Source organism: Cohnella panacarvi Gsoil 349, assembly GCF_000515335.1.
Classification (GTDB): Bacteria; Bacillota; Bacilli; order Paenibacillales; family Paenibacillaceae; genus Cohnella; species Cohnella panacarvi.
Genome location: NZ_KI911563.1, coordinates 1,091,797 through 1,207,139, shown reverse-complemented (window position 1 = coordinate 1,207,139; position 115,343 = coordinate 1,091,797). Strand labels below are relative to the sequence as shown.

General features: G+C 54.3%; 100 protein-coding genes and 1 tRNA gene (2 of these 101 only partly in view). 75 read left to right on the top strand and 26 right to left on the bottom strand.

What is annotated here, in order from left to right; all coding sequences use genetic code 11:
* From COHPA_RS0105760 to COHPA_RS0105750, 3 genes are all read left to right on the top strand, one after another.
* Positions 1-1,451, top strand: partial view of a FecR domain-containing protein gene (locus COHPA_RS0105760; RefSeq protein WP_027085248.1) — the 3' portion only. It extends 1,435 nt beyond the left edge of the window; only the last 1,451 of its 2,886 coding nucleotides appear in the window; its start codon lies beyond the left edge, outside the window; its stop codon occupies positions 1,449-1,451.
* Between the two features lie 33 nt (positions 1,452-1,484).
* Positions 1,485-3,071: an NHL domain-containing protein gene (locus tag COHPA_RS0105755; RefSeq protein WP_027085247.1), complete on the top strand. Its 1,587-nt coding sequence runs from the start codon at positions 1,485-1,487 to the stop codon at positions 3,069-3,071.
* A 124-nt stretch (positions 3,072-3,195) separates the two neighbouring features.
* A complete protein-coding gene (locus COHPA_RS0105750; RefSeq protein WP_027085246.1) occupies positions 3,196-4,671 on the top strand; it encodes a L,D-transpeptidase in 1,476 nt (491 codons plus the stop codon).
* Positions 4,672-4,673: 2 nt separating this feature from the next.
* Here the strand turns inward: COHPA_RS0105750 and COHPA_RS25795 are convergent, their stop codons facing one another.
* A complete protein-coding gene (locus COHPA_RS25795; RefSeq protein WP_169733249.1) occupies positions 4,674-4,817 on the bottom strand; it encodes a hypothetical protein in 144 nt (47 codons plus the stop codon).
* A 258-nt stretch (positions 4,818-5,075) separates the two neighbouring features.
* Between COHPA_RS25795 and COHPA_RS0105740 the strand changes: the two genes are divergently transcribed.
* From COHPA_RS0105740 to COHPA_RS0105730, 3 genes are read left to right on the top strand one after another with little or no spacing between them, the layout of a single operon-like run.
* On the top strand, positions 5,076-6,170 hold the full coding sequence (locus COHPA_RS0105740; protein WP_211237870.1) for a quinone-dependent dihydroorotate dehydrogenase: 1,095 nt from the start codon (positions 5,076-5,078) through the stop codon (positions 6,168-6,170).
* A gap of 55 nt (positions 6,171-6,225) precedes the next feature.
* Positions 6,226-7,029 carry a GTP diphosphokinase gene (yjbM, locus tag COHPA_RS0105735; RefSeq protein WP_027085244.1) on the top strand — a complete coding sequence of 268 codons (804 nt, stop codon included), beginning with the start codon at positions 6,226-6,228 and terminating at the stop codon, positions 7,027-7,029.
* A 22-nt stretch (positions 7,030-7,051) separates the two neighbouring features.
* Complete coding sequence (locus COHPA_RS0105730; protein WP_027085243.1) at positions 7,052-7,507, top strand: DUF309 domain-containing protein; 456 nt, start codon at positions 7,052-7,054, stop codon at positions 7,505-7,507.
* Between the two features lie 37 nt (positions 7,508-7,544).
* Here COHPA_RS0105730 and COHPA_RS25460 read toward each other — a convergent pair whose 3' ends face one another.
* The 3 genes from COHPA_RS25460 to COHPA_RS0105720 all read right to left on the bottom strand — a co-directional run bounded on the left by COHPA_RS25460 (position 7,545) and on the right by COHPA_RS0105720 (position 9,035).
* Complete coding sequence (locus COHPA_RS25460) at positions 7,545-7,862, bottom strand: hypothetical protein (protein ID WP_156926603.1); 318 nt, start codon at positions 7,860-7,862, stop codon at positions 7,545-7,547.
* 172 nt (positions 7,863-8,034) lie between these two features.
* Positions 8,035-8,505, bottom strand: a complete 471-nt coding sequence (locus COHPA_RS0105725; protein ID WP_027085242.1) for a PCYCGC motif-containing (lipo)protein — start codon at positions 8,503-8,505, stop codon at positions 8,035-8,037.
* 29 nt (positions 8,506-8,534) lie between these two features.
* Positions 8,535-9,035 (bottom strand): thioredoxin family protein, encoded by a 501-nt coding sequence (locus COHPA_RS0105720; RefSeq protein WP_027085241.1) that lies wholly within the window; start codon positions 9,033-9,035, stop codon positions 8,535-8,537.
* 169 nt (positions 9,036-9,204) lie between these two features.
* On the opposite strand from COHPA_RS0105720, the gene COHPA_RS0105715 reads away from it, so the two are divergent.
* Entirely contained in the window at positions 9,205-10,071 is an 867-nt protein-coding gene (locus tag COHPA_RS0105715) for a pseudouridine synthase (RefSeq protein WP_027085240.1), read from the top strand.
* Positions 10,072-10,136: 65 nt separating this feature from the next.
* Here the strand turns inward: COHPA_RS0105715 and COHPA_RS25455 are convergent, their stop codons facing one another.
* The gene (locus COHPA_RS25455; RefSeq protein WP_136368515.1) at positions 10,137-10,229 is read right to left on the bottom strand and encodes a sporulation protein YjcZ; all 93 of its coding nucleotides are present in this window, start codon (positions 10,227-10,229) and stop codon (positions 10,137-10,139) included.
* Positions 10,230-10,395: 166 nt separating this feature from the next.
* Positions 10,396-11,565, bottom strand: coding sequence for a GGDEF domain-containing protein (locus COHPA_RS0105705; RefSeq protein ID WP_027085239.1), 1,170 nt, complete (start codon positions 11,563-11,565; stop codon positions 10,396-10,398).
* A gap of 152 nt (positions 11,566-11,717) precedes the next feature.
* On the opposite strand from COHPA_RS0105705, the gene COHPA_RS0105700 reads away from it, so the two are divergent.
* The 3 genes from COHPA_RS0105700 (at position 11,718) to COHPA_RS0105690 (ending at position 17,558) form a co-directional block, all read left to right on the top strand.
* Positions 11,718-12,857 carry a glycosyltransferase family 4 protein gene (locus COHPA_RS0105700; RefSeq protein ID WP_035119379.1) on the top strand — a complete coding sequence of 380 codons (1,140 nt, stop codon included), beginning with the start codon at positions 11,718-11,720 and terminating at the stop codon, positions 12,855-12,857.
* A gap of 24 nt (positions 12,858-12,881) precedes the next feature.
* Complete coding sequence (locus COHPA_RS0105695; protein WP_027085237.1) at positions 12,882-14,159, top strand: metallophosphoesterase family protein; 1,278 nt, start codon at positions 12,882-12,884, stop codon at positions 14,157-14,159.
* Between the two features lie 135 nt (positions 14,160-14,294).
* Positions 14,295-17,558, top strand: coding sequence for an AAA family ATPase (locus tag COHPA_RS0105690; RefSeq protein WP_027085236.1), 3,264 nt, complete (start codon positions 14,295-14,297; stop codon positions 17,556-17,558).
* Here the strand turns inward: COHPA_RS0105690 and COHPA_RS0105685 are convergent.
* A complete protein-coding gene (locus tag COHPA_RS0105685; protein ID WP_027085235.1) occupies positions 17,527-18,615 on the bottom strand; it encodes a YkvI family membrane protein in 1,089 nt (362 codons plus the stop codon). The genes COHPA_RS0105690 and COHPA_RS0105685 overlap by 32 nt on opposite strands.
* 88 nt (positions 18,616-18,703) lie before the next feature.
* Between COHPA_RS0105685 and COHPA_RS0105680 the strand changes: the two genes are divergently transcribed.
* Complete coding sequence (locus tag COHPA_RS0105680; RefSeq protein ID WP_027085234.1) at positions 18,704-19,993, top strand: ArsB/NhaD family transporter; 1,290 nt, start codon at positions 18,704-18,706, stop codon at positions 19,991-19,993.
* 169 nt (positions 19,994-20,162) lie between these two features.
* On the top strand, positions 20,163-22,145 hold the full coding sequence (locus COHPA_RS0105670; protein WP_027085233.1) for a glycoside hydrolase family 15 protein: 1,983 nt from the start codon (positions 20,163-20,165) through the stop codon (positions 22,143-22,145).
* Between the two features lie 637 nt (positions 22,146-22,782).
* Here COHPA_RS0105670 and COHPA_RS0105665 read toward each other — a convergent pair.
* Positions 22,783-23,475: a hypothetical protein gene (locus tag COHPA_RS0105665; protein WP_027085232.1), complete on the bottom strand. Its 693-nt coding sequence runs from the start codon at positions 23,473-23,475 to the stop codon at positions 22,783-22,785.
* A gap of 268 nt (positions 23,476-23,743) precedes the next feature.
* On the opposite strand from COHPA_RS0105665, the gene COHPA_RS0105660 reads away from it, so the two are divergent.
* The 6 genes from COHPA_RS0105660 to COHPA_RS0105635 all read left to right on the top strand — a co-directional run bounded on the left by COHPA_RS0105660 (position 23,744) and on the right by COHPA_RS0105635 (position 26,728).
* Entirely contained in the window at positions 23,744-24,316 is a 573-nt protein-coding gene (locus tag COHPA_RS0105660) for a xanthine phosphoribosyltransferase (RefSeq protein WP_027085231.1), read from the top strand.
* 97 nt (positions 24,317-24,413) lie between these two features.
* Entirely contained in the window at positions 24,414-24,740 is a 327-nt protein-coding gene (locus COHPA_RS0105655) for a hypothetical protein (RefSeq protein WP_027085230.1), read from the top strand.
* Between the two features lie 122 nt (positions 24,741-24,862).
* Positions 24,863-25,075 (top strand): hypothetical protein, encoded by a 213-nt coding sequence (locus COHPA_RS0105650; protein ID WP_027085229.1) that lies wholly within the window; start codon positions 24,863-24,865, stop codon positions 25,073-25,075.
* A gap of 72 nt (positions 25,076-25,147) precedes the next feature.
* Positions 25,148-25,660 (top strand): carboxymuconolactone decarboxylase family protein, encoded by a 513-nt coding sequence (locus COHPA_RS24795; RefSeq protein WP_027085228.1) that lies wholly within the window; start codon positions 25,148-25,150, stop codon positions 25,658-25,660.
* Positions 25,661-25,821: 161 nt separating this feature from the next.
* Positions 25,822-25,908 (top strand) — tRNA-Leu (locus tag COHPA_RS0105640).
* Positions 25,909-25,969: 61 nt separating this feature from the next.
* Positions 25,970-26,728 carry a sulfite exporter TauE/SafE family protein gene (locus COHPA_RS0105635; protein WP_027085227.1) on the top strand — a complete coding sequence of 253 codons (759 nt, stop codon included), beginning with the start codon at positions 25,970-25,972 and terminating at the stop codon, positions 26,726-26,728.
* A gap of 257 nt (positions 26,729-26,985) precedes the next feature.
* On the opposite strand, the gene sda is transcribed toward COHPA_RS0105635, so the two are convergent.
* Positions 26,986-27,207 (bottom strand): sporulation histidine kinase inhibitor Sda, encoded by a 222-nt coding sequence (gene sda / locus COHPA_RS0105625; protein ID WP_027085226.1) that lies wholly within the window; start codon positions 27,205-27,207, stop codon positions 26,986-26,988.
* Between the two features lie 180 nt (positions 27,208-27,387).
* On the opposite strand from sda, the gene COHPA_RS24215 reads away from it, so the two are divergent.
* The 9 genes from COHPA_RS24215 (at position 27,388) to COHPA_RS0105580 (ending at position 38,672) form a co-directional block, all read left to right on the top strand.
* Positions 27,388-27,867: a WGxxGxxG family protein gene (locus tag COHPA_RS24215; RefSeq protein WP_027085225.1), complete on the top strand. Its 480-nt coding sequence runs from the start codon at positions 27,388-27,390 to the stop codon at positions 27,865-27,867.
* 133 nt (positions 27,868-28,000) lie between these two features.
* The gene (locus tag COHPA_RS0105615; RefSeq protein WP_027085224.1) at positions 28,001-29,890 is read left to right on the top strand and encodes a cache domain-containing sensor histidine kinase; all 1,890 of its coding nucleotides are present in this window, start codon (positions 28,001-28,003) and stop codon (positions 29,888-29,890) included.
* Positions 29,883-31,403: a response regulator gene (locus COHPA_RS0105610; protein ID WP_027085223.1), complete on the top strand. Its 1,521-nt coding sequence runs from the start codon at positions 29,883-29,885 to the stop codon at positions 31,401-31,403. The genes COHPA_RS0105615 and COHPA_RS0105610 overlap by 8 nt, the downstream gene beginning before the upstream one ends.
* A 141-nt stretch (positions 31,404-31,544) precedes the next feature.
* On the top strand, positions 31,545-32,420 hold the full coding sequence (locus COHPA_RS0105605) for a carbohydrate ABC transporter permease (protein ID WP_245590282.1): 876 nt from the start codon (positions 31,545-31,547) through the stop codon (positions 32,418-32,420).
* Between the two features lies 1 nt (position 32,421).
* Positions 32,422-33,249, top strand: a complete 828-nt coding sequence (locus COHPA_RS0105600; RefSeq protein ID WP_027085221.1) for a carbohydrate ABC transporter permease — start codon at positions 32,422-32,424, stop codon at positions 33,247-33,249.
* 126 nt (positions 33,250-33,375) lie between these two features.
* Entirely contained in the window at positions 33,376-34,440 is a 1,065-nt protein-coding gene (locus tag COHPA_RS0105595) for a LacI family DNA-binding transcriptional regulator (protein ID WP_027085220.1), read from the top strand.
* A 550-nt stretch (positions 34,441-34,990) separates the two neighbouring features.
* Positions 34,991-35,968: a glycoside hydrolase family 113 gene (locus COHPA_RS0105590; RefSeq protein ID WP_027085219.1), complete on the top strand. Its 978-nt coding sequence runs from the start codon at positions 34,991-34,993 to the stop codon at positions 35,966-35,968.
* Positions 35,965-37,170 carry an AGE family epimerase/isomerase gene (locus COHPA_RS0105585; protein ID WP_027085218.1) on the top strand — a complete coding sequence of 402 codons (1,206 nt, stop codon included), beginning with the start codon at positions 35,965-35,967 and terminating at the stop codon, positions 37,168-37,170. Before COHPA_RS0105590 ends, COHPA_RS0105585 begins: the two co-directional genes overlap by 4 nt.
* Before the next feature lie 167 nt (positions 37,171-37,337).
* On the top strand, positions 37,338-38,672 hold the full coding sequence (locus COHPA_RS0105580) for an ABC transporter substrate-binding protein (RefSeq protein WP_027085217.1): 1,335 nt from the start codon (positions 37,338-37,340) through the stop codon (positions 38,670-38,672).
* Between the two features lie 66 nt (positions 38,673-38,738).
* Here COHPA_RS0105580 and COHPA_RS0105575 read toward each other — a convergent pair whose 3' ends face one another.
* Positions 38,739-41,573 carry a carbohydrate-binding domain-containing protein gene (locus tag COHPA_RS0105575; protein ID WP_027085216.1) on the bottom strand — a complete coding sequence of 945 codons (2,835 nt, stop codon included), beginning with the start codon at positions 41,571-41,573 and terminating at the stop codon, positions 38,739-38,741.
* 358 nt (positions 41,574-41,931) lie between these two features.
* On the opposite strand from COHPA_RS0105575, the gene COHPA_RS0105570 reads away from it, so the two are divergent.
* Positions 41,932-42,738: a divergent polysaccharide deacetylase family protein gene (locus COHPA_RS0105570; protein WP_051421797.1), complete on the top strand. Its 807-nt coding sequence runs from the start codon at positions 41,932-41,934 to the stop codon at positions 42,736-42,738.
* On the opposite strand, the gene COHPA_RS0105565 is transcribed toward COHPA_RS0105570, so the two are convergent.
* Complete coding sequence (locus tag COHPA_RS0105565; RefSeq protein WP_027085214.1) at positions 42,717-43,433, bottom strand: N-acetylmuramoyl-L-alanine amidase family protein; 717 nt, start codon at positions 43,431-43,433, stop codon at positions 42,717-42,719. The two genes, COHPA_RS0105570 and COHPA_RS0105565, sit on opposite strands and share 22 nt — an antisense overlap.
* Before the next feature lie 161 nt (positions 43,434-43,594).
* Between COHPA_RS0105565 and COHPA_RS0105560 the strand changes: the two genes are divergently transcribed.
* Positions 43,595-43,837, top strand: a complete 243-nt coding sequence (locus COHPA_RS0105560) for a YqzE family protein (protein WP_027085213.1) — start codon at positions 43,595-43,597, stop codon at positions 43,835-43,837.
* Positions 43,838-43,840: 3 nt separating this feature from the next.
* Here the strand turns inward: COHPA_RS0105560 and COHPA_RS0105555 are convergent, their stop codons facing one another.
* The 3 genes from COHPA_RS0105555 to COHPA_RS0105545 all read right to left on the bottom strand — a co-directional run bounded on the left by COHPA_RS0105555 (position 43,841) and on the right by COHPA_RS0105545 (position 47,411).
* Positions 43,841-44,716, bottom strand: coding sequence for a hypothetical protein (locus tag COHPA_RS0105555; RefSeq protein ID WP_027085212.1), 876 nt, complete (start codon positions 44,714-44,716; stop codon positions 43,841-43,843).
* 116 nt (positions 44,717-44,832) lie between these two features.
* Positions 44,833-45,702 (bottom strand): YqhG family protein, encoded by an 870-nt coding sequence (locus tag COHPA_RS0105550; RefSeq protein WP_027085211.1) that lies wholly within the window; start codon positions 45,700-45,702, stop codon positions 44,833-44,835.
* A complete protein-coding gene (locus tag COHPA_RS0105545) occupies positions 45,699-47,411 on the bottom strand; it encodes a DEAD/DEAH box helicase (protein ID WP_035120102.1) in 1,713 nt (570 codons plus the stop codon). Before COHPA_RS0105545 ends, COHPA_RS0105550 begins: the two co-directional genes overlap by 4 nt.
* 443 nt (positions 47,412-47,854) lie before the next feature.
* On the opposite strand from COHPA_RS0105545, the gene COHPA_RS0105540 reads away from it, so the two are divergent.
* The 8 genes from COHPA_RS0105540 (at position 47,855) to COHPA_RS0105505 (ending at position 60,989) form a co-directional block, all read left to right on the top strand.
* On the top strand, positions 47,855-50,458 hold the full coding sequence (locus tag COHPA_RS0105540) for an adenosylcobalamin-dependent ribonucleoside-diphosphate reductase (protein ID WP_027085209.1): 2,604 nt from the start codon (positions 47,855-47,857) through the stop codon (positions 50,456-50,458).
* Positions 50,459-51,093: 635 nt separating this feature from the next.
* Positions 51,094-55,230 (top strand): NACHT domain-containing protein, encoded by a 4,137-nt coding sequence (locus COHPA_RS0105535; RefSeq protein WP_027085208.1) that lies wholly within the window; start codon positions 51,094-51,096, stop codon positions 55,228-55,230.
* Positions 55,231-55,409: 179 nt separating this feature from the next.
* Entirely contained in the window at positions 55,410-55,604 is a 195-nt protein-coding gene (locus COHPA_RS0105530; protein ID WP_027085207.1) for a hypothetical protein, read from the top strand.
* Positions 55,605-55,693: 89 nt separating this feature from the next.
* Positions 55,694-56,326 carry a GntR family transcriptional regulator gene (locus tag COHPA_RS0105525; protein ID WP_027085206.1) on the top strand — a complete coding sequence of 211 codons (633 nt, stop codon included), beginning with the start codon at positions 55,694-55,696 and terminating at the stop codon, positions 56,324-56,326.
* A 429-nt stretch (positions 56,327-56,755) separates the two neighbouring features.
* Positions 56,756-57,934 carry an IS110 family RNA-guided transposase gene (locus COHPA_RS0105520; protein ID WP_027085205.1) on the top strand — a complete coding sequence of 393 codons (1,179 nt, stop codon included), beginning with the start codon at positions 56,756-56,758 and terminating at the stop codon, positions 57,932-57,934.
* Positions 57,935-58,078: 144 nt separating this feature from the next.
* Positions 58,079-59,278, top strand: a complete 1,200-nt coding sequence (locus COHPA_RS0105515) for a quaternary amine ABC transporter ATP-binding protein (protein WP_027085204.1) — start codon at positions 58,079-58,081, stop codon at positions 59,276-59,278.
* Complete coding sequence (locus COHPA_RS0105510; protein WP_027085203.1) at positions 59,275-60,099, top strand: ABC transporter permease; 825 nt, start codon at positions 59,275-59,277, stop codon at positions 60,097-60,099. The genes COHPA_RS0105515 and COHPA_RS0105510 overlap by 4 nt, the downstream gene beginning before the upstream one ends.
* Positions 60,100-60,119: 20 nt before the next feature.
* Positions 60,120-60,989 carry a glycine betaine ABC transporter substrate-binding protein gene (locus COHPA_RS0105505; protein WP_027085202.1) on the top strand — a complete coding sequence of 290 codons (870 nt, stop codon included), beginning with the start codon at positions 60,120-60,122 and terminating at the stop codon, positions 60,987-60,989.
* Between the two features lie 13 nt (positions 60,990-61,002).
* On the opposite strand, the gene COHPA_RS23000 is transcribed toward COHPA_RS0105505, so the two are convergent.
* Positions 61,003-62,463, bottom strand: a complete 1,461-nt coding sequence (locus tag COHPA_RS23000; RefSeq protein WP_027085201.1) for a DUF3231 family protein — start codon at positions 62,461-62,463, stop codon at positions 61,003-61,005.
* Between the two features lie 145 nt (positions 62,464-62,608).
* Between COHPA_RS23000 and COHPA_RS0105495 the strand changes: the two genes are divergently transcribed.
* The gene (locus COHPA_RS0105495; RefSeq protein WP_027085200.1) at positions 62,609-63,469 is read left to right on the top strand and encodes an amidohydrolase family protein; all 861 of its coding nucleotides are present in this window, start codon (positions 62,609-62,611) and stop codon (positions 63,467-63,469) included.
* Positions 63,470-63,653: 184 nt separating this feature from the next.
* On the opposite strand, the gene COHPA_RS0105490 is transcribed toward COHPA_RS0105495, so the two are convergent.
* On the bottom strand, positions 63,654-64,538 hold the full coding sequence (locus tag COHPA_RS0105490) for an AraC family transcriptional regulator (RefSeq protein WP_027085199.1): 885 nt from the start codon (positions 64,536-64,538) through the stop codon (positions 63,654-63,656).
* Positions 64,539-64,660: 122 nt separating this feature from the next.
* Here COHPA_RS0105490 and COHPA_RS0105485 point away from each other — a divergent pair, with 122 nt between their 5' ends.
* The 3 genes from COHPA_RS0105485 to COHPA_RS22995 all read left to right on the top strand — a co-directional run bounded on the left by COHPA_RS0105485 (position 64,661) and on the right by COHPA_RS22995 (position 66,982).
* Positions 64,661-65,551 (top strand): sugar phosphate isomerase/epimerase family protein, encoded by an 891-nt coding sequence (locus COHPA_RS0105485; RefSeq protein WP_027085198.1) that lies wholly within the window; start codon positions 64,661-64,663, stop codon positions 65,549-65,551.
* 25 nt (positions 65,552-65,576) lie between these two features.
* Positions 65,577-66,623: a Gfo/Idh/MocA family protein gene (locus COHPA_RS0105480; RefSeq protein WP_035119378.1), complete on the top strand. Its 1,047-nt coding sequence runs from the start codon at positions 65,577-65,579 to the stop codon at positions 66,621-66,623.
* 74 nt (positions 66,624-66,697) lie between these two features.
* Positions 66,698-66,982 (top strand): late competence development ComFB family protein, encoded by a 285-nt coding sequence (locus COHPA_RS22995; RefSeq protein ID WP_027085196.1) that lies wholly within the window; start codon positions 66,698-66,700, stop codon positions 66,980-66,982.
* Positions 66,983-67,004: 22 nt separating this feature from the next.
* Here COHPA_RS22995 and COHPA_RS0105470 read toward each other — a convergent pair whose 3' ends face one another.
* Positions 67,005-67,799 carry a helix-turn-helix domain-containing protein gene (locus COHPA_RS0105470; protein ID WP_027085195.1) on the bottom strand — a complete coding sequence of 265 codons (795 nt, stop codon included), beginning with the start codon at positions 67,797-67,799 and terminating at the stop codon, positions 67,005-67,007.
* 119 nt (positions 67,800-67,918) lie between these two features.
* Here COHPA_RS0105470 and COHPA_RS22990 point away from each other — a divergent pair, with 119 nt between their 5' ends.
* Together COHPA_RS22990 and COHPA_RS0105460 are read left to right on the top strand one after the other, a co-directional pair.
* Positions 67,919-68,260 (top strand): DUF6171 family protein, encoded by a 342-nt coding sequence (locus tag COHPA_RS22990; RefSeq protein ID WP_027085194.1) that lies wholly within the window; start codon positions 67,919-67,921, stop codon positions 68,258-68,260.
* Positions 68,261-68,262: 2 nt separating this feature from the next.
* Complete coding sequence (locus COHPA_RS0105460; protein WP_027085193.1) at positions 68,263-69,744, top strand: alpha-N-arabinofuranosidase; 1,482 nt, start codon at positions 68,263-68,265, stop codon at positions 69,742-69,744.
* Positions 69,745-70,310: 566 nt separating this feature from the next.
* Here the strand turns inward: COHPA_RS0105460 and COHPA_RS0105455 are convergent.
* Positions 70,311-72,269: a glycoside hydrolase family 127 protein gene (locus COHPA_RS0105455; RefSeq protein ID WP_027085192.1), complete on the bottom strand. Its 1,959-nt coding sequence runs from the start codon at positions 72,267-72,269 to the stop codon at positions 70,311-70,313.
* 146 nt (positions 72,270-72,415) lie between these two features.
* Here COHPA_RS0105455 and COHPA_RS0105450 point away from each other — a divergent pair, with 146 nt between their 5' ends.
* On the top strand, positions 72,416-73,228 hold the full coding sequence (locus tag COHPA_RS0105450) for a helix-turn-helix transcriptional regulator (RefSeq protein WP_027085191.1): 813 nt from the start codon (positions 72,416-72,418) through the stop codon (positions 73,226-73,228).
* Between the two features lie 240 nt (positions 73,229-73,468).
* Here the strand turns inward: COHPA_RS0105450 and melA are convergent, their stop codons facing one another.
* A complete protein-coding gene (melA, locus tag COHPA_RS0105445; RefSeq protein ID WP_027085190.1) occupies positions 73,469-74,767 on the bottom strand; it encodes an alpha-glucosidase/alpha-galactosidase in 1,299 nt (432 codons plus the stop codon).
* Positions 74,768-74,901: 134 nt separating this feature from the next.
* Here melA and COHPA_RS0105440 point away from each other — a divergent pair, with 134 nt between their 5' ends.
* The 15 genes from COHPA_RS0105440 to COHPA_RS25445 all read left to right on the top strand — a co-directional run bounded on the left by COHPA_RS0105440 (position 74,902) and on the right by COHPA_RS25445 (position 86,477).
* Positions 74,902-75,786 carry an AraC family transcriptional regulator gene (locus COHPA_RS0105440; protein WP_027085189.1) on the top strand — a complete coding sequence of 295 codons (885 nt, stop codon included), beginning with the start codon at positions 74,902-74,904 and terminating at the stop codon, positions 75,784-75,786.
* Positions 75,783-76,307, top strand: coding sequence for a hypothetical protein (locus COHPA_RS0105435; protein ID WP_027085188.1), 525 nt, complete (start codon positions 75,783-75,785; stop codon positions 76,305-76,307). The genes COHPA_RS0105440 and COHPA_RS0105435 overlap by 4 nt, the downstream gene beginning before the upstream one ends.
* 95 nt (positions 76,308-76,402) lie before the next feature.
* Positions 76,403-77,665: an alkaline phosphatase gene (locus COHPA_RS0105430; protein WP_027085187.1), complete on the top strand. Its 1,263-nt coding sequence runs from the start codon at positions 76,403-76,405 to the stop codon at positions 77,663-77,665.
* A 544-nt stretch (positions 77,666-78,209) separates the two neighbouring features.
* Entirely contained in the window at positions 78,210-78,863 is a 654-nt protein-coding gene (locus COHPA_RS0105420; protein ID WP_027085185.1) for a hypothetical protein, read from the top strand.
* A complete protein-coding gene (locus COHPA_RS0105415) occupies positions 78,860-79,390 on the top strand; it encodes an accessory gene regulator ArgB-like protein (RefSeq protein WP_027085184.1) in 531 nt (176 codons plus the stop codon). Before COHPA_RS0105420 ends, COHPA_RS0105415 begins: the two co-directional genes overlap by 4 nt.
* Positions 79,383-79,508 (top strand): cyclic lactone autoinducer peptide, encoded by a 126-nt coding sequence (locus tag COHPA_RS24975; protein WP_084760378.1) that lies wholly within the window; start codon positions 79,383-79,385, stop codon positions 79,506-79,508. Before COHPA_RS0105415 ends, COHPA_RS24975 begins: the two co-directional genes overlap by 8 nt.
* A 70-nt stretch (positions 79,509-79,578) precedes the next feature.
* Entirely contained in the window at positions 79,579-79,947 is a 369-nt protein-coding gene (locus COHPA_RS0105405) for a LytTR family transcriptional regulator DNA-binding domain-containing protein (RefSeq protein ID WP_027085183.1), read from the top strand.
* Positions 79,948-80,237: 290 nt separating this feature from the next.
* Positions 80,238-81,578 carry a pre-toxin TG domain-containing protein gene (locus COHPA_RS0105400; protein ID WP_027085182.1) on the top strand — a complete coding sequence of 447 codons (1,341 nt, stop codon included), beginning with the start codon at positions 80,238-80,240 and terminating at the stop codon, positions 81,576-81,578.
* 12 nt (positions 81,579-81,590) lie between these two features.
* On the top strand, positions 81,591-81,821 hold the full coding sequence (locus COHPA_RS0105395) for a hypothetical protein (RefSeq protein WP_027085181.1): 231 nt from the start codon (positions 81,591-81,593) through the stop codon (positions 81,819-81,821).
* 115 nt (positions 81,822-81,936) lie between these two features.
* Positions 81,937-83,379, top strand: coding sequence for a pre-toxin TG domain-containing protein (locus tag COHPA_RS25930; protein ID WP_027085180.1), 1,443 nt, complete (start codon positions 81,937-81,939; stop codon positions 83,377-83,379).
* A gap of 16 nt (positions 83,380-83,395) precedes the next feature.
* The gene (locus COHPA_RS0105385) at positions 83,396-83,773 is read left to right on the top strand and encodes a hypothetical protein (RefSeq protein ID WP_027085179.1); all 378 of its coding nucleotides are present in this window, start codon (positions 83,396-83,398) and stop codon (positions 83,771-83,773) included.
* A gap of 343 nt (positions 83,774-84,116) precedes the next feature.
* A complete protein-coding gene (locus COHPA_RS25450) occupies positions 84,117-84,344 on the top strand; it encodes a hypothetical protein (RefSeq protein ID WP_156926602.1) in 228 nt (75 codons plus the stop codon).
* Between the two features lie 20 nt (positions 84,345-84,364).
* Positions 84,365-84,709 (top strand): hypothetical protein, encoded by a 345-nt coding sequence (locus tag COHPA_RS0105380; RefSeq protein WP_027085178.1) that lies wholly within the window; start codon positions 84,365-84,367, stop codon positions 84,707-84,709.
* A 186-nt stretch (positions 84,710-84,895) separates the two neighbouring features.
* Positions 84,896-86,140: a pre-toxin TG domain-containing protein gene (locus COHPA_RS0105375; RefSeq protein WP_027085177.1), complete on the top strand. Its 1,245-nt coding sequence runs from the start codon at positions 84,896-84,898 to the stop codon at positions 86,138-86,140.
* 4 nt (positions 86,141-86,144) lie between these two features.
* Entirely contained in the window at positions 86,145-86,477 is a 333-nt protein-coding gene (locus COHPA_RS25445) for a hypothetical protein (RefSeq protein WP_027085176.1), read from the top strand.
* Between the two features lie 4 nt (positions 86,478-86,481).
* Here COHPA_RS25445 and COHPA_RS0105365 read toward each other — a convergent pair whose 3' ends face one another.
* Positions 86,482-87,336 carry an AraC family transcriptional regulator gene (locus COHPA_RS0105365; RefSeq protein WP_027085175.1) on the bottom strand — a complete coding sequence of 285 codons (855 nt, stop codon included), beginning with the start codon at positions 87,334-87,336 and terminating at the stop codon, positions 86,482-86,484.
* Between the two features lie 166 nt (positions 87,337-87,502).
* Here COHPA_RS0105365 and uxaC point away from each other — a divergent pair, with 166 nt between their 5' ends.
* From uxaC to COHPA_RS0105300, 11 genes are all read left to right on the top strand, one after another.
* Positions 87,503-88,915: a glucuronate isomerase gene (gene uxaC / locus COHPA_RS0105360; protein WP_027085174.1), complete on the top strand. Its 1,413-nt coding sequence runs from the start codon at positions 87,503-87,505 to the stop codon at positions 88,913-88,915.
* Positions 88,916-88,931: 16 nt separating this feature from the next.
* Complete coding sequence (locus COHPA_RS0105355; protein WP_027085173.1) at positions 88,932-90,440, top strand: tagaturonate reductase; 1,509 nt, start codon at positions 88,932-88,934, stop codon at positions 90,438-90,440.
* Complete coding sequence (locus COHPA_RS0105350) at positions 90,437-91,933, top strand: UxaA family hydrolase (protein ID WP_027085172.1); 1,497 nt, start codon at positions 90,437-90,439, stop codon at positions 91,931-91,933. The genes COHPA_RS0105355 and COHPA_RS0105350 overlap by 4 nt, the downstream gene beginning before the upstream one ends.
* Positions 91,934-91,953: 20 nt before the next feature.
* Complete coding sequence (locus COHPA_RS0105345) at positions 91,954-93,246, top strand: Gfo/Idh/MocA family protein (RefSeq protein ID WP_027085171.1); 1,293 nt, start codon at positions 91,954-91,956, stop codon at positions 93,244-93,246.
* A gap of 840 nt (positions 93,247-94,086) precedes the next feature.
* Positions 94,087-95,445 (top strand): ABC transporter substrate-binding protein, encoded by a 1,359-nt coding sequence (locus COHPA_RS0105330; protein ID WP_169733248.1) that lies wholly within the window; start codon positions 94,087-94,089, stop codon positions 95,443-95,445.
* A gap of 77 nt (positions 95,446-95,522) precedes the next feature.
* Positions 95,523-96,413, top strand: coding sequence for a carbohydrate ABC transporter permease (locus COHPA_RS0105325; protein WP_027085167.1), 891 nt, complete (start codon positions 95,523-95,525; stop codon positions 96,411-96,413).
* A 3-nt stretch (positions 96,414-96,416) separates the two neighbouring features.
* Positions 96,417-97,262: a carbohydrate ABC transporter permease gene (locus COHPA_RS0105320; RefSeq protein ID WP_027085166.1), complete on the top strand. Its 846-nt coding sequence runs from the start codon at positions 96,417-96,419 to the stop codon at positions 97,260-97,262.
* 36 nt (positions 97,263-97,298) lie between these two features.
* Complete coding sequence (locus tag COHPA_RS0105315) at positions 97,299-99,071, top strand: cache domain-containing sensor histidine kinase (RefSeq protein WP_027085165.1); 1,773 nt, start codon at positions 97,299-97,301, stop codon at positions 99,069-99,071.
* Positions 99,046-100,674: a response regulator transcription factor gene (locus tag COHPA_RS0105310; RefSeq protein WP_027085164.1), complete on the top strand. Its 1,629-nt coding sequence runs from the start codon at positions 99,046-99,048 to the stop codon at positions 100,672-100,674. Before COHPA_RS0105315 ends, COHPA_RS0105310 begins: the two co-directional genes overlap by 26 nt.
* Positions 100,675-100,700: 26 nt before the next feature.
* A complete protein-coding gene (locus COHPA_RS0105305; RefSeq protein WP_027085163.1) occupies positions 100,701-102,353 on the top strand; it encodes an MGH1-like glycoside hydrolase domain-containing protein in 1,653 nt (550 codons plus the stop codon).
* Between the two features lie 29 nt (positions 102,354-102,382).
* The gene (locus tag COHPA_RS0105300) at positions 102,383-103,270 is read left to right on the top strand and encodes a glycoside hydrolase family 43 protein (protein WP_027085162.1); all 888 of its coding nucleotides are present in this window, start codon (positions 102,383-102,385) and stop codon (positions 103,268-103,270) included.
* 377 nt (positions 103,271-103,647) lie between these two features.
* On the opposite strand, the gene COHPA_RS0105295 is transcribed toward COHPA_RS0105300, so the two are convergent.
* Positions 103,648-104,511: an IS3 family transposase gene (locus COHPA_RS0105295; protein WP_245590327.1), complete on the bottom strand. Its 864-nt coding sequence runs from the start codon at positions 104,509-104,511 to the stop codon at positions 103,648-103,650.
* An 11-nt stretch (positions 104,512-104,522) separates the two neighbouring features.
* Positions 104,523-104,858, bottom strand: a complete 336-nt coding sequence (locus COHPA_RS0105290; RefSeq protein ID WP_027085160.1) for a transposase — start codon at positions 104,856-104,858, stop codon at positions 104,523-104,525.
* A 176-nt stretch (positions 104,859-105,034) separates the two neighbouring features.
* Here COHPA_RS0105290 and COHPA_RS0105285 point away from each other — a divergent pair, with 176 nt between their 5' ends.
* A complete protein-coding gene (locus COHPA_RS0105285; protein WP_027085159.1) occupies positions 105,035-106,177 on the top strand; it encodes a family 8 glycosyl hydrolase in 1,143 nt (380 codons plus the stop codon).
* A 129-nt stretch (positions 106,178-106,306) separates the two neighbouring features.
* The gene (locus tag COHPA_RS0105280) at positions 106,307-106,516 is read left to right on the top strand and encodes an aspartyl-phosphate phosphatase Spo0E family protein (protein ID WP_027085158.1); all 210 of its coding nucleotides are present in this window, start codon (positions 106,307-106,309) and stop codon (positions 106,514-106,516) included.
* A 51-nt stretch (positions 106,517-106,567) separates the two neighbouring features.
* Here COHPA_RS0105280 and COHPA_RS0105275 read toward each other — a convergent pair whose 3' ends face one another.
* Both COHPA_RS0105275 and COHPA_RS0105270 read right to left on the bottom strand, forming a co-directional pair.
* A complete protein-coding gene (locus COHPA_RS0105275) occupies positions 106,568-107,497 on the bottom strand; it encodes a proline dehydrogenase family protein (RefSeq protein ID WP_027085157.1) in 930 nt (309 codons plus the stop codon).
* A gap of 22 nt (positions 107,498-107,519) precedes the next feature.
* Positions 107,520-108,725, bottom strand: coding sequence for an ornithine--oxo-acid transaminase (locus COHPA_RS0105270; protein ID WP_027085156.1), 1,206 nt, complete (start codon positions 108,723-108,725; stop codon positions 107,520-107,522).
* Between the two features lie 112 nt (positions 108,726-108,837).
* Here COHPA_RS0105270 and pruA point away from each other — a divergent pair, with 112 nt between their 5' ends.
* Both pruA and COHPA_RS0105260 read left to right on the top strand, forming a co-directional pair.
* Entirely contained in the window at positions 108,838-110,385 is a 1,548-nt protein-coding gene (pruA, locus tag COHPA_RS0105265; protein ID WP_027085155.1) for an L-glutamate gamma-semialdehyde dehydrogenase, read from the top strand.
* Between the two features lie 123 nt (positions 110,386-110,508).
* Positions 110,509-111,282, top strand: a complete 774-nt coding sequence (locus COHPA_RS0105260; protein WP_027085154.1) for a Cof-type HAD-IIB family hydrolase — start codon at positions 110,509-110,511, stop codon at positions 111,280-111,282.
* Between the two features lie 265 nt (positions 111,283-111,547).
* Here COHPA_RS0105260 and rocF read toward each other — a convergent pair whose 3' ends face one another.
* Complete coding sequence (gene rocF, locus COHPA_RS0105255; protein ID WP_027085153.1) at positions 111,548-112,453, bottom strand: arginase; 906 nt, start codon at positions 112,451-112,453, stop codon at positions 111,548-111,550.
* A gap of 136 nt (positions 112,454-112,589) precedes the next feature.
* On the bottom strand, positions 112,590-114,326 hold the full coding sequence (locus COHPA_RS0105250) for a methyl-accepting chemotaxis protein (protein WP_027085152.1): 1,737 nt from the start codon (positions 114,324-114,326) through the stop codon (positions 112,590-112,592).
* Positions 114,327-114,518: 192 nt separating this feature from the next.
* Here COHPA_RS0105250 and COHPA_RS0105245 point away from each other — a divergent pair, with 192 nt between their 5' ends.
* Positions 114,519-115,343 carry the 5' portion of a DegV family protein gene (locus tag COHPA_RS0105245; protein WP_027085151.1) on the top strand. The gene runs 15 nt beyond the window's last position, so the window shows 825 of its 840 coding nt (coding positions 1-825); it begins with the start codon at positions 114,519-114,521; its stop codon lies off the right edge, out of view.

The window sequence follows — 115,343 nt, the reverse complement described above, 5'->3', positions numbered from 1 at the left end:
TTGAGCTATCGCTTGAGAAAGCGGCTGCGTTCGCCGATTATGACGTGAAAATTTCGGTTAACGGCAAACCTTACTCCTACGATGAATACTATACCGAGTATGATTTAACCCGCGCCCGCAATGAAATTGCGATCGAAGTGAAACCGCACGGTCAGATTGCGACTTCCGCGAACACGAAACGATTCACGCTTTATGTGATCAAACCTTCCTTGCCGGAAGGCTACAATTTCACGACGACGACCGACGGCGGAAGCTTGACCTGGGAGCCTCTGGGGAATGGTCATTTTAGAGCGAAGGCGACAGCCGCCGCGGTGAGCGAGATCGCGTTCAACCCGACCTACAATGGTTCGGCGGTTGAAGGAGCAATGCTTCATTACTATAGCGAGAATAACGAGGAGATAGAGATAGCAGGGTTAACCGCTCGAAATCTGGTTGAAGGTGAAGTTTATAGCTTTGTACTATCCATGGGGAATACGAGTCTTTATTTCGATCTGCTCAATCATGTCGCCGAGCCGGACTGGGAACAGTTCTTCTACGACAACTTCGAATTCCGAGAGGATCACAGCGAAGGTCCGTATGTACGTTTCGGCAATCAGAACGGGGAGCAATATACCGAAGTTTCTTTCTCTACAAAGCGACTCGACATGGATTTCAATGGAGAAACAGAAGAGGGCTACTTCCCTCTTGGAGGAATATGGGATGAACGGGAATGGACGTATGTCCCTGGGGATTGGTCGAGTGTATGCGGTGAGTCGGACGAATGCGATCGATTGCAGCAAGGGGATAACCGATTCATCTTGTATGTCGGATATGGTGGCGATATAAACGAGCATCGCTACGTCCTGAACATTCATAGAAACGATCCTCTCAAGTTATTTGACTATGCGCTTGGTATGGATAGCGGATTGCAAGATTGGTACGTAGGCGATCGAACATGGGTTATCCATGCTCTTGCGCATGAGCCTGAGATCGAGTTTGTTACATTCGGTGAATTAGCGATAAGCGGCTCAAGCGCTGACGGACAAATCCAGCTTATCGATACCGAAGATGTCAGTGTGGTTATGGCGACATACATGGATGCTCCCGGCGAATACCTGTTGAATGTTAATGTAACCAGTATTGAGGAGCCGGATCATACCTATTCGCCATATAAGTTCATTATTTATAACGGATTTAATATAGACTTTGACGAGTTCAAAGTGGACGGATTAACATACGAAGGCGATCTATATGTCATTACTGATGAAGATGTAACGATAAATTCTGCATCTGTCGGGATGGACAAAGAAATCGTCGGCGTATTCGACAGGTTTGGCAATGCGGTACCCCCTATATCGGACGGATCTTATTTCTTAGACGAATCTCTGTATGGCCAATATTACGTTGTTGTTAGAGATACGATAACCAATTATAAGGTAACCACTGTAATCGACCAACAATACTATCGTTAATCATTAAGATATCTTTCAAAGGGGCTAGCAAACATGTATAAATTCCGGTTGAAGAAAAGTTTCGTCGCGGGGCTAGGATTAACGTTGGTGCTCGCGGTTCCAAGCATCGCCTCCGCCGCTTCCGCGGATTACGGTTGGTCGACGTCGCCCAAGCTGTATGAAGTGCGTACGATCGCGGGCAAATCGGAACTCGGTCATGCGAACGGCGCGAACAAGGACGCTACGTTTTTCCAGCCCTACTCGGCGGTGGCGTTGCCGGACGGCAGACTTCTCGTATCCGACTATGAGAACCATCTGATTCGGGTCGTAACGGCTGCCAGAACGGATACTTACGCCGGTCTTGACCTCGGCCAAGACGAAGCCAACAATCCGATCGGCGGTTTCAACGATGACGTACTGCTGAAATCCGCGTTCGAGCACCCGGCCGGGTTGGCGATCGATTCGAAAGGCTCTATCTATGTAGCGGACTCCGAGAATAACGCGATTCGCGTCATTACGAAAGACGGCAAAGTATCGACACTGGCGGGAAGCGGGAAACTCGGTTCGGATGACGGAATCGGCGCGGCGGCAAGCTTCGATCATCCGTCCGACGTTGCGGTAGCCAAAGACGGGACGGTGTACGTAGCGGATACGTTGAACCATGCGATCCGTAAAGTCGCTTCGGACGGTAAAGTTACGACATTGACGGCGGATTCGAACCGGCCGTTCGAATATTTCCCGGGTGCGGTAGAGTACTCGGGCAGCTTCAAGGACGGTCCGATCGCGTCCGCTCAATTCAATGAACCTACCGGTCTCGCGCTTGATTCGAAAGGCAATCTGTACGTAAGCGATCGCGGTAATCAACGGATTCGCTATATCGATTTCGCGGCAGGCACCGTAAGCACGGTTGCGGGCGGCGGCGACCTGGACAAGCAGCTTCAGTACGTTGAAGGCGACTATATAGACGGTGAAGCGTTGAAAGCTCGCTTCAACGCGCCGGAAGGCTTGACTATCGCCCCGGACGGCACGTTGATTATCGCGGATAAGTTGAACCATGCGATTCGTACATTGAAAAATGGACAAGTCGGCACATTGGCCGGTATTGCGACGGAGGTCGGAACTTCGGATGGCGTATCCGCGAATGCTCAATTCGACAATCCGACAGACGTTACGATCCTGACGGATGGCCGCCTCGTCGTTATCGACCAGAATAGCAACAAAATCCGCGTCCTTCAGAAGTACGCGGCCCCGGCATCCTTGCCGACCGACAAGTCGATCAAAGTGTTGCTTAACGGCGAACTTCTGACAACCGATGTGCCGGCGATCATGTCTCCAGGCGCGGTCTTGCTCCCGATTCGCAGCGTAGGAACGGCGCTTGGCTATGCGGTTGATTATGACGACAAAGCGCAAACCGGTACGTTAACGAAAGGCAACACCGTATATACGATCAAGAAGAATATGAAGACAGTCACGAAAACCGTGGACGGCGTCGCGACGCAGGTAACTCTTAACTCGGCTACCGTGCAGACAAATGACCGTCTGTTCATTCCGGTTCGTTTCTTCGCGGAAGAGAGCGGGTACGACATTCAATGGGACGACAAGCTTCAAATCGTCGTCATTCGCGACAAGCAATTCAATTAATCGCCCCAAGCCAGCCCCGTCCTAATCGGTTAGCCGATTAGGACGGGGCTTTCTTCATTCTATTGCCGATATGACCGATAAAACCTATATAGAGTTGTGCATCGCAAGGAGCGTGCAAGTAACGGTGAACAAAGAAAAACGAATCGAACAGCAAATCCAGCATTTCTACGATAACGTGCCCGACGTGGATGATGCTTTTCCGCTGAAGGAGTATTTATTGAAGCACGAGGACAGCCGCATGGCTTGGTATTTGCTTGGCAAGCAATACGAGGGCAAAGGCGATATCGCAAAGGCGACCTATTGCTTCGGGCAAGCTGGAGATATTTATACGGCGTTCGAGGGAAAACCCGCGCCGTCGCTTCCAGAACCGAAGAACGATTCGAATACACAGCGCAAGGCGTTCTGGATATGGACGGCCGTATTCACCGTGCTCATCGGCGCGATCGGACTTGGAGTTTATGCGATTGCGCGGGAACATAAACAATCGGAAGCGGCGAATCAGGAGCAACCGGCGGATACGATCGGTACCCCTTCGCCTTCCGTGGAGGCGGTTCTGAAAGATCCGCCTTTTCCATCGCCGATCATCGCCCTGGTAGACGCGCCATTAGGCGCCGTTTCGGCGGCGAGTGATCCGCTTAAGGACGGCCAGACGGCACTCGGCGCATTGCTGCTGCCATCTAGGAATAACGACGCTAGAATGCTTGTTCAGGCAGCGTCGCTTGGCAAGTGGAACGATTGGGTGAAGAGCGGCAAACCGCTGGCGACCGTCGCCGTCGACGACAAGCTCGGTTCCGCCGGCGTCAATTGGCATGATGCCAAATGGTGCAATTGCAAACCGCAAGATCCGAGTTCCGCGCAGAAGAGAATCCAGGAGTGGAAGCCGCTTCAAGAGAGCAAGCTCGCGATGCGGTCAGCGATCGTGCGTTACAAGGAGCGGACGGGAACGTGGCCGGCTAATCCGGAAGCGCTGAATGGCGATTACCCGAACAACACGATCGCGGGCTGGAGCGAGGAGATGACGCCTTGGTTCGAAGAAGTGGTAGGCGAGCTGACGAATCCGAAGGACGGCAAATTGCCGACGTCCGTCGGCTGGCCGACGGTAACCGGACCGCTGGCCGGAATGGGAACGCCTGCGGGAGCAATCGAGCCGATCACGCAACAACCGCTAGCCGTTATCGTTGACAAGACGAGCCACCGGCTCGCGATCGTCAGCGGCGACGTCATTGTGAGGAATTACGAAGTCGGTCTTGGCGGAATTCGAACGCCGGAAGGCAGCTTCGTCATTACGGAGAAGGTTCGGAACCCGAACGGAACCGATCAAGGCACATTCGGCAGCCGCGGCATGACGTTATCGGACGGCGATTACGGCATTCATGGAACGGACAAACCGGGCAGTATAGGGAAAGACGAATCGCTGGGCTGCGTGAGGATGAAGAAGGAAGATATCGAGGAGCTGTTCGATCTCGTGCCGATCGGAACGCCTGTTACGATAACGCAAGGGGGCTTGCCTAACGAACTTCGCGCGCCGGCCGAGCGGTTCAAGCTCAGCAACGCGAAGGACGAGACAAACCCCCATAAAATCTATGTCTGGCTAGATTGAGATTACGGATTCACGATCAACAGAACGGCCATTACCGCTACGATAACCGCGAAGCATACGCCTATCCAAATAAGAGCCTTCTTGTTCACGGTCTCTTTTTGCTTGGCACGTGGATTCACGGGGGCTCTCTTCTTGGTTGCGCTCATCGTTCATCAACCTCTCCTCGAGTGATTCAATTTCTATGCCCTCATTGTAATCGTTTTCGGCGTAAATTGCCAGACAAGCCCGCGTAATCCTCGCAATTATCAAAGACGGATAACCGAGTTCGGGCGAATGGGCGTAACGCCCTTTTCTTTTTCCTGGGAAAAGGCTAAACTGGTAGCCGAAGGTTTTGTTCTTATATCCCAATGGATGTTCATATTACGCGCTACTTATCATTGATGATTGAAGGGACGTTGAATTCGTTGTTGTACAAAATGGCCAAATCGTTCTTATTCCGCATGGACCCCGAAGCCGCGCATCATCTGATTATCGACGGTATGGGGACCGCGGCCAAAGTGCCGGGCGTACCCGCGCTGCTCTCCGCGATCTGGGGGACGAGCGTTAAGCCGGAGCTCTCCGTCGATTTGTTCGGGCTGCATTTCGCTCATCCCGTCGGCCTTGCTGCCGGATTGGACAAAAACGCGAAGGCGGTAACCGGGTTCTCGCGTGTCGGCTTGTCGTTCATGGAGGTCGGGACGGTAACGCCGAAGGCGCAAGCCGGCAACGAGCTGCCGCGGCTGTTCCGCCTGCCGCCGGACGAAGCGCTGATCAACCGGATGGGCTTCAACAACGAAGGAGCCGACGCGATGGCGGAACGGCTGGCGAAGCTGCCGAAACGCCGCATTCCGCTCGCGGTCAACATCGGGAAAAATAAAGTTACGCCTAACGAGAACGCGGCGGACGATTATCGCGAGTGCGTGCGGAAGTTGTATCTTCATGGCGATTTTTTCGTCGTGAACATCAGCTCGCCGAACACGCCGGACCTTCGCGCGCTTCAGCATGGCGACGAGCTTCGCATGTTGCTCGATGCGGTTAAGGACGAGATGGAGAAGCAAGCGGAGCGTCACGGCGGTCTGCCAAAACCGATCCTGGTCAAGATCGCTCCGGACAATACGGACGAACAGCTTGCTTACATGGCCGAGGCGATTCAGTTGAGCGGCATGTCGGGCATTATCGCCACGAATACGACGATCGGCCGCGACGGGCTTACGCATGCGAACAAAGACGAGACGGGCGGCATGAGCGGGCGTCCTCTGACCGAGCGTTCAACCGAAGTGATCCGGACGATTTACGCATTAACGAAAGGCAAGCTGCCGATTATCGGATCGGGCGGCATCTTCACGGCGGACGACGCTTACGATAAAATCCGGGCGGGCGCGAGCCTTGTAGAAGTGTATACGGCGCTCATCTATAGAGGGCCAGGCGTTCTGAAGTCGATTCAGCAAGGCCTGTTAAAGCGTCTGAAGCAGGACGGTTTCTCGCGAATATCCCAAGCCGTGGGTGCCGATCATCGGTAACGCTTCGTCGCTGCGGTCGAGCAGCCGCGTTGCAGAAGGAAAGGAGGTGCCGATGATGGATGGAAGAGACTGGGGGAAGTTTCTGCTACCTTATCAGCAGGCGGTAGAAGAGCTGAAGGTGAAGTTGAAATCGCTGCGTTCCGAGCTTAAAGCGCGAGACGAGTATGCTCCGATCGAGTTCGTCACGGGCCGCGTCAAGCGTATATCGAGCATTCTGCAAAAAGCTCGCAAGCTGTCCGTTCCGCTCGATCGCATCGAGCTCGGCATCGAGGATATCGCGGGCATACGGATTATGTGCCAGTTCGTCGACGATATTTATCGGGTGGCCGATCTCATCCGCCAACGTAAAGACCTTGTGCTCGTCTACGAGAAGGATTACATTACGAACTTCAAAGATAGCGGCTATCGCAGCTACCATCTGATCGTGGAATATCCGGTGCAGACGTCGCTCGGTTCGAAGCCCGTGCTCGCGGAGATCCAAATCCGCACGCTGGGCATGAATTTCTGGGCGACGATCGAGCATTCGCTGAACTATAAATATAAGGATCAATTGCCCGAGCATGTGAGGGAACGACTGCGTAAAGCGGCTGAAGCCGCGACGCAGCTCGACCTGGAAATGTCCAGCATTCGGCAGGAGATCGTCGAAGCCCAGCAAGACTTCGAGGAAAGCTCGATTATCGTCCATAAAGTGTTGAATTCCATCCAGGAGCTGTATTTTTTCCGCAGGGTGCGGGAGGCGGCGCAGTTCCAGCTCCGGTTCAACGAGCTTTGGGAGCAAGACGACGTATGGGGGATCAAGGAGCTGTCCTCGGAAATCCAAGCTGCGCTCGACCGTGCCGGCAAGAGCGGACAGAGCTGAGCCTAGAGAGGCGGGAAGCTGCATGGGGAGAGACGTGCGCGGACTTGCGTCGGTTAAGGGAGATGAGCGCTATCTGGCGTTTATCTCCTATTTCAATACGGAACGGGATTATTTCGAGTGCCATGAAGTGATGGAGGAGCTGTGGTTGGAGGAAGGCCGCCATCCGCTCCTGCAGGGGCTTCTGCAAGCGGCAGTCGGTCTTCACCACTGGCACAACGACAACTTTACGGGCGCGGTGAAGCTGATGGAGGCGGCGCTCGCTAAGCTGTGCGCTTATGCGGATGTGGGGTTAGGACTCGATCTCGCACGGTTGCGGGCGGATTTGGCCGCTTCTCTCGCTGCGTTGGCGGCAAGGCCAGCGGACGCCACGTTCCAAGCGTTCGAGCTGGTCGTATTGGACGAGCAGCTCGTCGGGGACGTTGCCGCGTGGGAAACGCGAGGACGCTCAGAGAGCGACGCCGGCGATCGTGTCCTGTAGCGCCATTACAACGATATCCCCTTCGCTCAGGAGCGCTTTAGAGGTCGCATTGACCTCTAAAGCAGCAAGACAGCGGGTAGTGCGGCGTAATAGAGGTCGTATTGACCTCTAAAGCAGCGAGACGGCGGTAGTGCGGCGAAATAGAGGTCACATTGACCTCTAAAGCAGCGAGACGGCGGTGGTGCGGCGAAATAGAGGTCACATTGACCTCTAAAGCAGCGAGACGGCGGTGGTGCGGCGAAATAGAGGTCACATTGACCTCTAAAGCAGCGAAACGGCGGTGGTGCGGCGAAATAGAGGTCACATTGACCTCTAAAGCAGCGAGACGGCGGTGGTGCGGCGAAATAGAGGTCACATTGACCTCTAAAGCAGCGAGACAGCGGTAGTGCGGCGAAATAGAGGTCGCATTGACCTCTAAAGCAGCGAGACGGCGGTAGTGCGGCGGACTCCTGAGCGAGGGGGATACCGATATAAAGCGCACAAGAAAAGGAACGAGAAGCGATCGATCGCCCTCGTTCCTTTTTCAGTTACGCGTTATAGTTTGGGTTGTAATGTTCTTCGATCAACTGGTTAATCTCGTCGGCCGACTTGCCCTCTTTAGACCATTTTTCAATATCGGCCAATTCATCGGTGCACATTCCGCATAAAGCGCTATGGTCGGTCCAAGTGACGCCTTCCCCGGACTTGCTTGCCACATAGCAGCGGTAGAGCGAATCATGCGCATCGTCCTCGTATTCCATGCAACCGCAGTAGCAATGAACCGTCTTCATAATCGCCTCGTAATCTCCGACGATCGAATACAGATGCTTCGTGCGGTCCGTGAAATTGCCAAGGAAGGCGGGAAGCTCCGCGTACGACGCTTTGAGCTCCCATTTCTCGCCGTTGTGCGCATGCGCCTCATGCGAGTCCCCGCCGCTTCCGCCGCCGCAAGCGACCAGAACGATGCCGCACGTCAGCACCGCAGCAGGCAGTGCCAATAACCACTTGGCTTTCATCATTCGTTACCTCCTTCCTTGCCCGGAGCGGGTCAATCGTTGCCGTCCGGCTTATGCTCGTTGAAAAATTCCCGGAAGTCGTCGAGCGTGTAACCGTCGGCGTTCCCTTCCTTCAAGCCGCCTTGCATTCTGTCCGCCTCGACTCCGTCCTTGTAGTAGACGAGCGTAGGCGTTGCTTGGATGTTCATGCGACCGAAATAATTCTGGAACTCGAGCAGGTTGAACTGGTGCATGTTAATGCCAAGCTCGTCCGCGAGCGGCTTCAGTTGAGGCGTCGTCCATTTGCAATGAGGACACGTCGCGGAGAAATAATAGACGAAAAAGCTCTTCTTGTCCGCGATCATCTGATCCAAGTCGTCCGGAATGATAATATTGTTATAGTTCGGGTCCTTCAGCAGCTCCCGGGTTTCCGGATACAGTTTATTGGACGGCATGCCGTACACGGTATCTTTTCCCAAATTGTTGATCACGACCAAGCCTACGATAAGAACGATAAGAATGCCAAAGAAAATCGATAAATTTTTAGCTTTCATCAGTTGTACCCCCATCTACACGGTATGATTATGGACGAAGCGGCATGGACAAGCGCCTCCATCTTTTTTACATTATACTTGATCTTGCTAGGTATCAAAATGGGACGAGTTACTTTGACATGAAACTGCCCCAACTTCGCGTTGGGAAGATACAGAGGTGAGTGCCCGAATGAAATCAACGATCAGACTCGATAAAATGCTAGGCAACCTCGGATACGGCACGAGAAGCGGCATCAAGCTGCTTGTGAAGCAAGGCGCCGTAACCGTGAACGGCCAGCGCGCCAAAGATCCGGGCATGCAAATCAATCCGCATGCCGACTCCGTGGCGCTTGACGGCGAGACGATTGCCTACCGGGACACCGTCTACGTCATGCTGCATAAACCGGCGGGCGTCGTGTCGGCGACCGAAGATAACCGCGATCGCACCGTGCTCGATCTGCTCGACCCGGACGTGACGGTGCTATCGCCTTTTCCGGTAGGCCGGCTCGATAAAGATACCGAAGGCCTGCTTCTGCTGACGAATGACGGCAAGCTGGCTCATGAGCTGTTGTCGCCGAAGAAACACGTTCCGAAGACGTATCGCGCGCTCGTAGCGGGGGACGTAGACGCTTCGGATGCCGCGGCTTTCGGGCAAGGCGTAACGCTGGACGACGGTTATGTAACGATGCCGGCGCAGTTACAAGTATTGGCTGCTGCCTCGGACGCCAGCGAGGCTCTTGAAGCATCCACCTCCGATTCCGATCCGTCCGGCGAGGAGCTGAGGGCGGCGGCTCGGCTCGCGCGTCGCAATCTTACACCCGATTATACGGAGCAACCGCTAAGTTGGATCGAACTAACGATCAACGAAGGCAAATTTCATCAAGTGAAAAGAATGTTCGAAGCCGTAGGCAAAAAGGTGCTGTATCTTCGTCGAGTCTCCATGGGTCCGCTTACGCTGGACGCCGCCTTGGCGCCGGGGCAGTGGCGGGAGCTGAGCGAACAAGAAGTGGACAGCCTGCGCAGCTACCGGAAGGAAGGCTTGTCCGCGCGGCCATAAAAAAAAGCAAGCCAGCGCGCGCCGGACTTGCTTCAAGCAAGGTTGGTCGGAGTTTTACCCCGAACTCAGTAACCTGCTTTGAGGATGATGACAAGCAGAATGAACAGGACCAGCACGAAGGCTGCCGATGCATAGTAACCGCCGACTACACCGGACATGCAAACTCCTCCTTCATGAACATAATGTTGTAGGTTGCCGGGGTTCAGGTTCCCTTGGGGGGTGTCCCTTGCCTCGGTCTACACTTATAGTATGAAGAAGGCGGGTTGCCGATTGGACATTTACCCCGTGGCATTTGATTTTGGGCAACCGCCATGGGCGGAGGCATTATCCCGTCGTGGCGCGGTCCGAACCCTTCAGCTTCGCGAAATCGGTGACGCGGTTTTTGCCGTTCGTCTTGCTGTAATACATCGCTTGGTCCGCGTCCTTCATCAGCGTCTCTGCAGTCGCATTCGGCTCGTAGAAACGAACGCCGACGCTGATCGTGACGAGGCTTTCCTTCTCCGTGCGGGCGCGAATCGATTCGGCAGCGGAGAGCAGCGCGTTCATCGGTCCCGCGACGATCGCGACGAGCTCCTCGCCGCCGTATCGTCCCGCAAGGCCGACGCCTTCGGTTTCCTCGGTCAGAATCGCCGCCACCTGCTTGAGCACAAGATCGGCCTTATGATGCCCGTGCGTATCGTTCAGACGCTTGAAATTGTCGATATCGCAGAAGATGACGCCGTGCGGCCGGCCGGAGCGAACGAGCTGCTCCAGCTTGCCCATGAAATAACGGCGATTGTATAAATTCGTTAGGCCGTCCGTAATCGAAGAGCGGTAGACGGATTGGAGCAGCTCGACGACGCGCTCGAACAGCAAGATGAACAGCAGGCAGTAGTAGACGACCGTCAGAAACCCGGTGAATGAATCGTAGCTTCGGGCTTCGGAGAAGCCGAACGTGCCGATGATCGCCATCAGCTGCGATCCGAACGCGATGAATAGAGACGCCAAATATTTGCGGGGCTGTCCGATGACCGGCGCGAACATAAGCGCGAACAGCGGAGACAAGAGCAGCATATATCCGTCCAGGACGGGCGTGGAACGCAAGTCGACCGGCAAGTCGGATGCGTACGCCGGAGCGTCGGGCATGAAGTCCGCGAACCCGATCAGCGTAGCGAGGACGAGCAAGCCGAAGAACCAGAGGCGTGTCCGCGGCCTGCGGCGATGGTACAGCTCGAATACCGCGAAATTGATGACGATGAACGCATATACTTGTAGTAGCTTCCCGCCGAAAAATATCCATGCGGTCTGCTCGGCGGCATCTATCGCAATCGCGAGCTGAAGCAGGTTGTAGATCAGTATAATGACGAGCGAAACGAGCAACGACCGGAAAGCTTGCCTGCGGTTGCTGCCTTGCAGCCGGTAGGACATGAAAAGCATGAGGCCGACGATAACGACAGTGATTGCCGACGTGAAAAACTGGCCTGAGATGTCGATCGTACGCATGGGTTGGTCCATAGGCGGCTCCTTTAGGGTCGTCCATAATACTTGAAAGCTTGTTGCAGAACATGTGTTTCTATAATAAACTATTTTAGAGGTTCTGAAAGAGAAAGTAGATAGGGAATTAGCCCTAGAAATCGTATAGACAAGCGAAAAAGGAGGAATCGCCGTTGAACATCCTACAGGCGCTATTTTTCCCCCCCGAACAGCCGGGAGGCGTCTCGTCCATGGTGCCCCACATCGGGGAGCGGTTCCGTAAGCTAGGCTGGGAGATGGAGCTATTCTCGCTGCCGAAACGAATCCGCAACAAAGGCAACGAAGAGATCGAGTTCGAGACGTTCGATTGGAAACAGTACGCGGGCCATCCGATCGTGGATAAATATATTCAGACGTATAAGGATTACGTATGGTGGGTGAAGCTGCGTCTCTCCAATCAGCAATACGACTTGATTCACGCGCATCATCCGATCGCTGCGCTTGCGATGAAGATTGCTTTCACGGATACGCCGATTCTGATGACCGTACACTCTAGTTTCGAGAAGGAGCTTATCCTGAACGGCAGAATTGCCGAAGGCGGGCCGGAGCATCGGTTCTTGACGTCGATCTACGGCGAACTGGAGCACAAGATGGATCGCATGCTGACGGTATCCAAATCGTTCGCCCAGTATATGGGCGGCTACATGAAGCACCCGGAGCGGATCGAGGTCATTCCGAACGGCTACGACGAACGGCGCTTCAAACCGATACCGCACGACAACGCCGTGACGCAGCTCGTGTCCGTCTGCCGGCTCATCCCCGCGAAAGGCTTGGATATTCTGCTGAAGGCTTGCGCGGAGCTGAGAAAGCGGGGTCTTCCGTTCGTCTTGCACCTTATCGGAGACGGACCGGCCCGGGAAGAGCTCGAGAAGCTGTCCCAGCAACTCGGCATATACGACGACACGATATTTTACGGTTACATGCTGCACCCGGAAGAGATGATTCCGTTCTTCGACGTGTTCGTGCTGCCGTCCCGCGCGGAGTCTTTCGGTTCGGTATTCGCGGAAGCCGCGCTTTGCTTGCTTGCGCTTGTCGGCACGAACGTAGGCGGGATCGCCGAGCAGATCCAGGACGGCGTCAACGGGCTGCTCGTGCCGCCCGAGGACCCGGTTAAGCTCGCGGACGCGCTCGAGAAAGTCATTAACGACCCGCATTTCCGATACGAAATGGCAAGAGCCGGTTGGAACAAAGCGGTGAAGACGTATTCGCTTAACCGCGTCATCGGCCAATTGAAACGGATTTATACGTCGTTCCAGCAAGAGACGACCGGATAACGACAAGGGGGCAACGGAGCTGCGATGGTACCTTTTACGTTCATTCATGCGGCGGATTTGCATCTAGGCAGCCCCTTTAGAAGTTTAGCCAAGTCGCCCGAGACGGTTCGCGAGCGGCTGCGCGAAGCGACGTTCGTCGCGCTGCGGAGACTGGTGGAAGCCGCGAAGCGGGAGAAAGCCGACTTCATCGTCCTCTCGGGCGACCTATACGACGCCGCCGACCGTTCGCTGCGCGCGCAGTTGAGACTGCAACGCGCGATAGCGGAACTAACCGAGCACGGCATCGAAGTGTTCGCCGTTCACGGCAACCACGACCCGGAGAGCGGACGCCAGGCGAAGCTGGACCCGCCTCCGGGCTTTTTTGTGTTCGGTGCGGACGAGGTGAGATGTCTGCCCGCCCATACGCGAGGCGGCGAGGTTGCGGCGCATGTGTACGGAATCTCCTATCCGCACGCGGCGGTTTCCGATAATCTGGCGCTTCGTTTCCAGAAGAAGGAAGGCGCCTCGTTTCATATCGCGGTGCTTCACGCCAACGTAGACGGCGATCCCGCGCACGACAACTACGCGCCCTGCCGGCTGGAGGAGCTCGTAGCCTCGGGCTTCGACTATTGGGCGCTAGGGCACGTGCATCATCGGCGCGTAATGCACGAATATCCCCATGTCGTCTATCCGGGCAACCTGCAGGGACGAAGCATCCGCGAGACGGATGGCAAAGGCGCTTATGTCGTCAAAGTTTCCGCGTCCGGAGAAGCGGAGATGAAATTCCTTGACGTTGCGGACGTGTTATGGCAGGAAGCCGTCGTATCCATCGAAGGCATCGAGCGCGAGCAAGCGTTGAAGGAGAAACTGCTCGAGGCCGTGGACGGGCTGCGCGCGTCGTCGAAAGGACGTCCCGTCGTCGCTCGGATTAGGCTGGAAGGCCGAGGCGCGCTTCACGAGCGGCTGCTCGAGCCTTCGGTTGCCGAAGAATGGCTGACGGAGCTTCGGGATTGGATCGGTTTGCCGGAAGGGGCGGATGGCGATTGGTTGTGGCCGGAGTCGCTCGCGGTACGGACCAGCGGCATGACAAGACTCGAGGCCGGGGCGGAAGAGGACGGGTTCGTCGGCGAGTTGCTGCGAGCAGGCTTGGAAGCTTCGGAGGACGAGGAGCGTTCATCGAAGCTGTTCAAGGAGTCGCTGGACTCGCTGCGGAAGCATCCGAGCCTGCGTAATTGGATCGATTCGAGGAGCCACGGAGAGAGAGCCGAATGGATTCGTCAAGCGATGGAGCTGTCGGCGTCGCTGCTGCGGGAAGAAGAGTAAGAGCGAGATAGGTCGAGCCCGACGAGATTCTGTTGTATCGAGGGTGAGATAGGTCGAGCCCGACGAGATTCTGTTGTATCGAGGGTGAGATAGGTCGAGCCCGACGAGATTCTGTTGTATCGAGGAGGTGACGGAATGTTCATTCGCGAGCTTTATGTCGACGGCTACGGCGCGCTGCAAGGCACCCTGTTGACGTTGGATCGTTCCGTTACGATCCTGTACGGCCCGAACGAAGCCGGCAAAAGCACGCTGTTGCGGTTCATTCGCGCCATGCTATACGGGTTTCCTTCGCGCAAGGAGCTTGTGGAGCGGGGGGAGCCCGTTCGCGGCGGTAGACATGGCGGAAGGCTGCTCTTAGCCGAACCGGACGGCCGCGAATGGCTGCTCGAACGGTATGCGGAGCGCGGCTCGGGTCTTACCGTAAGAGATCCGTCCGGAATGGATAGGCAACTTTCTCAAGCCGAATGGGAGCGCCTTGCGCTCGGTGGCATAACGGAGAAGTTATTCCGTCAGTTGTTCGCGGTTTCGCTTGACGAGCTGCATCAGCTCCGCACGTTGCAGGGCGAAGAAGTCGGCAACTACTTGTACCACGCCGGACTTGCCGGCGGGGCCGCGCTTACCGCGGCGAGACGACGCCTCGGCGCGGAGATGGATCGGCTGTACCGGCCGAAAGGCGTCACGCAAGAGATGAATAAGCTTCTGGCGGCGATCAAGGATGCGGAGGCTGCCATCCGGCAAAGCCGGGATCAAGTGCAGTTGTTCAACGAGCTGAGCGAGGAGCTTCGCGCAACCGAGCTTGGCATCGCCGAGACGGAGCAGCAGTTGCCGCTGCTCAGGACTCGCGTCCTCGAATCCCAGAGCGCGTACGAGTTGCGCGAATGGTGGCTCAAGGCGCAGTCGTTGCGGCTCGAAGAGGAGGAAGCGAGGAGTTCGTTGCCGAATCCGGCCGCTCCGTTGCTGCAGGAGTCGGCGCAGTCGCGGTGGACGGAGTTGAAAGCGCGGCGAAGCGAGCTTGCGGAGAAACTTGAGCAAGCGAATCAGGCAATGGCGGAACTTACGAGAACTAGAGATTCATACACATGGTCGAACGCCCTGCTAGAATCGTTGCCTGAATGGGAGCGGCTGGAATCGCTTCGCGAAGGGATTGCCGCGCGGAGAGAAGAAGCCGCGGAGCTCGAAGCCGAACGCCGAATGCTGGAGGAGCAGCTTTCCTCGTATTTGATGCGCCTCTCTCCCGGATGGGGAGAAGGCGAGCTGCGCGCGTTCGGGAGCGCACTGTCCGAGCAGGAGCAGCTTAGACGGCTCGCCAGAGAGCGGGAGGAAGCGCAGCGCGCGCTCGAACCGATTGCGGGCGAGCTGAAGCGGATCGAGCGCATGTCGGAAGCGTTGCACGCCGAAATGGCCGAAGCCCCTCATGAAGAGGAAGCGCCTGACGGTTTCGAAACTCTTCGGTTTCTGCCTCGGGACCGGACGAGCCTGCTGCAAGCGTGGCACGGTTTGGAGGATGCGATGCGCGCGTTCGAGCGGGTCGTGCCGCCGCGCGCCGTCATGCCTGCGCAGAGCGATGATCATGCCGCCGGGTACGGCAGAGGCAAGCGAGCGCGACGAGCGGGAAGCAGCCGAACGGATCGCTTTCCCGTCGCGATGATCGGAGGCTCGGCTGCCTTGCTTGCCGTCGCAGCCATCATCATGCCGTTCGCGCTACGGGGCGACGGCGGATCGGTTGATCCGATTATGGCGGCGATCTCTGCCGTCTTCTTGTTGCTGGCGGGCGGACTTGCTTACATCGCCTATCGAACGAGCGGCCGATCGACCGGTCCGGCGGATGTCGGATTCCCAAGGCTGGATGAATCGACGCTCGCGAACATCCGAGCTCATCGCAACCAAGTCTCGGAGCGGCTCCGCCAGCTCATCGCGGATCCGGAGACGGCGGCTGCGAGCCTTATGCCCGAAGCCGGTAAGAGCGTAGACCATCGCGAAGCCAACCTGCAAGCCGTCCAAGCCGATGAGGCTTGGAGACAGCTGCGCGAAGCTGTCCATGCTCGGCTCGGAGAGCTCGAACGTCGCGATCGCGATGCCGCGAACCGAGAGCAACGGGCAAGGCGCGGCAATGAGTTGCGTACGGAGCAACAACTGCTCGAGAGGGAACGGACTCGGCTGAACGAGCGGATCGAAGAGTTGAACGCGCGTTGGCAGCATTGGCTTCAAAGCTACGCGTTGACTGCCGGTTTAAACACGGACTCCCTATCCGACCTATTCAATCAGGCAGACCAAGCGCTGACCGCGTTGCGTCATAGACAGCGTGTCGCGGAGCGGCAGCAGACGGTCCGGCACGCGATCGAAGGATTCGAACAATCGGCTGCCCGGTTGATCGCGCAATCGCAAGCGTCGCTGCCGCCGGCGATCTCGTCGGACGCCGTGCTTGCCGTCCGCTATCTCTATACCGAAGCGGCCAGGCAACAGGAGGCGAGACGGGAGGCGCATCGAACGGAACGGCAGCTAGAGACGGCCGCCGCCCTAGTCGGCAAGCTTCGCGAGCAAGCTGAGCTTGCCGAGGCGGATATCGAGGCGTTCCTGGCCGAGTCGCATTCGACGGACGAAGCGGAGCTGGAGCTGAGATTGCGCGTCGACGAACGGTGCAGGACGCTTCGCAGGGAAGCGCGCGACATTCAGCTCAGAATCGAATCCGGGAGATCGGAGGCTGCCCGGGAGAAGCTGTACGCATGGCTTCGGGAACACGACGAAGCCGCCTTGGCCGCCATCCTCTCGGAGCAGAACGCGGCGCTTGCCGCCGAGGAGCGCAGACGAACGGAGCTGTTTGATCGCCGGGGCCGTCTGATGCAGGAGCTGGAGCGTCTTCGTACGGACGCGGAGCTGGAAGACAGAAGGCAGACGCTGATCGAGCGCGAAAGCCAGCTTGAATCGCTGCTTGCGCGGTATGCCGTGCTCGCGCTCAGCGAACGGCTGATGTCGCGGGCCAAAGCCGCGTTCGAGGAAGAGCGGCAGCCGGAGGTACTGAAACGGGCCTCTCGATTGTTCAACCTGATGACCGGCGGCGCGTACGAGAGAATCGTCGCCCCCGGGGATCGGTCCGGGCTGCTCGCGGAATCGGCGAACCGGCAGTTGCTGGACAGCGCCTTCTTAAGCCGCGGCACGCAAGAACAGCTATACCTCGCGATGCGCTTCGCTCTTTGCGAAGCGACATCGCGGGAGCGCCCGTTGCCTCTCTTGCTCGACGACCTGTTCGTCCATTTCGACGAGAAGAGACTGGCGAGCACGCTTCCCGTGCTCGAGGAAATCTCGGGCAGCCGCCAATTGATTCTGTTCACTTGCCACCGCCATGTGGCGGACCTGCTGGAACACGGCATCAAAGACGCCAAGCGGCTAGCTCTTCCTTAACCGGCGGATTCGGCGGACCGGCGGGGGGCTTCGCTCGATTTTTCGTAATCAGGAACAGCCACCCTAGGCTTAGCAGTCCGAACATCGGGTAGAGAGTCGACAGCAAGTAACCGAAGCCGAACTGTCCCGCGAGAAAACAAATAAACAGAAGCGTCATCGTCAGTATGCTTCGGGATACGCGAGTGCGTTCGTGCAACTGCAGCGTAAGCCCGTAAATATCGGCGACAAGCGTCGAGAAAATTTCCATGAAGATCAGGAACACATAAATCCAGTGCAGCCAAGCGCCTAGCTCCCGAGCGATGCCGCCCATCGGGATTTCGAACTGGGCGACGCCCGGCATCCGAGCGGACAAAGCCAAATGGCCGGCGAGCAGCAGGATGCCAATTCCGATGCCGCCGATCCAAGCCCCTCGCCTCAGGATGCGGATGTCTCCGATCGCCGAGCCGAGCGGAACGAGCACCGCTTGGGACATCGACAGGTTGAAAGCCGCGTACAGGAACGGCGATAGCCAAGCCGCCCAAGGCGACAGCTCGCTTGGCGCCGAAAGCCAGTGTCCGGAACTCGGCTCACGCAACGTCTCGATCATAAGGAACAACGTAAAGCCCATCATGACCGGCACGACGAACGTATTGATGGTAAGGATCGCGTTCATCCCTTTTCTAAGCAGGACGAAGCATGCGAACATCGTTACGATCAAACCCGTCTGGTAGCTGAGGTTCAAGTGCTCGGAGAATACCGAACCGGCTCCCGCCAGCATGACCGCGTTCACGCCGAGAAGCACGACGAGCATGAGGTTGCTGACCCATTTGCCCGGACGGGCGCCGAACAGATGCTTGTTCAAATCTTCGTACGACTTGGCTTTCAGCTCCGCCGACAACAGCATGACCTTGGCCCCGATCCAGACGAAGAATAACGTAGATACGATGATCAAGTACGGCCCCCACATGCCGAACCTCGTAAAAAATTGCATCACTTCCCGGCCGGAAGCGAATCCCGCGCCGACGACGGTCCCGATAAAGGTGAATGCGACTTGTAAGCTTAACGCCCATTGTTTCATACGGCGGACCCCCCAGACCTAATCTTGTCCTCCCTTCCTATCAACTTATGTCAACGATCGGACGGGCATGACACCAGGAGATGTCCACATGGCTTTGTCCCTATCGATTATTGTTTTCTCGATCACGCTCGTTCTGATTATTTGGCGGCCGCGCGGCTTGAACGAAGCCGCATATGCCGTGCCGGGAGCAGTGATTCTGCTTGCCCTAGGCACGTTAGCTTGGTCGGACGCCGAATATATATGGCAGGTCGTGTGGAATGCGACGTTATCGTTAATCGGCATTATGGTGCTGACCGGCGTGATGGACGACAACGGGTTTTTCAAATGGGCGGCTTTGCACGTCGTCCGAAGGTTCCATCGCCGCCCTATAACGTTAATGGTCGGATTGTCTCTTGTCGCGAGTCTGATAACGACTTTCTTCAATAACGACGGAACGATATTGATCATGACGCCGATCGTATTGGAAGTGACCGCTTTGCTCGGGATGGGCTTCCGGGCAAGAATCGCTTATTTGCTGGCCGTAGGCTTCATGGCCGATACCGCAAGCGCGACGCTGATGGTGAGCAATTTGACGAACATCCTGACCGCGGATTACTTCGGCATTTCGTTCGGCGATTTCGCTCGCGAGATGGCGTTCCCCGGTATAACCGCATCGTTCGCGACGATCGGTATGCTGGTCGTGCTCTTCGGCCGCTCGGTCCGGAAGCAAGTTCAGTCCTCCTTCTCATTTCCCGAGCCCGCGTCGGTCATCAAGAACCGCAGCGTGTTTAAGCTGTCGTGGCTCGTATTCCTATTGATTATGGTCCTTTATTATTACTCGGAGAGCATCGAACTTCCCGTGTCGGCAATCGCCTGCGGCGGGGCGGCTTTGCTATGGCTCGCGGGCATCGCGACGCGGAGCGTCGATTCCATGCGGCTGCTGCGCAGGACGCCTTGGCTAATCGTCGCGTTCGCCCTCTCGATGTATTTGATCGTTTACAGCGTGCACCTGCATGGCGGCACGGATTGGTTCTCTTCGCTGCTTACGCCGCTCGATCGTTCAGGACTTGCCGGCATGATATTCGGCTCCGGCGCTCTATTCTCGTTATTAGCGGCGGTCATGAACAATCTGCCTGCCGTACTCGTCTCTTCGCTGTCGATCAGCGAACTGGAGGGAGGCCACGCGATCATGCCTTTCGCGAGCTTGATCGGCATGTCCGTCGGAGCGAAGCTGACGCCGATCGGATCGCTCGCGACGCTCCTGTGGCTGCAATTGCTGCGCCGCGACGGCGTTCGATTGAGCATCCTCGAATATATCAAATATGGCTTCCTGCTTACCGTTCCCGTGCTTCTCGTGACGCTCGGCGCGCTCTGGCTGCAATTCCGGCTGTTTCCGTAAATCGGCGAGATGTTGTAAAATAAGGTGAGGACGATTCGCGGACCCGAGGGGGAGGCGACAGTGCCGATGGTTAGGTGCTCTATACCTACGGCGTCGCTTCGGGCAGACTCAACGACTACCCGGCCCGGGAGAATCGTCCGGCGTTCCGGGCTTCAAAGGAGCTGCTACATTGAGTAATCAAGAAAGACTGCAACAACATCTGCGCAAAAAGCCTTACCTCGTAGATGCCATTGCGGGCAATTCCGCCATGCTGGCGTCGCTCGGCAATACCGGGAGACTGTACCGGTTATGGTGGCCGCACATCGATTTTCCGCAGCATGTGGACGAAATCCGCACGGGACTTCAAGCGAGCGGGACGCCGGGGGGCGTTCAGTGGTTTGACGATGCCGCAGCGGGGTGGACGCATGAGGCGGGATACGTGCCGCATACGAACGCTTACCGCGTTCGCGCCAGCCGGCCGGACTATCCGGTATCGGTGGAGCAAACCGACTATGCCGTACCGGGTCAGCCGCTTTATGCGAGGTCGTACCGCCTGAGCAATGACGGCAACGAGACGCGCAATGTGACGTTCTATCATTACGGATCGTTCCGGATCGCGGAGAACGAATTTTATGCAACGACCGAGTTCCGGGGGGAACTTGACGCGTTGCTGCATCACCGCCACGAATACGCGTTCGCGATCGGCAGCTCGCAAGAGTGCGACGGCTATCAAGCCGGGTCCGGCGCGTGGCCGAGCGTTGCGAACGGCTACTTGAACGGCAATACGATCGACATGCAGCCGGACGGCGCGATGTCGTGGACGTTCGCGGGCATCGCTCCCGGTCAATCGGTCGAGCTGACGCTGTATATCGCGGCAGGCCATGGCCGGCATGAAGCGCTGGCTGCGCTCGCGACCGCCAAATCCCGTCCGCAATCAGAATGGTACGGAGACATGGGGTCATACTGGGCGAACTATCTTGCCGCTGCCGTTCCTTGTCCGTCGAAAGACGAATCGATCGCTGAGCTGTACGAGCGTTCCTTGCTGGCGATGAAGCTAATGGCGGACGAGGAGACGGGGACGATCGTCGCCGCTCCGGAGTTCGACGAATACTTCAGCCGTTGCGGCGGATATGCTTATAGCTGGGGCCGCGATGCGGCTTTCGTCACGACGGCGTTCAACAAAGCCGGTCTCGGCTCGTTATCGGAGAAATTCTACGAGTGGGCATTGTCCGCGCAAGATCCTGACGGTTCTTGGCAACAGCGCCATTACCACGACGGCAGGCTGGCTCCTCATTGGGGATTGCAAATCGACGAAGGCTCTTCCCTGCTATGGGGCATGTGGGACTATTACGTCTATGCCGGCGAGAAGCAAGCTTTCCTAGATCGCGTATGGCCTGCGGTAGAGAAGGGGGCGGCGTTCCTCGTCTCGTTCATCGACCCGGAGACGGGATTGCCGCTGCCAAGCAGAGATTTGTGGGAAGAGCGCGAAGCGGCGCACACGTACTCCGCGGCGGCGGTATTCGGGGGACTGAACGCTGCTGCATCGTTCGCTCGGCGCAAAGGCCGCGATAATCTTGCGACGGAGTGGGAGCAAGTCGCGCGCAAGATCGCGGAGTCCATCGAGGCGTTCTGTTGGAACGAAGGGCGTTCTTCGTATTATCGCGGCGTGAAGCTGACCGTCTCGAAGGAAGAGTACGAAGCGGCGATCGCGCGCGGAGAGAAGGGGCAGGCGTTCCAGCGGGATAAAGGCTACTGGAAGCACGTGCTCGAAGTCGATCCGATCGTAGACATCAGCTTGCTCGGCCTTAGCGTGCCGTTCGGCGTCGTTCCCGTCGATTCTCCGAGAATGGCGCAGACGGCCGACGCGATCGAGAAGCTGCTGACGTCGCCGAAGGTCGGCGGCATCAAGCGTTACGAGAACGATACGTATATCGGCGGCAATCCATGGATCTTAACGACGCTGTGGCTGAGCCATTATCGGACGCGGCAAGGCCGTTACGACGATGCCCGCAAGCTGCTCGACTATGCGGTGAAGCACGTGACGCCGTCCGGGCTGTTGCCGGAGCAGGTCGATCGCGATACCGGCGAGACGGCTTGGGTCGTGCCGCTTACTTGGTCGCACGCCATGTTCGTGCTTGCCGTTCATCTTCTCGCGGAGAAGGGCGAGCTTTAATCGACCGCATAAGAGAAGCCATCCACGACAATTCGTGGATGGCTTTTCCTTATTATCAAGATCAAGATAAAGTGTCGGATTAGCCTCCGACAGGCTGCTAAAGCGCCGATGTGCCAGGGGTGAGCCGAAGTAACGTTGCGCGGTAACGCTAAAGCGCCGATGTGCCAGGGGTGAGCCGAAGTAACGTTGTGCGGTAACGCTAAAGCGCCGATGTGCCAGGGGTGAGCCGAAGTAACGTTGTACGATAACGCTAAAACGCCGATGTGCCAGGGGTGAGCCGAAGTAACGTTGTGCGGTAACGCTAAAGCGCCGATGTGCCAGGGGTGAGCCGAAGTAACGTTGTGCGGTAACGCTAAAGCGCCGATGTGCCAGGGGTGAGCCGAAGTAACGTTGTACGATAACGCTAAAGCGCCGATGTGCCAGGGGTGAGCCGAAGTAACGTTGTGCGGTAACGCTAAAGCGCCGATGTGCCAGGGGTGAGCCGAAGTAACGTTGTGCGGTAACGCTAAAACGCCGATGTGCCAGGGGTGAGCCGAAGTAACGTTGTGCGGTAACGCTAAAGCGCGATATGCGGGGGTGCCCAAAAACTAGAATACGAAGCAAATCAAAGAGACCCTCCTTAGTGGAGGGTCCCCGTCTATTCGGATCCGATCAGCTTGATCGAAAGGACGTCGTGCGTGTCGGGATCGAGGTCCAGCTTGAGCCAGCCTTCGCTCAAATCCATCGTCAGGACGTGCGAGCCGGGATGATCGAGAATTTCCAGCAGTTCTGCCGCTTGTTGTCCGGGCATGCCCAACTTCAGCCCAGTAATCCCGGTAGGCGCTTCGCTAGATGTCAGCTCGACGTAGATGACGTCGCCGTCGCCGCCGAAGCCGACGGTGAAACCCGGATACTCCCTCATGTCGATCGTCGCATGGTCGCCGGGCAACTCATACTTCGATTCGGAAAGGCCGAATCGTTGTTCGATTGATTCGATGTTATCTTGAAAGCCGATGCCGTTCAGCATCGGATGACCGCTGTCGAAGGGTGCTTCCTGGACGGCTTTGCCGTCTGCCGTTGTCGAAGGCTCCGGCGTTGCCGCGTTGGAAACGCCGACGCCGCTGTCGCCGCCCGAAGTTGCCGCTGAGGATTCGGATTGCGCATTGGCGTCAAGCGAAGATTGCGCGGACAAGTCCCGTGCCTGGGAAGAGGGTATCTGATGGGCGTTACCGATCGATTCGCTCGGCTCGGACACTGCGGAATGCTCGCCCATCGATCCGCAAGAGACCAGTAACGCGCTTACGGCCGCTATCGTCAACGCTACAAACCATGTTCTGGCAGATCCCAACATGTCCTTTCGCCTCCCCTCCGGCGTAACTATATATAGTATGACATATCCATTCAATGAAAAGTTGCGCCGATCATGAAAAAGTTGGTAAAACAGGTCTTTTGTCGCATCGTGTTGACAGTTGAAGGGGTCTCCGCCTCCATCGTTCGGCTCATTCCCTAAGCGGCGAAAGCACCGGTTTCTCGCCCTTCGTCCTGCTTGTTTACCGGTTGCGCGAGGGAAACGGATATGGTACGTTAAACGGAAAAGAATCGGGCGTTGGAGGAGAAATATGGACATTCTCAAGGAGAGAATATTAAAAGAAGCGAGCGTCATCAATTCAGACGTACTTAAGTTGGATTCGCTGCTGAACCACGGCGTGGATCCGCAACTGACGATGGAGATGGGCAAAGAATTCGCCAAGCGTTTCGCGGAGACTCGGATTACCAAAGTCATTACGGTGGAATCCTCGGGCATCCCGGTCGCTTTCGCGACGGCGTTGCAGCTTGGAGTGCCGCTCGTGTTCGCCCGAAGGAAGAAGACGCTGCTAGGGGAATCGGACGCCTACTGCGAACGCGTGCCGTCTTTTACGAAAGGGATCGTTACCGATCTGATCGTCTCCCGTCATCTGCTCAGCCCGGAGGATTCGGTGCTGTTCATCGACGACATTATCGCCAACGGCGATGCGGCAAGAGGGCTAATCAAGATCATCGAGCAATCCGGCGCGAGTCTCGCGGGAATCGGCATCGTGCTCGAGAAGTCGTTCCAAGCCGGCGGACGCGCGCTGCGCGAGCTCGGCTTTAAGGTGGAGACGCTCGTCAAAATTCAATCGCTGGAAGCAGGCCGAATTACGTTCGAAGAGTAAGCGACGCAGCATCGGGACTGGATGATTTACCTTCTTTCGCAATGGAAGAACTTTAACGTATAATAAGAGTAACTTGCAGGGGGAGGCGAGCAGCAATATGGGGAATATTGAACTGTCGGGTGAGTTTTTTCTTGATAAACTGGAAGCAGCCAAAATCCATTTCGAGCGCGCGCTCGACTGCAAACATACGGAATTCGACGATTTGTATCCGTATATGATCGAGCACCCGCAATTTTTCTGGTACAAACGGTACGTCGCTTGGTCCGAGCTTCTGACGATCGTTAAGTTGTCCGAAGAGCTTGGCATCGACTGGAAAGAACGTTTTACCGAGAAGCAGGTCGATTATGTCAGCAAGCGGGTGATGTCGAGCACCGTATTGGATTACTGGTACGAGACGAACGATACGAGAGAGCATGTCGGGTAACTGACCGCGTAAGCAATAAGGAATAACCCGCGAGGACGACGATCCGCGCGGGTTTTCTTGCGAATAAGGGCGAGTTGGTTCGAGCCCGACGAGGATCCGATTGTATCGAGGAGGAAACCGAAATGAATGACGACCAACTGAATCAATATCGCGAAGAAGGAACGAAAATTCGAATCGTCAGGGACGCGCTGGAACAGAACGACGTCGTCGGGATCGTCGTCGCTTGGGACGACGAGTACGTGCTCGTTCGCCGACCGAATCGAAGGGTCGTTAAAGTGAAGCGCGGATACCGGATGCAAGCGGCTTCGGAACCGAGACCATCGCTGATGGAATGATTTTCAAGGCAATGTGGCATAGTAGACGACAGGATCAACATCATCGACGGCAATGACCGGGGAGGCGTTATCATGTCGCTGGCAAACCATCACGCGTTCATAGGATTCGAAGAAGATTCGGAAGGGTTCGCTGCGATGCCGAGACAGATCGAGGATGCGTACGATCGGTTCGCCAGCCAGTGCCTTGGGAACGGGGAGCTGAACGCCCTCACGAAGCAACTGATCGCCCTTTGCGTATCTCTATATGCGAATAACGAAAATTCGATGCAATATCACGTACAGGAAGCGTTGGCTCATGGAGCGAGCGACTCGCAAATCATGGAAGCCGTCGCTGTCGTTGCGGCCACGGCCGGCGGCCATGCGCTGTCTCAAGGCGTCATGCAAGTCGGCAACGCCATTCATGCCGCGCTAAGCGATAGCTCGATCGTACATGCGATCGAACCGGACAGGCTTCGCAGCGGCAGCAGCAGCAGGATCAGCAGAGGCGGTATGCAGGATTACTTGCAGGATACGGAATTCTCGGCCGACCCGGGCTGGGAAGGGATGGCAATCCCGGGCAGTTCGGCGATATCTCCGTCTTATTAACCGTCAAGATTAACGCGATATTAACTGAAAATTATAACTTCCTCCGGTTGCTTGACTTCGCTTCGAACCCCATGCTATTATAAGCTACGTGATTGAGACAAGGTTGTTCGGATACGCGGCGCAACGCGATTATGATAAACCTAGACATCACCTTATAACATGCGGTCGTGGCGGAATTGGCAGACGCGCTGGATTCAGGTTCCAGTGGTAGCAATACCGTGGAGGTTCGAGTCCTCTCGACCGCACCATCATCTTCAATGACAGAACCCTTCGGAAACGAAGGGTTCTTTTTCCGTAGAAGGAGCGCTCATGGATCTTACGCCGTTGCAACTTATCCTTACGATCATCGCAGCTCTGCTGGTCGGCTTCTCCAAGACGGGCGTTCCGACGCTGGGCATATTCGTCGCAGCGATGCTGGTGTCCGTCTTCCCCGCCAGCGATTCCGTCGGGCTTCTTACGCCGATCTTGATTACGGGCGACGTCATCGCCATCGTCTATTATCGGCGAGCGGTGGAATGGAAACCGCTCTTTGTCTTATTGCCATGGATGTTGGTAGGCATGGGCGGAGGTTACTTCGTGCTCGAAGCCATCAATAACCGCTCGCTCGGATTGTTGATCGGTACGCTCGTGCTGCTGCTGATCGGCGTCCACGTAAGCAGAGAACGGCTGGAACGCGCGTTGAACGTAGCTTTTACGAAGTCGGCCGCCTTTCATGCATTACTCGGCGTCTTGGCCGGATTCACGACGATGGTCGGCAACGCGGCGGGAAGCATCATGTCCATATACTTATTGTCCAAGGGAATGAACAAGACGTCGTTCATCGGCACGAACGCCTTCTTCTTCTTTCTGGTGAACGTAATTAAGGTGCCTTTCACGGCGCATCTCGGGCTCATTACCGCCGACTCGCTTACGATCGACGCATGGGTTATTCCCGCAGTGGCGGTCGGAGCTTACGCGGGGTTCAAAGTCGTTCCCCGAATCCCGCAACGGTTGTTCGCGACGCTCGTACTGTCGCTTGCCTCTTTAGGCGGGATTTATTTGATCGCGGGCGCCCTGCGACTGCTGTAACCCGACAACGAACAACCCCGCCCGGAGCTTTCCAGGCGGGGTTGTTGCATTTCTTCAATCGATCAATAACCGGCTTTCAGGATGATGACTAAGAGGATGAATAAGACGAGCGCAAAAGCAGCTGCACCCATACCGCCATATCCAGCGCCTTCACCTGCTACAGGGTATCCCATGCGTATCACCACCGATAGTTATTGTGATGAATCATCACGAACACAGTTTATGCGGTGGCGTGGCTGCTGGGATGGGCTAACGAATCATTTCCGAAACGGTTCCGCTCCTGTACGCGCGGCTGCTTCCGGATACGGTTGGAGGTGCAGCTGGTTCAGAACGTGGTCGATGTTGATTTTTCGTTTGACGATTTCTTTAAGAAGCAATTGGATAAACTCGTCGTTCGCTGAGAAAGGAGACACGGATTTATATTCGATGATAAGCTGTTCGTCGTCCATCCGTTGTACTTTATCGGCCAATTCGCGCAAGCGATCCACCGCCTTTCTCAATAGTGTAGGCTTTCATTATAAAGGACAAGTATTAGCCAAGTTGGATTGCAAATATTAGAACATTGTTAGCATATTGGCTATAGGGCGGACGGATGAATATCGGGCGCGGCGGAGAAATTAGAGGTGTACTCAAACGATACACATCAAGGAGGCGTCAACTTGAAAAAGCTGTTGTTGAGTTCATTACTGGTGAGCAGTTTGTCCGTTGCCGCAGTTACCCCGGCCTTCGCGCAAACGCCAACGTCTCCGGCCACGTCGCAGACGTATGGGCAAACCAACAATAACATGTTGAATCCGGGTACGATGAATCGCACGTTCGTGAACGACGTGGACCGGATGCGAGGGGATCTCAACCCGTTCAATAATAACGGTAATCGAGTCGATCTCAATCCGTTCGATCGGAACAATACTAACGGCATGGTTACGAACGATCGGGCAGGCACTTATGGCACGTACGACAGAAACCGTATGAACGCCTATAACACCAACAGAGTAACCACCAACGGCGTGCGCACGAACAGCTATCGGGCTGCGGCGACGACGACGAATAACAGAGGGTTCAGCTGGGGTTGGCTCGGTCTGCTCGGTCTGTTCGGTTTAGCCGGCATGCGCAGCAGAAGCCGCGACGACGTTCGATAAGCCGCTTACCCGTAAGTTTAACCGGTCCCCGTTTTACCTTTGCGGTAAAGCGGGGACTTTTATTTGCAATTTTAGTCATTTTGTTAGCAAAAAATTATGCTACACTACTATCATAAAGAGGAGGAGCGATCGAATGAAATGGAATCCCGGCAGGTGGACTCGGCTCCCTTCGCCCCTGAACAGAATGGAAGGGAAGCTTTTTATCGTATTTTTGTTTCTGATTATTCTGCCCATCGGAGCGTTAAGCTACATATCCGCCGAACGCTATACCGATTCGATCGAGCGCAATACGATCACCTACGTGTCCCAAATCTCGGACACAATGATCAGCAAGCTGGACGACTATATGGAGGATATGAAGAAAATATCGATCATCCCTTCTTACTTGGACGAGATCAAGGAAGGACTTAAAATTTCGAATAAATATTACGAAATGTTGCCGATGCACCAGAACGATCCGGACCGGATCGTGGACGACTCCCGCGGAGGACTGTCCGGCGAAGAGCTTCAACTGCTGCGGCGCGTCGAGGGCAGCATATACTTCCTGAACAATATCAAGAGCTCGGGCTCCAACTCGGTGTACTTATTCGACCGTTACGGACATTATTATTTCACGACGAAAAGCGATGGCATTCGAAAGGACTTAACTTCGGTATACGAAGAATGGAAAGCGCTTGCGTACGCGCAGCACGGCACGCCGGTGCTCGTCAGCACGCAGGAAGTGAGCGGCCGTTCGGGCAGCCGCTACGTGTTCTCCGTCGTCCGGGAAATTATCGACACGAACTTCGAGTCGCTCGGCATGATCGCCGTCGACGCGAATATCGACGTCATCGAGAATATCGTGAAGGACTTGGACGATGCGACGCAAGGGTCGACGCTGATCGTGGACAATACCGGCCGGGTCGTATTCGATAGCGAGAAGAAATTTTTGGCGCAGAACATGCAATCTAGCGAACTGCTTCGGCAGGCTTCCGGAGAATCCGGCAGCTTCCATACGAATATCGACGGCGAATCCGTATTGTCCATTTACCGGGAATCTCGGAATACCGGCTGGAAAATATTCGTCACGATCCCTCAGGGCAATCTGATGGGCGACGCCATGCGGATCCGTAACGTAACCGTGGCGTCCGCGATCGCCATTACCGGGTTCGCTCTGTTCATCTCGATGATATTCACCTTCACGCTGACGAAGCCGTTGCGGTCGCTCGTGCGTCTGATGAAGAAAGTGCAGACCGGCAATCTGGACGTTACGTTCCCGGTCAAGGGCCGCGACGAGATCGGCGTCGTCGGAGGCGCCTTTAACCGGATGATCGACCGCGTCAAGTCGCTGCTGCACGACGTCTATATGGCCGGCAGGCGGAAGAACGAGGCGGAGCTTGAAGCGTTGCAGAATCAGATCAACCCTCACTTCATCTACAATACGCTTGAATCCATCCGGATGACGGCCGTCATTAACGACGACTCCGAAGTCAGCGATATGGCTCAGTTGCTCGGGAAACTGCTTCGGTACGGGATCGGGTCGGGGACCGAGAAGGTGTCGCTAGCCATGGAACTGGAGCATCTGGAAATGTATCTTCAACTCCTGAATTATCGTTACGGAGACAATCGATTCGAGCTCAGGATGCCGGACGGGAACGTCGATATGAACATGCCGATCATGAAGCTATTGTTCCAACCGATCGTGGAGAACGCGGTATACCATGGCATGGACGAAACGAAGCCGAAGATGACGATTCGCTTGAAATACGACGAAGCAGGCGCGGATCGATTGTTTACGATTTCCGACGACGGCGTCGGCATGGATCAAGCCGCGTTGAGGCGGCTGCGGAGTACGCTTAACAACCGAGAACGCAAGCAGTCGGAAGGCGGAGGCGGCATCGGATTAAGAAACGTGAACGAACGACTTAAGCTGCGGTTCGGAGAAGGGTACGGCATCAGCATCGATAGCGAGCTTGGGGTCGGGACGAACGTGACCGTGAAAATTCCGATCGAACCGTCGAAAGGGGGACGAATTCATGGTTAACGTCGTCGTCGTGGACGATGAAGAACGCATCCGGCAAGGTTTGGCGAAGCTGATCTCGCAAGCCGGGGAACAGTTCCGCGTGACGGGCGTATTCGCGAGCGGCTTCGAGCTGCTGGAACAGCTTGACAAGCAGGAGATGCAGGCAGACTTGGTCATTACGGATATGAAGATGCCCAATATGAACGGTCTTGAGCTTATCGAACGGCTTAAGGAACGGGCGCCGCGTTCGAGAATCGCGATCGTAAGCGGTTTCGATGATTTTGCGTTCGCGCGGCAAGCGCTTCGGTACGGCGTCGAGGAATACTTGCTGAAGCCGGTAGATAAAGGCGAACTGGAGCAGCTTCTGCGCAAGGTGGATGAGTGCCTGGCTCTGGAGCGCGAGAAGGAGCTGGCGATGCGGGAGGATCAGCTCGGTTTGTTGCTCTTTAATGAAGCGGAGCTATTGCCGAAGCAACTTCGGCAGGAAGCGGGCAAAGCGTTGGAGCTGTCTCCTTTATTCAGTGTTCCCTATGCGGTTTACATCATCCGCAGCAACATGCCGGAATCGCCGGAGGAGATGCTCGAATCGGCGGCCGAAGGATGGTTGCAGAGTTGGAAGCTAATGGCGGGAGACGATTGCTATGCGTTAATCGTCGGCATGAACTGCGCGGATCATGCGGAGAGCGCCCGAGAGATAGGGCACACGCTGCTTTATCGGCTGCCTCCCTCGTTCGAGGGCAGAATCGGAGGCAGCAACGTGTTCCGCGGCGCATCCTGGCTTCGGGAAGCTTATCGGCAAGCCGAATTAGCGATTCAGCATGCCTGGTACGATTCCGGCAGGCGCGTCTTCGCGGACTACTCCCGCTTGCCGAAGCGGCAGCATTCCGTGACGCACCTGCTCGTGCTGCTCGACCGGGAGTTCCAAGAGACAATGACGTTATCCGACTTCGCGCGCGCCAAGGAATGGATCGCCAGATGGTTCAGAACGTGCAAAGAAGACGCGCATCCATGGACGGAGCTGCGCGAGGGCTGCGAAGCCGTGCTCGCGTTCATTCACCGATACGCGAACGCTAAGACCGCCGACACGGCCCCGCGTCAACCCCGAGCGAAAGCGTGTTTTCCGCAGAGGTTCCCGGATTTCGGCGCCTTCTCGATATCGTTCCTTAGCGAGGTCGAAGAGCAGTTCCGCGTGCTTCAGGAAAGCCGGCAGGAGAATCGGGCGATCGAGACCGTCAAAGCGTATATCGCGCAGCATTATACCGAAGAGCTCGAGCTTAACCGATTAGCCGAGGAAGTCTATCTCACGCCGAGCTATTTAAGCAAGCTATTCAAGACGGAGACGGGAGAGACGATCACGGATTTCCTGATTTCCGTGCGAATCGATCGCGCCAAAGATATGCTCCGGGATCGGAGCGCCCTTAAAACATACGAGATCGGAGAGAAGGTCGGGTACGCCGACCCGGCTTATTTCAATAAGGTGTTCAAGAAAGTCGTCGGCTGCACGCCGAGGGAATACAGGGATCGCACGAGATGATGATGTTAGGTGAAGATTATCTAAATAGAAGACAATGAAAACAAACACAGTCTCTAAAATTCAATAACGAATGTCAGTATAATCTTGTTGAAAGCGTTTCCGATTCGACAAACGATGATTGGACTGAAAGGCGGGATCTCTTTGAACTTGAGCTACAAGACGCAAAAATACATGATCTTATTCGGATTTCTAACGATTCCTCTGGCTCTGTTAGGCGCGTTCTCGCTGTATCCGGCGGCGGCGTTGTTCTACTTCAGCTTGACGGACTGGGACGGTATCGGTTTCGACCAGAGCTGGGTCGGCTTCGCGAACTATAAAGAGATTTTCACGAGACCCGATATTTTCGCCGCGTTCAAGAACAACTTGTACTACTTCATCGGCGGATTGTTGCAGACCGCGGTCGCCTTGTACTTCGCCGTCGTTCTGAACGGCAGGCTCAAAGGCAAATACGTCTTCCGCGTGCTGTTGTTTTTGCCGTATGTCCTGCATAGCGTCGCCACGGTCATCATGTTCAAGAACGTGTACCACGCCGAGTACGGCTCGCTGAATATTTTCCTAGGCGCGATCGGTCTCGAATCTTGGCAGCAACTCTGGCTCGGCAATCCGCATATCGTCAACTTCTCTCTGGCTTTTATATCGATGTGGAAGTATTTCGGTCTTAGCATGGTGATCTTCATCGGCGCGTTGCAATCGATTCCGAACGACTTGTACGAAGCGTCGAAGATCGACGGGGCGGGCAGTTGGCAGACGTTCCGTTTCATTACGCTGCCAAGCTTGCGGAAAGTCATCGAGCTTATGCTCGTCCTCACGCTGACGGGCGCGCTGGAAGCATTCGATATTCCTTACGTCATGATGCTCGGCGCGGGCGGCACGTCTACTTTCGTCATCCAAACGGTCGATATGGCGTTCAAGTTCGAGAACTTCGGACTTGCCTCGGCGATGGCCGTCGTCCTGCTCATGATCGTGCTGTTCTTCATCGCGATCCAACGCAAAGTGCTGTTCAGGGAGGGCAAATAAGATGCTGCGCGGAACTTTCTCGATCAGAGCGATCCAATATTTGACGTTGCTGATCGGCGTATTCGTCGTGTTCTTCCCGATCTATTCCGTGTTCGTCGGCGCGTTCAAGACGAAAGTCGAGTTCTATCAATCGGGGCTCGGCCTGCCGAACGATTTCTTTAACTTCGAGAACTTCGAACGCGTATTCAAAGTCGGCAAGCTTGACCTCGGCTTCAAGAACATCGCGATCATCATGGTCGTCGCGCTTACGGGAAACGTCATCATCGGCACGATGGTCGCCTACGCGCTCGGACGTTTCGATTTCAAGCTGAGGACGCCGATCATGGGCCTGTATTTGATCGCTCAAGTCATTCCGCTCGTGACGACGCAAGTCGCTACGTTCAGCGTCATCAAGTGGCTCGGCGTGTACAATACGCTGAAGGCGCCGATGTTGCTGTACATGGGCGCGGACGTCTTGCAGATCGTCATCTACTTGCAATTCATCCATAATATACCGCGAGACTTGGACGAGAGCGCCATGATCGAAGGAGCTTCGCTGTTTAGAATCTATCGATCGATCATCTTCCCGCTGCTCGGTCCGGCGACGGCGACGCTCATCATCTTGAAGTCGATCTCGATCTATAACGACTTCTACGTGCCGTTCCTGTACATGCCTTCTCAGAAGCTTAAAGTCGTATCGACGGCCATCTTCAGCTTCGTAGGCCCGAACGCGGCTCAGATGAATGTCATTTCCGCGGGCATTCTCGTGATTTTCATTCCGACGGTCATTATCTTTTTGCTGCTGCAACGGTTTATTTTCGCGGGGGTCACGAACGGCGCCGTTAAGTAAGCCCTATTGGTTAGCCCTGCCGCAACGAGTATCGCTAACGCACGGAATATGTTATGATAACATTTGAAAATTTGTTATCATACGTCCGGGCGTTTTTCTTTCTATGAGCGGAGTGAACACAAGATTATGTCCAAGAAAATTACGATGCAGCAGATCGCCGATCAAGTCGGCGTGTCCAAATTCGCCGTATCCAAGGCGTTGTCAGGCAAGTCCGGCGTCAGCCCGGATACGCGGGAGAAAATCATCCAGGCTGCCACGCAGCTCGGTTATTTCGTTCAGAAGCGGGTGCGTCCAACGACGGGCAGAACGCAGGTAGGCAGGCCGGCGATGTCCGACCGCAACACGATTATCGTGCTTATTCCGAACGTGCGGGATCAGAACCGGCAGTCGACGTTCTGGGGGCGCATCATCGACGGCGTTACGAACGCACTCGAGCAGAACCATCTCGGAATGATGATCGTGACGGAGCACATATCGGACAACTTCACGAAGCTGATCAATCCCGACGCCGTGCTCGGCTTGCTCGGGGTCGGTCATATCTCGAACCAGTTGCTGCTGGAAATTCGCAATCTCGGCATTCCGTTCGTGCTGGTCGATCATGAGGATCCGCTCATTCCTTCGGACGTCCTGTTCATGAACAACTACGAATGTCTCCGCAGAACGACCAACTATTTGCTCGGCAACGGGCACCGCGATCTCCAATTCGTCGGCAACATCCGGTTTTCGCGCAGCTTTTTCGACCGGTGGCTCGGCTTCCGTTCGATGATGGAAGAGCAAGAGATGATGCTCGATCAGCGTAAGGGGCTGCTTGAGTTCGAAGGAGATAACCGGTCGGAGATGACCGATAGCTTAGACGCGATCGTCCGCAAGCTGATCGAGGAGGACAAGTTGCCGACGGCTTTCGTCTGCGCGAACGATTCGATCGCGATTTGCATGACGACGGTGCTCTTGCGTCACGGTATCGATGTGCCGGGACGGTGTTCGGTCACCGGCTTCGATAACATCGATGACGCGGCGATGGCCATCCCGAGGCTAAGCACGGTGCACGTCAACAAGGAAGCGCTCGGCCAACGCGCCGTCGATACGCTGCTATGGCGGGTCGAACATCCGGACGGACCGAAGGAGAAAATCCTGCTGGCCGGCGATCTGCTCATTCGCGAGTCGACCGGGCCCGCGCCTAGCTCGAAGTAATCATATGCATTCTGAAGAAGGTGAACTGTCGCTGATGAGCGGCAGTTTTTTATTTTGCTCAGTACCTAAGTGGCGTTATTGTTGCTCAGTACCTTTAGTGGCTTTATTGTTGCTCAGTACCTAAGTGGCGTTATTGTTGCTCAGTACCTTTAGTGGATTGGTTAGCTGTACGAAATACAGCAATTTGTAAATGAAGGAATTAGATTGGTGATTAGTTGTACGGAGTGCATCAAGTTCGGCGGAATATAGGTTGATAGCGCTTAATCGGACGAGTTACATGTGTTTCGTACAGTTAAATGGGGTAAACCAAAAATTTGAGGCCATTCAGATGTAGTTAGTGCAGGTGTCCCAACAGCCCTCAGTCTCATTAGATGTAGTTAGTGCAGGGGCCTCTAGTCCCCACGGCCTTTACTCTTTTTAACAATGATTTTCTGTTGACAACAATCACGTGGGTGATAAAATTTGTTTGTATATTGTTATTCTGTTATGCAAACAAAGTGATAAAGTTAGCAATTATTTGAGAGGAATACGAAGCAGGAGGTTATCGGCAATGAAGACATGGGCGGAGACGGTCAACGGCATGACGTGGGGGTGGACCGGCGTTCGAGGTACGTGGGGCGGAGCCGAAGCGGAACATTCGATGCGGACAATGAGCGCGGTAGGAGTCAATTGGGTCGCGATCGCGTTAGAAGCGCTGCAGAAGACGGCGCAATCGACGAAGATTGATTACGAAGAAGCGCCGACCGTGACCGACGACGAAGTCAGATGGGCGATTCGCCAGGCGAAGTCGCTTGGGCTTAAAGTATGCGTGAAGCCGGTCGTGAACTGCGCGAACGGAACATGGCGGGCTCACATCGCGTTCTTCCAACAAGACGTGCCGGGGGAGCCGAGTTGGACCGAGTGGTTCGCCTCCTATACCGAGTTTATCGTGCATTACGCGCGAATCGCAGAGGAAGAAGGCTGCGAGATGTTGTGCGTCGGCTGCGAGATGGTGCAGGCGGACAACCGGGAGAACGAATGGCGCGCATTGATCTCGGAAGTCCGTAAAGTTTATAACGGACTTCTTACTTACAACTGCGATAAATACCAAGAAGACCGCCTGACGTGGTGGGACGCGGTCGATATGATATCCTCCAGCGGCTACTATCCGATCGGAGAGTGGGAGGGGCATCTGGATCGCATCGAGGCCGTCGTGAACGAATGGGAGAAACCGTTCTTCTTCATGGAAGGCGGATGCCCGAGCCGCGAAGGCTCCGCGCAGAAGCCTAACGATTGGTCGCTTGCGGGAGCGCCTTCCGAGGAGGAACAAGCAAGCTATTATCGCGTCATGTTCGAGGCTTGCTCGAAGCGGGAATGGATGCGCGGTTATATGCTTTGGGATTGGCCGGCACGCCTGTACGACGCGGCTGACGCTTCCAAGAACGACGACTATTGCATGTACGGCAAGCGGGCCGAGGCGATCGTTCGCGAATATTACGAGTCTCGAAATTCGCACGGGTCCGGCAAGGAGGCGCAGAAGACGCCATGAGCACGGCACTTACGAACGACCAGTGGCGGCGCGAGCTTGAGGAAGAGCTTAAATCGACGATTCTAGGCTTCTGGATGAAACGGACGATCAACGAGAAGCACGGCGGATTCGTCGGCGAGATCAAGAGCGATATGACGGTCAAGGAAGACGCGGACAAAGGGCTCGTATTGAACGCCCGCATCTTATGGATGTTCGCCAGCGCATATAGGGCCTATCAAGACGAAGCTTATTTGACGATGGCGCAGCGGGCGTACAAGGAGCTGAATTCGCGGTTCCGCGACCGGGCGAACGGCGGTCTGTACTGGATGGTCAGCGCGGCCGGCGAGCCTGTCGAGAGCAAGAAGCAAGTTTACGGCCAAGCGTTCGCGATCTATGCGCTCGCCGAGTTTTACCGGGCGACCGGCTCAAGCGAAGCGCTCGATTGGGCGAAAGAGATCTACCTGTTAATCGAGAAACACGCCTACGACCCCGTGCATCGCGGCTACATCGAGGCGCTGTCGGCGGATTGGACGCAGACGGACGACCTGAGTCTCAGCGGAAAAGACTTGAACGAGCGCAAGTCGATGAACACGCATTTGCACGTGCTTGAAGCGTACACGAATCTTTATCGCGTCTGGCAGCCGGAAGGGTTGCACATGAAGCTGGCCGATCTCATCGATATCCATCTGGACAAAATCGTGAACGCGGACAGCCATCATTTCCTGCTGTTCTTCGACGACGAATGGACGTCGAAATCCGGCCATATCTCGTACGGCCACGATATCGAAGGCAGTTGGCTTCTATGCGAAGCTGCCGACGCGCTCGGCGACGAAGCGCGGATCGCGCGCGTTCGGGGGGAAGCGTTGGCGATGGCGGACGCGACGCTGGCCGAGGGAATCGATGCGGACGGCGGCGTATTCAACGAGGCGGACGGTCGCGGTCATCTAGACGATTCCAAGGATTGGTGGCCGCAGGCGGAAGCGATGGTCGGCTTCTTGAACGCTTACCAGTTGACGGGCAACGAGAAGTATTCGCAAGCCGCGCGCAACAGTTGGACGTTCATCAAGAAGTTCATCAGCGATCCGATTAACGGCGAATGGCATTGGCAAGTGACGCGGGAAGGCGTCCCGGTGCCGTCTTATCCGAAGGTAGATCAGTGGAAATGTCCCTACCATAACGGAAGAGCTTGCTTGGAGGGCTTAGAGAGACTCGCGCGGTTATAAACTAAAATTTATATTTTGTTATCATAATGAGAGACAATAAAAACAAAACAAATGCATTTTCATCGGCGGCGAAAAAATTTATATTTTGAAATGTAAGCGATGTCAATCCGCCTCCCGGTCGGATTCGACGCGCTTTAATAAAACGAGGTATGGGGGTCATACAGAACATGAAAAAAGCAATCGCACTTGCATCTGTTCTGACGTTGTCCGCCGGCATGCTCGCGGCATGCGGCAGCGACAACAATAACGAGAAAGCTTCTCCGGCATCTTCCGCACCGGCTTCGTCGTCTTCTTCCGAAAGCCCGGCGGCATCGGAATCCGCAAGTCCAGCCGCGGAGCTCTCCGGTAAGCTGGTCGTCCTCACGCACCGCACAGACCTTGTCGACGACGGCACGATGGACAAATACGCGGAAGCTTTCAAAGCGAAATACGCGCCTGACGCGGAACTCGAATTCGAAGCGATCACGAACTACGCGAACGACATTAAAGTTCGCCTGACGACCGGAGAAGCCGGCGACGTCAACATGATGGACTCCGGCTTGCCGAACAGCGAGCTCGGCAACTACTACGAGCCGCTGCCGGAATCGATGCTCGAGAACGTCTGGTTCTCCAACTACAGATCGAACGACGGCAAGAGCTACGGCTTGCCGACCGGCGTGAATACCCAAGGCATCGTATACAACAAGCAAGCGTTCGCGAAAGCGGGCATCGACAAAGCGCCGACGACGCTCGACGAATTCTATGCAGCCGCGCAAAAGCTCGAAGACGCGGGCATCATTCCGCTGTACATGAACTACGGGGCGCAATGGCCGATCGGCAACTGGGCCGAGAACTCGGTTAAATACGTCGCCGGCGATATGAAATACTTCGACAAATTCGTAGCTGCCGACGAGGTATGGACGGTCGACAGCCCATGGGGCACGTTGATGAACATCGCCCGCAAATTCGTTCAAGAGGGTTGGGTAGAGAAAGACCTCGCGACGAACAATTGGGAAATGTCCAAAGGCGAGGTGGCATCCGGCAAAGCGGCGATGTACTTCCTGGGCAACTGGGTCATTCCGCAAGTCATCGGCGCTGGCGCGGCCTCCGAAGACATCGGATTTTTCCCGCTCCCTTACGACAACAGCGGCAAGCTGAACGCTCCGCTCGGACCGGACTACTTCATCGGCGTAAGCAAGAACAGCAAGAATAAGGAGCTGGCGTTCAAGTGGGTCGACTTCTTCGTCAAAGAATCCGGCTACGTGGATTCGCAAGGCTTCATGCCGGTCGATAAGTCGCAGCAAGCGAAAGTTCCGCAACTGGCCGAGTTCCAATCGTACAATCCGGCGTTCTTGGAAGACCAAGCGACGGATCCGAAGTTCAACGAAATCGCCAACAAGGCGGAGATCGATCTCGGCGTCGGCAAATACACGCAAGACGCGATCGTCGCGAAAGATCTTGCCAAGTACTACGATGAGCTGAACGCGAAATGGAAAAAAGCAAAAGAAGCGCTCGGTTACTAATCAATCGATAACGCGCGAAGAGACCTCGCGGGCAATCCCCGCGAGGTCTCTTCGTGCGCTCATGCGTTACAGATTGCCGGCTTGAATGAACAGCGCGAGCCATTTCGCCGTTTCGCCTCTTGTCGTACCGGCTGCCGGGTCGAACCTGTTGCCGTCTCTGCCGGAGACGATGCCGGCGGCGCGTAAGCTGGCCACGGCCTCAGCGGCATAGTCGGCGATTGCGTCCTCGTCGGCGAACGGAGCGACGGTCTCGGCGCCTTTCAAAGCGCCGGGAGCGAATGTACTCGCGAATTTGACGAGAATGACGGCGAGGTCTTGGCGAGAGAGCGCGGCGTTCGGATGGAATCGGCCGGCTTCTCCTTCAATAAGGCCGTTCTCGACCGCCCACGCGACGGCCCCGTTAAACCAGTCGTTGGAATCCACGTCGCTAAAGCCGGTCCGAGCATCCGCGCGAAGATCCGCGCCGTTCAGATTGGCGAGCAGTCGGACGAATTCCGCTCTCGTGATCTCTCGATTCGGAGCGTAGCGTTGCCCGCCGACGCCATGAACAAGCTCGCGATCCGCGAGGAACTGGACGAACGGCGCGGACCAATCGTTCACGTCGACGAACGAGGAATGAGGTGCGGTCGCAGGAGCATTGCCGAACCGGACGTTATCGATGTACATACGTCCGGCAAAGTCGCTGTCGACGTCCGCGACGACGACGGTAATATCGCGAAGAAGCGTGTCTGGGGCAATCGTTTTATGATCCGAAATCCGGGTCAGGTCAAAGCTGGCTACATAGCGATACAGGCCGTCGGGCGTTCTCGCTGCCGATGCCAGCGAAGTCAGCGGAATATCGAAATTGCTCGCCGTTTGCGCCCAGTAGCCTAAGCTAGGCGGAGCAAAGGCCAGGTTGATCGACAACGTGCCCGACGAAGCGCGAACGGGATCGAGATAGAAGTCGAACAGCAGCCGGTCGTTCGCGCCGCGCGTCGCGTTAATGCCGCCGAGTACGATCCTCGGCGCGGAAGCCCAGCCGTCCGCCGGTTTAACCTCGGGATAGGCGACTTCCCAGGACAGCGCTTTGGAGCCGTTCGCTTGGCCGATCGTAATCGCGTTCTTTACGCCCGAGCCGCCGTCCCAGTTCCAGCCTTGCCGCGTATCGTTCTCGAAATCGGAAGGAAGCGTCGGCGTTCCGAGCGGCGCGTGGACGATCGGTTGATCGGCTACGGCGCGGGTTCCGGAAACGGTAATGTTATCGAGGGAGACGGTGTCGGATTCCGAAGAGCCCACGAACAGAATGAGGTTGCTCATCACGCTATGCTCGGCGTCTTCCGCGATCGATCGGAAGTTCGGAGAATCGTCTCCCGTGATCGTCAACGTCTCCGCGTATTGTCCGTCTTTCAAATCCGCCGCGTCCAGCACGACTTGTATCGCGCGGGTCGGATTCGCCCAGCCGTAGGTTGCGTTCTGCGGAATCGCGGCAATCGAGACGGTCGTCGGAGCCTGCGAGATGACGTCGATCGTCAACGCGTTCGCCCCGAGCAGATCCGGTCGGGCGCCCGAGCCGTCCGCGGACAACCTGACGTTAGCCCAGTAATTGCCCTCGGATATATCCGTGCTGCCGCTAAGTCCGGAAATTTCCAAAGCTTGGCGCGCGTTAGCCGTGACGGCGATGCCGGTCTTGACGGGACTATCGGCGTTAATGCCGAATCCTTGCGTCGTGCCGTCGTTGAAGTCCCAGATCGTCGTTTTGAATGGCTCGCGCGGCGTGCGATCGATCGGCTCGTAGGCGATGCCTTTGATGCGCGCGCGCACGTATTCGCCGGACGCGCTAAGCTCGGGGATGCTCCATGCTTTATCGTTGCCCGGGTCAAGGCTGGTCGCTTCCGATTTGCCCAACTCGAACGGAGTAAAGGCGGCCGATGTCTCGTTCTTGTGCGTTAGAGACCAGTTCACCCAACTGAAGTTATTCCCGTTCAAGAACGCCAGCCATTGATCGGCCTCTTTCAGGAACGGCCCGTTATTGCCGCTTGCTTCGCTCGTGCCCCATTCCGTGGCGAATAGAGCGATGCCGCGCTCGAGCGCGTAACGCGCGTTGCTCATGACGTTATTCCGATCCGAGCTGTCGGCGGCCGGCTTATGCGTTCCGGTGTAGAAATGCACCGTGTACATCGTCTTGTCATCGTCGATCGGATTGTCGGCGGCTAAATCCGCGCGCTGGCTCCAGTTCGGACTGCCGACAATGACGATATTGCCGTTGCCGCTTTCGCGCAGCATATCGATGATCGGCTCGGCGTAGCTTTTGACCGCCGCCCAGCCTGCGGCGTCGTTCGTAACCCCCGGCGCGGTGCTGTTCGGCTCGTTGGCGAGCTCGTACAGGATGTGCGGATCGTTAGGGTATTGAGTCGAGATGTCTCTGAAAAAGTCCATGGCGCCGGCATAGGTCGGGTCGTTCGGGTCTCCCGGCGCGTGAACGTGCCAATCCACGATGACGTACATGTCGTTTGCGATCGCGTAGTCGATGCCTTCGATCACTTTGTCTTGTAGAGCGGGATTCGACGCATAACCCGATTCCCCGACGTACATCGCGAGGCGGATCACGTTGGATTCCCAATCGTTGCTCAGCGAGGAGAAAGCGTTATCGTTCACGATATCCGGGAACCATTGCAGCCCGTGCGTACTCATGCCGCGCAGCTGAATCGGGTCGCCGTACTTATCGCACAGCGTCATGACGCCGTCTTGCACGAGGAGTTGGAGCTCTCCTCCCACGGACGGTTTTTTCACGGCATCGTTTCCAAGAAGGTGGGCGGAGGAAGCAGTCGGCTCGTTCGCGCTTGCGGTTATCGAGAATGAGGAAACGATCATGGAGACAATTAGCAAAAAGGCAACCAACGGTTTTCTAATCGATGCGTTCACATGCAAAGCCTCCTTGTATGGATATGGATAATGAGTTGCGAAAGGAGAGAGAAGGCGCACAATAATTAAGTTAGAAAACGTTTTCTACACCAAGCAAAAAAAAACGACATTTTATACTCCGTTTACGACCTTTGTTCCGACGAACCTGTTCACTCCTTTCGGTAACCGCTTACAAACCGGAATAAGATGAGCTCTTTGCCGATCTTTCAACTGAAATCATAACATTGCGATTTCTACTAATCAACATATAAGTAAAAAGTTAACTTGATTTGTTCATTCGGTAATAAATCCTTCCATTTGTAGGAATCCTTAATTTATTCGATGAATACCGCAAGAAGGAAGGTTCGTAACGGTGAGAATGAACAGAGGCAAATCGCTCGTATTAACCGTAGCCTTGCTCGGAAGCGTGCTGTCCGGACATCTCCGGTCGAGCGCGGCGGGCCAAGAGCAAGCGGGGATGGATAAGCGAATCGCGATCGTCATCGACGATTTCGGCAACGCGATGAAAGGCACGGAGCAAATGCTGGATTTACCGGTCAAAATCACGGTTGCGGTCATGCCGTTCCTTCCGACGACGAAAAAGGACGCCGAGGAGGCTTTCCGCAAAGGTCATGACGTTATCGTCCATCTGCCGATGGAACCGATGCATGGCAAACGCAGCTGGCTTGGACCGGGCGCGATCATGACCGATTTAACGGATGGGGAAATCCGCAAGCGCGTTGAAGCGGCGATCGACGACGTGCCTCATGCGATCGGCATGAACAACCATATGGGCTCGAAAGCGACGTCCGACGAACGGGTCATGAAAGTCGTGCTGCGAGTGTGCAAGGAGAGAGGATTATTTTTCCTTGACAGCAGAACGTCCTATCGCACGGTCGTGCCGAAAGTAGCCGCAGAGCTAGGCGTGCAGACGCTTCATAATAACGTGTTCCTGGATGATGTCTACACGCCGCATCACGTTTCGCGGCAAATCGGCGAAGTGAAGAAGTTTCTTCAAAACCACGAACGCTGCGTCGCGATCGGGCACGTCGGTCCTCCGGGAATGATCACTTCGGGAATGCTGCGCGGCGCGATACCCGGATTAATGAAAGATGCGAATTTCATTCCTGTCTCCGGCATGCTGACTTCGCCTCCGACTCCGGTTCACGGCGACAAGCACAAATAAGCGACAATGCCGTTGGCGATCGCGGCGGCGATACGGGTTTGCCCCGGGGAAGACGACAGCATGGCGCGATCCGCCGGATTGCTTAGGTACGCCGATTCGACGATGACGCTCGGGGCCGGCACGCGATTCAGCAAATAAAATTGATTGGCGATTTGAGGCAATCTGCGTTTGCCTTGCTGTTGATTCAGGCTGCTCTGGATCGTCGCCGCGAGCAAAGCGCTATGGCCTTCGGCTTTATGAATAACGACAGGTCCGCTCCTGCTATTGTTCGAAGCCCAGTTCACATGGACGCTTACGAACAAATTCGCGATAATTTCGTCCGCAAGCCCGCGTCGTTGCGTCAAGTCGCGGCGATGCCGAGAGCGCGACAGATGCCACCGGTTATCGTCGCTGAGCGCGTAATCTCCCGTTCGGTTCAAGACGACGACAAGCCCTTTGCTCCGAAGCAGCAAATACAGCTTGCGCGTAATGGCTAAATTAATGTCCTTCTCCAGCATATCGCCCCATTGAGTGCCGCCGTCGATTCCTCCATGCCCTGCATCGATCAATATGTCCGCCGTCGGCAATGCGCGGCGAATGTCCGGGGTATCGGCCTGTAATTCCCGGTTTGCCTGTCTATGGATCTCCACGGGTTCGGGCACTCGCCAGCCGACGAGCAGCAGCAGAGCGCAACCCGCCATAATCGCTCGAATCATCGTTGTATCGACTCCGTTCGATAAGAAAGTTTACCTTCCTATCGTGGCTTAGATTAGCGGCGCTCATGCACGCCTGATCGCCAACGAGTAAGTGACGAGAGCAAATGGGCGTTTGGCGAAGGCGGGAAGCGGGCATGCTAGAACCAGAGGAGATGATGATCATGGGCGAAAAAAAGGACGATTACCTGAAGTACATGACGGAGAGAGCCGTAGCGTATTGGTCGCCGGAAGCGGCGGAAATCCGGCAAGCGAGAAAGCAGCGGCGCGAACCTTGGGCAACGAGATGGTTCGGCGTTCTTCCTTTCGGCGTCAGCATGTGGTGGGGTCAATTGGAGCTGCGCAAACACAAGAGCCGCGCCGAAGCGCGGACCAAGGATTCGGTGGCGGAGACGCCGTCGCAATGAGCGTTATCGATAAAACAAGCCGTCTTGATCTAGCGTGCTAAGCGGAATAAACCGCTGGCCGTTCATATCCAGCGCCACATCGACGCGACCGCTGGCCCAGCGCTGATAACCGACCACGGAAAGCGCATAAAGCATCTTATCGCCAAGCGGTTCCGTTACATAACGCAAGTGCTGCCGCTTATCCAAGCGGGCTTGCAGCTTAGAGACCTCTTTCGCCGGGAAAGGGGTCTCTTTCATGAGCCACGGAAGACGTTCGTATACGTCGAACGCTGGATTCAGCCGCAGCCGCTTGCTGCGATCCGCGTCCGCGACGGAGGCAAGCCGTTGATATTCCGTCGGAAACAGTTCCGGGAAGGTTCGCTCGTCAAGCGGCAATTGTTCCGCTGTCTTGGCGTCCAAATAATACGTTTCTTCGCCGATTCTGACTTCCCAGGCTGCCGCGAAGGGATGAACGTAAATCTTCGTGACCGCTGCCGGCAACGGTTCGCTGGACGAGAGCATTCCGCCGTTCGTTAACGACTGCTTCAGCAGCTCGTAGGAGAACAGCGGATATGGGCCAAGGCCGTATTCGCCAAGCTTGAACGACCCGTCCAAAGCGGCGTTCACGACCATGTAGCCGATGTTCTCGCCGGCTTGGGTGAACAGCACGAGCCAGCTATGCGTCCCCGGCCCGAGCGCTTCGATCTGCGGATCGGCCGATTGCCAAGCCGCGAACGGCTTCTGCTTCGCCAAAGCGTCGACCCATTCCGCGATTTGCAGCTCGAGCTTGGAAGGAGTCTGCGCGTTCTCATGATCCGGCGAAGCCGCGGCGTGAGGAGGGAAGTGAACGAACGCCGCCAAGGTGATCGCGGCGATGACGAGCAATGAGCGTATTCGCATGAACGGTCGCACCTGCTTTACGTGATTTTGGCATCATTGTAGCGGACACGCCGCGCCGAAGCTGTTGAAACCTGTCAGCGCGGCGCTAATCCGAACGATTCATTTTTCGTGTCGAACTAATGGATTCCGGGCAAGTGGAAAATGCCGCAGTTGATCGTCGTAAGCGTGATTCTCGGCCGGTATTGCCAGTCGATCTCCGCCTTGCGCTGTTCGAAGCGCTCGAGGAACAGCTTTCGCTGCGCTTCGTCTTCGTTCTTCAGCAACGGCTCGTAGTATTGCCCGATTCGCGCAAGCTCGTCCTGACGACGCTCTTCGGCTTCCGCCGCCCAAGCGAAGTCGGCGTTCTTCAGCTTCCGCTCGATCGTCGATTCCAATTGGGTCATGCCCTTGCGCAGCGAGAGGCCGTTACGGAGCAGATGGACGTTCGCCGGCAGGCGAGGCGTAAGCTTGCGCCCTTGCAGCCGGTCCATGAACTTGTCGTCTATGACCCCGGTGGCAAGCGAGACGCCGTAGCTGTGCAGTTCTTCGCGTCTCATGTCGCAAGCGAAGCTTACCTTGAAATTGGCGCCGAGCCAAGCGGTGTAAGGCTGCGAGCTTAGCGGATCGCCCATGCCGCGCGCGGGCTCCTCGAACAACGTCACGCAGCGGCCGCCTTGGCGGACGACGTCGAACAGCTGCTGCAGCCGCCGCGAGCCGAAGTAGACGCCTTCCTGGATGACCCGGCCGGCAGGCGTCATCAGATAAGAGAGAGGGGACGATTGTCCGTCCTCGGCCGAAGGCGCTTCGAAAAACCAGGAATAGGTCAACGTTTCGGGCGGAGTGCCCGTGCGATCGACGAAGCTCCAATAGTAAGGCCGGTTCGTCAGCGCGCGGTCCGCTTCCGGGGACAGCTTGACGGTGACGCGGCCGGGACACTTCTCGACGATATGGCAGCCGGTGCTGTCGCAGTAAGCCTGCACGAATTTCTGCACCTGTTTCGTGTTCATCGCGGTTTCTCCCGTCCCTCGCGTTGCTTGACGACAAGCAGCTTTTCTCCGATGCCGTCCATTCTCCGGCGGAGCTCGTCGCCGTCCGCCGATTCAAGCACCATCTGCGCGATTCTGCGTTCGAGAGGCTCTTCTTTTTCAAGCTGCTGAATGATCTCGTCCAGTTCTCCGATGACCAGCTCGAACATATTGATTTTTTCATGGAGCAGGTGTACGATATGTTCTTCGATCGTCCCTAACGTGCACAGATTAAAGATGCGGACGTCCTTGGATTGGCCGAGCCGATGGACGCGGCCGATTCGCTGTTCGACCCTCATCGGGTTCCACGGAAGGTCGAAATTAACGATATGGTTGCAGAATTGCAGGTTGATGCCTTCGCCCCCGGCCTCGGTGGCGACCATCACCTGCGCCCTTCTGCGGAACAGATCCATCATCCAGTCCTTCTTGCCCCGGTTCATACCGCCGCGGTAAGGCACGGCGGACAAGTCGTGCTCCTTGAAAAACTTCAGCAAGTATTCTTGCGTCGCGCGGTACTCGGTGAAGACGATGACTTTATCGTCGATGCTCCGGATCAGTTCCATCGTCTTCTGCGCCTTCGTGTTCGACTTGATGCTCTTGATCAGCGCGACAAGCTCCCATATTCGGGCGCGCAGCGGGGAGTCCTCGCCCGTCTTTTTGAATAGATTAATGAGCGTCAAGAAGACGGCGTCGCGGCTGGAGCACACCTCGCGCTGAAGCGTCACGAGAGAGAGCATGCTCGTCAAATCCATGCCCGTCTCCGCTTTGACATGAGTGCGAACGTAGGAGGTAACCCCTTCGTACAGAGCCATCTCTTCGGGCGACAGCCTAAGCGGGACGTTGGTTACGTGGCGCTCGGTGAAGTGAACGCCGCCGTCCGAGCGCCGATTGCGGATCATCACTTGGCTGAGCGCCTCTTGCAGCTTCTCTTCGTTCTTAGGGACTCGCCGATCCTGCACGAAATTGGAAGCGAAGTCGCCTTCGCCGCCGAGTTGACCGGGCTTCAGCAGCGTAATTAAGTTGTATAGTTCGGACAGGTCGTTCTGCACGGGCGTCGCGGTCAAGAGCAAGCAATATTTTTTGCGAAGCCCGCCCACGAATTGGTAGTTGCTCGTGCGTTTGTTTTTGAGCTTATGGGCTTCGTCCACGATGAGCATATCGAATTCGGCTTCAAGCAGCATCGCACGGTTCGGCTCGCGTTTGGCGGTGTCCATCGAGGCGACGACGATATCGTTGTTCCACGAATATTCCTTCTTCTGGGCCACGGCGGGAATATCGAATTTGCCGTTAAGCTCGCGCACCCACTGCAGCACCAAAGAAGCGGGAACGAGGATCAAGGCGCGTTTGACAAGCCCGCGAATTAAATATTCTTTCAGAATCAAGCCGGCCTCGATCGTTTTGCCGAGTCCGACTTCGTCCGCTAGTATCGCTCGGCCGCGCATGTTCTGCAGTACTTTGCGCGCGGTTTCGACTTGATGGGGCAGCGGTTCGAAACGAGGAAGCGACTTCACGCATTGCAGCGCGTGGAAATCGGCCACTAGCTCGGTTTCTTCGGCTTCCAGCGCCATCTGGTACAACGTCCAGTCGTCCCACGGGCCGTTGCGTTGAACGCGCCGGTCCAGCTCCTCGAAGGCGCTTCGGTCGATATGCAGATCGACAAGCGGATTCAGCTTGCGGGGATTCGGATCGATGAACGATGTCGCGGAGCCTAGAGGCGCGGATGTAGCAGGTTGGCCGGTCTGATGCTCTTGCGCGGAGCTTAAGGACTGCTGTTCGACCGAATTCTCGGCGAAATCGGGTTCTAGAGCAGGCTCGAACGATTGCAAGGAACATTCCTCCTAAGATGCCGCGTATTGCAGCCTACTGGCAGACAATCTTAGTATGGACTTTCGCCCTGCATTCAAAACAAAAGGGCTCATCAAATCGGACGAATCGCTGCGAATCGCATAAATACGGGCTTTTTCGACCTTGTTCCGCAAGAGTCGAGAATCTATGATAAATGTCCTATAGCTGTACCATATGTGGTATAGTATAATGGTAATCGCACACAATATATTGTACAATTTACATACATGAAAAGTGCTGCGAGCCTTGTAATCAAGCCATTTTTACTACTATTCGGGAGGGTGCCGGATTGAAAACGATGCAGGCTAAAAAACGGTTAGAAGGATTAAGCGAAAAGATTTTTTTGGACCGGTATGCTTGGAAGAATGCCGATACTAGCAATACAAAAGTAGGCGACGTCGTTCTCGTACTGACGAAGGACGATCCGAAATTCCCGGCGAAGGACGTAGGGGAAGTCGTAAGCCGGGAAGGCAGTAACGTGACCGTCAAGCTGCGCAACGGCGAGCTCGTGCAATCGACCGTCGAGAAGCTGACGTTAACGATCGAGAAGACGCCGGAAGAGCTTTGGGCTCGTCTGGCTAACGCGATGTCCCGCGTAGAGTCTACGCCGGAGAAGCAGAAGGAATGGGAAGAGAAGTTCCGCTGGGTGCTCGACGATTGGAAGCTCGTGCCGGGCGGACGGATCGCAGCGGGCGCAGGCGCAAGCGACGAGTTGACGCTGTTCAACTGCTACGTGATCCCTTCGCCGCACGATAGCCGCGGCGGCATCATGGAGACGTTGTCCGAGATGACCGAAATCATGTCTCGCGGCGGCGGCGTCGGAATTAACTTGAGTTCTCTTCGTCCGCGTCGCTCCGTTGTCAAAGGCGTTAACGGTTCGTCGAGCGGAGCGGTATCTTGGGGCGGACTTTTCAGCTATACGACCGGCTTGATCGAACAAGGCGGCAGCCGTCGCGGCGCGCTTATGCTCATGATCAACGACTGGCATCCGGACCTGCTCGACTTCATTACGGTCAAGCAAACCCCGGGCATGGTCACGAACGCGAACTTGTCCGTTTGCGTAAGCAACGGCTTCATGAAGGCCGTTAAGGAAGACTTGGAGTGGGAGCTCGTATTCCCCGACACCAAGGATCCTGAATATAACGAGCTGTGGGATGGCGATCTGGACAAGTGGAAGAAGCTTGGCAAGAATGTCGTTCACTTCCGTACCGTTCGCGCGCGCGACGTATGGCACACGATTATCGAGAGCGCTTGGAAATCGGCAGAGCCGGGTGTCGTCTTCATGGAATATTACAACCAAATGTCCAATAGCTGGTATTTCAACCCGATCATCTGCACGAACCCGTGCGGCGAGCAGGGGCTTCCGGCTTGGGGCGTATGTAACCTGTCGGCGATCAACCTGTCCAAGTTCTACGATGCGGAGAAGCACGACGTCGCATGGGATGAGCTGTCCCGCGTCGTTCGTTACTCCACGCGTTTCTTGGATAACGTCATTGACACGACGCCTTACCACTTCCCGGAGAACGAGCGCAACCAGAAGAACGAGCGTCGCGTAGGTCTCGGAACGATGGGTCTGGCCGAGCTGATGATCCATCTTGAAATTCGTTACGGCAGCCCCGAGAGCTTGGAATTCCTTGACAAGCTTTACGGCTTCATGGCTCGCGAAGCTTACCTTGCTTCCACGGAAATCGCGGCGGAGAAAGGTTCGTTCGAAGCGTTCGATCTGGAGCCGTTCCTGCAATCCGGTTTCATGAAGAACATGGTCGACGTATTTCCGGAAGTCGGCGAAGCGGTTAAGAAACGCGGCATGCGCAACGTAACCGTCATCACCCAGGCGCCTACGGGCTCCACGGGCACGATGGTCGGCACTTCTACCGGCATCGAGCCGTACTTCGCGTTCGAGTTCTACCGTCAGAGCCGTCTCGGCTTCGATAAACAGCTCGTTCCGGTCGCGCAAGAATGGAAAGACGCCCATCCGGGCGAAGAGCTGCCGGAGTGGTTCGTCACCGCGATGGATTTATCCGCGAAGGATCACATCCGCGCGCAAGCGGCGATCCAGCGTTGGGTCGACAGCTCGATCTCCAAGACGGCGAACTGCCCTGCGGACTTCACGATCGAAGAGACCAAGGAGCTCTACGAGCTCGCATTCGACCTCGGTTGCAAAGGCGTTACGATTTACCGCGACGGCAGCCGCGACGTGCAAGTTCTGAGCACGGCGAAGGAAGAGAAGAAAGAAGAAGCTCCACAAGCGGAAGCGCCTGCGGTCGAAGTGCCGGCTGCGGCTACGCCTGAGGAAGCGGATTCGGTTAACTCGCTGGGAGCGTCCCTGAACGTCTCCGTTACGCCTGCGCAGCAGCAATCGTTCGACAAGCAATACAAGTCCCGTCCGAAAGTGCTTCGCGGCGCGACTTACAAATACAATACGCCGTTCGGCATGGCCTATATTACGGTCAACGACATCGACGGCACGCCGGGCGAAATCTTCTTGAACGTGGGCAAAGCCGGCTCCGACGTATTCGCGATGGCGGAAGCGCTCGGCCGCGTCTGCTCGCTGTTCCTCCGGTACGGCGACCACGGCGACAAAGTGCAATTGCTCGTGAAGCACCTTAAGGGCATCGGCGGCTCCGGCGCAGTCGGCTTCGGTCCGAACCGCGTCGAGTCGATCGCCGACGCCGTAGCCAAGGCGCTCGAGCAGCACGCGGGCATCTTCGACCACGAGCATGCCGCAGCGGCGGAGACGTCCGCGTCGGCTGCGCCTTACAACGTGCTCGCGGAGAAACCGAAAGCGGCTTACACGTCGAAGGACCTGTGTCCGTCCTGCGGATCGGCATCGCTGCTGAACGTAGAAGGCTGTAAGACTTGCGGCAACTGCGGATATAGCAAGTGTTCTTAAAATAAGCATCATAAGGGTGTCCCAAAGGTCCATTCGACCGAGGGACACCTTTTTGTAGTCATCAACTTGGCCAACTCAGCGTCATCGCTCGACACTAACTGTATGAAGTGCAGGTATTCCAATCGATGGGATACTCCTTGAGCTGTTAACGGTACGAAGTGCAGCTAGTCTGTAGAAAAAGAGAGTTCTGACGGTATAAGCGATAATTAGAGGTACCCGATGCAGTTATTCAGTAGATAAATGACGATATTGTGAAACGAGCAGTACTTCGTGCAGTTAAGAATCGCTTGTACAATCCGGTTGATAATGACGGCACAGGGAAAGAACAAGAACATCCATAGCCATCATAATACTTAGTGAACAATTATATGGAAATAATATTGAACAAAAATTTGCCAATAAGCACAATTCGGTTGTCCACTGAGACAACCGAATTGTGCTTATTTTACTTACTTTGGATTCAGAATAATAACTTGAATACTTTCATGTTAGCTAAGTCAAACATAGGCTTCATCTACATAGGGCAACTTTTTTATAATCATTCGTACGTAAAATTGATATTCAAGAGGAATTTGTAAGATTTTGTAGAAACAACAATAGTGTAAGGAAACCTACCTAAATCGAGGGAAAATAGGATGAAACATCAAAAGACGTTATCTGAATTGGTAGATTATTTAAAGGAGAACGAAAATGAAAGTACGAAGGACAGAATCAACAGTTTGGCAGATTGTCTTATAACTTCGGGGACGATTGCATCTGTTCTCCTAGCCCCAGATATTCCTGCGGCAATAGAAAATCTATCAACTGGTGTTGGACTCATGTCCATGAAGCCTGGTAATATTCTGAATCATCTTTCAAATAATTTAAATTATCAGGATAAGTGTCGAGAACTAAATGCTCGAGAGCAAGCTGATAAACTTAGTTTGGCTCATCTAATACTTATACACCTCGCAGCCCGGGACTCTTTCATTGACAGACTTCTTCCAGTTTTTCATGGCCATGCAGACCGTATAGACATCACAGACGAGGATCGTCTTGAATTAATGAAGCTAGAGCAAGAGACTTATCAATATCTTGCAGACGTGGAAGTAAGTTTGCCTGCTAACGGTGATCAATCTGGCGTGGATAACTATTTAGAGCAAATTTTCAGACCTTTGGGCAAGGTCTTTTTGGATTTTATCGTGCGTGACAGTGTGAAAGAGGACGACAACCTCACAATCATTGAGGAAAGTATCCGGATCGCAAAGCATTATTACAATGCTTATTTGTTAAGTTTAGTTGAGGAATTCCCGGAATTCGGATGGTGGGTGGATCTCTCAGAGAAAGAGCACTTTTTGGGTATTTGGAAAGATAAGATAACGGAAACAGCTGAAATGGCAGCCGGCATCGAGAGTAAGCTAAATAAAATTATTGCTCAAATCGAGTTATTGCATAAAGATGAGTTTACCGGGAGCTTTTCTTTGCAACCGCCTCCATTGAAGGATGTCCCGTGGCTTACAAGGCATACTCTATCGTTATCGGAGTGTGGGAGCAATGAGCGGCTCGATAAAATCGCAGCCCACCACAATATTCTGCGTAAATATGCAGGGAAGACCATTATTTCAAACGATGATCTCGCTGGAATGGCAAATCCTACAAATGAACAAATGTACATTCCGCAAAGCTATACCCTCATTCAGTATTCAGGCAAGTCCAAAAACTACTTATCTTCGGAGTTCTGGGAAGACGCCTCAAATGGAATTGTCCGTGGTGAAAATATTGGTAGCCAACTTCACCGATCGTTAATGGAGCCGTTGAATGCACATAAGCCGATACTAATCCTGGGCAATCCGGGTGCGGGAAAATCCATGCTTAGTCAGATGTTGGCCTCTCAGTTATGCGACCATAAGGATTTTGTCCCTTTCTTTATCAAATTGAGGGATGTAAGGTCTAGTCATAGCGATGTGAAAAGTCATATAGACGAGGGATTAAAGCAGTCTATTGAGGCAGGCGCTGCGGTAGACTGGTTCGATTGGGCGAAAGAGTTTCAGAACAGGATTCCAGTTGTGATCTTAGACGGATTTGACGAGTTGCTTCAAGTTTCGGCTACGGAGTTAAACGGATACTTGACCAAAATTCAGCAGTTTCAAGAAAAGGCATATGATATGCATAATATTTGTCTGCGAGTAATTATTACGAGTAGGCTATCCATTATGCAAGAAGTAAGAATACCGGAAGGGACAATAATTATTAAACTTAACAGTTTCGATAAAAAACGGAAGGATCAATGGGTAGAACGGTGGAACAGGATTCAGAGAAAAGATGGGTTCAAGCGCTTTCAAATACCGGAAAATGAACATATGGAGGAATTATCCAAGGAGCCCCTGTTGCTGCTACTGCTAGCCATTTATGATTATCAACATTCAGAATTGCAAGAGGACGCTAAGGATGCGGATTTCAACCGTTCTAAGTTATATGATAAATTGTTTATCAAGTTCACGTTAAGACAATTAAATAAAGATCAAGATTTCATCGATCTTACTCTTTTGCAGCAAGAGAAGGAAATGGAGAATTTCCGACTTCGGATAGGGCTGATAGCCTTTATGATGTTTATTCACGATGAGACCAGTCACAGTGGCAAGGATCTAACAAAGGAATTACAAGAATTCGGTCTGGGTGACCACGAGCTTGATGCCAAGAAAATCTTCGGAGGATTTTTCTTCATTCACGAGAATAAGGCAACGGGACAAACCGGCAATGAGTTGTACCATTATGAATTTCTACATAAAACCTTCGGAGAGTTTTTAACGGCGGATTTTCTGTTGCGTATAGCGCAAAAACGGGGAGAACGAGAAGATTCTGCGCTTGGCGATGAACAAACCTTCCGATTTTGTTATGGCTATAACTGGTTGCATAAGCATACTAAGATTGTCTCCTTTTTCATGGAACATGCTCATAATGTCATAAGTGAAAATAATTCCGAATTAAGAAAATGGATTAAAAACGAATTTGCCAAATCAGTAAAAGGGACAGGCCAACTTCCGTTTCCTGCAAACGGGATCAATCTGATTTCTCCCAAGCCCATACTGGAGCATTTGGCTATTTATACGCAAAATATGGTGTTATTATTATTGGCATTGAGTGAAGATGCTGCGATTGATGTAACGCTAAATATTTTCTCTGAAACTGGAGAGGGAATCAGGAATATTGCCTCCGGCGTCGAAGCCAGCGGTCGGATGACACAAGACGAATGGCCTGTGACCGGAGAATTTTTATGGTGGACAAAAATGGTGGAATTGTGGAACTTGGCAGGAAATCATTTGGCTGCTGGCAAACTTTCAGAGTGGGCCGATGTGAGAATAGATTCGGGAAGGTTAAGGTTATTCAAAAAATCTCATCGAGAGATCCATGATTACTTTGGAAGCTACGCTGCTGTTTCTAAGAACGATTATCACACTTTACTAAATTATTATTACTCAAACGAGGTGGATTTAGAGCGAATTGGACAAATTGTGCTTAAAAAGCAAGGGATGATTCCACTAGCGCTGGATGTTCTTCATACGAGGTATGATTATATACTTCGTCGGAAGAATATTCCGGAAAGGGAGTTTATCAATTGGTTGCAGAGCATCTTCGATTTCTCTAGTGAGGAATTTACTTCAAGCAGGTTAATGGCTAGGTTTCTGAGGTCACAAGATGTACGCAAGTTCTCCAAGCATTTTTGGGAGAGATGGGTATATTTAAACCTTGACTCCGGGACCGATTATATCGATGTTCTCGAAAGGCTTCAAAGAGGCCATCCTAACTTTTGGTGGATCATCGAGTTGGTAATGCCGGCTGTGCTGACCGAGGCTTCTCCGTCCCAAAGGCTTCGTCTTTTGAGCTTGCTGATTACGAGCCACCTCGATAGCAAGTACACGCTAAGATATGCAGGCGATTTGATTGAAAGTTTACTGAATGATACCGTTCATAACGATGATACTATTGAGATACTTAAGCTTATAAGCCGTATTAATATGAATCTCCAAGGTCGAATCATGGAAGTAGTGAGAAGGACATTTTATAAGATTGATTTCCATGACTTAGGCGGTAAGCAGCAATTGGAGTTGTTTGAACTTGCACTTGTATTTGGAATAGATGACGCGTGCCGTTATTATTACGACGTGCTCTATAAGGAGTTTTATGATTCAAATCGTCTCCCTGTTGAACTATTCATTCGATTTGTCGAACTGTGCATAGCTTCTAGGATATTTGAAGGACCTGATATGGACAATCAATTTGGGGAGAGTAAATATTATGAATACATGAACAGAAAACACAGTTCAAGTTTGATGAAGCATCACGAGTTGGATATTAAGTATTTAGAGCTACTAATAAAGAGATTCGGAGATACTGAGGAAAACTGTGCAAGGGCATCCGAACTATTGGATTTAATAGACTATAAAAAGGGGAATAATCACAAGAGTATACATGGAGAGATGATGATTCGTTTAATGGAATGCATATTTATTCACGGGAAAATACTTTCCAACTATGGACAATTGATTCAGAAATTCCTTCATCATTTTAATTGGCATGCTCCTGGGCGGATTTATGAAAAGACTATGTTATTAGTGAATATTGATCTCTACAGCCATAAGCACAAAGTAGAGATTCCTTATTTACTGAAAAACATGATGCATCAGTTGCAACTTGAAGACAAAGGAAGATTAAGTCCCGCACAAGCCTACGAAATGAAGACAAAACTGCTTGAACTCGCTAGAAGATATGATATTGCGTATGAACTTCTTTAGATTGAGAATGTGGCTTATTTCAAAATAAACATTAAGCCGAATCAGTATTGAAGTGCGAGTTTCTTGTATTGCGTGAATAGGCTCCCGTAACCGTTGGAAAAGCCAACGCGGACGCGAGAGCAGCCACATACAATAGAGGCATGTACGACGACTAGAACCGTAAAGGAAGATGATCGTTCATGCCTTGCCATATCGGACGAATCATTATCGTAAAGAACGAAGGCACGGTCATTATCGGCAATGTGGGCAGCGTTGCCCCGGCCGATACGTCAACGACGAACGAAGGATCAGGCGAGGAAATGACGGGAGAGGAGCTTAAGGGTTACGATTTCAAGGCGAAGCCCGCCTCTTCGCTCCCCCGTTCCCGGTCATGATCCATCCCGTTTACTTTCCGAATGAAGAAGCGTATGCTTGATTTAATAATCATTGCGACTTAAGTCGGCCAAGGGGAAGAATCAGTCGGATGTCGGAATCGGACAAGGCGGGTTATAAATCGATCGCGCTCGATATCGCGCAAAGAATCGTAAGCGGAGAAATACCGGTCGGCAGCAAGATTTCCGGTCGTTCCTTGCTTGCCGGGCAATACCATGTATCTCCCGAAACGATACGGAAAGCCATCGGATTGCTGAAGGAAGAGAGCATCGTATCGGTTGCGCAAGGGAAAGAAATCACCATCGTGTCGAGCCGGCATGCGTACGAGTACATTACGAAGCACGATTATTTGAAATCCGTGTACTCGCTTAAACAAGATTTGCAGCTATTGCTGCGAGAGAAACAAGCGATCGACCGGAAGTTCGAATCGCTCCTTGTCGAGATCATCGAAGCGTCGGACCGCTTGCAGAATCTCAAACCTTACAATCCGATCGAGCTCAGAATCCGTTCGGATTCCCACGTTGTAGGCATGACGATCGGAGATCTGGCATTCTGGCAGAATACCGGCGCCACGATCATAGCGCTTCGCAGGGGAACGAACGTGTCGATCTCTCCCGGTCCGCACGTCGTCCTTATGGAAGATGACGTGCTGGTCGTAGTCGGAGACGACAAGGTGTACGAGAGAACGAAGCAATTTCTCAACCAGACGCGCTCCCAAACCTAATTTCCTATCCGTTCATGTGCTGGAGTCCGTTACGTACGGGCTCTTTTTTGTGCCCCAATCTCATCCAACTAACAACTTAATAATAATTATAAAGTTGTCAGATTAGGTAGAGCCGTGTTATAGTCGTTGTACGGTTTGTGTATCCGGTCGACACGGAACTCACTTACGACCCTAGTCAGGGTCTTTTCGTATTATCAGGTCAACCAGAGATTTCTGGTTGGCCTATTTTTATAGGCGTTCTATGATGGCGGTAGCCGGGAGAACGTGGCTCTTTTTGGGGTAGTGACCCCGTAATAAAAACTGTTCTCCCACTACCTCCAATGACCATGTTTGAGCTGGTTGGGGCAATTGACCTCGCATCACAAGCGAAGCTATGGGTTTGGAACCATCGTGGGATTGCCGGCTAATTTTACATCAGGAGGTGCTGACATGGAACCGGTTATCGGACTGGATGTATCAAAAGGAGCGAGCGTATTTCAAGCGTTTGTCAGACGAAATGAAGCACACGGAAGGCCGGAAACAATTCGGCATACAGAAAACGGGTTCAGCAGACTTGGTAACGTGATTCAAGAGCTTAAGGAGCGTACCAAAAAGGAACCTGTTGTCATACTCGAGGCAACTGGTCATTATCATCGCATTATCGTAGCGTATTTGGCGGACATCGGAGTTAAACACTTCATCATCAATCCTTTGCTGTCCAAACGCGCCAAGAGCGCGCAACTCCGCAAAGTAAAAACGGATGCAGCAGATGCTTGGCATCTAGCCGAAATGTACTATCGAGGCGATGTAGAGCCGCATCGGAGCTGGAACGAGTGCTATACGGAGCTTCAGCATGTGACTCGGCAACATGAATTCATCACTTCGCTATATGTACAGGCAAAGCTCAATATGCGTGCGTTGTTGGATCAGATGTTTCCAACCTTTGAGAGTGTGTTTTACGATTTGTTTTCAGTTACAGCGCTTGCTACATTGCAGGTTTGTTTGTCCGGTCAGGATCAAGAATGGGAAGAAGCCATTCGAAAGCAAGCAGGTAAATCGCGCTCGACATCCTGGATTCGAACGAAAGTCGAGCATTTAGAGGTCATCTATGAGCAATGGAGCAAGAGCAAGAAAAGCGCTACTCAGATACAGATGCTGAGAAGCATGGTATCGTTGCTTCTCTCCATGCAGGAGCAACTCGAAGCGATTGAGAAGCAGATGAAACAGCTAGCAGAACAACTGCCAGAAGTGGGGCTTGTTAAGAGTATCCCAGGGGTGGGCGATAAACTTGCTGCAACGATCATATCGGAAGTTGGGGACGCACAGCAGTTCGGGGATGCAAAGCAACTGGTCGCATATGCGGGGCTAGATCCAGGTGTTTACAGCTCAGGACAGTTTGTGGCCACAAGCAATCGAATAACAAAGCGAGGTTCAAAGCGGTTACGCAGAGCGTTATATCTGGCCGTACAGTGCGGACTCAGGGGAAGTACGAACGAGAGACTTCGAGGATATTATGACAAAAAAAGAGAAGAGGGCAAGCCCTACAAGGTGACGGTGATTGCTTGCGCCAACAAGCTACTGCATCACATCTACGCCATCTTGAAGAAGGGCCAGCCCTACCAAGCATAAACCATATTTAACCAAAACCCTCCACGCCAATGGAGGTTATTTGGTGTGCGGTAAAATTATATCAGGTTCTTGCTGTCCGGCCAACACACTAAAGCTTGACAAACATTAGCTGGTTTTTATTTCATCTAGAAGGAGGATGTGGACATGTCCATCATCGAGGTAAGCCAGCTCACGAAAATATTCGGCCATGAACCTATCCGAGCCAGGCAGTTGCTGAACGAAGGTTGGTCCAAAGAGAAGATTATGAAAGAGACGAACATGTCGGTCGGAGTTAATCAAGCAAGCTTCTGCATCGAGAAGGGCGAGATATTCGTCATCATGGGGCTGTCGGGAAGCGGCAAGTCTACATTGGTCCGAATGATCAACCGTTTGATCGAGCCGACCGCCGGCGAAATTCTGTTTAACGGCAAGGATATCGTGCGAATGAACGCCGAGGAGCTTCGTCAACTGCGAAGGAAGAATATTGGGATGGTGTTTCAGAAGTTCGCCTTATTTCCGCACAGAAACGTACTCGGCAACGTGGAATTCGGCTTGGAAATACAAGGGATCGATAAGAAGACAAGAACGGAGCTGGCGCGGAACGCGTTAAAGCTAGTGGGATTGGAGGGCTGGGAGAACAGCTTTCCAGACCAATTGAGCGGCGGGATGCAACAGAGGGTAGGATTAGCCCGAGGGTTAGCGAACGATCCGGACATTCTGCTCATGGACGAAGCGTTCAGCGCGCTTGATCCGCTTATACGCAAAGATATGCAGCATGAGTTGCTGCTGCTGCAAGCCAAGATGAAGAAGACGATTATATTCATCACGCATGATTTGGACGAGGCGCTGCGCATCGGAGACCGGATCGCGCTTATGAAAGACGGCGCCATCGTGCAGATCGGAACGCCGGAAGAAATCTTGATCCAGCCGGCGAACAAATACGTCGAACGATTCGTCGAGGACGTGGATCTGTCCAAAGTGTTGACCGCCGCGCACGTCATGATCAAGCCGGAAACCGTTACGCCGGAACGCGGCCCCCGCGTTGCTCTGCAACTCATGAGAGACAACCGGGTTTCCACTCTATACGTGACGGACAAAGAGCATAATCTGCTCGGTCTCATTACGGCGGATGAAGCTTCGCAAGCCGTGAAGGAGAACAAATCGATTGAAGACGTCATGCAGAAGCCTATCCCGTGGGCGTCGCCGGACACGATCCTGAGCGAGCTGTTCGAAATGATGGCCGAAGCGAAATTCCCGGTAGCGGTCGTGGACGAGCGGGGCAAATTGAGAGGAATCATCATTAAAGGCGCGGTTCTTTCCGCCCTTGCGGGCAACGCCGTTCCGGAAGGAGGCGCAGCGATATGAATATACCGAAAATCCCGCTAGGGGAATGGATCGAAAGCTTCGAAGACTGGCTAACGGACCATGCGGGCCCGATCTTCGACGTGATCACTTCGGTGATCGGCTCGCTGGTAGAAGGCATCGAGACCGTGTTGGTGTCCGTTCCCGCCATCATTCTGATCGTACTCCTAACCGCATTGGCTTATTGGGCAGGGAAATGGAAAATCGCGCTGTTCGCGTTGGTCGGCCTGCTGCTCATCGATAATCTCGGCCTGTGGGAGCCGTCGATGCAGTCGCTGGCGCTGGTGTTAACGGCAGCGCTGCTGTCGATCGTCGCAGGCGTGCCGATCGGCATTATGTGCGCGAGGAAGGATGCCGTCCGGAATATCGTAACGCCCGTGCTCGACTTTATGCAGACGATGCCGGCCTTCGTCTACTTGTTGCCTGCGGTCACCTTTTTCTCGCTAGGAGCGGTACCCGGCGTTATCGCCTCGATTATTTTCGCCATTCCCCCGACGATACGGTTGACGAATCTCGGTATTCGGCAAGTCCCGAGCGAATTAATCGAGGCGGCGGACGCTTTCGGTTCGACACCTGCGCAGAAGCTGTACAAATTGCAGTTGCCGCTCGCCATGCCCACCATTATGGCCGGTATTAATCAGACGATCATGCTCTCCTTGTCGATGGTCGTCATCTCCTCGATGATCGGAGCGCAAGGAGTAGGCGCTTTGGTATACAGAGCGGTAACGCAAGTGAAGCTCGGCGTAGGCTTCGAGGCCGGCCTTGCGATCGTCATCATGGCCATTTTGCTTGATCGCTTGACGCAAAACGCGTTCAAGAAATAATAGATATGGGGTGTTAGGATATGAAAAAGTGGAATTTATTGTTGACCATGTTGCTTATCGCGGCCGTCATAGCCGGATGTTCGGGGAAGGACGGGGATAATAAATCGATCAAGCTCGCGTACGTCGCATGGGATTCCGAAATCGCGAGCACGAACGTAGTAAAGGAAGTGTTGGAATCCAAGCTAGGCTACAAGGTGGAAATGCTGCAGGTTGACGCCGGTCCGATGTGGGCGGGAATCGCCGACGGCAGCGCCGATGCGATGGTCGCCGCATGGCTGCCGAGCACTCATGCTTCGTATTTGGAACAATATTCTTCCAAAGTCGAAGATTTGGGAGTGAATCTCGACGGTACGAGAATCGGATTAGTCGTTCCCGCTTATATGGATATCAAGTCCATCGAAGATCTGAATCAACCGGAGACGGCTTCCTCGCTTAAGAAACAAATCATAGGCATCGAACCCGGAGCCGGTATTATGATGGCAACCGAGCAAGCTTTTCAAGATTATGAACTGAAAGATTACAAGCTGGTGGAGAGCTCGTCCGCCGCCATGGCGCAAGAGCTGCAGAAAGCTTACGACAACCAAGAGCCGATCGTCGTGACCGGATGGACGCCCCATTGGAAGTTCGCCAAGATGGATTTGAAATACTTGGATGATCCTAAGGGCGTCTACGGAGGAGACGAGCAAATTCATACGATGGTCCGTAAAGGGCTGAAAGACGACATGGAAAGCGCCTATACGTTCCTGGACCGATTCCAATGGGAAGCCTCGGACATGGAGAGCGTGATGGTCGCCATTCGGGAAGGGAAGTCGCCGGAAGAAGCAGCTAAGGATTGGGTGAACAGCCACTCGGATAAAGTGGATGCATGGATCAAAGGCATCGAATCATAATCTGGGACGGAGCTTAGCTATTTAGCGGGCTCCGTCTTTTTTTCGAAAACATCGCCCGAAGCACGATGCCGACCGCGATGCCGACCGCCAGTCCGCATATCCCCAACCACATGGCCCCGAGATAGTCTTGCGAATAAACGATCCCGATCGTAGCGAAGAAAGCTCCGAACACGTAAGGGAATACGGCGTACGGCTTCGTTCCGCCCCCGGCGTCCTTGTACGCGTCCCATATCCCGAACATATAGACGCAAGGATAGAACATCAGCCATTGGTAATCTGTCTGGTTGATCGCATTCCGAATGTTGCCATGAAGGCTGGAAATAATGACCATGTTTAAGTGGGATTGCACGTTAATCGCGAATTCCAAGAGGATGAGCAGGATTCCCTTCACGTATTTGCCGTTGCGAAATTGGCCGAATCCGGGTAGGGCGATGCTCCACAACAGAGCCTCGGCGTCGCGATCCGCCGCTTGGGGCGGTTGCTCCATCCAGCCGAAATCGATCAATATATTGGCGCCATCCTCCACGTAGTTGCCGATCTCCGCCATAAACCTGACGAACACCGATGCCACGTCGTGCCTGGCGCTGAACGCCAAGGCGTTGCCGTAGGTGCGAATGCGCACGATGAACATGTCGACCTTGTGGAATAACATGATTTTGTCGGAGAACGGCGAGAAGGTTGAATCCGTAACCAAGTGATCCAGCACCGGATGGGTAGGCAGGTCGTCTTTCTGCAGCAGTTTGTTTAATACCTGAATATGCTTTTGCGCGATCTCTTTGCCTCTTTCGAAGAAATTGCGCACCTGCTCGGTTTTGGCCGATTGGCGAAAGCCGGTAAGCACGGCGCTGCTGATCGCGTTATTCTGGACGTTGTCGTAAATATGGGTGATCTCGAGCGCCGAAAGCGGCCGGATGTCTCCGAAGAAACCGTTAAGGAACGACTGTTTTTGAACGAAATCGGTGCTGTTCGGCGTCGGTATTAACGGCGGCTTGATCAAGAAACCCTTGGTGTCGAGCAGATCGTTGACTTCGTTCATCAGATCGACCGTAGACGTCATGCAATCCGTGAAGAAGTCGCGCACGTCGAGTCGGCTCATGAGCGGTACGGCGATACTATAGATGCTAATGCCCGCTTTGCTTGTGTACTTCAGGTAATGCAAATAAAATTCGTCGTCGAAAAGACGCGGAGCTCCGACATTCACGTCTTTGTCGTCGAAGCCGAGCGGGACCGGATGCCCTTCGCGTTCGAATAGATCCGTGATCGTATTCAATAATCGCTCGGTTAGCCGATACGCCTTCTCCAGAACGTTGCGGATTTCGTTATCGTCCACGTTGCGCAGATAGTAAGGGAATATTCGGTTTGCCATGCTGTTCCCCATGTAGGTCGCCCATAGCTTCCCCACTTCGGCCGACGTTAACTTATCCGAGAGGCTTCCTTTCGTCCGGCTATTGTGCAAAGGCTGGAATTTGATCATCGTAAGCAGTACCTCCTCTAAGTACCGCTTAGGTTTCGACATCGGCGAATTTTTATCCCAAGCTAAAGACCTTTCATTGCTATTTTATATTCCTAATTGAATCTGTAAAATAAGAGATAGAAGATAACCTGGGGAGGTAACGAGAATGCGGATTGACTCTCATCAACATTATTGGACCATCGAGCGCGGAGACTACGGTTGGATTACGCCGGAGATGCCGAAGCTGTACCGGGATTACTTGCCGGAACAATTGGCCGGACATCTGAGCAAGCACGGCATTGCAGGGACGATCGCGGTGCAAGCCGCGCCGACGGTAGAGGAGACGGAATACTTGTTTGCGCTTGCGGATCGTACGGATTCGATCTTAGGCGTCGTCGGTTGGCTGGATTTGTTCAACCCCTCGCATCGCAACCATTACGAACGTTATAAGCAGCACCCTAAATTCGTCGGATTCCGGATGATGATCCAGGAAATGCCCGAAGCGTCGAAAGTCTTGAAGCAGGCTGTCGTTGGCGCGCTTCGCGAATACGCGCGGGAAGACGTGCCGGTCGATCTTCTCTTGAAGTCGGATCAGTTGGAATCGCTGAACCTGCTGCTGAACGAAGCGCCCGGGCTTAGAGGCGTTATCGACCATATCGCCAAGCCGCCTATCGCATCCGGTTCGTTCGATCGTTGGGCGGAACAGATGGAACGCGCGGCGGCGCATCCGAACATCTACTGCAAGCTGTCGGGCTTGGTGACGGAAGCCGATCATCTCCATTGGAAGCCGGAGCAATTCCAGCCGTACATCCGGCACGTACTCGCTTTATTCGGTCCGCATCGCGTCATGTTCGGCTCGGACTGGCCGGTCTGTCTGCTGGCCGCCGAGTACGATGAAGTCGTAGACGTGCTCGAACGGGCGATTCCAAGCGCTTGGGGCGAGCAGGAACGCGCGGCCTTATACGGTCGCAACGCAGCCAAATTCTACAAATTGCCTGCGATGATGCAGTTATTCCCGAACAAATAATCGTACATTCATGAGTACATGCGATAATACGGGTAATCGAACGATCATTTTCGGATAGCTTAATCGTCTTTCCCAACACCTGCACTTTAGCGGGTGTTTTTTCGTTTCTGCCCATGAGCTGGCGACTAACTGTATGTTTACAGGTGTTCCGAAAATCTTGCGGAGGTATGTGACGGTGATTCCGCTATTTCCGATATCGAGAAGGAGTCGTTCCGCGATACTGCTTGAACAGCTTCGTGAAATAGTTCGGATTGTCGCAGCCGACGAGACCTGCGATCTCGGTCACGGACAACTCGCTTTCTAGCAGCAGACGCTCGGCCTCGTTAACCCTGCACAGGTTCACGTATTCGATGAACGTGCGTCCCGTCAACTTCTTGAACAGCTTGCAGAAATGATAGGGATTCAGACTCAGTTGTCTAGCGGCGTCCTCGACGGTATGTTTCGCCGATAAATTACTCTCGATTGATCGGATGAGCGTTTTGAATCTTTCGCCATTGTGAACGGGACGGCGGCCTAGCTTGCTTAATTCTTGCTGCGGAAGGAACGTTCTCGATAGATACGTCAATAACATATGAAGCTGCGCGACGACGACGAGCTGATAGCCTGGCCGCTTGGCCGCGAACTCCTCGCCGGCGCGATCAAGCAAAGGATAATGTTCGTCGCACGATGGCACGACCGAGGACGGCTTAACCGGGAGCCGGACGCGTCCCTCCAGATAAGGAAGAACGTAGCGGGAATGAATCGGATCGTTAACCCAGTGCTGGAAAAGAGAGCTGTTGAACACGATAGAGGTAAACGCGGTGTCGCCCTCGCACGTGCTAAAGCCGGTGTGCAGGCTTCCGGCGGGAACGAAGAGCACGTCGCCGGGCGCTGCCTCATAAGGCTGGCTATCGATATGGAAGATCCCCGTTCCTTTCTGCATCACGATGATCTCGAAGTGCTCGTGCCAGTGCAAGAAAAGAATGCATTGATTGATCGTCGCGCCTTTGCATTCGTTGAAGAAGAAATGGATCGGATGGTCTTTGTCGGCAATGGTCGTCTGTTCCCGCAGTTCCTTCGGGTAAGTCATCCTCGATCAACTCCACAAGATATTGCGATATTCGCACAAGATTAGAAGGGTAAGCGCTTCAATAGAGCGTTATAATGAGCCTATAACCGATACGATACATCAATATAGGAGTGGTATTCAAGATGTCGACAGGACAAATTCGGATAGGCACGCTGGTGGGCGGCGGAGATGCGGTACGAGTCATTCCGCAAATCGCCCCGCACGGCTTCGAAAGCTATAGCTTGACGTTCTGGCAGACGACCGGCCATACGAACCTTGCGGAGACCGCGAAACAGGTTCGCGAATTGGCGGATCAGCATGGGTTCAAGGTTTCGTCCCTAGGCATTTTCGGGAATCCGCTAACGGGCGCGGGCGACAACGCCGATACCCTCGCGAGCTGGGAACGGTTGATCGATCATGCCCATCTGTTCGGGACGGACATCGTCGCCGGCTTTACCGGCAGGCTGACGGGACAATCCATCGACGCATCCATCCCTAGGTACGCGGAAGTTTTCGGCGAGCTTGGCCGCAGGGCGGCGGACAAAGGGGTGCGAATCGCGTTCGAGAATTGCGACATGGGCGGGACGTGGGAATCCGGGGACTGGAATATCGCGCATAATCCGACCGCTTGGGAGATGATGTTCAACGCGATTCCTTCGGATCACATCGGGTTGCAGTGGGAACCCTGCCATCAGATGGTATCGTTGATCGATCCGATCCCTCAGTTGCGCAAATGGGTCGGCAAAGTGTTCAACGTGCACGGCAAAGACGCGACGATCGCATGGGACGTCGTGAAAGAATACGGCATTCACGGTCCTAAGCCTTATGTATGGCATCGCACGCCGGGGTTCGGCGATACGAACTGGGCCGACATCATCACGATCCTCATGCAGGCCGGCTACCAGGGTACGATCGATATCGAAGGATGGCACGATCCGGTTTACAAGGGCGAACTGGAGATGACGGGCCAAGTGCATGCGTTAAATTACTTGAAACGATGCCGGGGCGGATCTTTCGTACCGAATCCGGTCTGAAATCATAACGGGAGGCGGTCATCGAATGAGTGCTAAACATAGAGTGGTTGTCGTCGGCTGCGGCGGAATGTCCAATGTATGGATCGATTACGCGATGCAGCGGCCGGATACGGAAATCGTAGCTTTAGTGGACATTAAGCTGGAGTTCGCGGAGAAGATGCGGGAGAAGAAGGGACTGGCTTGCGGAACGTTCACGGATCTTCAACTGGCGATCGAGAAGACGGCGGCGAACGTCGTATTCGATGTCACGATTCCGGCCAGCCACTTCCAAGTCGCAAGCACGGCGATGAGACTCGGATGCAACGTGTTCGGGGAGAAGCCGCTGGCCGAGACGCTGGAAGAGTGCAACGAAATCGTCCGGATAGCCGAGCGAACGGGACGTACGCACGCGGTTATGCAGAATCGCAGGTACGATCCGCGAATCCGCACCCTTCGCCGGATGATCGCATCCGATCGGATCGGCCAAGTCGGCTTCATCGGCGCGGATTTTTTCATCGGCGCGCATTTCGGAGGGTTCCGGGACGCGATGGAAAGCCCGTTGTTGCTCGACATGGCGATCCACACGTTCGATCAGGCGAGATTGATATCCGGCGCGAACCCGGTATCGGTCTACTGTCACGAGTTCAATCCTAAAGGCTCGTGGTATGCGGGCAACGCGTCGGCGATCTGCATCTTCGAAATGTCCGACGGCTCGGTGTTCGACTATCGCGGTTCTTGGTGCGCCGAAGGAGCGCCGACGTCTTGGGAAGCGCAGTGGCGGATCGTCGGAGACAAAGGAACGGCGATATGGGACGGTCACGGCATGCCTTACGCCGAAGTGCTGGCGCCTGGTCCGCAGGAAGGCAAGTTTATTCGGGACTATGTCCGGATCGATCCGGAGCCTGACGCGACCGAAGGCATCGCGACCGGGCATGGCGGTTGCTTGGACGAGATGTTCTTGGCGCTGGAGCAAGGGCGGCTGGCCGAGACGGATTGCCGGGACAACCGATATAGCATGGCGATGGTGCTCGGCGCGCTCGAAAGCGCGAAGACCGGGCGGAAAGTCGATCTGGGACCTCTCCTGAAGCTTTAAAGCTAGCCGTTCGCAGCCGATATGATATAATGAACGATATCTATCCATAGCAACCCTAGCGAGGAGAGTGCTAGATGAACTTCAAGCGAGAATCTAACGTTATGAACGTTATGGAACCGATCGTCGGCAACATGTTCGAAGACCGGTTCGTCAGACCGGGCTTGCTCGAATGCGCCTGCGACAAATGCCAACTCGACATCGTACTGCTAACGCTTAACCATCTGCCGCCGCACTATACGTCCAGCCAGGCGGGCGAAGCCTATATCAAAGCGATCTACCAAGAGACTCAACTGCAGTCCGACGTGCTTCGGGAGATCACGAACGCGGTTAAAGTCATACAGGATAAACCGAATCATTAAAAGGCAAATCCCTTGCGAGCCTTCACGCTTGCAAGGGATTTTTATCAGGCGTCGATCTGAATCGTCCGGGCGTCACGCCGACGAATTTCTTGAATTGGCGCATAAAATGGGTTTCGTGCTCGTAGCCGCATTTGTCCGCGATAGCCGACACCGTTAACGAGCTGCTCTGCAGCAAGTATTTGGCGTATTCAAGCCGGCCGTTGATCATGTCGGTAACGACGGAGCATCCGAATAGATCCTTATAAAGGTGTTGGAAGTGGGACTTGCTGATATTGATGCGGGACGCCAGCTCTTCGACCGTCGGATGATTATGCGGAGCGTTATAGAGCTCGTCCCGCAGCTCGGAGAGCTGGCGGAAATACCGGTTCGGCCGATCGGAGAGCAACGTCATCTCGCGCAGGTTGCTCAGCTTAAGAATAAGCGACCGAATTTCGGAATCGAGAATCCGGGCGGTGTGCGGTCCCCCCATTTTTTTGATGCGGTGCATCTCCATTATGCTTCTGGAAATGAGCAGCGGATCGGCCGCCGGGATGAGCGTGTCGAGCGGAAAGTTCAGTTCTTCGAGCAGATCCTCCAAACCTACGGCATGAAACCAATCATCGATGTAAGGCAGATCGTGTTCCCGGTAAAACTGCGGAGTAGTCGGTCGATACAGGATATAGGTGTCGCTATCGGCGATTATGGACTTGCCGTTCAGAACAACCTCGGATTTGTTTTTGAAAAAGACGAAAGCATAGTCACCCGCGCCGTTCGGACGCGATATCGTAAGACCGTTCGCATACGTATATCGATAACCGCATTTTATTAACTCAAGCATGAGGCGACGACTCCTTTGCATAGACAAAAAGCACGATAGGTCAGTTTTTAACCATCATAATGGATTGTTGTCCCAGGGGCAATCCCCTACAATTTGATGTGATTAAGAAAGATAGGCTGGTGGACGCGATCGACAGTACCGACAACTGCAAAGGCTGCAGAGCCAGCGTGAAAGTCGACGAGGAGCAAATGTCGCGCATGCTATCCAAGATAAAAGCCGAAGATAGCGTGTCGGACAAGCTGTACGCGCAAAGGCTCGAAGCATGCCGGCAATGCGCAAGCTTATCTTATGAATCCACGTGCATGCATTGCGGCTGCTTGGTCGCGTTCCGGGCGAAGTTCAAGGACAAAAGCTGCCCGCATCCGAATCAGGCCGTGCGCGAGCAATGGGAATCCACAATTATGGAGGGCGAGTTAGTTCGAGCCCGACGAAAAACCAATTTTATGGAGGAGGCAATCTAGTTATGATGAAAGCGGTCGTTCATGCGGATTGGACCATCGGTACGATTAACCGCAACATTTACGGTCATTTCGCCGAACATCTGGGCAGATGTATCTATGAAGGAATATGGGTTGGAGAAGATTCGGACATTCCGAATACGGAGGGCTTCCGCAACGATGTCATTGAGGCGCTGCGCGAGCTTCGAATTCCGGTTCTGCGGTGGCCGGGCGGTTGTTTCGCCGACGAATATCATTGGCGGGACGGCATCGGTCCGAAAGAAAACCGCAAAATGATGATCAACACCCACTGGGGCGGCGTCGTCGAGAACAACCATTTCGGCACGCACGAATTTTTCCGACTGTGCGAGCTGATCGACGCCGAGCCGTACATCTGCGGCAACGTCGGCAGCGGAACGGTTCAAGAGATGGCGGATTGGATCGAATACATGACATCGGACGCCGATTCCCCGATGGCGAATTTGCGCCGGGCGAACGGCCGCGATAAGCCTTGGAAGCTGAAGTACTTCGGCGTCGGCAACGAGAACTGGGGCTGCGGCGGCAACATGCTGCCGGAGTTTTACGCGGATCTGTACAACCAATTCCAGACGTACGCGCGCAATTACGGGGACAACAAGCTTTACAAAATCGCGGGCGGCGCGAACACGGACGATTACCGTTGGACAGAAGTGCTCATGAAGAAGTCCGAGCGTCATATGCACGGTCTGAGTTTGCACTACTACACGGTGCCGGGAACGTGGCAGGACAAAGGCGCGGCGACCGAATTCGGCGATCGCGACTGGTTCGTCACGATGAAGAAGGCCGCGTATATGGACGAGCTGCTTACCCGGCATAGCACGGAGATGGACCGCTACGATCCGAACAAACGCGTCGGCATTATCGTCGACGAATGGGGCAACTGGTTCAACGTCGAACCGGGCACGAATCCAGGCTTCTTGTACCAGCAGAACACGATGCGCGACGCTTTAGTCGCCGCCGTGAACCTGCACATTTTCCACAAGCATTGCAACCGGGTACAGATGGCGAATATCGCTCAGATGGTTAACGTGCTGCAAGCCGTCATTCTGACCGAGGGCTCCCGGATGCTGCGCACGCCGACGTACCATGTGCTGCAAATGTACAACGTCCATCAGGACGCGGAAGCGCTCGCCGTGCATGGCGAATTCGGACAATACGGTTTCGAAGGGGAGGAAGGTTCCCTTGCGCAAGTCGGCGTAACGGCGTCCAAGAAGGACGGCGTCGTCCACGTGAGCCTCTACAACGTGAATCCTTCCGAAGCGGCGGACATCGAAGTGGAGCTTCGCGGCCTCGATGGCGGATATTCGGTCGAAGGCAAGCTGCTGGCGGCAAGCGATATTCGCGCGCACAACACGTTCGAGCAAGCGAACGCCGTCGCCCCGCAACCGTTCAACGGTGCGGAGCTCAAGGGCGGTAAGCTGAAGGTGAGCTTGCCGGCCGCGTCGGTGGTCGTGCTGAAATTGAAATAGGATGAAGAAGAACCCGGAGCGGGCTGTGAAATGCCGCTGCCGGGTTCTTTAATATGCCGCAGGACGGAGTACGCCAACGTAACGTTGTGTGGTAACGCTAATCCGTCGGTGTCCCGTGAGCGCGGCGAAGTAACGTTGTGTGGTAACGCTAATCCGTCGGTGACCCGTGAGTGCGCCGAAGTAACGTTGTGTGGCAACGCTAATCCGTCGGTGACCCGTGAGTGCGCCGAAGTAACGTTGTGTGGCAACGCTAATCCGTCGGTGACCCGTGAGTGCGCCGAAGTAACGTTGTGTGGCAACGCTAAACCGTCGGTGTCCCGTGAGTGCGCCAAAGTAACGTTGTGTGGCAACGCTAATCCGGCGATGTCCCGTGAGTGCGGCGAAGTAACGTTGTGTGGCAACGCTAATCCGTCGGAGTCCCGTGAGTGCGGCGAAGTAACGTTGTGTGGCAACGCTAATCCGTCGGTGACCCGTGAGTGCGGCGAAGTAACGTTGTGTGGCACGCCATAAAGAGGCAGTCCATAAGGTCTACGAGCGACCTTATGGACTGCCTCTTGGCATGAGAACTATATTTTCTCCCGAATCCATACTTGCATTTCGCCTTGGCCGCGATTGCCCCATCGGGTGTACGGTATGGCGGTTATGCGCTGCTTCTCGAGACGCGGGGCGGAGGTACGGTAGAGCTGATCGGCGTCGGACTCGATCTGTCGGCAGCCGTCCGCTTGCAGCACGACGGTGTCGCCGCGCATCGCGATCTCGATGTCCGCGTCAGCCGGAAGCATGACGTTCGCGAGCGGCGCGCCGTTGTCGATCTCCTCCAGACAGTACACGAGCGGCCCGCGCTGCAGCGCGACGCGGCCGGCGTTCGCGCGGACGTTCGGGTGCGCGTAGATCCTCTCCGGCATCATGGCGTACAAGGCGGACAGGACGTCGCCGGTTTGCCAATCGCGGGAAAAGTATGCGTAACCGTCGCGGATTTCCGGCGTGATGGCTTCGCCATTAACCGCGAAGGTAGAGCCCTTCGACCATGCCGGCACGCGCAGCGCGAGCGTGAATGCTCCGGAGCCGTCCGCAGCTCCGATCGTTATCGACACGTTGCCTTTCCAAGGCAGCTCGCTGCTTAGTTTCACGCTTACGTTCCGTCCGGCCAGCGTAACGTTCGCTTCGCTGCCGATGAATAAATGAGTGTACAGCGTATCGGAGCTCGACGTATAGACGTATTGGCCGAGGGACGAGAGCAGGCGCGAGACGTTCGGCGGGCAGCAGGCGCACGCGTACCATCCCTGACGGACGGATTTGACATGGTGCTTGCCCGGGTTGCCTTCGCTGGCGGCCGGCCATACTTCCATCGGGTTGACGTAGAAGAAGCTTCGGCCGTCGCCGGCCATTCCCGCGGTAACCGTGTTGAACAGCGCGCGCTCCATTACGTCGCCGTACTCGCCCTTAATCTCTAATTGCAGCATGCGGCGAGCGAAAAAGATGAGTCCGATCGAAGCGCAAGTTTCCGAGTAGTTCGTGTCGTTCGGCAAGTCGTAATCGAACGTGAACGCTTCGCCGTGGTGCGTGGAGCCGATGCTGCCGTTCACGTACATTTGCTTGCGGACCATGCTGTTCCAGAGGCGGCGGCACGCTTCGAGCAAGCCGGCGTCGCCTTTATGGAGCGCAAGATCCGCCATCGCCGTGTACATATACACCGCTCGAACGGCATGGCCGACAGCAACCTCTTGTTCGCGGACAGGCTGATGCGCTTGGTGGTAAGCGAGCGCCGGCGGAGTCTTCTGAACGACGCCGGGAGACCAGGCGCTAACGCGTCCGCGCTGCTCCCATTCCGCAAGGAAGAAATGCGGTTGCTGCCCGCGTTCGTCGATAAGGAAGCTGGCGAGGTTCAAATACCTCGGTTCGCCGGTCACTTCGTATAGTTTTACGAGCGCAAGCTCGATCTCCTGATGGCCGTCGTAGCCGCGCAGCTTGCCCGGTTCGCTTCCGAACAGCGAATCGATGTGGTCGGCGAAGCGCTTGGCAACGTCCAGCAGCTTCGTCTTTCCCGTGCCTTGATAATAGGCGACGGCCGCTTCGATGAGATGACCGGCCGTATACATCTCGTGGCAATCGAGTAAATTCGTCCAACGTCTGCCAGGCTGAGCTACCGCAAAGTATGTATTTAAGTATCCGTCCGCCTGTTGCGCGGACGCGAGCAGATCGATCGCTTCGTCGGCGATCCTCTCCAGATCGGGATCCGGCGCGGCGGCAAGCGAGTAGCCGACGGCTTCCAGCCATTTGTACAAATCCGTGTCTTGGAAGAAGAACCCGCCGAAATCGCCTTTCTCGAGTCCCGCCGCGATGCGGAAGTTTCTCATGACGTGGCTTGGCTCCGTATCCGGAAGCCGGTCGTTAAGCGCTTCCCATTGATACGGAATGACGGTGTTTCTAACTAATCCGATGAAGGAAGACCAATAGCCGTCTTGGATGGACACGCCTCTTAAGTCGAGAGGAGCGGGCGTGGAGGATGGTTGAACGATAGCCATTACTGTCACTCTCCGAATGGTTAATTGTCGTGCACATCTATCATAGTAGATGCGGCTATCGCCTGTCGGTAGACGATCGGGTATAATAGGTGTCAAAAACTGACCTCATCATAGGAGTTCTGAACGCGAAAGGGAGCGGAGCTAAGTTGATACCCCTCATCTTGAACGAGCCTTACCGGCTGCATATGGGCGGACAGTTCATGTCCGACGAAACGTGGTCGCATATGGATCGCACAATCGCGGATTACGAGCTGATCATCGGAGTTTCGGGAGTCGTGTTCCTTGAGGCGGACGGGCGGATGTACGAGGTGAAAGCCGGAGATATCCTTTTTCTGATGCCGGGCGAGCGTCATCGGGGCTATCGGCTTTCATCGCCGGGGGTTTCCTTCTATTGGTTTCACTTTCTGATTCCTGACGTACGGGGCAGCGAGCCGGACGCCCGTATTCCCCGTTACGCCCAATGCTCGAACCAGAGCCGTATCCATATTTTGGCGCGGCAGCTGCTCCATGCGGCGAACGGCGGCTATCGGATTTCGAGAGCCGGAGACTATTTTCTTACTTGCTTGCTCATTGAGCTGGCCGAGCAACTGCAAGATTCGCAAAGACTCGACGCGATGGACCCGAAGCTGCCCGTGCTGCTGGAATGGACGCGGATGCACGCGCTCGATCGGGATATATCCGTGGAGCGGATTGCCGCCCACGTCGGCTACAACAAGGACTACCTCTCCCGCATGTTCAAGCGCAGATTCGGTTCGGGTTTGCTCGCCTATATCCACGATATCAAGCTCGAGGCCGCCAAGGAAATTCTCGCGGGGACGCAGTTGCACGTGAAAGAGGTGGCCGCGAGAGTCGGCATCGACGACGATAAACAGTTCGCCAAGTGGTTCAAACGGCTGGCCGGCGTGACTCCGACCGCCTATCGCGAAGCGTTCGCTCATACGCGGCTGAATAACGTCTAGAAGCAAAGGCGGCGTTCCGGATGTTCTCCGAAGCGCCGCCATGCATTTCTGTACAGTAACAACCATTTGCAGTTATTTCGAGCAAAACCGTTTACAGTGGTGGATTAACAACCATTTGCAGTTATTTCCTCGCTATTCCGGCCACTTAACTCGATGACCCTATAATAACTAGCGATTGGTTGTTACTTCGACATACCGAGTATACTTTGCGATTATAACTGTCGAATTGCTGTTATTTCGTTACCGAAACTCGGGCAGCCAGCTGCCATGGGCTTCGATCAGGTCGTCGCACAGCGCGACGATATCGTCAAGCGACAACTCCGCTGCCGTATGCGGGTCCAGCATAGCCGCGTGATAGATATGTTCACGCTTGCCCGTAATCGCAGCTTCTATCGTTAGCAGTTGCGTGTTGATGTTCGTGCGGTTAAGCGCCGCGAGCTGCGGAGGCAAATCCCCGACGAACGTCGGCGTGACGCCGTTCCGATCGACGAGGCACGCCACTTCGACGCACGCCTCGCGCGGCAGATTCGTGATGAGACCCGTGTTCATCACGTTGCCGCCGATCTTGAACGGCACGTCCGTCTCGATCGCTTCCATGATGTAAGAAGCGTATTCATGCGAGCGGGAATGCTCGAGATTCGCATTGTTCACGAGCTCGGAGCGCATTCTTGTCCAGCTCTCGATCTGTTCCACGCAACGTCGCGGATATTCGTCGAGCGGGATGTTCAACTTGTCGATCAAATCGGGGTAATTCTTCTTAATGAAGTAGGGATGATATTCCGCCGTGTGTTCGGACGATTCGGTGTTGTAGTAGCCGAACTTGAGCATGATCTCGTAGCGTACCATGTCCCAGTGTTTCTCCTTCTGCTTCTCGGCGGCGCGGCGTTTGATCTCAGGATACAGATCGACCCCGTCTTTCGACACCTCGAGCAGCCACGCCATATGGTTGATGCCGGCGATCTTGGCCTTCACGCCCGTCTGGTCCATGCCCAGGTCTCTGAACAGCCGCGGAATGCAGTCCTGCACGCTGTGGCATAGCCCGACCGTATTAACGTCGCCGTGCTTGTTCATGACGTTCGTGAGGACGGCCATCGGATTCGTATAGTTCAAGAAGAGCGCGTCAGGACATCCTTCGCGAACATCCGCCGCGAAATCGAGCATGACCGGAATCGTGCGCAGGTTGCGAAAAATACCGCCGATACCGATCGTATCCGCGATCGTCTGGCGCAAGCCGTACTTCTTAGGAATTTCGAAATCCGTAATCGTGCAAGGATCGTAACCGCCGACTTGAATGGCGTTAATGACGTATTTGGCGCCGCGAAGCGCTTCTTTGCGGTCTTGGTAGGCTTTGACCTTGCAGGAGCTTCCGGAATTTTTCTTCAGGTTAAGCAACATGCTCTCCGAATCGGCCAGCCGTTGCGGATCGATATCGAACAGGGCGATCTCGAAGCCTTGCAGCGCCGGAGTAAGCATAACGTCTCCGAGTACGTTTTTCGCGAAGACGGTGCTTCCCGCACCGAGGAACGTGATTTTGGACATGGCGGACTCTCCTAATTGGAAATGGATTTTCTTTCACTATAAAACCGAACGGGACGGAAGCCCATGGAGAAAACACAGATACATATGGACGAACGTAAGGGTTTTGATATAATCGAAAGCGTAGGAGGGATGCGATGATGCAGGAGCACCACGAATACGAGCTTGCGATTAACGCCTATCGCCAACCTGGAGAACTGTCCGTCCTGTTCAGCGGGTACGGGCGTCCTGAGTGCGGACATACGATCGGTCCGGCTGTGCACGACTATTACTTGATCCATACGGTCGTTGCCGGGAACGGACGGTTCACCTGCAAAGGGCAGCAGTATAAATGTAAGACGGGGGATACTTTCGTCATCGTGCCGGGCGAGTTGTTCACGTACGAGGCCGATAAGCTTGACCCGTGGACTTATACGTGGGCGGGCTTCAACGGCTCGTTGGCGGGACATATGCTGCGAACGATCGGCGTAACGGCGGATCGTCCGATCGTGGCGGGGGCGGACGAGCTTATCCGAGGGTATTACGAGAGGATGCGGAAGGCGCTTCAGTCCGAAGAGCTTCATCGTCTCGCCGATCTGGAATGCTCGGGCTATCTCAGAATGCTTCTGGCGGAACTCGGCAAGCGCAATCTAGACCGTATCGGAGACGAGGAAACCCGCGTGTCGGACTCCGAGAAGCGTATTCGGTACGCGGTCGGTTACTTGAATACGCAATATTCGCAGCCGATTTCCATCGAGGCGCTGTCTGACGAGCTGGGCTACCACCGCGTCTACTTTTCGAGCTTGTTCAAGCAGATCACGGGCAAATCCCCCAAGCAATATTTAGTCGACGTGCGTATGGAGCAGGCGGAGCATTTGCTCGTGTCCACGGCCTTATCGGTCGAGCAGATCGCGGGATCGGTCGGTTATGGCGATTCGCTGTATTTCTCGAAGCATTATCAGAGATGGAGCGGGAAGGCGCCGACGGCTTACCGGAAGGCGAATTGGTTAAGCTTGAAGGATCAGAAGGAGGAATGGCCATGACGCGTAAAGCCGCCGAACGCGTGCCCTACGGGTACGAGCCGCCAGTGGACCGGGCGAAAGGAACCCTCATCTATTACGATACGTTCGAGGATACGGAAGACGTCGAGCTCGCGGCCGCGGCCGCGCTGGCTCAAGACCGCTCATTCTCGCGCTTCGTCATCTATCCGATTCACGAGGAAACCGCGAAACGAATGTTCAGTATGCCGGTAAGCCCGTATTACAAAAGAGAGAAAAGGCTGCTGCAATGGTTGGACGAGTTCGGAACCGGCAACATGACGATCGACGGGTGGGAGGGCAAACGGAAAAAGTATACGCCGATCGACACCGCGCTCCGGCATCTGACGGAAACGCTGCCCGCGCCTCACATCGTGTATATGACCTCGGAGACGGCCAACCTCTTCGCATCTTTCGCTTCGTTCGAGGAGTGGATCGTTCGCGTTCGGTTATGGCTGCCCGCCGAACCTCGATCCGTACATCCGAAGCTTGCGCAGTACCGGCACCGTTGGGACGCGAACCTATAGCCGTCTTTTTACATCGCCCGAACATCCGAACGATATTCCGCTAATGATCCGGCGCTATCCTTAAGTGGATTCGAAACTTAGGAGGCGTAGAAATCATGGTAACTAAGAGATTCGGAATGAGAACGGGTATCTTAGCGTTAACGGCCGTCATCGTCGCGGGAGGCGTCGCGGCGACGAACAGCGTTCAATCATCCGGGGCCGCGCCGGCGAAAGCGAAGAACGTCATTCTGTTCGTGGGAGACGGCATGGGCGGAGCGGCGAGAGATGTGATCCGCCTGGCGGTCGCCGGCGAGAAGGGCGAGCTTGCGATGGACAGCATGCCTTACGCGGGCTTGTTCCGCTCGAGCTCGACGGTTCCGGTGACGGACTCGGCAGCGGCGGCTACGGCGTTCGCCAGCGGGGTCAAAACATACAACGGCGCGATCGGCATGGACGCCGACAAGAAGCCGGTCAAGACGATCATGGAATACGCGAAGGAAATCGGCAAATCGACCGGCGTCGTCACGACAAGCCAAGTAACGGACGCGACGGGCGCCGCTTTCGGAGCGCACGTCGAAGACCGTTCCAAGCAAAGCGATATCGCGCTGCAATATTTGACGAAAGCCAAACTCGACGTCATTCTAGGCGGCGGCGAAGACTTCTGGTTCCCGGCCGGCACCCCCGGCGCATATGCGGACGAGCCGGCAGAGGATCCTTCGGAGAAGAGCAAAGGCACGCAAGGCAATCTCGTAGAGAAAGCGAAGCAGCTCGGCTATGCGTATGTCACGAACGCCGCCGAGATGCAACGCGCCAAAGGCGGCAAGCTGCTCGGCTTGTTCGCCAACGAAGAGATGTTCCAGCAGAGGGAAGAAGGCCAAGGGGACATCTACGATCCGGTCGTATCGTTGCCCGATATGACGAAGAAGGCGATCGATACGCTGTCCGCGAACAAGAAGGGTTTCGTCCTCATGGTCGAAGAAGAAGCGATCGACGAGATGGCGCACGCGAACAACGCCAAGCAAGTCATCCGTTCCGGAGAGCAACTGAACAAAGCGGTTCAAGTCGCCAAAGACTTCGCGAAGAAGCATCCGGACACGCTCGTCGTCGTGCTGGCCGACCATGAAACCGGCGGTCTCGCGATCGAATCGAAGGACGACAAGGACGAGAGCGGCGACGGAATATCCAAGGAAGACGGACCGTTCCCGATCGCCGGTTCCAAGGAAGTGTTCTACGTCGATTGGACGACGTCCGGCCATACGGCGGTCGACATTCCGGTTACGGCGATGGGGGCAGGCGCCTCGTTGTTCACGGGCGTGTTCGAGAATACGGACATTTTCTTCAAACTCGCCGATGCATTGGGGATCAAAGTAAAGAAATAAGCTCGCCAATGAAGCAGCAGGTTTCCCGAGGGGAGGAGCCTGCTGCTGTTTTTGTTGAATACAGGTCGAATACGGTCGGATAACCATGAAACTCGCAAAGGCAGTGCTTCTCACCTTTCATTTTTTCTGCTAAATTTAAAGCGTAATGGTAGGAGAACCGTTGTAGAGAGGATGATTCGGGGTGTCAATCAATTATATATGCCTCCGATGCGAATGGCACGAGAAGTTTCCTTATGATGCCGTGAGAAGCTTCGAGTTGTTGGATGACGCGGATCAATCGGCGCCTCCGCAATTTGTGTGCGGGGTCTGCGGAGGGACGATGTACCCGGAGTATTACAAAGGGGTTCAAGGGAATGAATATCGGATAGACAACGTTCGTGGAGAATGACTGATGATGGAAGATCCAAACCGTCAAGGATGAATTTATCTTTGACGGTTTTTCTATTCAAGAATGGTTGAGATAATATAATCAATAAAAAATATTCCATTTATTATTAAATAGTTGTAAAATGTAAGCGGATGCATTGATTGCGGGAGGCACAGCATGAAGGAGTTTCTACTTGATATTTCGGTAAATATATATGAAGTTATTGCGGTTTTTGCGATATTGCTGGCCCTGTTTCGATTTTCTCTTAAAGATTATTTTGGTTCTACGATCATTGCAGGCGTACTGATGTCCCAGACATCGTATATAAACCGGCTCGTATTTCACATGGATAGCATTACGCCGATCTTTATGTTGTTTTGGACTTTTATCTTCATATGGCATGTATTTCGCATTCACCCGTTTTTCGCGACAGTAATGACTGTGACCGGCTATTTAAGTTATGTGCTTGTACAGAGCGTTCTCATCTTGTTGTTACAAATACCTTTTACTTTTGAACAAATTACGACTCCGTTGCTCCACGCAAAGTTGGTTCAATTTGCGTCTTCTTCGATCACTCTGTTCATTGCCTATTGGTTGTTGAAGAGAAGAATTGGATTTTCATTCGTGCCGGATCGAATGAACGAGAAAATTGAGATCAAAGGCCTAAACCTGTGGTTATTGCTGGCATGCGCCGTTTCCTGTTTCTTTATTTCCGGAATCGCTTATATTTTCATTAATATTAATTTTTTATTTACGACGCTGACTGTCGCTTTTATGTTTAGTGTCATTGTCCTGCTTAATATTGCTTATCGAAAGGAGATGGACTCATGATCAACTCGATCTCTGCACACATAAGCGGATACATATATCGCAACAACGATCGAGGGCATGTCAGTCAAGATGTGATGAAGTTTGCGCTCATCGGTATCTTTACGAATAGCCTAACGATCATATTGAGTCTATGCATTGGTTTGATCGATGGGAAGTTTCAAGAAACCTGTATTGCATTAGCTGCGATGGCGGTTATTAGGATGTTGGCTGGCGGTTATCATCTTCCATCGCCGGAATTATGCATCGTTGCTTCTACAGTTGCCGTAACGGCCGTGCCTTTTATCCCTCTAAGCGATTCATTTATTTATATTTTTGCTGCTGTTAGTGCGGTAGTAATTTGGATATACGCGCCGGTCGATATGAAAAATAAGACTCGAATCTCGGATCGATCGTTTCAAATCATGAAATATAGCGGAATAGCGCTTGTCCTCTCCAATCTATTGGTGCAATCGGACATTCTAGCTGTGTCTTGGTTTATAGTAGCCCTCACACTGATTTCATTCAAAGGAGGTGAAGTCCGTGACTAAAAAGGTAGTAGGATTGATGGCCGCTGCGCTTGGTATTATTGCTGTCTTATTTGTTTCCACTGCATGCTTCGGTGCTGTCGGCCACCGACCTGAAGTGCCTGCGGAATTGCTGAAATGAATTCGAAAAAGACTGCCGGAGCCGATCCGGCAGTCTTCCCCCTAAGGGAATCTTTGATGGAGTGGAGTGCATGATTCAACCTGTCACGAGTGATCGGCATAACAGTGGCGAAGTCATCATGATGGATATGTCCGACGTATTATATATCCAGATCGAAGACGGAGCAGTTGTCTTTTACTGCAAGGAAGGCAGGTTCTATCCGCTCGTTCCGTCGCTAAGCATGTATCATAAACATTTGGAGTCTACCGGGTTCCATCGTCTAGATCGCACCAATCTGGTCAATATGAACAGGGTGAAGGTCTTCGACGAAGTTCGGGGCGTCGTTTACTTCGAAGATGATGCGAAGCCTTCCAGCATGAAGGCGACAGTCGCTTTTATGAATATCAGCAAGCTTAAGAAGCTCATCCACTCATGGATCGCACGCAATAGCCAAAGCTGAACCATTGTTCGCGCCCAACGGACCGGAAGGTCGTTGAGGCGCTTATTTGTGATTCTTGGCGTTCTATCACACAAGTAAAATTTTGTCAATAACTTTTCGAGGTCTGTAGACGACATTTCGCGGCGCGTAGCAGCGTGTTTCGCCGTGTTAAATCCATTTCGCGGCTTTTAGCTGACATTTCGCGTACATCCTATTCAAAGACAAGTAGATTTTCCATATACTAGTACAAGTAGTAAGCAATGCGATACTTCCGAGTGCAGCATACCTAACCCAAAGAAATGAGGGGTAGCGTGTCCTCTTTAAAAATCGACTTAAAGACGGTAGAGCAACTCAGAAGCAAACATTCTCGATTATCGTCTACGTTATCTAATGCGGCCAATCAACTATCATCCGCGGCATACGGTGTGGATCCGGCGATCAAGGCGCGCAGGCAGCTCCAATATCGAATCGCGTACGCAACGCAAAGAATGCGAGAGCTCGAAGATCGCATGTACCGGTTAAACGACTTCATGCGGAGCGCCATAGAGCAATACGAAAGCGCGGAAGGGCAAATCAAGAACAGGATCGGCGAAATAACCGGACGACAACGAAGATCTTGGTTGGAGAATCTGTTCGATGGCGTTGGCGATAGCTATAACGCGTTAACCGATTGGTTGGCGAGCGAGGACGGGAAGCGGTTCACGGAGCAAGCGAAGGCGAACGCTGCGGCACAAGCCAATTCTAGCCATGTACCGGAGGAGCCGATCGACTACACGCAATTTGTGGGCAGCCATTATTGGGATAATACCAAGGATGGGTCGTTCTTCTATTACGAGGATTACGATAGCAGTCTCAAATCCGCAGATATAGCCAAAGCGTCGGCGTTGCTTACCGAGTATGAATCCGCATTGGGGGTCAATTACCACGAAGCCGCCATCTTCGATCCGCACATCGATGATTTAACGGACTTTTTTATCTATACAATACATAATGGCTACGATCCGCGAACATTCGAACCGATTGACGCGCAAGCATTGAGCAACATAGAGAACTATATTAACGGACGCAAGATGGTCTATGAAATCCATCGTCAGAACGCGCGGGCATGGGAATCTTTAGTTCTCGATATGTCGCCATTCGTCGGTCAGGTAAAAGCATTGGCAGACCTGGCGATAGGCGAAGATACCGTGACAGGCAAAAGGTTCGACGAATGGGATTATGGCTTAGGTGCCGCGGGAACTGTTTTCTCGGCGGTTAAGAGCGGGGATAAGCTATATCGTCTGTTTAAAGGCGGAAATAAGTTAGACGATGTGGTAGAGAATTTTGATAAAGTGAAAATAGTGGATAATGTATCAGGTAACGGTGGAAGGCAAACGGTTAAATCAAGTTTGGGGAATGAGATTGATATAACCCCTCTTGCAAAACATTCTTCAACTGCTAAAAACCCAGGCTTAAAAGGCGAACCAAATTCAAGTATTGATATTCTTGATTCTAAATCCGGGAAAATAAAGACAAGAAGATATTACGACCAAGATGGAAGAGCAACTAGAGACGTAGATATGTCCGATCACGGGAATCCCAAGCTACATCTTGAAGTTCCACACGAACATATATTTGAATACAATTCTGATGGTACTCTTAAGTCACGATGATGGAGGGACAAAATGAATATTGACGAACTAATTCAAATGGTGGGTTGTGGAATGGAATATAATTTTTATGTAGACGAAAAGGAATACTGGATAAGTCATAATAAAGAAGGTTATTACTTAACAAGAGTTGAAGACAGTTTTTCTCAGGATTTTGACACTGCTGAGGAGCTATTTGAAAAAGGTCGCATCAATGGGTTATCAATTATTGAATTATGGGATGAGATTAAAGAGTACTTTCAATAAACGAATCTGAAAGTGCTCTCCAAGTGATGTTGTATGATAATTGCGAGTTTATTTGGAAACCTTGACTGGATACTTCCGAGTGCCGCATACCTAACCCAAAGAAATGAGGGGTAGCGTGTCCTCTTTAAAAATCGACTTAAAGACGGTAGAGCAGCTTAGAAGCAAACATTCTCGATTATCGTCTACGTTATCTAATGCGGCCAATCAACTATCATCCGCGGCATACGGCGTGGATCCGGCGATCAAGGCGCGCATGCAGCTCCAATATCGAATCGCGTACGCAACGCAAAGAATGCGAGAGCTCGAAGATCGCATGTACCGGTTAAACGACTTCATGCGGAGCGCCATAGAGCAATACGACAGCGCGGAAGGGCAAATCAAGAACAGGATCGGCGAAATAACCGTACGACAACGAAGATCTTGGTTGGAGAATCTGTTCGATGGCGTTGGCGATAGCTATAACGCGTTAACCGATTGGTTGGCGAGCGAGGACGGGAAGCGGTTCGCGGAGCAAGCGAAGGCGAACGCTGCGGCACAAGCCAATTCTAGCCATGTACCGGAGGAGCCGATCGACTACACGCAATTTGTGGGCAGCCATTATTGGGATAATACCAAGGATGGGTCTTTCTTCTATTACGAGGATTACGATGGCAGTCTCAAATCCGCAGATATAGCCAAAGCGTCGGCGTTGCTTACCGAGTATGAATCCGCATTGGGGGTCAATTACCACGAAGCCGCCATCTTCGATCCGCACATCGATGATTTAACGGACTTTTTTATCTATACGATACATAAAGGCTACGATCCGCGAACATTCGAACCGATTGACGCGCAAAAATTGAGCAACATAGAGAACTATATTAACGGACGCAAGATGGTCTATGAAATCCATCGTCAGAACGCACGGGCGTGGCAGTCTTTGGCTATTGATTTGATGCCGTTCGTCGGTCAGGTCAGGTCGTTGACCGAGCTTGCGATCGGCAAGAATCTCGTGACAGGGAAGAAACTCGACGGTTGGGATTATGGCTTAGGCGCCGCGGGGACAGTTTTCTCGGCGGTTAAGAGCGGGGATAAGCTATACGGTTTGCTTAAAGGCGCAAAAAAGTTAGACAATGTGGCAGAGAATTTTGATAAAGTGAAAATAGTGGATAAGGGTGCGGGGAAACTTACAATTCCTCAAGGTCTGACAGCAGAGCAATTTAGTAGTGCTTCCTCGACAATAAGGCAAAAGGTTGGTTCGATTAGCGATGATATTCTAGTTCAGGGAAGCAGAGCAAACGGGACGGCACGTGTCGATTCTGACATTGATTTTGCTGTTAGAGTATCTCCTGAAAAATTTGATGAGTTAATTTCTCAACGGTTTGGGTCGCCAAATCCGGGCTCAGCTAAAGAAAAAACTATGCTTCATGCAATTGAAACTGGCAAGATTCAAGCGGGCGAGGCAGGACTTCGTAGCTTGAGACAACAATTGCAACAGGAACTTGGAATTGATGTGGATATTTCAATTATTAAGTCGGGCGGGGCTTTCGACAACGGACCATACATTCCACTAAAATAATATTGAGGTGATTAGTATGAATAGTGATGACATTGATTTATTCTGTAAGGTATTCATTGACACAGATTTTGGCAGGGAAGAGGTCGTCTCATTTGTATCGGAGAGCATAGATGGAACAATAGAAAGATGGAGTGTTTCAAACAAATACTGTAACCTTGATTTGTTGAGAAATGATGACTTTAACGAAGCCAAACGAGCACAAGGACCTGACGGTTTTTTGTTTTCGAGATACTATCTTGAGATTGAACCAAATGAAGAAACAGAATCAAGTGCTTATATAAAATGCATATCGGAACTGCTTACTAAACTATGGAACAACGGCTTCAAGGCTGTTGCAGCTTGTGATTTTGAAGATGTGTTGCCAAGAAAAGGCGGGTACGACAGTACTACTTGATATTTAATATAGTGGTCATTGTGGGGGGGCTCTCTGTTTGAGAGGGGGCTACCCAGTGCCGAATGAACCCATTGTTCAACCAATAACACATCTAACCCATGTAATACCCGCATACAGATTTCTCGAAGTCGATTGTACGCACGTCAATGCTTGATTTTGTAACCTAAATAACGCTAAGCCGATACATCGAACAGGTCGATTATGGTCAGTTACCACCATAGTTGACTTGTTTTTGTTTAGCTTCGTTTTCTACGGTTTTCTTCAATATCCATCGCAACTGTACAATACCCTGTCTCGAGTCGTTGATGTAAACAAGAAAGTGCATAGAGCAGATGGAACACCATTGACAGATTATGATATTGAACTTGATAATGCGATAATTCAAGTTAAACAAGGCGGCGGAAAAGGTGCGACGCGGCAAGCAATAAATACTGCCTCAAGTACGAATAAAGAAGTTATTGTATATTTACCCGATCAGAGTCCGAATTCCGCTGTTGTAAAAGGGCTTCAAAAAGAAGGATTCCAAGTGTTTACAAATGAAGAGGGCTTAATTAATCATGTCGGTAGATAACAAAGAAGGGAGAATGCTACGTGCAATGGATAATTCTAATTGGCAATGAAGGTTTTAATCTTAACCTAATTCGTAATCTACAACATTACGGTGAGAATAAATCCACTTGTCTTACTGAAAATAGAATTGTTGTAGATTACGGTCAGGATCATGTTTTTTATGAAAGTGCGGAAGATATCATGAATGATTATGAGGAAGATGATATAAAACGAATTCCTTTTCCAAACCCTCATTTTATAATGATGACGTTTACGAATGAAAATTTGATGAAACAAATATTGTCTCAAGAAAATTTCCCGCGTGGCATCTATATTGATGATGACAATGGAAATATAATGCCAATTGAAGATTTTATTGTGTCTTAATTCTTATTTCGACTTGACCTTGATTGGCTCTTTGCCTTTCAAGGTTTTTTTTGGTAGGGGCTACCCAGTGCCGAATGAAATCAACATTCAACCAAATAGCACCTAGAGCAGCTTAGAAGCAAACATTCGCGATTATCGTCTACGTTATCTAATGCGGCCAATCAACTATCATCCGTGGCATACGGCGTGGACCCGGCGATCAAGGCGCGCAGGCAGCTTCAATATCGAATCGCGTACGCAACGCAAAGAATGCGAGAGCTCGAAGATCGCATGTACCGGTTAAGCGACTTCATGCGGAGCGCCATAGAGCAATACGACTGCGCGGAAGGGCAAATCAAGAACAGAATCGGCGAAATAACCGGACGACAACGAAGATCTTGGTTGGAGAATCTGTTCGACGGCGTTGGCGATAGCTATAACGCGTTAACCGATTGGTTGGCGAGCGAGGACGGGAAGCGGTTCACGGAGCAAGCGAAGGCGAACGCTGCGGCACAAGCCAATTCTAGCCATGTACCGGAGGAGCCGATCGACTACACGCAATTTGTGGGCAGCCATTATTGGGAAAATACCAAGGATGGGTCGTTCTTCTATTACGAGGATTACGATAGCAGTCTCAAATCCGCAGATATAGCCAAAGCGTCGGCTTTGCTTACTGAGTATGAATCCGCATTGGGGGTCAATTACCACGAACCCGCCATCTTCGATCCGCACATCGATGATTTAACGGACTTTTTTATCTATACGATACATAAAGGCTACGATCCGCGAACATTCGAACCGATTGACGCGCAAAAATTGAGCAACATAGAGAACTATATTAACGGACGCAAGATGGCCTATGAAATCCATCGTCAGAATGCACGGGCGTGGGAATCTTTAGTTCTCGATATGACGCCATTCGTCGGCCAGGTAAAAGCATTGGCAGACCTGGCGATAGGCGAAGATACCGTGAAAGGCAAAAGGTTCGACGGTTGGGATTATGGCTTAGGCGCTGCGGGGACCGTTTTCTCGGCGGTTAAGAGCGGGGATAAGCTATATCGTCTGTTTAAAGGCGGAAATAAGTTAGACGATTTGGCAGAGAATTTTGATAAAGTGAAAATAGTGGATAGTGGTGCGGGGAATGCTCTAGTCAAAGACACTGGTAATTTAGCGGATAACACTGATAACTTAAGGTCATGGGCGGAAAGCATAGGTTGGGTAAGGCAAGATACTGCTGGTGGCGTTGAGCAATGGGGAGTAAAGAACGTCGATGGATCGTTTAGTTGGAGGCTGAAACTAAAGCCGGAAGCAAGTACACGTGAAGGTTTAGGAGCGGGAAGCAATCAGCCTCGTTTTGATGCTAGACTTGATGATAAGGGGACGTACGTAAATCCCTTTACTGGGCAAACGGGTGGACGGGAAGTTGGTACTCATATTCCATTGGGGAAGTGACAAGATGAATAAATCAACGTTAATAGAAATCTTACGTGACCCTTTATCCAGTGAGGCTGATAAGGATGATGCCGCAATTGAGCTTGGAAACCATTTCGAAGATGAGGAAACAATTGATACCTTAATCAAAGTTTCAAACATTGGGGATATCGACGAAATGATTGCTGCTAGCTGTGGTGAGTCGCTGGGTCATATTTGGCTAAGAAAAGCGCAAATCGATTATGAAAAACTTGCCTGTCTAAAAGGCATTGCATTAACTGAAGCCCTTTCGCTTATTAAACGGCAACGGCTTGATTGGTATGAAAAATTTATAGAGCAAACTTCGGGCAAAAAATGATATTTTAACCGTTCCACTTGCGGTAGCGCATCGGGTTCGTGCCGGTAATTTTCTTGAAGGTCCGGTTGAAGTGAGCGAATTGCTCGAAGCCGACTTGCTCGGAGATGTCGGTCACGCGGGCGTCCGTCCGGGCAAGCAACGCCTGAGCTTCGCGCACGCGCGTCAAATTCTGATAGCCGACGAGGGTGAAGCCGGTTACCGATTTGAACGTGCGGCTTAGATAAGAGGGACTCATGCCGAACCTATCGGACAATTGCCCAAGCGGAAGCCGGTCCGTGTAATGGGCGTTAATATATTGGACGACCTCGGCGATTTTCCGGTGCGTCGGGCTGAGCGGATCCTCGGTAACGGGTACGTCCGCATGCTTCAAGCGAAGGGCGAATACCAATAGTTGAGTGACGAGAAGGCGGATCGATAACTCGAATCCGTCTTCTTGCTGTTTCACTTCCTCGGTCATACGGCGAAACAGTTGTTCGACGATCATTTGCTCCTGCGGCTTTAAGCGGTACTGATGGTTATCCCGATGGAAAATGCCCAGCAATTGCGGCCGAAACAGCGGATGATCGGTGCCGAGAAAATCGTCGCTGAAGTTCATGACGATGCGCTCGTGCTGCGGAGAACCGAGCACGGACGTCTTGTGGACGTCGTATTTGTTAATGAAGACGAGGTCGCCGGGAGCGATGGCGTAGGCCCGGTCTTTAATGAAGTAGTGCCGGCGACCGGACAATTGGTAGTACACTTCGTACGTGCCGTGGTAGTGATTGTTCCGCTCGAACGGAGAGGAGCGCTGCACGTGATCGAGATAGAACTCGTCCTCTTCGTTGCCGTAACGCACGATACTCGTTTCTTTTGGCTGCATGGACACACCTCGGAGCAAAAAAGATCATTTTTCATCTCATTATAGCAAAAAAGAGCAATTAATCGCACATATATTGTCCTATGATAGAACGTAGAAGGGCGAATGAGGGTGAGTTCGTTCGAGCTATACGAAGATTCAATGTATTCAAGGGGGAATTGCTGCGATTATGAAGCCATTCATGGACGACAACTTCTTGCTGACTAACGAGACTGCGATTCGGCTCTATCATGACTATGCCGAGCAAATGCCGATCATCGACTACCATTGCCACCTCGAACCGCGGGAGATCGCCGAGAACAAACGGTTCTCCAACCTGACCGAAGCGTGGTTGTACGGTGATCACTACAAATGGCGGGCGATGCGGACGAACGGCATCGAGGAGAAATTCGTGACCGGCGGCGAAGGCGCAACCGATTACGATCGGTTCCTGGCCTACGCGCGCACGGTTCCGGCGACGATCGGCAATCCGCTCTATCACTGGTCGCACCTGGAGTTGCGCCGAATGTTCGGCGTAGAGGAGATCATTAGCGAAGTGAATGCCCCCGTCATCTGGGAGAAGACGAAAGCCGTGTTCGACAGAGGGCTGTCCGTCCGCGACCTGATCCGCGACAACCGCGTCACGGTCATCTGCACGACGGACGATCCGGCCGACACGCTCGAATATCATGCGGCGATTCGCGATGATCGAAGCATCGATACGAAGGTGCTTCCATCGTTCCGTCCGGATAAAGCGCTTAACATTCGCGCCGCGACGTTCTTGCCATGGATCAAGCGCTTGGAAGGCGTCATCGGCTCCGCGATCGGCGATTACGACGCGCTGCTCGCGGCGCTCGAAAGCCGGGTAGCGTTCTTCCACGAGACGGGCTGCCGTGTGTCGGACCACGCGCTCGACGAAGTTCCGTTCGCGAAGTGCACGCGGGACGAGGCCGCGGCGATATTCGCCAAAGCGCTCAGAGGCGAGACTCTCGGCAGGGAAGACGAGCATCGCTATAAGACGTTCACGCTGCTGCAACTCGGTAGATGGTACGCCGAACGGGATTGGGCGATGCAGTTGCACATGCATGCCCGCCGCAATAACAACGGACGCATGTTCGCGAAGCTCGGTCCGGATACCGGCTACGATTCGATCGGCGACGGACAGCTGGCGGACGCGCTCGTCGGATTACTGAACGGCTTGGATGCGGAAGGCAAGCTGCCGCGCACGATTCTGTATTCGCTTAATGCTAACGACAACGATTTGCTGGCATCGATCATCGGCTCGTTCCAAGGAGACGGCATTCCCGGCAAAATCCAGCTCGGATCCGCCTGGTGGTTCAACGATACGAGGGACGGCATGATCGCCCAAATGTCGTCGCTCGCCAATCTGGGACTCTTGAGCCGATTCGTCGGCATGCTCACCGATTCGCGCAGCTTCCTCTCTTTTACGAGACACGAGTACTTCCGCAGAATTCTATGCAATATGCTCGGAGAATGGGTGGAGCGCGGCGAAGCGCCGAACGACATGGCGTGGCTTGGCGGCATCGTGCAGGATATTAGCTATCGGAACGCGGAGCGATACTTCCGGTTCGGAGCAATCTAAAGGAGCTGAACGAAACATGGCGGGACAGGAGACGGCGGCATGGGCGGGCAGACCGTTGATCGGTCCGGATACGCTGCCGCGGGAAGCGCGCGAGTCGTTCGAGCGCGATCGGGAGCTGCCGGTGAAAGTGCTGCAGATCGGAGAAGGCAACTTCCTGCGCGGGTTCGCGGACTGGATGCTGCAAGCGTGCAACCGGCAAGGCATGTTCAACGGAACGGTCGCGGTGACGCAGCCGCGCCCGTCGGGCAAGCCGCATATGGATCAACTGAAGGCCCAGCAAGGCGCGTACACGCTGCTCGTTCGCGGCATTCGCGACGGCAAGCGGATCGAGGAACAAGAGACGATTACCGTATTGACGACAATGATCGATCCGTACGAGGATTGGGAGGCGTTCCTGGCGCTTGCGGACGTTCCCGAGCTTGAGATCGTCATCTCGAACACGACGGAAGCGGGGCTTGCGTATCAGCATTCGGAATGGCGGAAAGACGAGCCGGTGCTCTCCTATCCCGGCAAGCTAACCGTCCTGCTGTATCGCCGCTTCCGCACGTTCGGCGGCGATCCGTCGAAAGGGCTCGTGCATTTGCCTTGCGAACTGCTGGAACGCAACGGAGAGCGGCTACGGGAGATCGTGCTGAGGCATGCGGACGATTGGGGATTGCCCGACGCGTTCAAGGCGTGGGTGAAGGACGCCAACTCGTTCCTGAATACGCTCGTCGATCGGATCGTGACGGGGTATCCTGCGGATGAAGCGGAAGAGCATTTCGCAAGCTGGGGGTATGCGGATCCGCTGCTTACGACCGCGGAACCGTACCACTTCTGGGCGATTCAAGGAAGTCCGGAGCTGGAGCGGAAGCTCCCGCTCGCCAAAGCCGGTTTGAACGTGAGCTGGGTGGACGATCTGGCCCCGTACCAATTGCGGAAAGTGAGAATATTGAACGGTACGCATACGATGATGGCTACGGTCGGTCTCGTGAACGGCGTTCGCGAAGTCCGCGAAGCGCTCGAGCATCCGCTGTGGGGGCCGAAATTCATGCAGGGGCTGTTCGACGAGATCGTGCCCGGGCTTCCGATGGATCGCGCCGAGTTGACGGCTTACGCGAACGCGACGCTGGAACGGTTCCGTAACCCGTATATCAAGCACAAGCTATCCGATATCGCGATGAACAGCCTGTCGAAGTGGAAGGTCAGACTGTTGCCTTCGCTTAAAGCCCATTACGAGCGGACGGGCAACGCCCCGGCGGTACTGACCGAGTCGCTCGCGTCGCTGCTTCGCCTATACCGTCCTGCGGACGTCTCCGGACCGCCGCAATCGCGATTGCCGGACGGTACGCTCTTCGCGCTCCGCGACGATCCGGCGCTGCTCGAGTCGATCCGCCGAGTTTGGGCGACGGCCGACAACTCGGAGACGGCCATTAAGGAGATATTATCGCTCGAGGCGATATGGGAAGACAATCTGACGGCATATCCGGGATTAGCGGATGAAGTCATTCGGCGTATGGCACAAGGAGAGGAGGCAACGCGATGAGCGATACGGTAATGCTTCATTCGGACGACGACGTCGCGGTCGCGCTTCGCGACCTGAAAGCCGGAGAGAGCTTGCGGGTGAGCGCGCCATCGGGCGATGTCGCCGTTACGGTCGCGGACGAGGTTCCCCGCGGCCATAAGCTGGCGCTGCGGCCGATTCCGGCCGGTCAGCACGTGCGCAAATTCGGTTATTCGATCGGCGTGGCGCAGTCGGATATTCCCGCCGGAAGCTGGGTGCATACGCACAATGTGCGCACGGGACTCGGCGGGCTGCTGGAATACAGGTACGAACCGAAGACGCCCGTGGTCGCGCAGCCGCAAGGACATACGTTCCTCGGTTACGAGCGGGACAACGGCGACGTCGGCATCCGCAACGAAATCTGGATTCTGAATACGGTCGGCTGCATCAATAAAACATGCGAGCTGCTCGCCAAGATGGGTTCGAACCGGTTCGCCGGGAGAGGCATTGACGGCGTTTACCATTTCGCCCATCCTTTCGGCTGCTCGCAGCTCGGCGACGATCTTAGCTTTACGAAGCAGTTGCTCGCTTCGCTCGCCGAGCACGGTAACGCGGCCGCGGTCCTCATCGTCGGATTGGGCTGCGAGAACAACCAGATCGCGGGCATGGAGGAACTGCTGGGCGACGGCGGTGGCCGCATACGCTACCTAAGATCGCAGGACGAGGAAGACGAGCTCGAAGCGGGCATGCAGTTGCTCGAGGAACTCGTGGAATACGCCGAGCGCTTCGAGCGCAAGCCGATTCCGCTGTCCAAGCTGAAGCTCGGGCTGAAGTGCGGCGGCTCCGACGGGTTCTCCGGCATTACGGCTAATCCGCTCGTCGGGCGGTTGGCCGACATCGTGACGGCCGAAGGCGGCACGGCGCTGCTTACGGAAGTACCCGAGATGTTCGGCGCGGAGACGATTCTGATGAATCGCGCCAAGGACGAGGAAGTGTTCGGCAAAGTCGTGCATCTGATCAACGACTTCAAGCAATATTTCATCCGCCACGATCAAGAAATTTACGAGAACCCGTCACCGGGCAATAAAGCCGGCGGCATTACGACGCTGGAGGAAAAGTCGCTCGGCTGCACGCAGAAAGGCGGACACGCCAGCGTGACCGACGTGTTGCCGTACGGCGTCCGGGCAAGCAAGCCGGGACTTAATCTGATCCAAGGGCCGGGCAACGACCTCGTCTCGGTGACGGCGCTCGCCGCTGCCGGCGCGCACATCGTGCTGTTCACGACGGGACGCGGCACGCCGTTCGGCGGCCCGGTACCGACGGTTAAGCTGTCGACGAACAGCGAACTGGCCGCCAAGAAGAAGCATTGGATCGATTTCGACGCCGGCCGCTTGCTTAGCGGCACGAGCATGAATGAACTCTCGCAGGATTTGCTAACCTATGTGCTGGGTCTGGCATCGGGCTCCGAGCGGACCAACGGCGAGAAGAACGGCTTCAGGGAAATCGCGATATTCAAAGACGGCGTTATTCTATGACTCGGAAGGAGATTTACAGCATGGCCACAAAGAAATACGTACTCGTAGGATCGGGCAGCCGGGCGGAATTTTTCTACGGCGCCATCGCCTCGGAATACCGGGAAACGTCGGAGCTCGTCGCCTTTTGCGATACGAACCAGACGAGAATGAACTTCGCGAACAAGCTGCTTAAGGATAAATACGACTATGCGCCCGTTGCGACTTACAAGACGCACGAATTCGATCGCATGATCGAGGAGCATAAGCCGGACGCCGTCATCGTGACGAGCGTGGACCGCACTCACCATACGTACATTATTCGCGCCATGGAGCTGGGCTGCGACGTGATCACCGAGAAGCCGATGACGGTAGACGAGCGCAAATGCCAGGAAATTCTCGACGCGGTCGAGCGTACGGGACGCAACGTCAGGGTAACGTTCAACTATCGCTATGCGCCTCACCACACGAAAGCCAGAGAGTTAATCCGCGACGGCGCGATCGGCCAAGTGACTTCCGTCCACTTCGAATGGTTGCTTAATACGATGCACGGAGCGGACTATTTCCGCAGATGGCATCGCGACAAGCGGAACAGCGGAGGCTTGCTCGTCCATAAGTCGACGCACCATTTCGACCTCGTCAACTTCTGGATCGGCTCGCAGCCGGAGGAAGTATTCGCTTACGGCGACCTGCTGTTCTACGGCAAAGAGAATGCCGAGCAGCGCGGAGTGACCGAGTTCTACGAGCGTTCTACCGGCAACGAGTACGCGAAAAAAGATCCGTTCGCGCTTCACTTGGACGAGAACGATTATTTGAAGCAAATGTACTTGGACGCCGAATCGGAAGACGGTTACCGCCGCGACCAAAGCGTGTTCGGGGACGGCATCAGCATCGAGGACACGATGGGCGTTATGGTCCGCTACAAGAACAAAGCGATCCTCACGTATTCGCTTAACGCCTATATGCCGTGGGAAGGTTATCGTATCGCGTTCAACGGCACGAAAGGCCGTCTGGAGATGACGATCGTCGAGCAATCCTACGTGAACGGCAGCGGCAGCAAGGCGCTCGAAGGCGCGCTCAAAGACAGACGCATCATTTTGTTCCCGCAATGGGAACCGCCGGTGGAAATCGAGATCGAAGAGGGAGAAGGCGGACATGGCGGCGGCGACCCGGTGCTGCTCAACGACCTATTCGGCACGCCTAGCCACGACGAGTTCAATCGCGCGGCGAACCACGTCGACGGCGCGCGTTCGATCTTGACGGGCATCGCGGCCAATCGCTCGATCCGCACGGGCCAAGCGGTCAAAGTCGCCGAACTCGTGAAGTTCCACGACTAAGTTTTATGGAAATAATGGGATAGTCCGCTAGTCATGGGATCATGGCTTGGACTGTCCCATTTTCGTTAGTTGCAGCAGAGCCGAATTAGCGTTGCCGCGCAACGTTACTGCGGCGCACCTCCGGGAAAGAGTCGAATTAGCGTTACCGCGCAACGTTACTGCGGCGCATCTCCGGGAGAGAGTCGATTTAGCGTTACCATACAACGTTACTGCGGCGCACCTCCGGGAAAGAGTCGAATTAGCGTTACCGCGCAACGTTACTGCGGCGCATCTCCGGGAAAGAGCCGAATTAGCGTTGCCACACAACGTTACTGCGGCGCATCTCCGGGAAAGAGCCGAATTAGCGTTGCCGCGCAACGTTACTGCGGCGCACCTCCGGGAGAGAGTCGAATTAGCGTTACCATACAACGTTACTGCGTCGCATCTCCGGGAGAGAGTCGAATTAGCGTTGTCATACAACGTTACTGCGGCGCACCTCCGTGAGAGAGTCGAATTAGCGTTGCCGCGCAACGTTACTGCGGCGCATCTCCGTGAGAGAGTCGAATTAGCGTTGCCGCGCAACGTTACTGCGGCGCATCTCCGGGAGAGAGTCGAATTAGCGTTGTCATACAACGTTATTGCGTCGCACCTCCGGGAGAGAGCCGAATTAGCGTTGCCGCGCAACGTTACTGCGGCGCATCTCCGGGGTAGAGCCTAATTAGCGTTGTCATACACCGCTGCAGCACATGCCCTGCAAAAACTACTGATATTTCTTAAGCAATCGCTTACTTTTGTTTATGTCTATCGTTGTCCTTCTCTTTTACAATGAAACTGCAGTTAACTTCAAGGAGGGTTAGATTCATGATAAAGACAAAAAGTGCAGCAGTTTCTATGCTTACCTTGGCAATCCTGTTATCGGCCTGCGGCAACAATAATAACAACTCGAACGCAGGCGCTTCCAGCCCTGCAGCCCCGGCGTCCAGCCAAGCGGCTGCTTCCCCGTCCGCAGCAAGCGGAGAGAAAGTCGAGCTTCGCATGGCATGGTGGGGCTCCGACGAGCGTCACGAAAAAACGCAAAAAGCGATCGAGCTGTTCGAATCGAAAAATCCAGGCGTGACGATCACGCCGGAGTATTCCGGTTTCGACGGCTATATGGACAAGCTGAACACGCAAATCGCCGCCGGCAATGCGCCGGACCTGATCCAAATGGGCGGCAACATCAAAGAATACGTGGACAAAAACGCGCTGCTCGATCTGACGCCTTACGTCGGAAGCACGATCAAACTCGATGACTTCAACCAAGGTCTCGTTCAATCCGCGACGTTCGACGGCAAGCTGTACGGCGTCACGCTCGGCGTTAACTCGACGAGCTTGATGTATAACAAAGCCTTGTTCGACAAAGCGGGAGTTCCTGTTCCGGGTAAAGACTGGACATACGACGATCTGAAGAACGTAGCGATCCAAATGAGCGAGAAGCTGGGCAAAGGCAATTACGCTCTCTACGACCTGTCCAGCGATTCCGGCGCGTTCGCGTCGTACCTCGGCGCATACGGCAAGAAGCTGTACGACACGGACGGCGAGCGTCACTTCGAGAAGGAAGACGCGGTAAACTGGTTCAAATACTGGGCTGACCTTCGTGCCGCAGGCGCCGTCGTACCGGCGGACGTGCAAGTGGCGAACCCGCCGACGGCGGCCGACACGACGCTCGTCGTCAAAGGTCAAGTCGCGATCCAAGCCGGATCGGCTTCCCAGCTCGCAGGTTGGCAACAGCTTACGCAAGATACGCTCGGCCTGTTGATGTTCCCGAGCGGCCCTGCGGGCAGCGGCATGGTTCCTCCGCTTTCGGGACAATACATTACCGCGTACGCGGATACGAAGCATCCTGAAGTCGTCGCGAAATTCATCGATTTCATGGTTAACGATCCGGAAGCCGGCGTGATTCTCGGCAACTCGCGCGGCGTGCCTCCGGCAGGCAAAATCCGCGACGCGCTTGCGGCGCAAGCTACGCCGGTCGACCAAGCGATGTACGATTACATCTCCCTTGTCGCCGACACTGCGCCGCCGGTTAACTACGTGCAATTCCCGGTCGATAACGAGCTGCTCGCGCTGATGAAGCTGACGACCGAGAAGATCGGTTTCAACGCCAAGTCCGTCGATGCGGCGGTAGACGAATTCATGACCGAAGTCGATAAGCTGATCGCGAAGTCGAAAGCGCAATAAGCCGGACCGATTAGAGAAACAGGATAGGGGAGCCGGGCAACGGCTCCCTTTGTCCTCCAGATTGGAGAGCAAACAAGATGCAGAAATATAAAACATACTTAGCCGGCTACCTGTTCCTCTTGCCCTGGCTGATCGGCTTCCTATGTCTCACGTTAAGCCCGATCGGCGCTTCGTTCTACTTGTCCTTCACGAATTACGACCTGCTGACCACGCCGAAATGGGTCGGTCTCGATAATTTCAGATCGATGTTCACGGACGATTACCGGATGATCGACTCGATCAAGGTCACTCTGCAATACGTGTTTCTGTCCGTGCCATTCCGCCTCGCGTTCGCGCTCGGTCTAGCCGTTCTGCTTAACCAAGGCATGAAATTCCTCGGCTTTTACCGTACGATCTATTACATTCCGTCCTTGCTCGGGGGCAGCGTCGCGATCTCCGTGCTATGGAAGCAAGTATTCGACCAGAACGGCATCTTCAACGATGGGCTCGCTCTCCTCGGAATCCAGGGACATAACTGGATCGCCGACCCGAGATTCGCGATTTATTCCCTGATCGGGCTGTCCGTCTGGCAGTTCGGATCCGTCATGATCATCTTCCTCGCAGGCTTGAAGCAAGTTCCCGGCGAGCTGTACGAAGCCGCGACCGTCGACGGCGCGGGCGCCGTTCGCAGATTCTGGCGCATTACGATGCCGCTGCTTACGCCCGTTATTTTCTTCAATTTGACGATTACGTTGATTCAATCGTTCCAAACGTTCACCAAAGCGTTCATTATCAGCAAAGGCACGGGCGGTCCGATCAACTCGACGTTACTTTATTCGCTCTATCTGTACATTAAAGGCTTTACGTTCATGGAAATGGGTTATGCGTCGGCAATGGCTTGGCTGCTTCTCGTCATTATCGCGATTTTCACCGGCCTATTGTTCTTCTCTTCCCGCTACTGGGTTTACTATTCGGACGGGAGGGACTAATCGATGACGCTATCGATGAATAAACAGATCAAATCGGTTATATTCCACGTGATCGTACTCGGCTGCGGCTTGCTGATGCTCTATCCGGTGTTCTGGCTGATCAGCGCCTCGGTGAAGCCGACGACGGAAATTTTCACGAGCAAAAGCTTGTGGCCTTCGGCATTCACGTTCGAGCATTATTCGAGCGGATGGACCGGCATGCGCAACATTCAGTTCGGCGATTTCTTCCTGAACTCCATCTTGCTGTGTATCATCGCGGTAATCGGCACCGTGTTGAGCTCGTCCATGGCGGCGTTCGCGTTCGCCCGCATCGAGTTCCCGCTCAGAAAGCTGTTTTTCGCGCTTATGCTCGGTACCTTCATGCTGCCGGGTCACGTGACGCTCATTCCGCAGTACATTATTTTTCATAAGCTCGGTTGGGTCGATACGTTCCTTCCCTTGACGGTTCCGAAGTTTCTTGGCGACGCGTTCTTCGTCTTCCTGATCGTGCAGTTCATCCGCGGCATTCCGCGGGATCTCGACGAGAGCGCCAAGATCGACGGCTGCGGCTGGACGACGTTGTTCTTCCGGATCATTCTTCCGCTTAGCTCTCCGGCGCTGATCACGGCTGCGATCTTCACGTTCATGGGCACGTGGGACGATTTCTTCGGCCAGTTGATCTACTTGAGCGATATTAAGAAGTTCACGGTTCCGCTAGGCTTGCGCCTGTTCCTCGATTCCAGCGGAAGCTCGAACTGGGGCGCGGTGTTCGCCATGTCGGTACTATCGATCGTGCCAAGCTTGACGATTTTCTTCCTAGGACAAAAATACTTTACCCAAGGGATCGCTACGACCGGCATTAAAGGATAAAATGGTTGTACGATTACTTGAAGAGGAATGAGCCCGATGCGCAGACTGGTGAAATATCCGACCAAACTATTCACGCTGATGATGGTTTGTTTCGTCGGGTTATGCAGCCTGTTACTGCTCGTATCGGGCTTCGTCTATTACGAGACGTACTCCAATATCGCGTACCGGGAAATCCGCGAGACGAAGTCGGAATTGCTCGGGGAGAAGTCGCAGAACCTATCGAACTATGTATCGGCCATTCAAGATACGGCGCTGTTCACCGTTACCAATTCGCTCGTGCAGCAGACGCTCGGCTCGCCGCCGGACAGCTTGTACGACTTCGTGTCGAAGGCGAGGGAGCTCGACGACGAGCTCAAGAAGCTCACGGTCGTAAAGGCCGGTCTGGAGTCGATCGAGCTCTATACCGATTGGCTGAAAGGTTACTTGGAATACCCGAGCACCTCCCTTCACACGATGGCCGCGGCGGAAGCCGAGGGATGGCTCCCCCGGATGGACGAGGCGGACGGCTTCTGGATCGCGTCCCACGATAGGCTCGAGGGCGGGCGGTCCGCTCGCGTCATCAGCTACGTGCACCGAATTTCCGGCGACCGGGGCAAGCTGCTGGGCGTCGTGAAGATCAACATTCCCGAATCGCAGCTGTTCCGTATTCTGACTCGCAACGACGCCGGGGCCAGCATCGACGATTACTACGTCATTCGCGACTCCAGGGGAAACTATATCGCATCGATGCTGCCCGAAGGCTTCGAGACGCCGATCCGGGAAGGGAAAAGCGCTCATGTAGTCGCGGGGACGCATTATAGCGTCATTCAGACCGAAGAGAACTCGGAATATTGGATGCTGCAGCAGTTGATCGCCAAGGACGTGCTCGTGCAAAGCGGCAACGAAATCCGCATGCTCATCGTCGGTCTTCTCGGCGGGCTTATCCTGCTGTCCATTCCGCTCGCCTTCTGGGTGTCGCGGAGGCTGACGTCGCCGCTCCACGGCATGGTTCAAGGAATGCGCGCCGTCGAGCGGGGCGACTTCAACGTCCGGATGAACGCGTCGAACATTCAGGAATATTTGTACCTGACGACGCACTTCAATCGCATGGTGCACCGACTGAAGGAGCTGATCGGCCGGCTGAACCAAGAGCACCGCGACCGCCGCGAGGCGGAGATTCAGCTGCTGCATGCGCAAATCAAGCCTCATTTCTTATATAACACGCTCGATCTGATCCATTGGCGCGCGCTCGATTACAACGCCCACGAGATTAGCCAGATGGTGCAGCAGCTGTCCAAGCTGTTCCGGATCGGGCTTAGCAACGACAAATGGTACGTCGCCGTTCGCGACGAGATGCTGCATGCCCGCTGCTACATGGTCATTCAAGAGTACAGGCAGAATTTCAACATCACGTACGAGGAGCAAGTAGAAGGAGATCTGCATGACGCGATCGTGCCGAAAATCATTCTGCAGCCGTTCCTCGAAAACGCGGTTATTCACGGCAATTGGCAAAAAGGCGACAAGGCGATCGTCAAAGCATCGTTCGAGCAGAAAGACGACGGCGCGGGCAAGCAATTGTTCGTCACGATAACCGACAACGGCGTCGGAGTGCCGGAAGGCTTCGACGTTACGCGAACCGGCGGCATCGGGATTCGCAACGTGATCGACCGCATCCAGCTGTATTGCGGACCGAAGTACTGGGTACAGGTGACTCCCGGAGACGGAGGCGGCACGCGCGTCGTGATTCGTTTACCTATCGTTCGTTACGAGGAGGAAATGGAACAACTGCGAAGGAGCTTGGCCGATGAATACGATTCTATTGGTGGATGACGACGAATACGCGATCGGCGGCTTGCTGAAGCACGTCCCGTGGACCGACATGGGCGTAAGGATCGTCGGAACGGCGTCGGACGGCGCCGAAGGGTTGGCGAAGTACCGCGAGCTGAAGCCGGATTTCGTCATTACGGACGTCTACATGCCCGTGATGGACGGGTTTCAGTTGACCGAGGAAATCCGCAAGGTAGACCCTAACGTTCCGATCGTGATCCTAAGCGGTTACGACGATCTGGCGAACGCCCGGAAGGCGGTTTCTTCGGGCGTCCATCATTTCTTGCTGAAGCCGCCGAGCATCGCGGAGATCGAGTTCGTCGTTCGCGAAGTGCTGCAGATGCTGAACGAGCCGAAAGAGCAAGACGAGCTGCTGGCCAGCTACTTGCAGCAGCAGGACATCGTGAAGCGTTCGATGAAGGACGCGTTCTTCCGCGATTTAATTACGACGCGCTACCGGCCGGAGGAATTGCCTGTCGATAGAATCGCGTTCATGGGTTTGCCCGAAAGGACGACGGTGCGCGCGCTGACGTTAAGCCTGGTTCGATCCGACGTGACCGTGCGCCGCGAGGAACGGGATTGGCAGTTGCTGCGGTTCGGCACCGGGAACATCATCCGCGAAGTGTTGGAGGAGAACCTTCCGAAGCAGCCGGGCCTGACGGCCGAAGTGCTGGAATATTCCGATCAGGAGTTCGTCGTGATCTTTCTGTGCGATCCGGACGCTCGCATCGAAGAAGGCGGCTTGTCTTTCATCATGCGGACTTCGAACGCGATGATGGACAATATTCTGCAATACATGAAATTGTCCGCGCTTGCGGGTCTAGGTACCGGCAAGGAAGGATATGAGCGGCTCATCGACTCCTACTTGGAAAGCCGAAGCGCGGTGGAAGTCGCGGAGATGAACGAATGGAACCGCGTCTACTCGTACTCGGGCTCGGTGAAGCAGGGCGCGGGACGCATTCTGTCGATGGACGAGGTTCGCCGGCTGCACGACGCGATATTCCTCAAGCAGTGGCAGCAGGTAGAAGAGCTATGGTGCGCGATCAAGACCGACATGACGTCGGGTAACGTGTCGCTGCCCGTCTGCAAGGGGATTTGCGCCGGCGTCGCCAGCGCGCTATGGACCGCCCTGCAGACGTCCGACACGCAAGCGGAGCATGCGGAGGCGGGACTCGAGGAACTGCTTATGCAGTTGGGCCGTCACGGCTCCGTCCGGCCGATGACGGAATGGATGGACGATATCTTAACGAGGCTGCTCGCCCAAATCCGGGAGGAACATGGCGGCAAGAAAAGCCACGCGCTCGTCGACAAAGTCATTCACGATTATATCGAGAAGTGCTATCACGAGGATATATCGCTAGAGCGGATTGCCGCCAGCCTTCACGTGAACCGCAACTACTTAAGCCAATTGTTCAAGAGAGTGACGGGCGAGCCGTTCGTCACTTACTTCAATAAGTACCGGATTCGCAAAGCGATCGAGCTGATCGAGACCGGCCAATATATGGTTTACGAGATCAGCGAGCGGGTAGGCTTCCAGAACTCGACGTATTTCAGTCAAGTGTTCAAATCGATTACCGGCTACAGCCCTTCCGAATACAAAAGGTAAATGAGCGAGCTAAGGGGGAAGCAGCGATGAGCGCGATGCTGGATAAGTTGCGAGGCATCGATACGATAGATCGGGTTGGAAAGCACGGAACGGAAACCGGACGGGCGCTTCATGCGGAGTTCGTGCGGTCGGGCGTCAAATTCGCGGCTAATCCGGATCTGCTGGAGAACGTCTATTACGCGGCGCTCGGCAAGCTTGCGGATTGCGTGAAGCCGAATGCGCAAGGCAAGTCGATTCTGCAGGAGGGCGGCGTTTATTTCGGCTGCTGGCTGGAGAGCACGGGGACGATCAATACGGAGATCCTGTCCCGGTTTTGCCCGGAAGCGGCGGAGGCGACGTTCGAGCAGTTCGCCGTTCTCCAGCGCGAGGACGGATTGTTGCCGTACAAGGTCACGGCTAGCGGTCCCGTCTTCAAGCAAATTCAACTCGTTACGCCGCCTGCGAGAAGCGTGTGGACGCACTATCGGGTGAACGGGCGCGATCGCGAATTTCTGCGGCAGATGTATACGTCGCTTACGCGATACGACGAGTGGCTTGCGGAATACCGCGATACGCGGGGAACGGGCGGCGTCGAGGCGTTCTGCACGTTCGATACGGGCCACGACTTATCGCCGCGGTTCTGGCATATTCCCGATACGCCGTACGAGGACGATCCGGCGAAGTTCGATCCGCATGTGCCGCATTTGCCTCTCGTTGCGCCGGATTTAACGGCTAGCGTCTACTGCAGCCGCCAATACTTGTCCTTCATGGCAGCGGAGCTGGGCATGGCGGACATGGCCGAGCACTGGACCAACAAGGCGAACCAATCGCTTCAAAGCTTGATCGACCATTGTTACCACGAGGACGATGGATTCTTCTACGATCTGGACGCGAACGGCTCGTTCAATCGCATTCAATCCGACGTCTTGTTGCGCGTGCTCGCGTCCGAAGTCGGAGACGACACGTACTTCTCGTCATCCTTAAGAAGGTATTTGCTCAACTCGCGCAAGTTTTTCTCCAAATACCCGCTAACGTCGATCGCGATGGACGACCCGCGTTTCGATCCTTCTTCGAGCTATAACACGTGGGGCGGAGCGGTCAATTTCCTAAGTTTGATACGGGCTCCGCACGCGTTCGAACGACACGGCCGCCACGTCGAGCTGACGTGGATCTTGCAGCCGATTGTGTCGGCGATGTCGAACATGAAGCGGTTCGGCCAATGCTTAAGCCCGTGGACGGGCGAAGAAGGCTTCACCGACACGTATTCGCCGGCCATTTTATGCGTGCTCGACTATATCGAGCGGCTGTGCGGCATCCTGCCGACGAATAACGGCGAGCTGTGGTTTACCGGGTTAATGCCTCAGACGCGCGATCACGGGACGAAGCTCGCGGACGAGACGGCTTACAGCCGAACCGTCGACGGAGTCGTGTTCGAACTGCACAATACGCGGGAGGAATGCAAGATTTACCGTAACGGCGAGCTGCTGTGCCGATTCCCGGCGGGCGTTCGGATCGTAACCGACCGCAGCGGAAACTTGCGCTGCGTGGTCGGGATGAGCATCAGACCGGCGGAAGGCCGGTTGCTGTACGGCGGCGAATCGCTGGAGCTGCGCGCCGAAGGCAACGAGGTTCTGAGATACTCAGGCGGCAATTGGAAAGTCGAATCGTCGCCGGGCGTCGTGATGCCAGCGTACGAATAACGTTATAGGCGAGGAAGGGTGAGCGAAGCATGCCGACGAAAGATCACATTCAAATGCGCGATCCGTTCGTGTTAAGAGAAGACAGCGAAGGTCTATATTACTTATACGGTTCCACCGATCCGGACATCTGGAAAGCGAAAGGCATCGGGTTCGATGCCTTTCGGAGCAAGGACTTGGCCCTGTGGGAGGGGCCTTTCCCCGCCTTCCGTCCGGATCCGGATTTCTGGTCGGACAGAAACTATTGGGCTCCGGAAGTGCATGCGTACGGCGGCCGATACTACATGTTCGCGACGTTCAAGGCGGACGGCGTTTGCAGGGGCACGCAAATTCTAGTCTCGGACAACCCGCTCGGTCCGTTCCGTCCGCATAGCGACGGTCCCGTCACGCCGAGAGAGTGGGAGTGTCTGGACGGAACGCTGTTCGTAGACGGCGACGGCACGCCTTGGATCGTGTTCTGCCACGAGTGGGTGCAGATCAAGAACGGAACGGTGTGCGCCCTGCGGTTGTCGCCGGAGCTGGACCGCGCGATCGGCGATCCGATCGAACTGTTCGCGGCCAGCGAGGCGGCCTGGGTCGATCCGGTCCACTCGCCTCGGCACGGCACGGGATACGTGACCGACGGTCCGTTCGCGTATCGCTGCGACAACGGCGAATTGCTGCTGCTCTGGTCCAGCTTCCGTCAAGGACGCTACGCGCAAGCGATCGCTCGCTCCGCGTCCGGCGGCATAACCGGCCCATGGACGCAGGATCCCGAGCCGCTGTATGACAGCGACGGCGGCCACGGCATGATCTTCCGCACGTTCGAAGGACAACCGATGCTGGCACTGCATACGCCTAACAACACGCCGGACGAGCGGCCGGTGTTCATCGAGTTGGCAGAGACGGACGGACGGTTGAAGGTGAAGGTGAAGGAGTAGAGTATGAGGTATGGCGTTGCGGACCAATAATGTCTCGTATGGATGGCGACTACAGGGCGATGGTCCCTGTGTCGTCATTTCGCGTCTGCCATGCATTCCGACGGGAGAAGAAAATAATAACCAATCGATAGTTATTTTTCTGCAAAACGAGTATGTACGGTAAATAACAACCAATCGACAGATATTGTATGAATAAATTGATAGCTACTGCATTGTAGTCGCGAATAAATGCAAATCATTGTTATTTTATAAGAAAGTCATGGATTGAACAGAAATAACTGCAAATCGTTGTTATTTCGACTTACAGCGGACTGCTTATCGCTGTTAAAGCGCTTACGATTTGGACCTCAGTCAAGAAAGTGGACACCCCGAATTGCTTAACTTACGCGTTTGTAATATAACGCTTCAAATTGCGTAGGCGACATATATCCCAAGGTGCCATGAATTCGTTTGCGGTTGTAAAACAGCTCAATATACTCAAACATTTCTTGTTGCGCCTGCGCTTTAGTATGGAATTTCGTACAGTAAACAAACTCTTTCTTCAGCACACTGTGGAATGATTCAATACAGGCGTTGTCGTAGCAGTTCCCTTTGCGACTCATACTGGCTTTCATTCTGTACTTCTTCAATCGCTTGCGGTATTCGTCTGACGTGTACTGCGATCCGCGGTCGGAGTGATGAATGAGCTTGTGTTTAGGCTTCTGAGCGGCGTATGCGTTGTCTAGCGCTGCAAGCACCAGATCCTCTGTCATGCGGTCTCCAAGCTGCCAGCCCACGATTTTACGAGTGTACAAATCAAGGACGCTGGCGAGATACAGGCGGCCTTCACGGCAGGGAATATAGGTGATGTCGGTTACCCAAACTTTGTTCGGTGCAGTGGTTTTGAAATTCTGCTTGAGCAGGTTTGGTGCAATCGGATTACTGTGATTCGAGTCTGTTGTGCAAACCCGGAACTTCTTGGCGACGCAAGAACGCATCCCATTTTCCTTCATCAGTTTACTGACAAGACGGGTGGAGACTTGCCACCCCTCTTTGCGCAGCGTGTCCGTAATTTTGGGGCTTCCATAACGCTTTTTATTGTCGTGGAATAGCCAAGAGATACGCGCTAGCAGAGCCTTTCTCCGGAGCTGGTACCGATTCAAATTAGCCTTCTCAGAAAGCCACTTGTAGTAGCCGCTCCTTGAAACCTTTAGCACAATGCACATCTTCTCCAATCGAAATTCAGAGCGATGATCTTCGATGAATTGGAACCTTAGTTCCTTTCTTTCCCGAAGATGTGCAGAGCCTTTTTTAAAATAGCAAGCTCCTCTTGCAGGTCAGCATTCAAGGCTTCTTGCTTTTGTTTAGCCAACTCCATCTCTCGCAACTGTTGCTCCAATTGACGGACTTTATCTGGTGAGGCTTGGATCTCTGTCTGCATCTCAGCTTGGATCTCAGTACGGTATTTTTGCTTCCAACCGTGCAATACGCCAGCTGAGATATCCAATTCACCGGCTATCTCCGGCATTGTCTTGGATTGCTCCAAAATGTACTTTACAGTTCTCTTTTTGAACTCCTCTGTGTATCGATTACGTGTTTGCTTTTCCATACAGGACACCTCTTCTCGTTAATGTAATTATCTAGTTACACTTAACGGGTGTCCACTTTATATTCTAGTTCCAATTCTATAGTATCTAAAGTACAAGCTTTAATTTCCTAAATAAGCCGTGACTCTTCACGGCTTATAATGGTATTTGATTGCGAGCACAGAGAGGAGATTCCAGCATGACAAACTTGCGAGGATCGTTCCACACCGGTCAATACCGGAATTTGTTCAAGGAATACGGCTATTCGGAGCAGGAGATCAATGAACGCGTCAAGCAGACGTGGGAAGCTCTGTTCGAAGGCGACGAAGATACGAGAATCTATTACGATGCCGGAGACGACATGGGGTATTTCATGGACACCGGCAATAACGACGTTAGGACGGAAGGCCAGTCTTACGCCATGATGGTGGCCGTTCAGATGAACCGCAAGGACATCTTCGACCGGGTCTGGCGCTGGACCCACAAATACATGTTCATGACGGAGGGCGCTAACGCCGGTTATTTCGCTTGGTCGTGCCAACTGGACGGAACGAAAAACGCGTACGGCCCGGCTCCGGACGGAGAAGAATATTTCGCGCTTGCGCTGCTGTTCGCCTCCCATCGCTGGGGCGACGGCGAAGCGCCGCTCGATTATAGCGTTCAAGCGCGCGAGCTGCTTCGCGTCATTATTCACAAAGGCGAAGACGGCATCGGCCATCCGATGTGGAATCCGGACAATAAACTCATTAAGTTCATTCCGAACTGCGAGTATTCCGACCCTTCTTACCATCTGCCGCATTACTACGAGCTGTTCGCGCTGTGGGCTTATCCGGAGGATCGCCCGTTCTGGAAAGACGCCGCCCGAGCGAGCCGCGAATATTTGAAAATCTCGTGCCATCCGGTCACCGGATTGGCGCCGGAATACGCGCACTACGACGGAACGCCGAACAACGAGCGCGGCTTCGGCCACTTCTTCAGCGACTCTTATCGCGTCGCGGCCAACGTAGGCCTCGACTACGAATGGTTTAGAGGAGACGAATGGGAGATCGAAGAAGCGAACAAGATTCAGGCGTTCTTCGCGGACAAGACTCCGGACGATTACCGCCGGTACACGATCGCCGGAGAGCCGTTCGAAGAGAAGTCGCTTCATCCGGTAGGCTTGTTGGCGACGAACGCGATGGCTTCGCTCGCGGCGAACGGCCCTCACGCGAAAGCCAGCGTGGAGTTGTTCTGGAACACGCCTGTTCGTACCGGCGGCAGACGGTATTACGACAACTGCTTGTACATGTTCTCGATGCTGGCGTTAAGCGGCAACTATCGGATTTGGATGCCGCAGGCGTAACGTCTAACAATTTACACATACTTTTCTAACTTTTATCCTGTAACTTACGTAATACACGCTGGGTAGACTTAAGTTATCGCTGGAAGGTATCGCTGGCAGTACGCTGTTAAATCGAGGAGGTGGAGAAGCATGGACCGCGAACTGATGAAAGTAAGACGCCGGATCGAACGATTGCGAAACGCAATGGTATTGGCGTATTCCATTCAAGGTAGCGAGCTAGGCAACCCGAACGTTCTCCGAATCTCGCAACGATTGGACGAGCAACTGAACACGTATACCCGTTGCGCGCTGCAGCTTACGCTCTCCGCAAGACGACACGCGGCACTTATCTCTACATGACTACACCCGAACGAAACCGAGCGGACGTTGTTCCGCTCGGTTTCGCTGCGTTTATCGCCGATTTCGATTTTTCACGATGAACATGACGTTCGCCGGACGCTCCGCGAGACGGCGAACGAAATACGGATACCACATTCGTCCGTAGGGAACATAGCATCGGACCGTATATCCTTCGTCGGCCAGCTGTTTCTGCGATTGCGAACGGATGCCGTACAGCATCTGAAACTCGAAGCGATCGACCGTGATGCCGCAGTCGTCGGCGTAACGTTTGGTCCAATCGATGATACGCTCGTCGTGCGTGGCGATCGCGGTGTAGACGCCGCTATCCAGCCGAAGCTTGATCAGACGTAGGAAATTCGCGTCCACATCCGTTAACCTCGGATACGCGAGCGTTCTCGGCTCCTTGTATGCGCCTTTGACCAATCTGAGCGTGACGCCTTCACGGGTCAACCGTTCGACATCTTCCTCCGAACGATATAAATACGCTTGTATGACGGTACCGACATTGCTCAGACCGTCCGCGCGCAGCCGCCTGACAAGGCCGATCGTGGCAGCGGTGCAAGCCGTATCCTCCATATCCAGCGTAACGAAGTTGGAGCAAGAGCGGGCGGCAGCGACGATGTCGCGTATGTTGGCGTAGCAGTTCTCGGGATCCAGCTTCAACCCCATTTGCGTCGGCTTTAGAGAGACGGTGGCTTGAATATTCGTGCCGCGAATGCTCTCCACAAGCCGGATATATTCGTCCCGATAGACGGCGGCTTCGGCTGTCAGGCGGATTCCTTCCCCAAGATGGTCGAGCGTGACGCCTATTCCTTGAGCGTTCAGCTCGCGCACCCGAGCCAATGCCTCGTCGAGCGTTCGTCCGGCGATGAACCGTTGCGCGCCTCGTTTAAGCCCGTACTTGGCCGCAAGCTTCTCGGCGAGTTTATTGCCGGCGAGCGATAGCAGCAGCGACCGGAAAATTCTCGTTCCAAGGTCCATGCGCAACACACCTCCGCATCCGTTACGAGGTTAGCACCGAATGTATAGCGGCAATTACGCATTCCAGTTCGGCTTCCGTGATGATAAGAGGAGGAGCGATCCGAATCGTGTTCCCGTGCGTGTCTTTGCATAGGAATCCGTCATTAAGCAACTGCTCGCAGTACGGCCTGGCGGGAACGATCAGCTCTATGCCGACGAATAGTCCGGCGCCTCGGACTTCGCGGATCAACGGGTTGCGCAGTTGCTTCAACCGATCGATCAAGTAACGGCCAAGCGCAAGCGACCGATCCGCGAGCCTCTCGGATTCGATTGCGCCGAGCGCCGCGATCGCGACCGCGCAGGCGAGCGGATTGCCGCCGAACGTAGAGCCGTGCGAGCCCGGTTCGAAGACGCCGAGGACGCTGTGATCGGCCGCGACGGCCGAAATCGGCATTACGCCCCCGCCAAGCGCCTTGCCTAAGATATACGCGTCCGGAACGACGTTGTCCCATTCGCATGCGAATCGCTTGCCGGTTCGGCCGAAGCCCGTCTGGATTTCGTCCGCTACGAACAGGACGTTATGCTTCCTGCATAGCTGCTTCGCTTGCCGCAAGTAACCCGGAGGCGGAACGATGACTCCGGCTTCGCCCTGTATCGGTTCGACGAGGAACGCCGCGGTGTTCGGGTTAATCGCGGTCCTTAACGCTTCGATATCTCCGAACGGAACGAGCCGGAAACCGGGCGTGAAGGGACCGAAGCCTTCCCGATACTCCGGACTTGAGGAGAAGGAAGTAACCGTGATCGTCCTGCCGTGGAAATTGCCTTCGCATACGATGATTTCGGCTTGCTTGGGCGCGACGCCTTTATACCTGTAAGCCCAGCGGCGTACCGCTTTGATCGCCGTCTCTACCGCTTCCGCGCCGGTATTCATCGGCAGGACGGTCGACTTGCCGGTGAGCTTCGCCGCTTGCTCGAGGAATAGCCCGAGCTGATCGTTATAGAAAGCGCGAGACGTCAGCGTGATCCGATCGGCTTGGTCCTTCAGCGCTCGAATGACCGCGGGATGGCGATGGCCCAGGTTGAGGGCGGAGTAACCGCTAAGCAAGTCCATATAGCGCTTGCCTTCCGCGTCCCATACCCATATGCCTTCCCCTCTGGCGATGACGACCGGCAGCGGTTCGTAGTTGCGCGCGCCGTACCGGTCGAATTGCCTTATGACGGCTTCTGATGCCGATTCAGGCGGATCCATAAGAACACCCCCTTGCCTTAATTTATTAACGCTCGGTCGTTTCCGTCCCACCCATTCGGTGCATATGCTGATGTATAAGCCTTTCACCGACCCCGAGAGGATGGGATCCGAGATGATGACGCCGTTTCGGAACGAACCGTTTACCGATTTCTCCAAGCCGGATAACAAGGCGGCATTCGAAGGAGCGTTGCAAAGAGTGGAGTCCGAGCTGGGGCTTCATTATCCGCTCGTTATCGGAGGGATGCGCATCGCGACTTCCCGTACGCTTGCGTCGATCAACCCTTCTTTCTTCGAGCAAGTCGTCGGCCAGGTCAGCCTGGCGGATCAAGAGCTCGCGGATCGCGCGGTTCGGACGGCGGCAAGCGCCTTCGAGAGCTGGAAGAAGACGGGCGCAGGCGCAAGAGCGCGTCTCTTATACAAAGCCGCGGCGATACTTAGACGGCGCAAGCACGAGTTCTCGGCATGGCTCGTCTACGAAGCGGGCAAGACATGGCCCGAGGCTGACGCCGATACGGCCGAAGCGATCGATTTCATGGCATTTTACGGCCGGGAGATGGAGCGGCTTGCCGTACCTCGGCCTCTAGCTCCTATCGACGGCGAGCATAACGAGCTGACTTACCTTCCGCTGGGCGTCGGTCTCGTTATTCCGCCGTGGAATTTCCCGCTGGCGATCCTTGCAGGCATGACGGCCGCGTCGATCGTGGCGGGCAATACCGTCGTATTGAAGCCGGCGAGCCCGACTCCGGTTATCGCCGCGAAGTTCGTGCAATTGCTGGAGGAAGCCGGACTTCCGCCGGGAGTGGTCAACTACGTGCCGGGACCGGGAAGCGAGATCGGGGACTATCTCGTCGAGCACCCGCTGACGCGTTTCGTGGCGTTCACGGGTTCTAAAGAAGTCGGGCTGAGGATCAACGAGAGAGCGGCCCGAGTCGCTCCGGGGCAACGATGGATCAAGCGGGTTATCGCGGAGATGGGCGGCAAAGACGCGATCATCGTAGACGGGGACAGCGATCCGGAAACGGCTGCCGATGCGATTACGGCGTCGGCATTCGGTTATTCGGGGCAGAAGTGCTCCGCCTGCTCCAGGGCGATCATCCACGAGAAGGCGTACGACGACGTGCTGTCCCGCGTGATCGAGAAGACGAAAAGGCTAACCGTCGGCAACGCCCGCAACTTATCGACCTCGATCGGACCCGTAATCGATATTCATGCGTACGAGAAGATCCTGTCCTACATCGAGCTTGGCGGCGCCGAAGGGCGGATCGCGCAGGGAGGCAGACCGGGCAATCCGAAAGGCTATTTCATCGAGCCGACGATCATCGCCGACGTGGACAGCCGAGCGAGAATTTCGCAGGAGGAAATATTCGGTCCCGTTGTCGCCTTTACAAGAGCGAGCAGCTTCGAGCAGGCGCTTGCCTTCGCCAATGACACCGAATACGGGCTGACCGGCGCCGTCATATCCAGCAATCGCGAGCATTTGGAGCAAGCCAGGCAGTCGTTCCATGTCGGCAACCTCTACTTTAACCGTAAATGCACGGGCGCGCTGGTCGGCGCGCACCCGTTCGGCGGATTCGATATGTCCGGCACCGATTCCAAGGCGGGCGGAAGCGATTATTTGCTGCTGTTCATGCAAGCGAAGGTCGTCAGCGAGCGGATGTGAGCGTCGCACGGGGTGAAATTCAGTCGAATTCCGAGATTTAGAGATTTACAGCGCGGCGCTTTTATACGATGATAGAGAGCAACGATCGCTTTTTAGGCGGAAGAAAGGAACCGTGCTCTTATCATGGCTTATAAAATCGTGTTTTTCGACATTGACGGAACGTTGCTGGACGAGGATAAAAAGCTGCCGGAGGATGCGGTTGACGCGATCCGGAAGCTGAAGATGAGCGGCGTCGAGCCGGTCATCGCGACAGGTCGGGCGCCTTACTTCTTCCAACCGATCGCGGAGAAGCTGGGCATCGATTCTTGGGTCAGCTTGAACGGCGCATACGTCGTCTATAGAGGCAAGGAAGTGTATCAGCGCACGATACCGCTAGAAGATCTGGAGAAGCTTGTCGAGTTATCGTCTCGCAACGGCCATCCTCTCGTATTCGAGGGCAAGGATAACTATTACGCGAGCGAAGAAGGACATACCGCGGTGTTCGATTCGATCGAATCGCTGAAGGTGCGGCACCCGGAAGTGAATCCGAGCTTCTGGAAGACGGAAAGCGTATATCAAGCGTTCCTTCATTGCGAGAGCCATGAGGAGCATGCCTACCCGAATGAGCTGCCGAATTTGCGGTTCGTCCGTTGGCACCCGAATGCGATGGACGTGCTTACCCGCACGGGGTCTAAGGCGGACGGCATCGGGGCGCTGCTCGCGACGCTCGGAATCGAGACGGAGGAAGCGGTCGCTTTCGGCGACGGGCTTAACGATAAAGAGATGCTGGAGCTCGTCGGGCTAGGCATCGCGATGGGCAATTCGCACAAGGAACTATTGCCTTTCGCCGACTACGTCACGACGCGGGTCGATGAGGGAGGCGTCCGGAACGGGCTCGTATATGCAGGCTTGCTGTAGCGCGCGAATAAGGCCAATGAGGAAAATCCTCATTGGCCTCTTTTCGTTATGGGGGAGCGAATAACAGCAAATTGATAGTTATTTATCGGGATGTCATGTGTTTTGGGAAAATAACAACAAATCGACGGTTATTTTTCATAAAATCGCGATTTGATTGATTTGTGTCTGAAATAACTGCAAATCGTTGTTATTCGGCGGTAACGACATCAAATAGTCGACAATAACTGCAAATCGTTGTTATTTGTGTTCCAAGAACAGTTTGAGATTATAATATTCGTTCGCCGAGAAGCGAACAGATGAGTTCAAGCGTCAGGTTCGTCGTCCTGCCGCCGTTATCGCAAGAAGGATTGAGTTCGACGAATTCGGCCGAAGTGACGATGCCCGATTCGCACAGCAGCTCCAGGGCTAGATGCGCCTCGCGGTAGCTGAGCCCGCCGTGCACCGGCGTTCCCGTTCCGGGGGCTTCGCCGGGGTCTACGCTGTCGATGTCGAAGCTAAGATGGACGCCGTCCGTGCCGCTTCCGGCGATGCGTATCGCTTCCTCCATGACTCGGCTCATGCCACGCCGATCGACGTCGTGCATCGTGAAGCAGGCGATGTTGTTCGCTTTAATATAGGCCTTCTCGCCGGGATCGAGCTGCCTCCCGCCGATCAATACGACGTTCTCCGGCTTGATCTTCGGACCGTCGCCGCCGATGCGGGTCAGCCGTTCGTCTCCTTCTCCCAGCGCTACGCGAAGCGACATGCCGTGTATGTTGCCCGATTCCGTCGTCTCCGGCGTGTTCAGGTCCGTATGCGCGTCGATCCAGATGACGCCGAGCCTGCGATACTGCGGGGAAAGTCCCGCTATCGTGCCTATGGCGATGCTATGGTCTCCGCCGAGCACGAGCGGATATCGGCCGGCGGACAAGATGCCCGACACCTTTGCAGCCAACTTGGTTGTCACGTCGGATACTTCGGCTAAATTTCTAAGCCTATCGGAGCTTTGCGAATCGATTGTTGTTGTCTCGTAAGTTACAGTCCCGGCGTCGTCGACGTCGAAGCCGAGCAATCGCAGTCTTCGTTCGAGTCCGGCTTGCAGGATGGCCGCAGGACCGTCGGCCGCTCCCCTGCGTCCGGCGCCTAAATCGAAAGGTACGCTCAATATCGACAGTTCTCTAGGTTGTGCCATAGGGATGAGCTCCTTCCCCGCGAGTAATAGCATTTAGCGGCTTCAGGTTGTTGTTCCCATCATAACACGAAAACGCGCCCCGCTCGACGAGGGAAAGTCGAATGGGGCGCGGATTATTCGCGGTAACTTCATCCAGTTAGAGCTTGAATTGTTCCACCGCCGCGTTCAAGCTGCGCACGATTCCGTTAAGCTGATCCGCGGAACGGGCGATGCTCTCGACAAGAGCGAGTTGCTCCTCCGTCGCCGCCGCGACGCCCTCCGATTTGGCGGCAACTTCCCGCACGGAAGAAGAAGACTGGTCGATGCTTGCCGCGACTTCCTGCGAGCTGGCCGACATCTGCTCGGTCACCGAGGACGTCTCGTGAATTTGCTCGGCGACTTGACGGATCGACCCGACGATCGATGCGAAGCCTTCCGAGACTTCCTGCATGAGAGCGGCACTCCGTTGTACTTGAGCTAGCGTAGAGCGCATGTAGCCGCTTGCGTGGTCGATCTCGGCGCGCGTATCGGAGACGAGATCGTTAATGCTGTTCGCCGATTCGAGAGAGCTTGCCGCCAGCTTGCGGATTTCTCCGGCGACGACGGCGAAGCCGCGTCCGTGTTCGCCCGCGCGGGCTGCCTCGATGGATGCATTCAGCGAGAGAATGCCGGTCTGGTTCGCGAAGCCCGTAATGTTCTCGGTAATGGCTCCGATCTCGGCGGACTTCTCGTTCAGGACGGTAACCGAATCGTTCAGCCGTTCGATCTCGGAAGACATGAGCTCCATCTGCGATTTCAAATTGACAAGCAGCTCGTTGCCGATTTCCGCTTGTTTGTTCGTATCGTTCGCATGTTGGGATATCGTGCCCGTGCTTTCGGCGATCCGTTGCACGCCGATCGTCATCTCTTCCATGGCTCTGCTCGATTCATCCATGATCTTCGATTGCGTCTCTACGAGCGTGGTCACTTCTTGAATGTTCTCCGCGACGTGGGACGCCGCGTTCGTCGATTCGTTCGCGCTTACGCCTAGCTCGTTCGTCGACGCCTGTACCGAACGGGCGTTGTCGGCGATGCTGCCGATCAAATCGCGCATCCGCACGATCATGCCGTCGACCGCGCGCTGAATGCTGCCGAGTTCGTCTTTCGTATAAGCGATTTCCGCCGGTTTATCCAAGAATCCGTCGTACACGCGCTGCGCTTTCTCGCGAACTTGGTTGATCGTGCGGGTAATTTGCCTGATGAGGAACATTCCGAATACGATCAGTACGATCCATTCAACGATCAGCCATATATACATGCCCATCGTCGTTTGTTTGCCTTCCGCTTTCTCGTCCTCGATCGTTTGCAATTGGAATTGCTCGATGATTTCTTCGATTTTATCGATATGGTTTCGAGCGCTCTCGAACGTTTTGGCAATCTCGGCGTCGGCGTTCGGATCGGCTTTCGGCTGTTGGAGGCGTTGCGTCGTCTGTTCGATCCATGCAGCAAGATCTTTGCCGAACAGCTCTGCGATTTCGGAGATCGGTTGCTTCGATTCCGGGTGCACGATAGTCGTGATGCCGCTTCCTGCAGAAAGCTCCTGTGCTTTAGCGAGACGCTCTTGGATCTGTTTCAGGTTGTCGTCGAAGTCTTTCATCGCCGTTTCTTTCTGTTTCGCGTCCGTGATCGGCGAGACGACGATCAAATAATCGCTATAGGCTTGATACATATCCCGATCCGCGTTGAGGACCAACGTAGACACTTGGCTGCCGCTCTCGTACAAATTCTTCGAGAAATCGTCGATCGTGTCCGAGTTCAATTTAACCAAATACAACGCGGCGCAAGCAAACAGCACAAGCGGAACGAACAGCATAAGCAGAAGTCGGGTTTTTACCGAGATGTTGGTGATTTTCAAACGCGATGCCCCCATTGTAGAGTGTGATGTGTCAAGTTTCTTCTCTCTCTTATCGGACTTTTTTCATATGCGCAGTAGGACCTTTAGTACTATCTTCATCTGTGTCCTTGGTGGCGCGATGGAAGTCGCATTTTCAATCGGCCGGCGAATGGGTATACTATGAAGGTTGTATCTCAACTAGAAGGTGACCTTATGGCTGGAATTAGAATCGTTACGGATTCGACGACGGATCTTCCGAAAGAATGGCTGAACAAATACGGCATCGAAGTCGTTCCTCTAAGCGTGTACGTTGGCGGGGAGACTTATTTAGACAACGTGACGATCACTCCGCTCGAATTCATCGAGAAGATGAGGGGAAGCTCCGAGCTGCCCAAGACGTCGTTGCCGCCCGTCGGCGTCTTCGTCGATACGTACAACCGGCTTGGCGAGAACGGGGATACGATCCTATCCATTCATATGGCAGGCGGATTAAGCGGTACGTACAATGCGGCTTGCTTGGCGGCGGAGATGACGGCGAGCCGCGTGGAAGTCATAGATTCGGAGATGATCTCGCAGGCGCTGGGCTTTCAAGTGATCGAGGCCGCCAGGATGGCGAGGGACGGTCATAACGCGGCTAGTATCGTAGCCCGCCTGAAGGAAGTGCTAGGCCAAACCTCTCTGTTCGTCGTCGTAGATACGCTCGACAACCTCATTAAAGGCGGACGAATCGGCAAAGCCGCGGGTTGGATCGGCTCGCTCCTAAGCATCAAGCCGATCGCGATGCTCGAGAAAGGCGTATATACGCCGCTAGCCCGCGTGCGCAACATGTCCCAGGTCATTAAGACGTTAATCGAGCGCTTCGAGCAGGATACCGCGGGCAAGACCGTGCGGGGCATCGGCATCTCCCATGCGGATAATTTACCGCTCGCCGAGAAGCTGACGGAGCAAATCGCCCGATTCACTTCGGCGCCGGTTACCGTCCGTCCGGCGACGCCGGTCATTACGGCGCACACGGGACCCGGAGCGATCGGATTCATG

Bases quoted from the DNA above. Each gene is read 5' to 3' on its own strand.
- COHPA_RS0105310 (WP_027085164.1), top strand. From the start codon at position 99,046: ATGAATACGATTCTATTGGTGGATGACGACGAATACGCGATCGGCGGC.
- COHPA_RS0105415 (WP_027085184.1), top strand. From the start codon at position 78,860: ATGATCAACTCGATCTCTGCACACATAAGCGGATACATATATCGCAAC.
- COHPA_RS25445 (WP_027085176.1), top strand. From the start codon at position 86,145: ATGAATAAATCAACGTTAATAGAAATCTTACGTGACCCTTTATCCAGT.
- pruA (WP_027085155.1), top strand. From the start codon at position 108,838: ATGATGACGCCGTTTCGGAACGAACCGTTTACCGATTTCTCCAAGCCG.
- COHPA_RS0105275 (WP_027085157.1), bottom strand. From the start codon at position 107,497: ATGGACCTTGGAACGAGAATTTTCCGGTCGCTGCTGCTATCGCTCGCC.
- COHPA_RS0105485 (WP_027085198.1), top strand. From the start codon at position 64,661: ATGTCGACAGGACAAATTCGGATAGGCACGCTGGTGGGCGGCGGAGAT.
- COHPA_RS0105705 (WP_027085239.1), bottom strand. From the start codon at position 11,565: ATGGACCAACCCATGCGTACGATCGACATCTCAGGCCAGTTTTTCACG.
- COHPA_RS0105385 (WP_027085179.1), top strand. From the start codon at position 83,396: ATGAATAGTGATGACATTGATTTATTCTGTAAGGTATTCATTGACACA.
- COHPA_RS0105305 (WP_027085163.1), top strand. From the start codon at position 100,701: ATGAGCGCGATGCTGGATAAGTTGCGAGGCATCGATACGATAGATCGG.
- COHPA_RS0105650 (WP_027085229.1), top strand. From the start codon at position 24,863: ATGAATGACGACCAACTGAATCAATATCGCGAAGAAGGAACGAAAATT.
- COHPA_RS0105690 (WP_027085236.1), top strand. From the start codon at position 14,295: ATGTTCATTCGCGAGCTTTATGTCGACGGCTACGGCGCGCTGCAAGGC.
- COHPA_RS0105330 (WP_169733248.1), top strand. From the start codon at position 94,087: ATGATAAAGACAAAAAGTGCAGCAGTTTCTATGCTTACCTTGGCAATC.
- COHPA_RS0105725 (WP_027085242.1), bottom strand. From the start codon at position 8,505: ATGATGAAAGCCAAGTGGTTATTGGCACTGCCTGCTGCGGTGCTGACG.
- COHPA_RS0105505 (WP_027085202.1), top strand. From the start codon at position 60,120: ATGAAAAAGTGGAATTTATTGTTGACCATGTTGCTTATCGCGGCCGTC.
- melA (WP_027085190.1), bottom strand. From the start codon at position 74,767: ATGTCCAAAATCACGTTCCTCGGTGCGGGAAGCACCGTCTTCGCGAAA.
- COHPA_RS0105515 (WP_027085204.1), top strand. From the start codon at position 58,079: ATGTCCATCATCGAGGTAAGCCAGCTCACGAAAATATTCGGCCATGAA.
- COHPA_RS0105635 (WP_027085227.1), top strand. From the start codon at position 25,970: ATGGATCTTACGCCGTTGCAACTTATCCTTACGATCATCGCAGCTCTG.
- COHPA_RS0105470 (WP_027085195.1), bottom strand. From the start codon at position 67,799: ATGCTTGAGTTAATAAAATGCGGTTATCGATATACGTATGCGAACGGT.
- COHPA_RS0105720 (WP_027085241.1), bottom strand. From the start codon at position 9,035: ATGAAAGCTAAAAATTTATCGATTTTCTTTGGCATTCTTATCGTTCTT.
- COHPA_RS0105665 (WP_027085232.1), bottom strand. From the start codon at position 23,475: ATGTTGGGATCTGCCAGAACATGGTTTGTAGCGTTGACGATAGCGGCC.
- COHPA_RS0105285 (WP_027085159.1), top strand. From the start codon at position 105,035: ATGACAAACTTGCGAGGATCGTTCCACACCGGTCAATACCGGAATTTG.
- COHPA_RS0105560 (WP_027085213.1), top strand. From the start codon at position 43,595: ATGGGCGAAAAAAAGGACGATTACCTGAAGTACATGACGGAGAGAGCC.
- COHPA_RS0105355 (WP_027085173.1), top strand. From the start codon at position 88,932: ATGGCGGGACAGGAGACGGCGGCATGGGCGGGCAGACCGTTGATCGGT.
- COHPA_RS0105695 (WP_027085237.1), top strand. From the start codon at position 12,882: ATGGTACCTTTTACGTTCATTCATGCGGCGGATTTGCATCTAGGCAGC.
- COHPA_RS0105730 (WP_027085243.1), top strand. From the start codon at position 7,052: ATGGGGAGAGACGTGCGCGGACTTGCGTCGGTTAAGGGAGATGAGCGC.
- COHPA_RS0105435 (WP_027085188.1), top strand. From the start codon at position 75,783: ATGACGCGTAAAGCCGCCGAACGCGTGCCCTACGGGTACGAGCCGCCA.
- uxaC (WP_027085174.1), top strand. From the start codon at position 87,503: ATGAAGCCATTCATGGACGACAACTTCTTGCTGACTAACGAGACTGCG.
- COHPA_RS0105430 (WP_027085187.1), top strand. From the start codon at position 76,403: ATGGTAACTAAGAGATTCGGAATGAGAACGGGTATCTTAGCGTTAACG.
- COHPA_RS0105530 (WP_027085207.1), top strand. From the start codon at position 55,410: ATGCCTTGCCATATCGGACGAATCATTATCGTAAAGAACGAAGGCACG.
- COHPA_RS25795 (WP_169733249.1), bottom strand. From the start codon at position 4,817: ATGAGCGCAACCAAGAAGAGAGCCCCCGTGAATCCACGTGCCAAGCAA.
- COHPA_RS0105510 (WP_027085203.1), top strand. From the start codon at position 59,275: ATGAATATACCGAAAATCCCGCTAGGGGAATGGATCGAAAGCTTCGAA.
- COHPA_RS0105345 (WP_027085171.1), top strand. From the start codon at position 91,954: ATGGCCACAAAGAAATACGTACTCGTAGGATCGGGCAGCCGGGCGGAA.
- COHPA_RS0105565 (WP_027085214.1), bottom strand. From the start codon at position 43,433: ATGATTCGAGCGATTATGGCGGGTTGCGCTCTGCTGCTGCTCGTCGGC.
- COHPA_RS0105365 (WP_027085175.1), bottom strand. From the start codon at position 87,336: ATGCAGCCAAAAGAAACGAGTATCGTGCGTTACGGCAACGAAGAGGAC.
- COHPA_RS0105420 (WP_027085185.1), top strand. From the start codon at position 78,210: ATGAAGGAGTTTCTACTTGATATTTCGGTAAATATATATGAAGTTATT.
- COHPA_RS0105685 (WP_027085235.1), bottom strand. From the start codon at position 18,615: ATGAAACAATGGGCGTTAAGCTTACAAGTCGCATTCACCTTTATCGGG.
- COHPA_RS0105320 (WP_027085166.1), top strand. From the start codon at position 96,417: ATGACGCTATCGATGAATAAACAGATCAAATCGGTTATATTCCACGTG.
- COHPA_RS0105590 (WP_027085219.1), top strand. From the start codon at position 34,991: ATGAAGACATGGGCGGAGACGGTCAACGGCATGACGTGGGGGTGGACC.
- COHPA_RS0105280 (WP_027085158.1), top strand. From the start codon at position 106,307: ATGGACCGCGAACTGATGAAAGTAAGACGCCGGATCGAACGATTGCGA.
- COHPA_RS0105615 (WP_027085224.1), top strand. From the start codon at position 28,001: ATGAAATGGAATCCCGGCAGGTGGACTCGGCTCCCTTCGCCCCTGAAC.
- COHPA_RS0105680 (WP_027085234.1), top strand. From the start codon at position 18,704: ATGGCTTTGTCCCTATCGATTATTGTTTTCTCGATCACGCTCGTTCTG.
- COHPA_RS0105525 (WP_027085206.1), top strand. From the start codon at position 55,694: ATGTCGGAATCGGACAAGGCGGGTTATAAATCGATCGCGCTCGATATC.
- COHPA_RS25455 (WP_136368515.1), bottom strand. From the start codon at position 10,229: ATGTCCGGTGTAGTCGGCGGTTACTATGCATCGGCAGCCTTCGTGCTG.
- COHPA_RS24795 (WP_027085228.1), top strand. From the start codon at position 25,148: ATGTCGCTGGCAAACCATCACGCGTTCATAGGATTCGAAGAAGATTCG.
- COHPA_RS0105570 (WP_051421797.1), top strand. From the start codon at position 41,932: ATGAACAGAGGCAAATCGCTCGTATTAACCGTAGCCTTGCTCGGAAGC.
- COHPA_RS0105755 (WP_027085247.1), top strand. From the start codon at position 1,485: ATGTATAAATTCCGGTTGAAGAAAAGTTTCGTCGCGGGGCTAGGATTA.
- COHPA_RS0105260 (WP_027085154.1), top strand. From the start codon at position 110,509: ATGGCTTATAAAATCGTGTTTTTCGACATTGACGGAACGTTGCTGGAC.
- COHPA_RS0105440 (WP_027085189.1), top strand. From the start codon at position 74,902: ATGATGCAGGAGCACCACGAATACGAGCTTGCGATTAACGCCTATCGC.
- COHPA_RS0105595 (WP_027085220.1), top strand. From the start codon at position 33,376: ATGTCCAAGAAAATTACGATGCAGCAGATCGCCGATCAAGTCGGCGTG.
- COHPA_RS0105660 (WP_027085231.1), top strand. From the start codon at position 23,744: ATGGACATTCTCAAGGAGAGAATATTAAAAGAAGCGAGCGTCATCAAT.
- yjbM (WP_027085244.1), top strand. From the start codon at position 6,226: ATGGATGGAAGAGACTGGGGGAAGTTTCTGCTACCTTATCAGCAGGCG.
- COHPA_RS0105315 (WP_027085165.1), top strand. From the start codon at position 97,299: ATGCGCAGACTGGTGAAATATCCGACCAAACTATTCACGCTGATGATG.
- COHPA_RS0105655 (WP_027085230.1), top strand. From the start codon at position 24,414: ATGGGGAATATTGAACTGTCGGGTGAGTTTTTTCTTGATAAACTGGAA.
- COHPA_RS0105455 (WP_027085192.1), bottom strand. From the start codon at position 72,269: ATGGCTATCGTTCAACCATCCTCCACGCCCGCTCCTCTCGACTTAAGA.
- COHPA_RS0105290 (WP_027085160.1), bottom strand. From the start codon at position 104,858: ATGGAAAAGCAAACACGTAATCGATACACAGAGGAGTTCAAAAAGAGA.
- COHPA_RS0105350 (WP_027085172.1), top strand. From the start codon at position 90,437: ATGAGCGATACGGTAATGCTTCATTCGGACGACGACGTCGCGGTCGCG.
- COHPA_RS0105405 (WP_027085183.1), top strand. From the start codon at position 79,579: ATGATTCAACCTGTCACGAGTGATCGGCATAACAGTGGCGAAGTCATC.
- COHPA_RS0105535 (WP_027085208.1), top strand. From the start codon at position 51,094: ATGAAACATCAAAAGACGTTATCTGAATTGGTAGATTATTTAAAGGAG.
- COHPA_RS0105460 (WP_027085193.1), top strand. From the start codon at position 68,263: ATGATGAAAGCGGTCGTTCATGCGGATTGGACCATCGGTACGATTAAC.
- COHPA_RS0105580 (WP_027085217.1), top strand. From the start codon at position 37,338: ATGAAAAAAGCAATCGCACTTGCATCTGTTCTGACGTTGTCCGCCGGC.
- COHPA_RS0105270 (WP_027085156.1), bottom strand. From the start codon at position 108,725: ATGGATCCGCCTGAATCGGCATCAGAAGCCGTCATAAGGCAATTCGAC.
- COHPA_RS0105480 (WP_035119378.1), top strand. From the start codon at position 65,577: ATGAGTGCTAAACATAGAGTGGTTGTCGTCGGCTGCGGCGGAATGTCC.
- COHPA_RS0105585 (WP_027085218.1), top strand. From the start codon at position 35,965: ATGAGCACGGCACTTACGAACGACCAGTGGCGGCGCGAGCTTGAGGAA.
- COHPA_RS0105395 (WP_027085181.1), top strand. From the start codon at position 81,591: ATGAATATTGACGAACTAATTCAAATGGTGGGTTGTGGAATGGAATAT.
- COHPA_RS0105495 (WP_027085200.1), top strand. From the start codon at position 62,609: ATGCGGATTGACTCTCATCAACATTATTGGACCATCGAGCGCGGAGAC.
- COHPA_RS0105600 (WP_027085221.1), top strand. From the start codon at position 32,422: ATGCTGCGCGGAACTTTCTCGATCAGAGCGATCCAATATTTGACGTTG.
- COHPA_RS0105490 (WP_027085199.1), bottom strand. From the start codon at position 64,538: ATGACTTACCCGAAGGAACTGCGGGAACAGACGACCATTGCCGACAAA.
- COHPA_RS0105300 (WP_027085162.1), top strand. From the start codon at position 102,383: ATGCCGACGAAAGATCACATTCAAATGCGCGATCCGTTCGTGTTAAGA.
- COHPA_RS22995 (WP_027085196.1), top strand. From the start codon at position 66,698: ATGAACTTCAAGCGAGAATCTAACGTTATGAACGTTATGGAACCGATC.
- COHPA_RS0105325 (WP_027085167.1), top strand. From the start codon at position 95,523: ATGCAGAAATATAAAACATACTTAGCCGGCTACCTGTTCCTCTTGCCC.
- COHPA_RS0105715 (WP_027085240.1), top strand. From the start codon at position 9,205: ATGAAATCAACGATCAGACTCGATAAAATGCTAGGCAACCTCGGATAC.
- COHPA_RS0105550 (WP_027085211.1), bottom strand. From the start codon at position 45,702: ATGAACACGAAACAGGTGCAGAAATTCGTGCAGGCTTACTGCGACAGC.
- COHPA_RS0105555 (WP_027085212.1), bottom strand. From the start codon at position 44,716: ATGCGAATACGCTCATTGCTCGTCATCGCCGCGATCACCTTGGCGGCG.
- COHPA_RS23000 (WP_027085201.1), bottom strand. From the start codon at position 62,463: ATGATCAAATTCCAGCCTTTGCACAATAGCCGGACGAAAGGAAGCCTC.
- COHPA_RS0105520 (WP_027085205.1), top strand. From the start codon at position 56,756: ATGGAACCGGTTATCGGACTGGATGTATCAAAAGGAGCGAGCGTATTT.
- rocF (WP_027085153.1), bottom strand. From the start codon at position 112,453: ATGGCACAACCTAGAGAACTGTCGATATTGAGCGTACCTTTCGATTTA.
- COHPA_RS0105610 (WP_027085223.1), top strand. From the start codon at position 29,883: ATGGTTAACGTCGTCGTCGTGGACGATGAAGAACGCATCCGGCAAGGT.